This window comes from Methylobacterium sp. Leaf85 (assembly GCF_001422125.1).
In the GTDB taxonomy this organism is placed as follows: Bacteria; Pseudomonadota; Alphaproteobacteria; order Rhizobiales; family Beijerinckiaceae; genus Methylobacterium; species Methylobacterium bullatum.
On record NZ_LMME01000006.1, the window covers coordinates 1 to 111,273 of the forward strand.

General features: G+C 67.2%; 112 protein-coding genes and 1 tRNA gene (1 of these 113 only partly in view). 26 read left to right on the forward strand and 87 right to left on the reverse strand.

Annotated elements, in window-relative coordinates; all coding sequences use genetic code 11:
* Nucleotides 1-84 precede the first annotated feature (84 nt).
* Entirely contained in the window at nt 85-249 is a 165-nt protein-coding gene (locus ASF08_RS05980) for a YqaE/Pmp3 family membrane protein (RefSeq protein WP_026175630.1), read from the reverse strand.
* A gap of 107 nt (nt 250-356) precedes the next feature.
* On the opposite strand from ASF08_RS05980, the gene ASF08_RS05985 reads away from it, so the two are divergent.
* Nucleotides 357-1,124, forward strand: a complete 768-nt coding sequence (locus ASF08_RS05985) for a hypothetical protein (protein ID WP_056142579.1) — start codon at nt 357-359, stop codon at nt 1,122-1,124.
* A gap of 89 nt (nt 1,125-1,213) precedes the next feature.
* Here the strand turns inward: ASF08_RS05985 and ASF08_RS05990 are convergent, their stop codons facing one another.
* The 5 genes from ASF08_RS05990 to ASF08_RS06010 all read right to left on the reverse strand — a co-directional run bounded on the left by ASF08_RS05990 (nt 1,214) and on the right by ASF08_RS06010 (nt 8,653).
* Nucleotides 1,214-2,518: a DUF4167 domain-containing protein gene (locus ASF08_RS05990; protein ID WP_056142582.1), complete on the reverse strand. Its 1,305-nt coding sequence runs from the start codon at nt 2,516-2,518 to the stop codon at nt 1,214-1,216.
* Nucleotides 2,519-2,920: 402 nt separating this feature from the next.
* Nucleotides 2,921-3,853 (reverse strand): peptide chain release factor N(5)-glutamine methyltransferase, encoded by a 933-nt coding sequence (gene prmC / locus ASF08_RS05995; protein ID WP_082473084.1) that lies wholly within the window; start codon nt 3,851-3,853, stop codon nt 2,921-2,923.
* Between the two features lie 41 nt (nt 3,854-3,894).
* The gene (gene prfA / locus ASF08_RS06000) at nt 3,895-4,980 is read right to left on the reverse strand and encodes a peptide chain release factor 1 (RefSeq protein ID WP_018042072.1); all 1,086 of its coding nucleotides are present in this window, start codon (nt 4,978-4,980) and stop codon (nt 3,895-3,897) included.
* A gap of 99 nt (nt 4,981-5,079) precedes the next feature.
* Nucleotides 5,080-7,344: a phosphoenolpyruvate--protein phosphotransferase gene (gene ptsP / locus ASF08_RS06005; protein WP_018042073.1), complete on the reverse strand. Its 2,265-nt coding sequence runs from the start codon at nt 7,342-7,344 to the stop codon at nt 5,080-5,082.
* Nucleotides 7,345-7,417: 73 nt separating this feature from the next.
* Nucleotides 7,418-8,653 carry an aspartate kinase gene (locus ASF08_RS06010; RefSeq protein WP_056142585.1) on the reverse strand — a complete coding sequence of 412 codons (1,236 nt, stop codon included), beginning with the start codon at nt 8,651-8,653 and terminating at the stop codon, nt 7,418-7,420.
* 190 nt (nt 8,654-8,843) lie between these two features.
* Between ASF08_RS06010 and ubiG the strand changes: the two genes are divergently transcribed.
* The 3 genes from ubiG (at nt 8,844) to ASF08_RS06025 (ending at nt 11,263) form a co-directional block, all read left to right on the forward strand.
* Nucleotides 8,844-9,590: a bifunctional 2-polyprenyl-6-hydroxyphenol methylase/3-demethylubiquinol 3-O-methyltransferase UbiG gene (ubiG, locus tag ASF08_RS06015; RefSeq protein ID WP_056142588.1), complete on the forward strand. Its 747-nt coding sequence runs from the start codon at nt 8,844-8,846 to the stop codon at nt 9,588-9,590.
* 49 nt (nt 9,591-9,639) lie between these two features.
* Complete coding sequence (locus ASF08_RS06020) at nt 9,640-10,209, forward strand: YbhB/YbcL family Raf kinase inhibitor-like protein (protein WP_056142591.1); 570 nt, start codon at nt 9,640-9,642, stop codon at nt 10,207-10,209.
* A gap of 79 nt (nt 10,210-10,288) precedes the next feature.
* Complete coding sequence (locus ASF08_RS06025) at nt 10,289-11,263, forward strand: NADPH:quinone oxidoreductase family protein (RefSeq protein ID WP_056142593.1); 975 nt, start codon at nt 10,289-10,291, stop codon at nt 11,261-11,263.
* Between the two features lie 198 nt (nt 11,264-11,461).
* Here the strand turns inward: ASF08_RS06025 and ASF08_RS06030 are convergent, their stop codons facing one another.
* The 12 genes from ASF08_RS06030 to ASF08_RS06080 all read right to left on the reverse strand — a co-directional run bounded on the left by ASF08_RS06030 (nt 11,462) and on the right by ASF08_RS06080 (nt 26,106).
* Nucleotides 11,462-14,758 (reverse strand): error-prone DNA polymerase, encoded by a 3,297-nt coding sequence (locus ASF08_RS06030; protein ID WP_056142596.1) that lies wholly within the window; start codon nt 14,756-14,758, stop codon nt 11,462-11,464.
* A 76-nt stretch (nt 14,759-14,834) separates the two neighbouring features.
* Nucleotides 14,835-16,406 carry a Y-family DNA polymerase gene (locus tag ASF08_RS06035; protein ID WP_056142597.1) on the reverse strand — a complete coding sequence of 524 codons (1,572 nt, stop codon included), beginning with the start codon at nt 16,404-16,406 and terminating at the stop codon, nt 14,835-14,837.
* Complete coding sequence (locus ASF08_RS06040) at nt 16,330-17,100, reverse strand: ImuA family protein (protein ID WP_056142599.1); 771 nt, start codon at nt 17,098-17,100, stop codon at nt 16,330-16,332. Before ASF08_RS06040 ends, ASF08_RS06035 begins: the two co-directional genes overlap by 77 nt.
* A gap of 433 nt (nt 17,101-17,533) precedes the next feature.
* Complete coding sequence (locus ASF08_RS06045; protein WP_056142602.1) at nt 17,534-21,184, reverse strand: phage tail length tape measure family protein; 3,651 nt, start codon at nt 21,182-21,184, stop codon at nt 17,534-17,536.
* A gap of 17 nt (nt 21,185-21,201) precedes the next feature.
* Complete coding sequence (locus ASF08_RS06050; protein ID WP_082473085.1) at nt 21,202-22,143, reverse strand: Mu-like prophage major head subunit gpT family protein; 942 nt, start codon at nt 22,141-22,143, stop codon at nt 21,202-21,204.
* A gap of 4 nt (nt 22,144-22,147) precedes the next feature.
* Nucleotides 22,148-23,104 carry a phage protease gene (locus tag ASF08_RS06055; RefSeq protein ID WP_056142605.1) on the reverse strand — a complete coding sequence of 319 codons (957 nt, stop codon included), beginning with the start codon at nt 23,102-23,104 and terminating at the stop codon, nt 22,148-22,150.
* Nucleotides 23,101-23,457, reverse strand: a complete 357-nt coding sequence (locus tag ASF08_RS06060) for a helix-turn-helix domain-containing protein (RefSeq protein ID WP_156629477.1) — start codon at nt 23,455-23,457, stop codon at nt 23,101-23,103. The genes ASF08_RS06055 and ASF08_RS06060 overlap by 4 nt, the downstream gene beginning before the upstream one ends.
* A gap of 92 nt (nt 23,458-23,549) precedes the next feature.
* Nucleotides 23,550-23,960: a hypothetical protein gene (locus ASF08_RS06065; protein WP_056142609.1), complete on the reverse strand. Its 411-nt coding sequence runs from the start codon at nt 23,958-23,960 to the stop codon at nt 23,550-23,552.
* A gap of 543 nt (nt 23,961-24,503) precedes the next feature.
* On the reverse strand, nt 24,504-24,770 hold the full coding sequence (locus ASF08_RS06070; protein ID WP_056142612.1) for a hypothetical protein: 267 nt from the start codon (nt 24,768-24,770) through the stop codon (nt 24,504-24,506).
* Nucleotides 24,771-24,831: 61 nt separating this feature from the next.
* Nucleotides 24,832-24,981 (reverse strand): hypothetical protein, encoded by a 150-nt coding sequence (locus ASF08_RS24585; RefSeq protein WP_156629478.1) that lies wholly within the window; start codon nt 24,979-24,981, stop codon nt 24,832-24,834.
* Between the two features lie 58 nt (nt 24,982-25,039).
* Complete coding sequence (locus tag ASF08_RS06075; protein ID WP_156629479.1) at nt 25,040-25,585, reverse strand: hypothetical protein; 546 nt, start codon at nt 25,583-25,585, stop codon at nt 25,040-25,042.
* A 56-nt stretch (nt 25,586-25,641) separates the two neighbouring features.
* Complete coding sequence (locus ASF08_RS06080; protein WP_056142618.1) at nt 25,642-26,106, reverse strand: hypothetical protein; 465 nt, start codon at nt 26,104-26,106, stop codon at nt 25,642-25,644.
* Nucleotides 26,107-27,069: 963 nt separating this feature from the next.
* On the opposite strand from ASF08_RS06080, the gene ASF08_RS24590 reads away from it, so the two are divergent.
* Nucleotides 27,070-27,151: transfer RNA gene (locus ASF08_RS24590), tRNA-Cys, on the forward strand.
* A 42-nt stretch (nt 27,152-27,193) separates the two neighbouring features.
* Here the strand turns inward: ASF08_RS24590 and ASF08_RS06085 are convergent.
* From ASF08_RS06085 to ASF08_RS26170, 51 genes are all read right to left on the reverse strand, one after another.
* Nucleotides 27,194-27,457, reverse strand: a complete 264-nt coding sequence (locus ASF08_RS06085; protein ID WP_056142620.1) for a hypothetical protein — start codon at nt 27,455-27,457, stop codon at nt 27,194-27,196.
* A gap of 12 nt (nt 27,458-27,469) precedes the next feature.
* Nucleotides 27,470-28,216, reverse strand: coding sequence for a hypothetical protein (locus ASF08_RS06090; RefSeq protein WP_056142622.1), 747 nt, complete (start codon nt 28,214-28,216; stop codon nt 27,470-27,472).
* A complete protein-coding gene (locus ASF08_RS06095) occupies nt 28,213-28,797 on the reverse strand; it encodes a hypothetical protein (RefSeq protein WP_056142631.1) in 585 nt (194 codons plus the stop codon). Before ASF08_RS06095 ends, ASF08_RS06090 begins: the two co-directional genes overlap by 4 nt.
* Before the next feature lie 2 nt (nt 28,798-28,799).
* Nucleotides 28,800-30,857 (reverse strand): FAD-dependent oxidoreductase, encoded by a 2,058-nt coding sequence (locus ASF08_RS06100; RefSeq protein ID WP_056142635.1) that lies wholly within the window; start codon nt 30,855-30,857, stop codon nt 28,800-28,802.
* Nucleotides 30,857-32,824, reverse strand: coding sequence for a hypothetical protein (locus tag ASF08_RS06105; protein ID WP_056142638.1), 1,968 nt, complete (start codon nt 32,822-32,824; stop codon nt 30,857-30,859). Before ASF08_RS06105 ends, ASF08_RS06100 begins: the two co-directional genes overlap by 1 nt.
* Nucleotides 32,821-36,384, reverse strand: a complete 3,564-nt coding sequence (locus ASF08_RS06110; RefSeq protein ID WP_056142646.1) for a host specificity factor TipJ family phage tail protein — start codon at nt 36,382-36,384, stop codon at nt 32,821-32,823. Before ASF08_RS06110 ends, ASF08_RS06105 begins: the two co-directional genes overlap by 4 nt.
* Nucleotides 36,381-36,788, reverse strand: a complete 408-nt coding sequence (locus ASF08_RS06115) for an NlpC/P60 family protein (protein WP_056142649.1) — start codon at nt 36,786-36,788, stop codon at nt 36,381-36,383. The genes ASF08_RS06110 and ASF08_RS06115 overlap by 4 nt, the downstream gene beginning before the upstream one ends.
* The gene (locus ASF08_RS06120) at nt 36,788-37,288 is read right to left on the reverse strand and encodes a DUF1833 family protein (protein WP_056142652.1); all 501 of its coding nucleotides are present in this window, start codon (nt 37,286-37,288) and stop codon (nt 36,788-36,790) included. Before ASF08_RS06120 ends, ASF08_RS06115 begins: the two co-directional genes overlap by 1 nt.
* Nucleotides 37,285-37,758 (reverse strand): hypothetical protein, encoded by a 474-nt coding sequence (locus tag ASF08_RS06125; protein WP_056142655.1) that lies wholly within the window; start codon nt 37,756-37,758, stop codon nt 37,285-37,287. Before ASF08_RS06125 ends, ASF08_RS06120 begins: the two co-directional genes overlap by 4 nt.
* Nucleotides 37,755-41,714 carry a phage tail length tape measure family protein gene (locus tag ASF08_RS06130; RefSeq protein ID WP_056142665.1) on the reverse strand — a complete coding sequence of 1,320 codons (3,960 nt, stop codon included), beginning with the start codon at nt 41,712-41,714 and terminating at the stop codon, nt 37,755-37,757. Before ASF08_RS06130 ends, ASF08_RS06125 begins: the two co-directional genes overlap by 4 nt.
* Entirely contained in the window at nt 41,711-41,974 is a 264-nt protein-coding gene (locus ASF08_RS25155) for a DUF1799 domain-containing protein (RefSeq protein ID WP_056142667.1), read from the reverse strand. Before ASF08_RS25155 ends, ASF08_RS06130 begins: the two co-directional genes overlap by 4 nt.
* A gap of 119 nt (nt 41,975-42,093) precedes the next feature.
* Nucleotides 42,094-42,462: a hypothetical protein gene (locus ASF08_RS06140; RefSeq protein ID WP_056142675.1), complete on the reverse strand. Its 369-nt coding sequence runs from the start codon at nt 42,460-42,462 to the stop codon at nt 42,094-42,096.
* Between the two features lie 60 nt (nt 42,463-42,522).
* Nucleotides 42,523-43,449, reverse strand: coding sequence for a phage tail tube protein (locus ASF08_RS06145; protein ID WP_056142678.1), 927 nt, complete (start codon nt 43,447-43,449; stop codon nt 42,523-42,525).
* Nucleotides 43,450-43,452: 3 nt separating this feature from the next.
* Nucleotides 43,453-43,692, reverse strand: a complete 240-nt coding sequence (locus ASF08_RS06150; RefSeq protein WP_056142682.1) for a hypothetical protein — start codon at nt 43,690-43,692, stop codon at nt 43,453-43,455.
* A gap of 3 nt (nt 43,693-43,695) precedes the next feature.
* Nucleotides 43,696-44,115, reverse strand: coding sequence for a Gp37 family protein (locus tag ASF08_RS06155; RefSeq protein WP_056142685.1), 420 nt, complete (start codon nt 44,113-44,115; stop codon nt 43,696-43,698).
* Nucleotides 44,112-44,738, reverse strand: coding sequence for a phage virion morphogenesis protein (locus ASF08_RS06160; protein ID WP_056142686.1), 627 nt, complete (start codon nt 44,736-44,738; stop codon nt 44,112-44,114). Before ASF08_RS06160 ends, ASF08_RS06155 begins: the two co-directional genes overlap by 4 nt.
* Nucleotides 44,738-45,169 carry a gp436 family protein gene (locus ASF08_RS06165; RefSeq protein WP_056142689.1) on the reverse strand — a complete coding sequence of 144 codons (432 nt, stop codon included), beginning with the start codon at nt 45,167-45,169 and terminating at the stop codon, nt 44,738-44,740. The genes ASF08_RS06160 and ASF08_RS06165 overlap by 1 nt, the downstream gene beginning before the upstream one ends.
* A gap of 2 nt (nt 45,170-45,171) precedes the next feature.
* Nucleotides 45,172-45,606 carry a hypothetical protein gene (locus ASF08_RS06170; RefSeq protein ID WP_156629480.1) on the reverse strand — a complete coding sequence of 145 codons (435 nt, stop codon included), beginning with the start codon at nt 45,604-45,606 and terminating at the stop codon, nt 45,172-45,174.
* 38 nt (nt 45,607-45,644) lie between these two features.
* On the reverse strand, nt 45,645-46,448 hold the full coding sequence (locus ASF08_RS06175) for an HI1506-related protein (protein ID WP_156629481.1): 804 nt from the start codon (nt 46,446-46,448) through the stop codon (nt 45,645-45,647).
* Nucleotides 46,449-46,520: 72 nt separating this feature from the next.
* Nucleotides 46,521-47,414, reverse strand: coding sequence for a Mu-like prophage major head subunit gpT family protein (locus ASF08_RS06180; RefSeq protein ID WP_056142697.1), 894 nt, complete (start codon nt 47,412-47,414; stop codon nt 46,521-46,523).
* A 13-nt stretch (nt 47,415-47,427) separates the two neighbouring features.
* A complete protein-coding gene (locus ASF08_RS06185) occupies nt 47,428-47,838 on the reverse strand; it encodes a hypothetical protein (protein WP_056142699.1) in 411 nt (136 codons plus the stop codon).
* On the reverse strand, nt 47,838-48,899 hold the full coding sequence (locus tag ASF08_RS06190; RefSeq protein WP_056142702.1) for a phage protease: 1,062 nt from the start codon (nt 48,897-48,899) through the stop codon (nt 47,838-47,840). Before ASF08_RS06190 ends, ASF08_RS06185 begins: the two co-directional genes overlap by 1 nt.
* 358 nt (nt 48,900-49,257) lie before the next feature.
* A complete protein-coding gene (locus ASF08_RS06195; protein ID WP_056142705.1) occupies nt 49,258-50,559 on the reverse strand; it encodes a phage head morphogenesis protein in 1,302 nt (433 codons plus the stop codon).
* Nucleotides 50,560-50,562: 3 nt separating this feature from the next.
* A complete protein-coding gene (locus ASF08_RS06200; RefSeq protein WP_056142707.1) occupies nt 50,563-52,158 on the reverse strand; it encodes a DUF935 domain-containing protein in 1,596 nt (531 codons plus the stop codon).
* Between the two features lie 2 nt (nt 52,159-52,160).
* Nucleotides 52,161-53,864, reverse strand: a complete 1,704-nt coding sequence (locus ASF08_RS06205) for a hypothetical protein (protein WP_056142710.1) — start codon at nt 53,862-53,864, stop codon at nt 52,161-52,163.
* Nucleotides 53,861-54,448, reverse strand: coding sequence for a phage protein Gp27 family protein (locus tag ASF08_RS06210; protein ID WP_056142713.1), 588 nt, complete (start codon nt 54,446-54,448; stop codon nt 53,861-53,863). Before ASF08_RS06210 ends, ASF08_RS06205 begins: the two co-directional genes overlap by 4 nt.
* A 1-nt stretch (nt 54,449) precedes the next feature.
* Entirely contained in the window at nt 54,450-54,755 is a 306-nt protein-coding gene (locus ASF08_RS06215) for a VpaChn25_0724 family phage protein (RefSeq protein ID WP_056142716.1), read from the reverse strand.
* On the reverse strand, nt 54,752-55,141 hold the full coding sequence (locus tag ASF08_RS06220; protein ID WP_056142720.1) for a DUF2730 family protein: 390 nt from the start codon (nt 55,139-55,141) through the stop codon (nt 54,752-54,754). The genes ASF08_RS06215 and ASF08_RS06220 overlap by 4 nt, the downstream gene beginning before the upstream one ends.
* Nucleotides 55,138-55,542, reverse strand: a complete 405-nt coding sequence (locus tag ASF08_RS06225; RefSeq protein ID WP_056142722.1) for a hypothetical protein — start codon at nt 55,540-55,542, stop codon at nt 55,138-55,140. Before ASF08_RS06225 ends, ASF08_RS06220 begins: the two co-directional genes overlap by 4 nt.
* Nucleotides 55,543-55,968 (reverse strand): hypothetical protein, encoded by a 426-nt coding sequence (locus ASF08_RS06230; protein ID WP_056142725.1) that lies wholly within the window; start codon nt 55,966-55,968, stop codon nt 55,543-55,545.
* Between the two features lie 7 nt (nt 55,969-55,975).
* On the reverse strand, nt 55,976-56,233 hold the full coding sequence (locus tag ASF08_RS06235; RefSeq protein ID WP_056142727.1) for a hypothetical protein: 258 nt from the start codon (nt 56,231-56,233) through the stop codon (nt 55,976-55,978).
* 24 nt (nt 56,234-56,257) lie between these two features.
* Nucleotides 56,258-57,058, reverse strand: a complete 801-nt coding sequence (locus ASF08_RS23805) for a glycoside hydrolase family protein (protein ID WP_082473087.1) — start codon at nt 57,056-57,058, stop codon at nt 56,258-56,260.
* A gap of 121 nt (nt 57,059-57,179) precedes the next feature.
* Nucleotides 57,180-57,578, reverse strand: a complete 399-nt coding sequence (locus tag ASF08_RS06245) for a hypothetical protein (protein ID WP_056142728.1) — start codon at nt 57,576-57,578, stop codon at nt 57,180-57,182.
* On the reverse strand, nt 57,578-58,342 hold the full coding sequence (locus tag ASF08_RS06250; RefSeq protein WP_056142731.1) for a DNA-methyltransferase: 765 nt from the start codon (nt 58,340-58,342) through the stop codon (nt 57,578-57,580). Before ASF08_RS06250 ends, ASF08_RS06245 begins: the two co-directional genes overlap by 1 nt.
* Before the next feature lie 164 nt (nt 58,343-58,506).
* Nucleotides 58,507-58,974, reverse strand: a complete 468-nt coding sequence (locus ASF08_RS06255) for an HNH endonuclease (RefSeq protein ID WP_056142733.1) — start codon at nt 58,972-58,974, stop codon at nt 58,507-58,509.
* Nucleotides 58,971-59,162 (reverse strand): hypothetical protein, encoded by a 192-nt coding sequence (locus ASF08_RS06260; protein WP_056142736.1) that lies wholly within the window; start codon nt 59,160-59,162, stop codon nt 58,971-58,973. The genes ASF08_RS06255 and ASF08_RS06260 overlap by 4 nt, the downstream gene beginning before the upstream one ends.
* Entirely contained in the window at nt 59,152-59,355 is a 204-nt protein-coding gene (locus tag ASF08_RS06265; protein ID WP_056142739.1) for a hypothetical protein, read from the reverse strand. The genes ASF08_RS06260 and ASF08_RS06265 overlap by 11 nt, the downstream gene beginning before the upstream one ends.
* Nucleotides 59,355-59,768 carry a helix-turn-helix domain-containing protein gene (locus ASF08_RS06270; protein ID WP_056142741.1) on the reverse strand — a complete coding sequence of 138 codons (414 nt, stop codon included), beginning with the start codon at nt 59,766-59,768 and terminating at the stop codon, nt 59,355-59,357. Before ASF08_RS06270 ends, ASF08_RS06265 begins: the two co-directional genes overlap by 1 nt.
* On the reverse strand, nt 59,758-60,507 hold the full coding sequence (locus ASF08_RS06275; RefSeq protein WP_056142744.1) for a regulatory protein GemA: 750 nt from the start codon (nt 60,505-60,507) through the stop codon (nt 59,758-59,760). The genes ASF08_RS06270 and ASF08_RS06275 overlap by 11 nt, the downstream gene beginning before the upstream one ends.
* Nucleotides 60,504-60,854, reverse strand: a complete 351-nt coding sequence (locus ASF08_RS06280; protein ID WP_056142747.1) for a LexA family protein — start codon at nt 60,852-60,854, stop codon at nt 60,504-60,506. Before ASF08_RS06280 ends, ASF08_RS06275 begins: the two co-directional genes overlap by 4 nt.
* Nucleotides 60,851-61,063 (reverse strand): hypothetical protein, encoded by a 213-nt coding sequence (locus tag ASF08_RS06285; protein ID WP_056142749.1) that lies wholly within the window; start codon nt 61,061-61,063, stop codon nt 60,851-60,853. The genes ASF08_RS06280 and ASF08_RS06285 overlap by 4 nt, the downstream gene beginning before the upstream one ends.
* Complete coding sequence (locus tag ASF08_RS06290; RefSeq protein WP_056142751.1) at nt 61,063-61,305, reverse strand: hypothetical protein; 243 nt, start codon at nt 61,303-61,305, stop codon at nt 61,063-61,065. The genes ASF08_RS06285 and ASF08_RS06290 overlap by 1 nt, the downstream gene beginning before the upstream one ends.
* The gene (locus ASF08_RS06295) at nt 61,302-61,571 is read right to left on the reverse strand and encodes a hypothetical protein (protein WP_056142753.1); all 270 of its coding nucleotides are present in this window, start codon (nt 61,569-61,571) and stop codon (nt 61,302-61,304) included. The genes ASF08_RS06290 and ASF08_RS06295 overlap by 4 nt, the downstream gene beginning before the upstream one ends.
* Nucleotides 61,571-62,188, reverse strand: a complete 618-nt coding sequence (locus ASF08_RS06300) for a host-nuclease inhibitor Gam family protein (protein WP_056142755.1) — start codon at nt 62,186-62,188, stop codon at nt 61,571-61,573. The genes ASF08_RS06295 and ASF08_RS06300 overlap by 1 nt, the downstream gene beginning before the upstream one ends.
* Nucleotides 62,175-62,462 carry an NUDIX hydrolase N-terminal domain-containing protein gene (locus tag ASF08_RS24595; RefSeq protein ID WP_056142758.1) on the reverse strand — a complete coding sequence of 96 codons (288 nt, stop codon included), beginning with the start codon at nt 62,460-62,462 and terminating at the stop codon, nt 62,175-62,177. The genes ASF08_RS06300 and ASF08_RS24595 overlap by 14 nt, the downstream gene beginning before the upstream one ends.
* Entirely contained in the window at nt 62,463-62,843 is a 381-nt protein-coding gene (locus ASF08_RS06310; RefSeq protein WP_056142765.1) for a hypothetical protein, read from the reverse strand.
* The gene (locus tag ASF08_RS06315) at nt 62,840-63,439 is read right to left on the reverse strand and encodes a hypothetical protein (RefSeq protein WP_056142768.1); all 600 of its coding nucleotides are present in this window, start codon (nt 63,437-63,439) and stop codon (nt 62,840-62,842) included. The genes ASF08_RS06310 and ASF08_RS06315 overlap by 4 nt, the downstream gene beginning before the upstream one ends.
* Entirely contained in the window at nt 63,439-64,206 is a 768-nt protein-coding gene (locus ASF08_RS06320; protein ID WP_056142771.1) for an AAA family ATPase, read from the reverse strand. Before ASF08_RS06320 ends, ASF08_RS06315 begins: the two co-directional genes overlap by 1 nt.
* Nucleotides 64,207-64,264: 58 nt before the next feature.
* Nucleotides 64,265-66,457, reverse strand: coding sequence for a DDE-type integrase/transposase/recombinase (locus ASF08_RS06325; RefSeq protein ID WP_056142774.1), 2,193 nt, complete (start codon nt 66,455-66,457; stop codon nt 64,265-64,267).
* On the reverse strand, nt 66,454-67,419 hold the full coding sequence (locus ASF08_RS06330; RefSeq protein WP_082473092.1) for a ParB/RepB/Spo0J family partition protein: 966 nt from the start codon (nt 67,417-67,419) through the stop codon (nt 66,454-66,456). Before ASF08_RS06330 ends, ASF08_RS06325 begins: the two co-directional genes overlap by 4 nt.
* Nucleotides 67,419-67,682 (reverse strand): helix-turn-helix domain-containing protein, encoded by a 264-nt coding sequence (locus tag ASF08_RS26170; RefSeq protein WP_082473093.1) that lies wholly within the window; start codon nt 67,680-67,682, stop codon nt 67,419-67,421. The genes ASF08_RS06330 and ASF08_RS26170 overlap by 1 nt, the downstream gene beginning before the upstream one ends.
* 117 nt (nt 67,683-67,799) lie before the next feature.
* Here ASF08_RS26170 and ASF08_RS06335 point away from each other — a divergent pair, with 117 nt between their 5' ends.
* The 4 genes from ASF08_RS06335 to ASF08_RS06345 all read left to right on the forward strand — a co-directional run bounded on the left by ASF08_RS06335 (nt 67,800) and on the right by ASF08_RS06345 (nt 71,391).
* On the forward strand, nt 67,800-68,474 hold the full coding sequence (locus tag ASF08_RS06335; RefSeq protein ID WP_056142780.1) for a S24 family peptidase: 675 nt from the start codon (nt 67,800-67,802) through the stop codon (nt 68,472-68,474).
* Between the two features lie 56 nt (nt 68,475-68,530).
* On the forward strand, nt 68,531-69,352 hold the full coding sequence (locus ASF08_RS24600) for a hypothetical protein (RefSeq protein ID WP_156629482.1): 822 nt from the start codon (nt 68,531-68,533) through the stop codon (nt 69,350-69,352).
* A gap of 436 nt (nt 69,353-69,788) precedes the next feature.
* Complete coding sequence (locus ASF08_RS24605) at nt 69,789-70,052, forward strand: hypothetical protein (RefSeq protein WP_156629483.1); 264 nt, start codon at nt 69,789-69,791, stop codon at nt 70,050-70,052.
* A gap of 451 nt (nt 70,053-70,503) precedes the next feature.
* Nucleotides 70,504-71,391 (forward strand): collagen-like protein, encoded by an 888-nt coding sequence (locus tag ASF08_RS06345; protein ID WP_244474471.1) that lies wholly within the window; start codon nt 70,504-70,506, stop codon nt 71,389-71,391.
* Here the strand turns inward: ASF08_RS06345 and ASF08_RS06350 are convergent.
* From ASF08_RS06350 to ASF08_RS06360, 3 genes are all read right to left on the reverse strand, one after another.
* Nucleotides 71,386-72,621 (reverse strand): TIGR03862 family flavoprotein, encoded by a 1,236-nt coding sequence (locus ASF08_RS06350; protein WP_056142792.1) that lies wholly within the window; start codon nt 72,619-72,621, stop codon nt 71,386-71,388. The genes ASF08_RS06345 and ASF08_RS06350 overlap by 6 nt on opposite strands.
* A 58-nt stretch (nt 72,622-72,679) precedes the next feature.
* The gene (locus ASF08_RS06355; RefSeq protein WP_056142794.1) at nt 72,680-73,444 is read right to left on the reverse strand and encodes a ComF family protein; all 765 of its coding nucleotides are present in this window, start codon (nt 73,442-73,444) and stop codon (nt 72,680-72,682) included.
* A gap of 116 nt (nt 73,445-73,560) precedes the next feature.
* Complete coding sequence (locus ASF08_RS06360) at nt 73,561-73,788, reverse strand: hypothetical protein (protein WP_056142796.1); 228 nt, start codon at nt 73,786-73,788, stop codon at nt 73,561-73,563.
* A gap of 100 nt (nt 73,789-73,888) precedes the next feature.
* Here ASF08_RS06360 and ASF08_RS06365 point away from each other — a divergent pair, with 100 nt between their 5' ends.
* Together ASF08_RS06365 and ASF08_RS06370 are read left to right on the forward strand one after the other, a co-directional pair.
* Nucleotides 73,889-74,815, forward strand: coding sequence for a methyltransferase domain-containing protein (locus ASF08_RS06365; protein WP_056142798.1), 927 nt, complete (start codon nt 73,889-73,891; stop codon nt 74,813-74,815).
* A 10-nt stretch (nt 74,816-74,825) separates the two neighbouring features.
* The gene (locus tag ASF08_RS06370; RefSeq protein ID WP_056142801.1) at nt 74,826-75,185 is read left to right on the forward strand and encodes a DUF427 domain-containing protein; all 360 of its coding nucleotides are present in this window, start codon (nt 74,826-74,828) and stop codon (nt 75,183-75,185) included.
* 18 nt (nt 75,186-75,203) lie between these two features.
* Here ASF08_RS06370 and ASF08_RS06375 read toward each other — a convergent pair whose 3' ends face one another.
* From ASF08_RS06375 to argJ, 4 genes are read right to left on the reverse strand one after another with little or no spacing between them, the layout of a single operon-like run.
* Nucleotides 75,204-76,739 carry a DUF6880 family protein gene (locus ASF08_RS06375; protein WP_056142803.1) on the reverse strand — a complete coding sequence of 512 codons (1,536 nt, stop codon included), beginning with the start codon at nt 76,737-76,739 and terminating at the stop codon, nt 75,204-75,206.
* 52 nt (nt 76,740-76,791) lie between these two features.
* Nucleotides 76,792-77,211: an 8-oxo-dGTP diphosphatase MutT gene (mutT, locus tag ASF08_RS06380; protein ID WP_056142805.1), complete on the reverse strand. Its 420-nt coding sequence runs from the start codon at nt 77,209-77,211 to the stop codon at nt 76,792-76,794.
* Nucleotides 77,208-77,939: an SIMPL domain-containing protein gene (locus ASF08_RS06385; protein ID WP_056142808.1), complete on the reverse strand. Its 732-nt coding sequence runs from the start codon at nt 77,937-77,939 to the stop codon at nt 77,208-77,210. The genes mutT and ASF08_RS06385 overlap by 4 nt, the downstream gene beginning before the upstream one ends.
* Nucleotides 77,936-79,186, reverse strand: coding sequence for a bifunctional glutamate N-acetyltransferase/amino-acid acetyltransferase ArgJ (gene argJ / locus ASF08_RS06390; protein ID WP_018042090.1), 1,251 nt, complete (start codon nt 79,184-79,186; stop codon nt 77,936-77,938). The genes ASF08_RS06385 and argJ overlap by 4 nt, the downstream gene beginning before the upstream one ends.
* A gap of 287 nt (nt 79,187-79,473) precedes the next feature.
* On the opposite strand from argJ, the gene ASF08_RS06395 reads away from it, so the two are divergent.
* Nucleotides 79,474-79,878: a hypothetical protein gene (locus tag ASF08_RS06395; protein WP_018042091.1), complete on the forward strand. Its 405-nt coding sequence runs from the start codon at nt 79,474-79,476 to the stop codon at nt 79,876-79,878.
* A gap of 110 nt (nt 79,879-79,988) precedes the next feature.
* Here ASF08_RS06395 and ASF08_RS06400 read toward each other — a convergent pair whose 3' ends face one another.
* Complete coding sequence (locus tag ASF08_RS06400; RefSeq protein ID WP_056142813.1) at nt 79,989-80,519, reverse strand: PRC-barrel domain-containing protein; 531 nt, start codon at nt 80,517-80,519, stop codon at nt 79,989-79,991.
* Nucleotides 80,520-80,700: 181 nt separating this feature from the next.
* Between ASF08_RS06400 and ASF08_RS06405 the strand changes: the two genes are divergently transcribed.
* The 3 genes from ASF08_RS06405 (at nt 80,701) to ASF08_RS06415 (ending at nt 82,194) form a co-directional block, all read left to right on the forward strand.
* Entirely contained in the window at nt 80,701-81,258 is a 558-nt protein-coding gene (locus ASF08_RS06405) for a glutathione peroxidase (RefSeq protein WP_018042093.1), read from the forward strand.
* 380 nt (nt 81,259-81,638) lie between these two features.
* Nucleotides 81,639-81,866, forward strand: coding sequence for a hypothetical protein (locus ASF08_RS06410; RefSeq protein WP_018042094.1), 228 nt, complete (start codon nt 81,639-81,641; stop codon nt 81,864-81,866).
* A gap of 88 nt (nt 81,867-81,954) precedes the next feature.
* On the forward strand, nt 81,955-82,194 hold the full coding sequence (locus ASF08_RS06415; RefSeq protein WP_018042095.1) for a hypothetical protein: 240 nt from the start codon (nt 81,955-81,957) through the stop codon (nt 82,192-82,194).
* Here the strand turns inward: ASF08_RS06415 and ASF08_RS25445 are convergent.
* Nucleotides 82,191-82,397, reverse strand: a complete 207-nt coding sequence (locus ASF08_RS25445; RefSeq protein ID WP_056142817.1) for a hypothetical protein — start codon at nt 82,395-82,397, stop codon at nt 82,191-82,193. The genes ASF08_RS06415 and ASF08_RS25445 overlap by 4 nt on opposite strands.
* 43 nt (nt 82,398-82,440) lie before the next feature.
* Entirely contained in the window at nt 82,441-83,703 is a 1,263-nt protein-coding gene (locus tag ASF08_RS06425; protein WP_056142820.1) for a GGDEF domain-containing protein, read from the reverse strand.
* 379 nt (nt 83,704-84,082) lie between these two features.
* On the opposite strand from ASF08_RS06425, the gene ASF08_RS06430 reads away from it, so the two are divergent.
* Nucleotides 84,083-84,709 carry a nitroreductase family protein gene (locus tag ASF08_RS06430; RefSeq protein WP_056142825.1) on the forward strand — a complete coding sequence of 209 codons (627 nt, stop codon included), beginning with the start codon at nt 84,083-84,085 and terminating at the stop codon, nt 84,707-84,709.
* A 10-nt stretch (nt 84,710-84,719) separates the two neighbouring features.
* Entirely contained in the window at nt 84,720-86,339 is a 1,620-nt protein-coding gene (locus ASF08_RS06435) for an AMP-binding protein (RefSeq protein WP_056142828.1), read from the forward strand.
* Nucleotides 86,340-86,427: 88 nt separating this feature from the next.
* On the opposite strand, the gene ASF08_RS06440 is transcribed toward ASF08_RS06435, so the two are convergent.
* A complete protein-coding gene (locus tag ASF08_RS06440) occupies nt 86,428-87,102 on the reverse strand; it encodes a hypothetical protein (RefSeq protein WP_056142831.1) in 675 nt (224 codons plus the stop codon).
* 149 nt (nt 87,103-87,251) lie between these two features.
* Between ASF08_RS06440 and ahcY the strand changes: the two genes are divergently transcribed.
* From ahcY to addB, 7 genes are all read left to right on the forward strand, one after another.
* Nucleotides 87,252-88,652 carry an adenosylhomocysteinase gene (gene ahcY / locus ASF08_RS06445; protein ID WP_018042100.1) on the forward strand — a complete coding sequence of 467 codons (1,401 nt, stop codon included), beginning with the start codon at nt 87,252-87,254 and terminating at the stop codon, nt 88,650-88,652.
* A 312-nt stretch (nt 88,653-88,964) separates the two neighbouring features.
* Nucleotides 88,965-91,538 (forward strand): sensor histidine kinase, encoded by a 2,574-nt coding sequence (locus ASF08_RS06450; protein ID WP_056142834.1) that lies wholly within the window; start codon nt 88,965-88,967, stop codon nt 91,536-91,538.
* A gap of 103 nt (nt 91,539-91,641) precedes the next feature.
* Complete coding sequence (locus ASF08_RS23815) at nt 91,642-91,926, forward strand: type II toxin-antitoxin system RelE/ParE family toxin (RefSeq protein WP_082473096.1); 285 nt, start codon at nt 91,642-91,644, stop codon at nt 91,924-91,926.
* Entirely contained in the window at nt 91,916-92,224 is a 309-nt protein-coding gene (locus ASF08_RS06455) for a HigA family addiction module antitoxin (protein WP_056142884.1), read from the forward strand. The genes ASF08_RS23815 and ASF08_RS06455 overlap by 11 nt, the downstream gene beginning before the upstream one ends.
* 187 nt (nt 92,225-92,411) lie before the next feature.
* Nucleotides 92,412-94,016: a tRNA (adenosine(37)-N6)-threonylcarbamoyltransferase complex ATPase subunit type 1 TsaE gene (tsaE, locus tag ASF08_RS06460; protein WP_156629485.1), complete on the forward strand. Its 1,605-nt coding sequence runs from the start codon at nt 92,412-92,414 to the stop codon at nt 94,014-94,016.
* A 166-nt stretch (nt 94,017-94,182) separates the two neighbouring features.
* Nucleotides 94,183-94,926 (forward strand): nucleotidyltransferase family protein, encoded by a 744-nt coding sequence (locus tag ASF08_RS06465; RefSeq protein WP_056142837.1) that lies wholly within the window; start codon nt 94,183-94,185, stop codon nt 94,924-94,926.
* A 23-nt stretch (nt 94,927-94,949) separates the two neighbouring features.
* Nucleotides 94,950-98,069 (forward strand): double-strand break repair protein AddB, encoded by a 3,120-nt coding sequence (addB, locus tag ASF08_RS06470; protein WP_056142890.1) that lies wholly within the window; start codon nt 94,950-94,952, stop codon nt 98,067-98,069.
* 136 nt (nt 98,070-98,205) lie between these two features.
* Here addB and ASF08_RS06475 read toward each other — a convergent pair whose 3' ends face one another.
* Both ASF08_RS06475 and dmeF read right to left on the reverse strand, forming a co-directional pair.
* Entirely contained in the window at nt 98,206-99,831 is a 1,626-nt protein-coding gene (locus tag ASF08_RS06475) for a calcium-binding protein (protein ID WP_156629484.1), read from the reverse strand.
* 462 nt (nt 99,832-100,293) lie between these two features.
* A complete protein-coding gene (gene dmeF / locus ASF08_RS06480) occupies nt 100,294-101,313 on the reverse strand; it encodes a CDF family Co(II)/Ni(II) efflux transporter DmeF (protein ID WP_056142843.1) in 1,020 nt (339 codons plus the stop codon).
* Nucleotides 101,314-101,415: 102 nt separating this feature from the next.
* On the opposite strand from dmeF, the gene addA reads away from it, so the two are divergent.
* Nucleotides 101,416-104,886, forward strand: coding sequence for a double-strand break repair helicase AddA (gene addA / locus ASF08_RS06485; protein ID WP_056142846.1), 3,471 nt, complete (start codon nt 101,416-101,418; stop codon nt 104,884-104,886).
* Here the strand turns inward: addA and ASF08_RS06490 are convergent.
* Nucleotides 104,876-106,150, reverse strand: coding sequence for a PQQ-dependent sugar dehydrogenase (locus tag ASF08_RS06490; protein WP_056142849.1), 1,275 nt, complete (start codon nt 106,148-106,150; stop codon nt 104,876-104,878). The two genes, addA and ASF08_RS06490, sit on opposite strands and share 11 nt — an antisense overlap.
* 393 nt (nt 106,151-106,543) lie before the next feature.
* Between ASF08_RS06490 and trxA the strand changes: the two genes are divergently transcribed.
* Complete coding sequence (gene trxA, locus ASF08_RS06500; RefSeq protein WP_018042110.1) at nt 106,544-106,864, forward strand: thioredoxin; 321 nt, start codon at nt 106,544-106,546, stop codon at nt 106,862-106,864.
* A 170-nt stretch (nt 106,865-107,034) separates the two neighbouring features.
* Here the strand turns inward: trxA and ASF08_RS06505 are convergent, their stop codons facing one another.
* The 4 genes from ASF08_RS06505 to trpA form a co-directional block, all read right to left on the reverse strand.
* Entirely contained in the window at nt 107,035-107,859 is an 825-nt protein-coding gene (locus ASF08_RS06505) for an outer membrane protein (RefSeq protein WP_056142857.1), read from the reverse strand.
* Between the two features lie 317 nt (nt 107,860-108,176).
* A complete protein-coding gene (locus ASF08_RS06510) occupies nt 108,177-109,502 on the reverse strand; it encodes a bifunctional folylpolyglutamate synthase/dihydrofolate synthase (RefSeq protein ID WP_056142861.1) in 1,326 nt (441 codons plus the stop codon).
* A 28-nt stretch (nt 109,503-109,530) separates the two neighbouring features.
* On the reverse strand, nt 109,531-110,433 hold the full coding sequence (accD, locus tag ASF08_RS06515; RefSeq protein ID WP_056142865.1) for an acetyl-CoA carboxylase, carboxyltransferase subunit beta: 903 nt from the start codon (nt 110,431-110,433) through the stop codon (nt 109,531-109,533).
* Nucleotides 110,434-110,515: 82 nt separating this feature from the next.
* Nucleotides 110,516-111,273, reverse strand: the 3' portion of a protein-coding gene (trpA, locus tag ASF08_RS06520; protein ID WP_056142868.1) for a tryptophan synthase subunit alpha. It continues 109 nt past the right edge of the window; 758 of the gene's 867 nt are visible here — the last part of the coding sequence; its start codon lies off the right edge, out of view — the gene reads right to left on this strand; it ends in the stop codon at nt 110,516-110,518.

Here is a 111,273-nt window from a genome sequence, read left to right on the forward strand (position 1 = left end):
AACCAAACACACCAGAACACAACACGCAAAAGCCCGCAGCGTAAAACGCCGCGGGCTTTGTCATGTCAAATGACATCTCCAAACTCAGCGGGAACGCATCACGATCCAAAGCGCGTGGATCGAACCCGGCAGATAGAATAAAATGCACAGCAGGATGTTCAAAAAGAACTGAACCCCGATCCCGACGGTCAGAAGCACCGCGATCGGCGGCAGAAAAATCGCGATGAGAATGCGAATGAGGCTGGACACAGTGTTCCCCTGATCGATCATGTGATTGGTCGCTCCGGTGAACCGAAACGGCCGCGCTTAAGTTCCCTCGGCCTCGCTGTTCCCGCAGCGCGGCTGGTCGTCATCTCATGCTGATCGAAGGCCTTCACTACCTGACGACGCCGGTCCCGCGGGCGCAGCGGACGCTGGGGTATCTGCGCGAGAGCGTCCTGTTGATGTCGCGGTCGCGGCGCTGCCGCGCGGCATGGGCGGACCATCTCGATGCGGCCCGGTCCGCCATACGGCAATCCTGCGCAGATCTGGACCGTCGTCGCACCGCCGTGGTTCTCGGGTCGGGCCTCCTGGACGACGTACCCTTGGCTCATCTGGCCCAATGTTTCGAGCGCGTGATCCTCGTCGACATGGTCCATCTCTGGCCGGCGCGCTGGGCGGCGCATCGCTATGCGAATGTCGCTCTGCAGGTCTCGGATCTGAGTGGATGCGTGAAATGGCTGAGAGGGGAGGGGGAGCGGTGTGCCGATCCTCTCTCGGTGTTCGATCGGGGTGACATCGACTTCGTCGTCTCAGCCAACTGTCTCTCGCAATTGCCGATCCTGCCACTGGATTGGTTCGAGTCGCGCAACAGACCTCCTCCCGACGAACTCGGCCGCAGTATCGTGGCGGGTCACCTCGAAGGATTGTCACGTCTGCAGACGCGTGTCTGTCTCATCGCCGATACCGAGCAGGTGACGGACAACCGCGAAGGCCAGCTCGTCGAACGGTTCGATCTTCTACATGGCATCGTCCTGCCCATACCGGATCGGTCCTGGATCTGGGAGATCGCACCGTTCGGTGAAGTCGAACGACACAGAAGGGAGCGCCATCGCGTCCAGGCTCATCTCGATTGGCGACCATGAGAGATTGGCACGACGTCGTAGCGCCCGGACGAAAAAAGCCGCCCGGTCAGGGGCGGCTTCCGAATTGGTCGGGTAGCGGGTCCAATACCCTATTCCACGGTGGAGGGCGTATCGTCGGTGCTGTTGCTGCCGCCCTCGGAACTCTCCGATCCCTCGAAACGCGGACGACGCCGACGACGGGGCTTGGGGGCGGTGGGAGAGGTATCGTCCTTCGACACGTCGCCGGCGAGATCCCGTGTCGGTTCCGGCGCGGCGGTCGGTTCCACGAAACGCTCAGGCAACGGCGGCGGGGCTACTGGGCGAGGAACGGCGGTCAGGAAGGCCGGAAGGGCCGCGACATCCTCGGAAGACCGCAGATCGGGCTCTTCCCGGCGACGGGAACGCCGCGGGGCCGTCTCCGAAGAACGACGGGCGTCGTTGCGGGCGGTGTCCTGACGGGGGGAATCCTGGCGAGCGGTTTCGAAGCGAACCGGTTCCTGGCGCGGACTCTCCTGACGATGAGCATCCTGCCGGGGCGCTTCCTGACGTGAGGTGTCCTGGGGCGTCACATCCTGCTTCGGCTGAGCATCGCCGCCCTGAAATTCGCTGCGAGGGTTCTCGTAGCGGGAGCCGTCGTTGCGGCCTTCGTTACGGCCCTGGGCACGATTGAAATCGGCACGGGGCTGGTCCTGCCGAGCATAGTCCTGGCGCGCCTGGTCAGGCCTCGCCTGCTCGTACCTCGGGCTTTCTTGCCTCGTGTTTTCTTGCCTCGTGTTTTCCTGCCTGTTGCCCTCGCCCCGGAAGGAATCCTGCCGGTTGTAATCCTGCCGACCACCGTCGTTGCGGTTTCCGTCGTAGCGAGAGCCCTCCTGGCGGCCGCCATCTTGCCGGTTGCCGTCTCGATTGCCCTCGAAACGCTGCGGGCGATCGTTGCGGTTCTGGAAGCGCTCCCGGCGTGGATGACGCTGATCCGACGGCGAGTCTTGCCGTGTATCTTGCCGGGTATCCTGGCGGGGCTCGTAGGATTGCGGCTGAGGCTGTGGCTGAGGCTGTTGGGCCGGATCGCCGTATTCCTCGTTATAGCCGTTGCCGTAGCCGTTGGCGGCATAGCCCAGGCTCGCGCCCTGACCCTCATCGTCGCCGTCGTCGTCATCGTCGTAGCCGTTACGGGCATACCCACCGTTCTGCTGGCGGTTCTGCTCCTGGGCACCCGAGATGATGCGGAAATAATGCTCGCCGTGCTGGAAGTAATTCTCGGCGGCCACCGGGTCGCCACTCGCTTGCGCATCGCGCGCGAGCTGGGCGTATTTATCGGCGATATGCTGCGCCGTCCCGCGGATTTTTACATCCGGCCCGTTGGACTCGTAGGAACGCGTCAGCGGATTGGGACCTTTGGGGCGGTTGCGACCGCGCATCCGTCTATTCTGGTTTGGTCTCATCGGTCTCGATTGACCCTCGTTCAAATCGGAGCGTCTGATGATGCGGCGGGGCTACGGGCGAAGAAGGAGAACCCGTTTCGGGTACTTCCTAGTCCTCGTAGGATCCGGTCAGTGGTTCCGCGATCGATTTTGCCGTGCTCGCCGTATGTCCGGTCAACCGATTCCTGCACTCACAGTGCGGCGCTCATCGGTCGTCTGGCACTCAATTCATCAAGCTTCCACACGGCGTCTCGTGCGTATCGGCTTGATGGTGGGGAGATCGTCTAAAAGTATCGCGTGCTAGACGCCGCCGACACTTCTACCTCGATCCGCCTTGACGGATCGTTCGCGACCTGACTGTGACACTAGCGACTCCCCAAGCCCACAACAAGCTCTTTTTCATCTCCTGTCGTCGTTGGCCGTTGGCGGACGTCCGGCCAGCGTGACGACACGGGCGTGGCCGGCCAGATCTTGCCTCACGGACCCCCGTGCGAACCCCGCCTCGCGGCCGATCCTCAATACGTCCTCGGCCTGATCATGGCCGACCTCGAAGACGAGGGCTCCGTCCGGGGTGAGCAGGGGACGACCGTCCGTCGCCCCGCTCACTTCCCTCACGATCCGTCTGTACGCCTCGAGTCCATCCTCGCCACCGTCGAGGGCACCGAGCGGATCATGGCAGCGGACTTCCCTGGACAAGGTCGAGATGATCGCGCTCGCGATGTAGGGCGGGTTCGAGAGGACGACGTCGAACGGCTTGCCGAGGGCGGAGCACCAATCCCCCGCGACGAAGGCGGCCCGCCTCCCGACACCGTTGATCCGGGCATTGGTCCGGGCGCAGGCGAGCGCTTCGTGCGAGCGGTCGAGGCCCACTCCGAAGGCCTGTTTCCATTCGCCGAGGAGCGAGACGAGAATGCAGCCGGATCCGGTTCCGAGATCGAGAAGGCGGAGGGGGCGGTCGCGGGTGGTGTGGAGCGCCAAAGCGGCATCGACGACGGTCTCGGTATCGGGCCGTGGCACCAGGGTCGCCGCGTTGAGGATGAACGGGAGGCCCCAGAACTCCCACTCGCCGAGGATGCGCGCCACGGGCTCGCCCGCGAGCCGTCGCCGCATCGCTTCCCCCAGCCGCAGGGCACCCTGCTCACCGATGGGCTCCGCACCGGAAAGGGCGAGCTCTGTCGGCGTGATGCCGAGGACGTGGAGGAGGAGGAACCGGGCATCGCTTGCCCCACCGTCGATCCCGGCTTGGGAAAAAGCCGCAACGGCATGGCGCAAGGCCTGCGAGCGCGACTGCCGAGGATCGATGCCGCCACTCACCGCGTCGTCTTCGGTCACGCCAAGTCGCGTGCCGCCAGGCTCGTTTACGCCAGGTTCGTTCACGCCATGCCTTCGGCGGCCATGAGTTCCGCCTGGTGCTCGGTGATGAGGGCATCCACGAGCTCGTCGAGGGCCTCTCCCGCGAGCACCTCTTCCAGCTTGTAGAGCGTGAGATTGATGCGATGGTCGGTGACCCGCGCCTGCGGGAAATTGTACGTGCGAATGCGCTCCGAACGATCGCCGGAACCGACCTGCGACTTGCGGTCCGCGGCCCGGACGGCATCCTTGGCCGTCCTTTCGGCATCGTAGAGCTTGGCGCGCAGGAGCGACATGGCGCGCGCCCGGTTCTTGTGCTGCGAGCGCTCTTCCTGGACGAAGATGACGATCCCGCTCGGCATGTGGGTGATGCGGATCGCCGATTCCGTCTTGTTGACGTGCTGGCCGCCGGCGCCCTGTGACCGCATCGTGTCGATCTTCAGGTCGGCATCGTTGACGACGATATCGACCTCCTCGGCTTCCGGCAGCACCGCCACCGTGGCGGCGGAAGTGTGAATCCGTCCCTGCGCTTCGGTGTCGGGCACGCGCTGGACGCGGTGCGCTCCGCTTTCGAACTTGAGCTTGGCGAAGACACCCTTGCCCTTCACCTCGGCGATGACTTCGCGATAGCCGCCGACGGTGCCTTCGCTCTCGGAAATGACGTCGACCTTCCAGCCCTTCAGGTCGGCGTATTTCGCGTACATGCGGAACAGGTCGCCGGCGAAGAGCGCGGCCTCGTCGCCGCCGGTGCCGGCGCGGATTTCGAGGATCGCGCTCTTCTCGTCGGCGGCGTCCTTGGGCAGCAGGATGACCTGGAGCGCCTTGTGGGCGGCCTCGAGCCCCGCTTCCGCATCGGGCTTCTCGGCGGCGGCGAGAGCGCGCATCTCGGCATCCCCCCCCGGCTCGTCGATGAGGGCCTCAATCTCGGCGAGGTTCGTCGCCGCGGCGCGGTAGGCGTGGATCGCCGCCACCACGCCGTCGAGCTCGGCCAGTTCCCTAGACAGCTGGACGAAGCTGTCGGAATCGGCCGAGCCTGCGCTGAGCGTGGCGGTGACGATGTCGTGCCGCGTCAGGATGGCGTCGAGACGGTCTGAAGGAATAGGGGTCATCGCCCGGAGGATACTCTCAACTGTGGAATACGCATGTCCGACGGACGTGCCGGGTCCGCGGGGGTGGTCGTGGCTCTCGGCAAGACGCCGTCACGCTCGCTAGATAGGCACGCCCTGCGCCTTGGCGAAGGCCGTGAGGACCGGCCTCAGGGAGGCACTGTCGCCCGCCCGTTCGATCTCCGCATCGATGAGGGCGGTGACGGCGGCCGCATCGAGGGCGAGCACCATCGCCTTGACCGGGCCGATGGAGGCCGGCGACATCGACAGGTTGCGGAAGCCGAGGCCGATCAGGGCCATCGCCTCCAGGGGCTTGCCGCCGATCTCGCCGCAGATGGTGACGGGGCAGCCGGCGGCGGTCGCCCGCTCCGCGATGAGGCGGAAGGCGCGCAGGGCCGGGATGCTCAGCGTGTCGAACCGGTCGGCGACGCGGCGGTTCTCGCGGTCCACCGCGAAGAGGAACTGCATCAGGTCGTTGGAGCCCACCGACAGGAAGTCGGCGACCTTGGCGATCTCGTCGATCTGGAACAGGAGCGAGGGCACCTCGACCATCACGCCGAGGCGGCAATCGCTCGGCAGGACGTGGCCGTGGCGGCGCAGATGCGCCTTCTCCCGGTCGACGATGGCCTTGGCGCGGACGAACTCGTCCACCGTGGCCACCATCGGGAACATGATCTTGAGGGGCCGGCCCGACGCGGCCCTGAGAAGCGCGCGCAGCTGCACCCGCAACAGGGCGGGGCGGTCGAGGCCGATGCGGATGGCGCGCCAGCCGAGGGCCGGGTTCTCCTCCTCGAGGGCCGGCATGTAGGGCAGGATCTTGTCGCCGCCGATATCGAGGGTGCGGATCGTCACCGGCAGGTCGCCGGTGGCCGAGAACACCGCCTCGTAGAGCGATTGCTGCTCGGCGGCGGACGGCATCCGCTGCGCCACCATGAACTGCAGCTCGGTGCGGAACAGGCCGATGCCCTCCGCCCCGGTCTCGTGGAGATGGGTCAGGTCCACCAGCAGCCCGGCATTGAGCTGCAGGCCGATGGCGACCCCGTCCGTGGTGACGGCTGGCAGGTCGCGAAGCGCCCGGTACTGTTCCTGGCGGCGCGCGCGCAGGCGGACCTGCTCGGCATAGGCCGCCTCGATCTCAGGGCCGGGCCGGACCTGGATCTCGCCGGTCACCCCGTCGACGATGATCGCATCACCCGCGTCGCAGAGCGCCGTGGCGTTGGCGATCTCGCCCACCGCCGGGATCCCGAGGGCGCGGGCGACGATGGCGATGTGGCTCGTCGGGCCGCCTTCCTCCAGCACCACGCCGCGCAGGGAAGCACGGTCGTAGTCGAGGAGGGCCGCCGGCCCCATGGAGCGGGCGACGAGGATCGCGTTCTCCGGGAGCTCCCGGTGCGTGCCGTTGCCCTCCGTGCCGATCAGCGTGCGCAGGAGGCGATTGGCGAGGTCGTCGAGGTCGTGCAGCCGGTCGCGCAGATACGGATCGCTCTGTCGCATCATCCGGGCGCGGTTGTCCGATTGGACACGCTCCACGGCGGCCTCCGCCGTAAGGCCGGAATGGACAGCCTCGCGCATCCGGCGCAGCCAGCCCTTGTCGTGGGCGAACATCCGCACGGTCTCCAGCACCTCGCGGGATTCGCCGGTGCCGATGATGTCGCCGCGCTCCACGAGTTCGTCGATGGCCGAGCGGACCTCGCCGATGGCCTCCTCCAGGCGCTCGACCTCGCGCTCCAGGTTCTCGGCGATGAGCTGCTTCACGATGATGCGCGGCTCGTGCAGCACCACGTGCCCGAGGCCGATGCCGTCGGCGAGCGCGACACCGCGCTGGCTCACGGCGCGGCGCGCGGCCGAGCCTGCGCCCGGTGCCAGGGATTGCAGTTCACCCGAAGCGATCATCTCGGACAGCACCATCGCCGTCGTCTGGAGCGCCTCGATCTCTTCCTCCGAATAGACCCGGTAAGTGAGGTTCTGCACCACGAGGACGCCGAGGGTGTTCCCCGCGCGCAGGAGCGGCACGCCGAGGAAGGCGTGGTAGGCCTCTTCCCCGGTCTCGGGCCGGTACGAGAAGGACGGATGCGACTGGGCGTCCGAGAGCGAGAGCGGTTCGGCGGTCTTGGCGATGAGGCCGACGAGGCCCTCGTCCGCCCGCATCCGGGTCAGGTGGACGGCCGAACGGTTCAGGCCCTCGGTGGCAAACAATTCGAGCGTGTTGTCATCGCTCAGCACATAGACTGAGCAGACCTCGGCGATGACGTTCGCCGCGATGAGGGTGACGATACGGTCGAGACGTGCCTGTGGACTGACCGGCTCCGCCATCGCTTCGCGGAGGCGGCGCAGCAGCAGGCGCGGGCCTCCGGGCGCAGCAGGCATGGTCTCCTCGATCCGAATTCAGTCCCCCGAGGCCCGCCTGCGCAAGTTTCGTGCGCGGCGACGGGGGCGGCGCTCAAGCCTGATCGAGGCCGTATAGCGAGTGGAGCGTGCGCACGGCAAGCTCCGTGTAAGCCGCATCGATCAATACGGAAAACTTGATTTCCGACGTGGTGATCGCGCGGATGTTGATTCCCTTCTGCGCGAGCGCCCTGAATGCCTTGGCGGCGACGCCCGCATGGCTGCGCATGCCGACGCCGATGGCCGAAACCTTCACGACATCGGTGGCGCCCTCGATCTGGGCGAATTCGATGATGCCGCTCTGGGCGTCGAGAATCTTGCGGGCGCGGTCGTAATCGGCGGAGGGGACCGTGAAGGTCATGTCCGTGGTCGACTGGTCGCCCGACACGGTCTGGATGATCATGTCGACGTTGATGTTGGCGTCCGCCAGCGGCCCGAAGATCGCCGCGGCGACGCCGGGGCTGTCCTTGACGCGCCGGAGGGTGATCTGCGCCTCGTCCTTCGAGAAGGCGATCCCGGTGATGATCTGCTGTTCCACGATGTCGTCCTCGTCGCAGATGAGGGTGCCTGTGCGGGCGTTGTCGGGCGGGTCGAAGCTGGAGCGCACCGTGGTCGGTACGCGATGGACCATGGCGAGTTCGACGGAGCGGACCTGGAGCACCTTGGCTCCGAGGGAGGCCATCTCCAGCATCTCCTCGAAGGTCACGCGCTCCATGCGCCGGGCCTTCTGCACCACGCGCGGGTCGGTGGTGTAGACGCCGTCGACGTCGGTGTAGATGTCGCAGCGCTCGGCACCAATGGCGGCGGCGATGGCCACCGCGCTGGTATCCGAGCCGCCCCGGCCGAGCGTGGTGACGCGGCCGGTCTCGGCGTGAATGCCTTGGAAGCCTGCGATCACGGCGACTTCACCGCGGGCGAAGCCGGCATCGAGATTCTTGGGGTCGATCGCCTCGATCCGTGCCGAGCCATGGGCATCGGAGGTCTCGATGGGGATCTGCCAGCCCTGCCAGGAGCGGGCCTTGATGCCGTTCTTCCGGAGCGCCGTGGCGAGGAGGCCCGCGGTGACGAGTTCGCCCGAGGCGACGACGGCGTCGTACTCGGCCTCGTCGTAGAGCGGGTTGGCGTCCTTGACCCAGGCCACCAGTTCGTTGGTCTTGCCGGACATGGCCGAGACCACGACGGCGACGTCGTAGCCGGCCTCGATCTCGCGCGCCACGTGGAGGGCCACGTTGCGGATACGGTCCACGGTCGCCACCGATGTGCCGCCGAACTTCATCACCAAACGGGGCATGTCGGGTCCGCGTCGATCCATTCCAGAGCCGGCTGTCCGCCGGGAGCGCGGCGCTTTTTCGGCTTCGAGCCGGAGCGGCGTCCCGCCGCTGTACCGGCCGGTGCTTCGGCGGGTACAAGGGCACTTCGGACGTGTCAACAATCGGGCATGCGGGCGGGATGGCCCGCATCCGGGTCGGAAGGTCAGGCGAATGAACCCAGCGGCATCTTCTTCCATCGACGCCGAGGAAGTCGCGCGCTTCGAGGGCATCGCCGCGACGTGGTGGGCCGAGGACGGGCCGATGAAGGTGCTGCACCGGTTCAACCCGGTGCGCCTCGCCTATGTCCGCGACGCGATCTGCCGGGAATTCGGCCGCGACCCGCGCATGCCCTATCCGCTGAAGGGGCTGACCATCGTCGATGTCGGCTGCGGCGGCGGTGTCCTGTCCGAGCCCCTGGCGCGCCTCGGCGCCACCGTCACGGGGCTCGATCCGGCGCCCACCAACATCGCCGTGGCGCGTTCCCATGCGCAGGCCGGGGGCGTGGCGGTGGATTACCGCTCTCAAACCATCGAGGAGGTGGTGGCGGCGGGCGAGCGGTTCGACGTCGTCCTAATTATGGAGGTGGTGGAGCACGTGGTCGACATGCCGGCCTTCGTCGCCAGCGCCTGCCAGGCGGTGAAGCCGGGCGGTCTCCTGTTCGCCGCCACCCTGAACCGCACGATGCGCTCCTTCGCGCTGGCCATCGTCGGAGCGGAATACGTCCTCGGCTGGCTGCCGCGCGGAACCCACGACTGGAACAAGTTCGTGAAGCCTGACGAACTGTCCCGCGCCATCGCACGCGGCGGCCTCTCCGTCACTGATACCACCGGCGTCGTATTCAATCCCCTCGACGGGAGCTGGCGGCCCGCCCGCGACACGGCGGTGAACTACATGGTCGCGGCCGCCCGTCCGGCCTGAACCGGGTGCGCCCCTCCTCGTTGACCACGCGAATCGACGAGGAGACATCATGCTGGAAAAGCTTCCGCACGCGGTCGGCGCGGCCCTGTCGGGCCTGAAGGCCGGGCTCGACACGACCGCCTACCACCGGGATTTCGGGAGCGTGCCCGAGACGATCTCGCTGACGAGTCCGGCCTTCGCCGACGGGGCGAGCCTTCCTGCGCGCTTGACCGCCGATGGGCCGGGCGTCTCGCCGCCGCTGTCATGGAGCGGCCTGCCGGCCGGTACGAGCCGCGTGGTGCTTCTGGTGGAGGATGCCGGCAGCCCGACTCCGAAACCCCTCGTCCATCTCATCGCCTGGAATCTCGCCGCAAGCGAAAGCCTTCCCGAAGGCGCTCTCGCCAGCGCCGCCGGTGAGGGATCGCAGCATGACCTCGGGCAGAACAGCTTTCTCAAGGACCAATGGCTGCCGCCGGACCCGCCCACCGGACATGGCCCCCACGCCTACCTGTTCCAGATCTACGCCCTGGATGCTCCGCTCGATCTGCCGGCGAGTCCGGGACGTGCCGCGCTCATCGAGGCTATGACGGGTCGAGTCCTCGCCAAGGGCTGCCTGACCGGACTCTACGAGCGCCGCTGACGCCGCCGCTTGCGCCGATGCCGCCAATCGGTGCAAGCGCGCTCAAGCAAAAGGCGCTGCGGCTCAAGGGAGGATCGGCATGAAGGCTTTGCTCTGCACCAGGCTCGGCGGCCCCGAGGATCTCGCAATCGTCGAAGTGGCCGATCCGGTCGCCGGTCCGGGTGAGGCCGTGGTGCGGGTGACGCTGGCGGCGCTGAACTTCTTCGATACGCTCATCATCGCAGGGCGCTATCAGGTGAAGCCCGATCTGCCGTTCTCGCCCGGCGGCGAAGCGGTCGGAATCATCGAGGCCCTCGGGGAGGGCGTCGAGGGTTTCGAGGTCGGCGACCGCGTCATCGTCCACCGCACCTACGGCACCTGTGCGGAGCGCATCGCGGTGGGCACCCGGCATCTCACCGCCGTCCCCGATGCGGTGAGCGACGAGCAGGCGGCCGGCCTCACCATCACCTACGGCACCTCGCTCCACGCCCTGCGGGATCGCGCGAAGCTTCAGCCCGGCGAGACGCTGGCGGTTCTCGGCGCCTCGGGCGGCGTCGGCCTCGCGGCGGTGGAACTCGGCGTGATCATGGGCGCGAAGGTGATCGCCTGCGCCTCCTCACCGGACAAGCTCGCGGTGGCGCAGGCGCACGGCGCCGAGTTGGGGCTCGATTACAGCGCGGACAATCTGCGCGAGGGGTTGAAGAAGCTCACCGAGGGACGGGGCGTCGACGTGATCTACGATCCCATCGGCGGCGACTACGCCGAACCTGCGCTCCGTTCGCTCGGCTGGAAGGGGCGCTACCTCGTCATCGGCTTCGCGGCCGGCGACATCCCGCGCATTCCCCTCAACCTCGCTCTCCTGAAGGGCATCGACATCCAGGGCGTGCATTGGGGGGTGTTCGTGGAGCGCGAGCCCGAGGCCCACCGGGCGAACCAGGAACAATTGTTGGCCTGGGTGGCGGAGGGGCGCCTCAAGGCGAAGATCCACGGCACTTATCCGATGATCGAATACGAGAACGCGCTCGGCATCCTCAAGCGCCGCGAGGCCGTGGGCAAGGTGCTGCTGCGGCCGTGAGTCGGGCAAGCCCTCCTCCCCCTTGTGGGGAGGAGTTGGAGGTGGGGGTGGTGGGGTGACCCTCAGAGTGTGGAGGCTGGCGGAGCCACCCCCACTCCTGACCTCTCCCCACAAGGGGGAGAGGGACGCGCTCTGCCTGCAAAAGCAGATGGATGAATCCGGTAGCCGCCTGCGGGGAGAGGGGATGCGCACCGCCCCTCAATGGAAATCCCGGCTGCGGTAGACGCGCCGGTCCGGCGGCGCCCCGAAATCCGTGGTCTCCGGTGGGAGGGGGAGACCGCCCTCGCGCAGGGTCCGCAATTCGTCCGTCAGGTCGCGGAACTGCTCGGCCAGGAGATGGACCACCAGCCCCGAGCGCTGGATGCGCCCGCGCACGGCGATGAAGCGGGCGCTCATGGCGATGCGCCGGTTGGCCTCGAAGACCTTCTTCCAGACGATGACGTTGCAGATGCCGGTCTCGTCCTCCAGCGTCAGGAACACCACGCCCTTGGCGGTGCCGGGGCGCTGCCGGGTGAGGACGAGGCCCGCTACCGTGACGCGGGCATTCTGGGCCCATGAGGGATCGTGATGCGCCGCCGCCGGGATCGCGCCGATGCGGGCGAGGCGGGCGCGGAAGAACGCCACCGGATGGCCCTTCAGCGAAAGGCCGGTGGAGACGTAATCCTCCGCCACATGCTCGGAGAGTGCCATGGCGGGCAACTCCACCGCGGGCTCGGCCCGGAACAGGCCGTCATCGGCATGGAAGGCGAAGAGCGGCATCGGCGCATCGAGGAGATGGGTGCGCCGGTCGGTGGAGACGCCCCGCCCGGCGCTGGCGCGCGTCGAGGTGCCTTCCAGTGCCCTCACCGCCCAGAGGGCGGCGCGGCGGTCGAGGTCGAGGGAGCGGAAGGCGTCCGCTTCCGCTAGGCGCTCGAGGGCGTTGCGGGGCAGTGTCAGGGCGGCCTGCAGGCCCTCGACGCTGGCATAGCCGTTGCCGCGCAGAGCAACGAGCCGGGCCATTCCGGCCTTCGGCAGGCCGCTCACCTGGCGCAGGCCGATGCGGACGGCGAAGCGGCGCTCCGGCCCCCTCTGCGCCGAGGCCGGTTCCAGGGTGCAATCCCATTCGCTGGCATTGACGTCGGGTCCGCGTACCTCGACGCCGTGGGCACGGGCATCCCGCACGAGCTGGGCCGGCTGGTAGAAGCCCATGGGCTGCGAATTCAGGATCGCGGCGAGGAAGACGTCCGGGTGGCGGCACTTCATCCAGGCCGAGGCATAGACCAGCAGGGCGAAGCTCGCCGCGTGGCTCTCGGGAAAGCCGTAGGTTGAGAATCCCTCGATCTGCTTGAAGCAGCGCTCGGCGAAATCGCGCGGATAGCCGCGCCCGGCCATGCCCTCGATGAACTTGGTCCTGAAATTCACGATCTGGCCGTTGTGCCGGAAGGTGGCCATGGCCCGGCGCAACCCGTCGGCCTCCGAGGGCGTGAAGCCGGCCGCCGTGATCGCGATCTGCATCGCGTGTTCCTGGAACAGGGGTACGCCGAAGGTCCGCTTCAACACCTCCTTGAGTTCGTCCTTCGGCCCGTGCTCGGGGGAGGGGGACGGGAAGACGACGGGCTCCTCGCCCGAGCGCCGGCGCAGGTAGGGATGGACCATGTCGCCCTGGATCGGCCCCGGACGCACGATGGCGACCTGAACCACGAGATCGTAGAATTCCTTCGGCTTCAGGCGCGGCAACATCGACATCTGCGCCCGGCTCTCGACCTGAAACACGCCGACGGAATCGGCCTTCGACAGCATCGCGTAGACCTCCGGTTCTTCGCGCGGGAGGTCGGCCAGCGTCTCGTAGGCGATGCCGTGATCCTCGCGCAGGAAGTCGAGGCCGCGCCGGAGGCAGGTGAGCATGCCGAGCGCCAGCACGTCGACCTTGAGGAGGCCGATCGTGTCGATGTCGTCCTTGTCCCATTCGATGAAGGTACGGTCCGGCATTGCCGCGTTGCCCACCGGCACGGTCTCGTCGAGACGTCCCTTCGTCAGCACGAACCCACCCACATGCTGCGACAGGTGGCGCGGGAAGCCGATGAGCTGGATCGCGAGGTCCACCGCCTGCCGGATCGCCGGGTTGGCGGGGTCGAGCCCGGCCTGCGCGATATGCTGGTCGGGCAGGCCGGCGCCCCAGGAGCCCCAGACCGTGTCGGCCATCATCCCGGTGATGTCGGGGGTGAGGCCCAGCACCTTGCCGACCTCGCGGATGGCGCTGCGAGGCCGGTAGTGGATCACCGTGGCGCAGATCGCCGCCCGGTCTCGCCCATACCGGTCGTAGAGATACTGGATCACCTCCTCGCGGCGCTCGTGCTCGAAATCGACGTCGATGTCGGGCGGCTCGTCCCGGCTCTCGGAGATGAAGCGGGCGAACAGGAGCCGGATCTTGGTCGGGTCCACCGCCGTGATGCCGAGGCAGTAGCAGACCACCGAATTGGCCGCCGAGCCGCGGCCCTGGCACAGGATTCCCCGGTTCCGGGCGAATTCGACGATGTCGTGGATGGTGAGGAAGTAGCGGGCGTAGTCGAGGCGGCGGATCAGGTCGAACTCGTTGCGCAGGGAGGTTTCGACCGTCTCCGGGATACCGTCCGGGTAGCGCAGTTCGGCCCGTTGCCGGGTCATGTATTCGAGATGCCCCTGGGCCGTCCGGCCGGGGGGAACGGGCTCGTCGGGATACTCGTATTTCAGCTCCTCCAGGGAGAACCCGCAGGTCTCGGCGATCTCGATCGTGCGCGCGATAGCCTCCGGGTGGTCGGCGAAGAGCCGGGCCATCTCGGCGGGCGGCTTCAGGTGACGCTCCGCATTGGCTTCCAGGCGATAGCCGGCCTCGACCAGGGTGCAGCCCTCGCGGATGCAGGCGAGCACGTCCTGCAGGGGGCGCCGGTCGGGGTGGTGGTAGAGCGCATCCGAGACCGCCACCATGGGCGCGCCGAGGCGCTCCCCGAACCCGGCGAGGCGGCCGAGCCGACGCCGCTCGTCGCCGCGATAACGATGGCTCGCGCCGAGAAAAACGCGGCCGGGGGCCGTCTCCGCCAGGGCGGCGAGATGGCGGGCGAAGACGGAATCGTCCTCCTCCGGCGGGAGCGAGATGAAGACCTGCCCCCTTGCCGCCGCGAGCATGTCCGGGACACCGAACCGGCACGCGCCCTTCTCCGAGCGTCGGTTGCCATCCGTGAGCAGCCGGCAGAGCCGTCCGTAGCCCTCGCGGTCCATCGGATAGGCGACGGCCTCGAACCCCTCCTCGGTGACGAGACGGACCCCCGGCAGGTAGCGGATCGTCGGTTCGCCCGCCTTCTCCCGGCGCTTGGCCTCGGCATGGCCGCGCACCACGCCCGACAGCGTGTTGCGATCGGCGATGCCGATGGCGTGGAGCCCGAACTCGGCGCCCTGCGCCACCATCTCCTGCGGATGCGAGGCCCCGCGCAGGAACGAGAAATTCGTGGTGACCGCGAGCTCGGCATAGGGCGGGGTCATGCGCAGAATGATGGGCCGTTCGCGTGATCCCCTCTCCCCGCCCGGCGGGGAGAGGGGAGGGCGCTCATCTCGGCCCTCACGCGAACAATCCCTGCACGAACCAGCGCGCTGCCGTTTCAGCCGTGTGGAATCCCTCCCGGTAGAGCCAGAGGCGCCGGCCGGATTCGTCTTCGACCACGTAGTAATCCCGGGCGGGGGCAGGGGCGTGCCACCAGGCGTCGGCGATGCGCTCCGGACCCTCGGCATGGGCGATCCGGTGCAGGCGCCGCCGCCAGCGGAAGCGCTGGGGTGGTCCGTCGGGGGCGAGCGAAAACACCTCGTCGGCCGCCTCGCTGCGAGACAGGAGAACGAGGGGACGGGGCGGCATCCCGCCCTGAGGCCGGGTGCCCACCCGCTCGGGCCACCGCATCTCGATTCTCCTCACCCGCCAGGGCTCCAGGGCATCGGCGCGTTCGGGGATGTGGCTCGCCCGTGGACTCACGCGGATGACCCTGGCCCCGATGCGTTGTCTGAGGGCGTCGGCGAGGCGGGCGGTCCCGCCGGTCTCGGCCTCCCGGTCGAGGCCCGTCTCGGCCAGGGCGCCCTGGCGTACCTCCAATCGGCCGATGCCGGTCACGTCGAGCCGCACGGTCTCGAAGCCGAAGCCGGCATCGAGGGCTGGCCCGAGCCGGTCGAGGCGCAGATCGAGCAACCGCCCGACCTGGGTCGGGCAGAGGGTCGGTTCCGACAGGCCGAGATCGAGGCTGCGCTCGATGCCGTCGACCCGGTAGAGGCTCAGCCGCAGGGATCGCGCGCCCAGGCCCGAGGCGGCGAGGCGGGGGCCGATCTCCTGCATCAGCCGTATGGCGGTGGCGACGATGATCGCCTGATGTCCGATCGGATCGAGAAAACCCCGACTCGCGCCGAAGGCGGCCGGCTCCCCCAGGGAGACCAGCGGCTCGGGCCTTCTCCCCAGCGCCTGGTCGAGGCGCAGGAGCAGGGTCTCGCCGAAGCGTCGGGCCAGGGGAGGGCGGGCCGCCTCGGCCAGCGCCCCGATCCGGCGCAGGCCGAGGCGGCGGAGGGATTCGGCGATGGCCGGCTCGATCCGCAGGGCACTCACGCAGAGGTCGCGCAGGGCCGGCGCGTTGCCTTCCCGGGGCACGATGACGGGACGCGTCGAAGCACCGTGGCGGGCGAGCGCGAAGGCGCAGGCCGGCGTGTCGGCCAGGGCCAGCCTGGCGGGTATGGCATTGGCCGACAGGCGGGCGGCGAGGTCGCCCATCAGGGCGTCTTCCCCGCCGAACAGGTGACTCGCCCCCTCCACGTCGAGAAAGAAGCCGTCTCCGCCTTCCCCCGGCCCGAACGGCGCCACCATGGGTGTATACCGCTTGGCCCAGAGGCAGAGACGCGCGAGGGCGGCGGCATCGGCCTCCGGGTTTGCGGGATGAACGGCGATGCCCGGCCCGATCCGGGCGCGAGCCCGTGCGAGGGGCTCGCCCGGACGCAGGCCGAGAGCCCGGGCGGCGGCGTCGACGGCCGTGATGCGCAGGCCTCCCGGCCCGATGGCGGCCACGACGGCGGGGGAGACCGCGTCATCCTGCGCGGCCCGAGCGCGCCTGAGGCGCGTCAGCGGCCACTGCTCCAGCCAGACCGAAACGATGCGCGGCATGATCCCACTCCAGAAGCCAATTCCCCGTCCGTCCGTTGCGACAGCGGTCGAGCCGCGCCCGCCAGCAGGGCCGCTCGATGCAGCCGAACCGGTCCCGCAGGGCCGCCCCCGAGCCGATCCGCCAGCGGGTCGCAGCCATGTTCGGGTTTTCCGCCTGCGGTGGCCGCAGGACGAGGAGGAGGCGGGAGGCCGCCTCGCCCGCCAGATGCAGCCGCCGGCTCTGCTTCAGCGGCAGGCCGGCATTCACCAGCCCCGCCACTGCCCTCAGCCCCTGCGAGCGCAGGGCCTCCTCCAAGGCGCGGTAGGCATCCGCGTCGCTCTCGACCTCCAGGATCAGCAGGCGGCCCGGATCGAGGCCGAGCCCGGCGAGCCCATGGCCGTAGGGTGTCGGGTGCCCCTTGCCGATGACGAGGAGAGCCTCCCCCTCCACCCGCGCGAGGTGTCGGGCCATGAGGGCGAGGGTGAAGCCCAACGCCGCCGCCTCGTCGCCCTCGGATTCCGGGGCGATCTCGTGCGGTCGGCCAAGGGAGAGCCCTCCGCCGGGAAGGCCGGAATCGATATGGGCGATTCCCAGAGGCAGGGCCTCGACGGACAGGACGTCGGCCTGTCCTGCCCCGTGGCCGCGCAGGGCGTCCAGAGCGATCCGCCGGCGCCGCTCGAGCCCGTCCGTCTCCGTTTCGCCGTCATCGCGCATCTTCGTCGAGCCAAATCCATCCTGTCCGTCCCATCACCGGACAATAAGAACAAAACAAGAACAATCTCAACCGGTTTCGGGGGGATGCAAAATTCCTGAGCGGCTACAGCCGCTTCCCCTGTGGACGGCTGTGGATGAGTGTGGATGGAGGAACGGCCGCGAGACGGCGGGACGATCCGGGCCGGGCTTGACCGCATGACCGGTGTAGCGCGCAAATTCAAATGGCGCGGCGCGCAGGTTCAAATGTCAGCACCGTGGCGAACTGACGGGCCTTCAAGGGCCGTTGAAGGTCGGTCCCCATCTGTGAAGCGCAGAATCAAATTTCGCTTCGCGCAGGTTCAAATGTCACCACTTGGACCCTGCGATAGATGGCGTTGAAGCCCCCTTGAACGGGGCTTCGAGGCTGGCCCACGTTGGCAGGACTTGGGGCCTATCAGCGGCTGATCATCCGGCGCTGAAGGCCGTAGTGCTGCTCAAGAGCTTTCGATATGCCGGAACCATAGGTTCCAATCTGCGATGCGACCACATCGTTGAAGAATAGATCGAGCCGCTGTCCGCCGTCCCTGCCCCTTGAGCGTTTCTCCTGCTTGGGCTTTCCGGCCCCATGGATATGGACTTCCTGAGAGGCGCCGGCACCGTCCCGCCCGTCCTTCCCTTTAAGACCATCGCGCCCCGCCGCTCGCTCTTCACGCTGATAAGCCGCCGCTGGCGGTGCCGAGCCGTAGACCCCGCCCTCGGCGAAGGCCGGCAGCACGCGCTTGCCCTCGTTGATGGCATGAAGAACCGACAGGTTCTCCGACGTCGCCTTGGCGTTGACGACGAACTCGCCATCCGAGAGCCGCGCGTTGATGCTGTCCGACGTGCTCGTTCCCGGCCCGCGAATGTGCCCTCCCGTCGCTGCCGTGACGGTCGGAGTTGCGGCGGCGGCCGCACTGGCACCGCCGCCGCCGAACAGGCCAGCAAGGGCGCCGAGAAGGCCACCGCCGCCGCCTGATCCGAGGGAGCTGCCGACTTGGCTCAAGCCGGCGCTGGTCTGGCTCAACGGCCCTGGCAGGGCCGTAAGGTTTCCGGTGAGGCCGGTAAGGCTTTGCTGCGCCGTCGTGGTCGACGTGCTGAAGGATTGCAGCGAGGCGTCGAGGTTCTGCAGCTGGGGCATCGCGGCCGGCGCCGTGGGCGCTGTGACGCTCGCCTTCGCGCCCGCCGGCACCGCGCCGCCGATCCCCTCCCATCGTGAGATGCCGGCATCGCGGGCGCCGTACCATTGGCGCCAGCCGTCCTTTTTCACGACGTCCAAGCCATAATCGACCTGGGACCGCCAAGCGTCGGGGTTCCGCACGTCGACGCCGGCTTTCAGGGCCTCCGCGCCGAGCCCGCCCATCGTGTTGAGCTGCATGACGCCGTAGGACTGTTCCTTAGACGTCAGGTTCGTTGCAGCGACGTTGAAGCCGCTCTCCGCATTGACCACACGCGTTGCAACGTTGGGGTCGATGCCGCGCGCGATCGCGGCCTGCTTCACATAATCGGCGACCTCGGCCTTTGAGCCGGAGAGCTTCGACGTGATCGCCTTCGCCGCCTCGGCCGAGCTGCCGCCCGAGCCGGTCAGGCCGGCAGCCGCGCCGGCCACGTTGCTGTTGGCGGCTCCCACCGCGCCGCCCGTCAGCCCCGCGATCGTCCCGCTGAGATTGACGACGCCGGCGCTGATCTGGGCGGTGGAGACCGCCTGGGCCTTGCCGAAGATGCTGCTGACGGCGTCACCGAACAGACCGCCCCCGGCCTTGCCCTCCTGGCCGATCAGGTTGTTCACCAACGGCGTCGAGACGGTACGGTCGAAGATCCGCGACGACATGCTGTCGAGCGACGACGTGATGCCGTCGAGCGGGCTCTTACCCTTCGACAGGTCGGAGAAGATGCCCGTGATGCCGCTCCGCGCGCTGCCCCGGATATCATCCAGGCCGCCGACGATCTCGCGTTGCCTGCGCAGCAAGGCGTCCTGCTCGGCCGCGACCTTGCCGACCGTACCCGCGTAGCCATCGATCGCGCGGCGCAGGCTCTCCGTAATCGGAACGCCATCGGCGGTGTACTGGTTGGTGAGCTGTTGGGCTGCGGCCATCTTGGCGGCGGCCTCGGCCGATGCACCGAACGACGCCTCTTGCAGCTTGAGGGCGGCGGCCTGTTCCGCAAGGTTTCGGTTGGCCTCGCGGAGCGGCCCGCCGATCGCCTCACTATCGATCGCCTGCCGGTCGAGCGCCTTGGACCGCTGATTGTTGGCGATGGCGTCCGGGTTGCCTTCGTCCGCCTTGTTGGCCTGGGCGAAGCGGTCATCCAGTTCGGCAAGCCGGCGCCGGTAGGGAGACAGGCCGGCGGCAGCGGCCGTGGCGGTCGAACTGCGCAGTCGGTCCTGGCTGTCGCGCGTGGACTGCGCCATGACGGCAGCACGGGCGCCCTCGATCGCGAGGCGACGTTGGTCCGCCGTCATCGCTTGGCCGGCGAGGTCGAGGCGCTTCTGTTCCTCGGCAATGGCGGCTCTCTCGGCCGCCGTGCGGGCTTCGATCCCCCGGATGGTCAATTCCTGGGATTTACGGGCACGCTCCTCGGCCGAGATGGTGCTGTCGATCGCGCCGCGCGTGGCCTCCATCGCGGTGGCAAGCGCCTTGCGCTTCGTCGCCGACATGGCGAAGAGGCCGTCCAGATCGCCGGTTGCATCCGTGAGGAGCTTGAGGCTGCTGGTCAGCTTCTCGTTAGCCTCGATCTCCGGCAGGATCGCCCCGACGGCAGCGTTGTAGGTCTGCGACCGCTCGGAGGCCGCGACCCGGCCGGGAGCGGCCTCCTCGGCCTCCAAGAGGGATTGAAGGCGATCGCGCTCCGCCCGCTTGCCGGCCGTGATGGCGGCGGCGCGCTGTTGGGCCAGATCGGGGCCACCGCCGATGACCAATCCCCGGCGGCTGGCGTTCTCGGCCGCTCGCAGCTCTTCCTCGGCGGCGGCGAGCTGTTCCTTCGTCGTGCCGGTTCGGAACGGCTTGGCGATGATCGCCCCAACGGCGCCGGCCGCGCTTCCAAGCTCGTTGTACGCCTTCGCCCACGCGCTCGTTTTCTGCGCCGCCGCCTCCATGTCGGGCAGCACGGCCCGCACCATGACGCGGATGGCTTCCTGGCGGTCACCCTGCGCCATGAGGGTGCGAACGTAGTCTTTCGTCGCGCCGTCGACGCTCCCGAGCCGCGCCTCCATCTCGGCGAGGCCCTTCACCGGGTCAGAGAAGAGCCGCGCGAGGTCGGCGCCGGCCGCGTCGATGTCCTTACCGAACATCTTGGCGTAGCCGGGAGCGAGGGCACCCACGGCCCCGATGTTGGACACGTCGATGTTGCCGGCCGCCGCGAGCTGCGTGGCGACCCCCCGGCCTTCGCCGGTCGAGAGCCGGCCGTTGGCGGCGAGGCTGGCGCCGATCGCGTTGATGTCCTCCGCCGTGGCGCGGGACTTCCGGCCAATGCCGGTCAAGCCCTCTTCGATCGCATCCTGCGAGCGCGACCAAGACACGCCGAGAGCCACCGCCGTGGCGCCGAGCCCGACGAAGCCACCGGCCACCAGGCGCACCGGAGTGAGGATGCTCATGGCACCGGAGGCGACCGCCTTCAGACCGCCCGCGATACCACCAGGCGCATCGGCGAGCACCTGTACGATCTGCGGACCCTGCTGCGCCAAGACCGTCAGCGGCGATGCGCCGGAGAACCCCGACGAGAAGATGTCGCCACCCTGGTAGCCGAGGTTCTGCCACTGATCCCGGCGCAATCCGCCTTGTGGCGTCGGCCGCCCCGGCGGCAGAGGCGGGATGCCGGGGCTCAGCGCAGACGGCACGATCTGAGGCCGGAGGCCCGGCGAACCGCCACCGGCCGCCAAGCCGGCCGCCGCTTGCACGGCCGAGCCGCCCGCATTGGCCGCCTGTTGGAACTTCCCGGCGGCGACGGCGGATTTCGCGCCCGCCGCCTCAACCGCCGCTCCCATCCCCGTGACGGCGTTCGTCGCTTCCAGCGCGCTCGTCTTGAGCGAGCTGGCGTCACCCGTGATGCGGACGGCGAGTTGCAGGGGCATGCGTCAGACCTTCCGCGCTACTTGACCCAGGACGTTACGATCAGCTTCGCACTGCCCTTCCATGGGTTGGTGCCACCCGATCGGCCGGTGATGGGAGCCCCCTCGGCTCCGCTGTCGAGGTAGGAAGGCAGCACGTCGTTGTTGATGAGCATGCGAGCCGCCTCTTCGAGGTCGGGCGGCACAACGAGTAAGGTCGGCTTGATGCCGAGCACTCGGCCCTCGTCGCCACTCAGGTTCATCATGGAAGCGCGCGCCGCCGCATAGTTCTCCGGCGTCAATTCAGCCTTTGAGGCGAAGGCGAGCTGCCATAGCCCGAAGCCGACATTCGAGCGGGTGCGTGTGCCGTAGACGTAGCTGTCCCTCCAGAAGACGTTCTCGTCTTCATCCTTGTTCAGTGCCGTGAACTTGTAGGGAATGCGTTCTTGATAAAGCAGCGGTTTCATCGCGCGGCTCGTATCGAGGAGGAACCACGGCGGCGATGTGCCAGCCTGCATGTTGCTGGCACTATAGGTTTTCATGGTCAGCGGATCGATGACCATATGGTTTGGAGAGAAAAAGTATTGCTTGTCGTATGACAGTGTCTCGAAGCCGGCTCTGAGCAGGGCGAAGGAAAGTTCGTCAGGAAACTCCGCTGCCGCTTTGCCCATCTCTTCGATGATCGGAGAGAACACACCGAACTGATCGTCCTCGATCGATGTCCGAGGCACTTCGATCGTGCTCTCGAACTTGCGGTTCTCAACGGCATACCCGTGCGCCAAGAGGCTCTTGACGACGCGGTCGCCGATCCATTCGCGCATCTTGGGGAACTGGCCGAGCCACCCGTATGTGTTGCTGCTCGTCGAACTCGGAACCACCATCGCAACGTCTCGATAGTGCGTTTCAGCCCCGTCGAAGCCCTTCTTGAAGGATGCGGCGTAACCGGTGGTAAGACTTCTCAGGCTTTCGCTGGTGATAAGCATAATTTTAGTTCCCGCCTGCGTTTTTGAATGCTTCGGTGGTGAGGCCCAACACGGACGCGACATGCGCATCGGTGTCGGCGAGAGCGCCGGCCCTGCCGCCAAAGCTCGGAGGTAGCGCGGATGCCCCACTCGGGCCGATCGACCGCGCGATCATCGTGCCGGCTTGGCTGATAAACTGATCGAAGGCCGGCTTGTTGGCTGTGCAGAGGCTGACGCCCCAATCGCGCATGAAGGGGAGGAGCTTACCCGTTCGGACTTGCTCTTCCACGTGGAGCTTCGCCGCCTGAAGCTCGATGCCGTTGTGGACCCGGTTGAGTTCCTGGGTCACCCGGACGAACTCGCCGATCGGGACGTATTTCGCCGGGTCGGGCGCACCCGCCGAGTGGCCGGCCATCTTCAGGTTTCCGATCTCGGCGAGGACGGAGGCGGCGTCCGCATCGTCTGGCAAGCCGAGCAGCGACTTGAGCTGTGTCAGAAGGTCCATCTGGCTTTCCTGTTGGTGAAGTGCGGTGAGCCCGATCAGGTTCGGACGATTGACGAGGGAGGCCCGCAACACCCCCATGATCGTCCCATCCTTGCGGTAGAGGATGGCGGGGGAGATGTGCCGATAAGCGCGATCAGCGACGAGCCGGCGGCCCTCATCGGTCCATTCGACTTGCCCCCACAGCCCGTCACGGCGAGCCTGCAAGGCGATGATCCAGCCTCGCGCGGGGGCCGGATCACCGCGTGGGGCGGCGAAGTCCGTGGCGTGGTTCTCGTCGATGGGGAGGCGTGCACCGCCGTGCATGCTGAGACGGATGACGCCCTGCATGTCCTCGACGCGGTACGGGCCACGCCCGTCAACGGTCGTGATCTGGCCGGCCGGCAAGAGGTGTATCCAGGCGGCAGGCGCGGCGCCGCCCTCGCCGGGGATCGGCATAGCCGCGCAGAGGGCGGTGGAGAGATTGGCCGGGATCGTCATGCGGCGGCCTTCGGCTTGGTGGGGGCCAGGTAATTCCGCACGCTCTGGCGCGTGACGTGAAGCATCTTGGCGATTTCGAGCCGGGTGTGCCCCTTAGCGTCGAGCTGCTGCGCCACCCATGACTTGGCGACAGGCACTTGCAGCTTGCCGTTCCCGAAGACGACCCTCAGGGCCTCGGCCTTGTCCCGGCCGATCTCGTCTTCCAGAACCGACTTGCCGCGCGGCTTCGACGGGATGAGGATAGTCTGACCGCCGAACTTGAGGATTAGGTCAACGGCGCCGTCCAGCCCAAGAGCCCGAATGTAGGGCTCAACCCGTGGCGGCATTTCCGTGGTGGTTTCTTGAGATGACATGGGGCGCACTCGGATGCCGAACTTCGGCAGGCCCAAGAACTTTGCACCTGTTTTTTCGGATCGATGCCCCGGACACGTGTCCCACTCGGCAGTCAGCCGGCTATGGCGAGGGGCTTTGCTGCCTGCGCTTCTCTCTCCCGGCGCAGCTTGGCGCGCATCCGGCGAATAGTGCGACCATGGACCCCGAGCTTGATAGCAAGCTCCGCTTCTGAGAGGTCACTACGCGCCACTACATTCAACTGATATCGATGATAGAGCGCGACATTCGAAGCCTGCCCGACAGGTATATCGATGTACAGCCCACCAATGCCTGTCGCAACGAAATCAGCCAGCCTGTCGGCAATAGAGCGACCTAACTCTTTCACTAACCGACTATCGTCTTTCGGTTTCGCTGGCACATAGAACCGTGTCCCACCAAAGCGACCCATGACGATATGTGCATCGTCCTCGCCTACCGCGCCGATCAGCTCCTCGGCTTTCATGTAATAGGACGAGCCTGTCATGTCGGTTCTTCCGTGCCGACGCGGCACCTTCGAACGGACGTGCCATGATCCACGGCACAATGAAGTCTCTAGGTTTTTACCCTGTTTTGCAGTCTTCGGCGGATGCAGAGCATTTGCGGCCGCCCGGCCCATGCCGCCCGATCCTCGAGCGTCGATTTTGAAGCGTCATTGAACGCCGTGGGCGGGCGCTTCAGCCTCGGGACCGGGGACAGAGCCTCAACCAGCCAAATGAGTCTGTACGGGCTTCTGAGGCGATTTCGGGAAAGGGGTCGCCGAGGGGGTACGCCACCTTCCCCGTTTCAGCACAGCCCGCTACCAGGGCGGGATTGCACAGCCGAATGAGCGAGATTTCTCGGGCCTCGGCGACCTTTTCGATATAGGGCCGCCGAGGGGGTACGCCACCTTCCCCGTAAGAGCAGCCCGCCCGGAGGCGGTACGCCCAACTGGACCTGCGAATTTCCCAGCTGTCACGGCGGCCTTGGATCGCAGTATTCCCGCCGAGGCCGATGCGCGCAACCCGTCTCGGTTGCGTCATCGGATCGTCTATTCGGTGCGGGATGGATCGGGGCAGCTGTCGTACCCATGCTCGGCGTCGAGCCGGTCAAGCGCGGCGTGCCAATCAGCCGTGATCTGCTGATAGCTTCTCTCGCATTCCCTGGCGATCGAGGCCTGTAGCTCACTGACCGTGCCGGAAGCATTCATGCGCGAGACGTAGAGCCGGTTGGCCTCGATCATCCGTTTCAGGGCTGTCTTCATCAGCTCATAGCGACCGAGTAGGTGCTCATAGCTCGCCTCGTCATCGTCCGACATGCTTGCCTCCAAAATGGAAAAGCCCGCCCGGACCTGTCGAGGTCCGCGCGGGCCGGTTATCCTATCCGAGCCTTAGCTCCACCAGCGTCACCGCCGCCTCTTCCTCGCTCGGCACGCCAACCCCATCGGGAAGGTGGCGCGGTAGCTCGGCCCAAGCTCGCGCGAGGTCGCCGCGCGCCGTGCCCTTCACCAGCCGCATCAAGGGCAGCACCCACCCTGGCACGACGTTGGATGATGGCTCGAATTTGGGCGCCCTCCGTTCTCGGCCATCAGGACTGAACATTCGCGGCTCCCGTGTCGCGGAGCATCTTCACGAACGCTTGAAACGTCCGCATCGGCGGCATTGGAACGAGGGTCGGCAGGCCCTGAGGGATGATGATGACATCGAAGCCGAACTCTTCGATGCACCGGTCACGGATGCCGGACGCCGCAAGGCGCGGTTGCGCAATCATCAGCTTGACGATGTAGGCACGCACGCGACCACCCTCGGCCATGGACAGAACGCCCTTGCCGAGGCGAGCGCACCGCCGGTCGTTCGCCTGGACGGCTGCGACGGCCGGCTTGTACCGCGCCTCGTAAGCCACGATCGCCTCGACGGGCAGGCAGGTATAGTGAACCTCGATACCGGCCTCTGCCGTGCCGGCCGGAGCCCGCCACAGATGGCGCGGGCCGATCTTCCTGACCTCATCGATCATTCGGGCCGCATGCATGTCTGACTTCGGCACCCCTGGTAGCTTCTGATCGGAAATGTCCCTGGCGGTCAGCCATGGATTGAAGCCCGAACGGGCGGGCAGGCCCTGATCTGATGTACGCATTACACACTCTTTCCAGAACAGAGACGGGCGCGGCGGACAGGCCGCGCCCTTGCCGATCAGCCGACAGCGGCCACCCGAGCTGCTTCGCCGCGAAGCTGGCCAATCATGCGCTCGATCGCGGAGCGCTTCATGTTCATAGCGGCGGCGATGACGGCGGGCTCATTGCCCGCGTTGGTGCTGGATAGGAGGAATTCGCGGCGCAGCTGTTTCGCGCGCTCGGACAGGTCGCCATCCTGCAAAAGCTGTTTCTCGCCGGCCTTGGAAGCGTCCAGCTCTTCGACCGTCTCGCGCACCCTGTGCACCAGGCCAAAGAGTATATCGACCTGGTTATCGAGGAGGTTGGTAACGCCGCACATCTCTTCCTGCGCCCACGGGCTCTCCGGGCTGGCAAGGGTATGGCCGAGCATGGCTGAGAAGCCACGAAGGCTGTTCGTGACTTCGGCCAGCACCTCAGCGAGCGGCGCGCCCTGCTGAAGGCTTGTCGGAACGACGTAATGCGAATGTCTGAAGCTGTTGGACATGATCGGGCTCCTGATCGCTTTTGAAGGCGAAGCCCTCGCGGTCGGCGCGAGGAGCCGGGAGTTCAAAACCGCTCAGGAACGGCACCGCGATCTTTAGGCCGAAGCCCTGGACATGCACCGCAGTCTCCCGGCCGCTGGTCGCGACCGACCGGCATCGCGCGCAAACACTGCGCTCGATCGACCGGGTATGAAAAAAGCGCCGTTCGGGCCGGTTACCCGACCTTGGTGGCGCTGACCGCCTGATGGAGTTTTGAAGCTCCATCCACAGCTATATCCCGGCGTCAGAGTCCTGCCAAGCCGTGCGTGCGCAACGGGGTTAGCGAATTGCTTCCATGGCGCAGACCGGCGCCGCCGGCCCTGCTCAGGATCAAGTTGCAAACTCTGCAACTTGATTTCCACCGTAAAAACCTTGGACCGGGTTGCCGGGCTAATGGCTACATTGACAGGGGCAGCTTCATTAGGTCTATAATCATAACTCGGCGCCGTGGAAAGCCACTGTCTCAACCCTTGTTGCCCTGCTGGAATACGGGGTGAGACAGTGCGCTGACCGTCCCACCTGCTTAGGCAAGGGCGGTATAGCTGGTTTTGACTAAGTGATTCATGGGATTAGCTTTTCGCCGCAAATTGCCTGGGTTCTTTGCAGGCCGGCAAACGTCCCACCTGAGACGAACCTGGGAAATAGGGTCGTTTTAGATCAACGACTTAGGCTTGAAGCCCCGCATTGATTGCCGATTTTTGCGACATTTGAACCTGCGGTGCCGAAACGGAAATTTCCCCCCGTAACCGCCCGCTAAACCCCTGAAATGTCGATCCGATTTCACCTAGTCCCGGAAAATCCCGCCTATTCCCGGATGCGCTATTTGAACCTGCGGGTTACACCATCGTTCTCCGACGTGCTACCATCCGACCATCAGTGCGGCGGCGGGGATGGACCCGCAGGTGCCTTCGTCAGGCATCGTCCAAGGCGGGGTAGGCGAGTTAAGCGTCAGCCGCCGCAGACACGACGTGCGGTGTACGTGGGTATGTTCGAACCCCACCCCCGCCAGGAGCCGGTATCAAGCCCGGCCCGCACTGACCGATCTAGCCCTCAAAGAGCCGATCCTTCGGCGGCGGCGGCCTCGGTCAACTCCATGTGGGTCAGGACCACGTCGTCGTCCCACCAGGCCGCACAGATGCCCTGGATCTTCTCCGGCAGGGCCGAGAGATCCTGGCCGGGCTCGTAGCTCTCCGCGAAAGTCCGGGTGAACTCCTCGCCCTCGATGACGACGCGACGGATGCCGACCACGCTGACGATGCCGGTGCTCCCGAGGGTGACCGACGAAATCTCTCTTGAGACGGTGTTCTCTGCCATGGCGGCGGCTCCTTATGCGGCGGCTTTGTAGAAGCCCTGGAAGGGCAGCGTGTAGGCGACGCCCGGTGCGAACTGGCCAGTCGATACCTGGGAGCTCTGGGCGCTGTTGGCGCTCTTCGAAGCCAGGACCGCCAGGGTGCTGAGGCCGGCATTCGTGGCGAGGTAGAGGGCCGTCCCGTTGTTGGCGAAGGTCAGCGGGGACGACGGCACGCAGTTGATCAGTGCGCGCGGGGCGGTGGCGTCGGCCGCGAACGGCAGGCCGGTGAGCAGGATCTGGCCGCTCGTGGCGGCCGAGATGTACTTCCATGTCACCGATCCGTCCGTGATCGATGCCGCCGTACCGGTCGGCCCGCCGGTGGAGGCGGTCGTGCCGGCGGCGGTCGCCTCGTAGACGTTGCCGACGTTCGTCCGGCGCGTGCCGACCGTCGTGACCGTCGAGCCCGTCCAGGCGGTGGCGGTGTAGGTCAGGGTGATCGAGGGCGTGCCCGCGATATCCACCCGCTTGCCCCGCTTCTCGAAGATGCAGGACGCGCCGGTGATGACCGATGTCATGTCGCCCAGGACGGTCGCCGTGACGCCGAGCGTCCAGGTCGCGTCGCGGATGTAGTCTTCGAGCTGGGGCGCGCCGGCGGCGTCGTAGTACAGCCCCTTGTTGGCCGCCGGCACGAGGCCGCCGAGGCGGCCGAAGCGGACGTCGTCGCCCGCCGCCACGGTGTTGGGGCCGGTGCCGAACTTCATCGGATCGGGAACGACGGTCATCCTGTCACCTCAAGCGCGCCCGTGGGGTAGAACCATTTCGGCATGGCCCAGACGCCGACTTCGAAGGTCAGATCCTCGGGCACGGTCGGAACCCACCAGATGTTCACGACCCGACGAAACATGCTGTCGAGAGCGAAGCGCTTGCTGAAGCGCGGGCGCCAGTCGGAATAGTCCTGGGTCGACGGGATGAGCTCTGTCTTCGGATCGGCGTAATCCGAGAGGTAGAGCCCGCCACGCAGCGCGGTCGGCTGCTTCGAGAAGAGCTTGAAGGAAGCCCTATCGAAGTCGACGGCGTCCATGCCGCCGAAGATCTGGAAGGGCTGGATGCCGCCGGCCCCGTTGATCGTGGCCTTGGCGATCTCGAAGACGGCGGGCTTGACCCGGAAGCCGGTGTTGCCGTGCCGGCCGGACGGGTCGTCGATCTCCATGCCCTGGTTCTCGATGAACTCGCTGGCCCGGAAGCTCTCGCCCGAGCCGCTGACACCGTAGCCGAAGCCGCCGTTCCACTGGACGCGGCCCGATCCCGAGCCCGAGCCGCCTCCGGCGCTGGAACGCCGCCCGCCAGATACGCTGAAGCTCATGATCAAGCCGCCTTCGGGATGGAGAGGGGAGCGCCGAATTCCAGGAGAACCGGCAGCAGCTGGGTTTCGTAGTCGAGGTCGCCGACGTAGATCCCGAGCTGATCGGCAAGCCCGAGAGCCAGGCCGCCGGCGTAGCCGATATTCATCGTGGCGAGCTCGATGCGGCTGGTGATCCAGCCCATGAAGGTACCGGAGATGGCACGGAGCACCACGAGGTTGGGGCATTCCAGGCGCGCCGGCAGGATCGAGCCCCATTTCATCATGGCGACGCGGGTGTCTTCGACGCCCGCAAGGCCGGAGCCGCCCGCGAAAGCGATGTTGCCGTTGTCGTTATGCGACCGCGTCACGTGGTGACTGTCGAAATGCGGATAGCCGTAGGGCGTGATCGGCTGATCGACGCCGGCTTCCGAGGTCGGGAGGATGACGTCGCGGAAGGTCTGCTCGGCCCGTCCGCTGATGCGGCGACCCTGGCGCTTGTAGAGGGTCGGAGACATGCCCGGCTGGAAGAAGCGGTGCTTCTTCCAGGTCACGCGCGTGCCGTCCGCGATCGCCGCACCATCGCCCGATGGCCCGGTGATGACGGTCGCCGTGTCGCCGGCCGGGCGATAGGCGGTCGGCGCCGTGGGGGTCACGAGGCCGATGTATTTCCAGGTCACCGTGCCATCGGTGATCGAGGCCGTCTTACCCGTTGGGCCACCGCTCGCGGCGGAGGTGCCCACGGCAGGCTCGCCGGGCGCCGGGACAGGCACGGCCGTGACCTGGTAGCGATTGAGCCCGTTCGAGCTCTTGTCCCCGACCCTGTAGCTCGTGCTGCCGGTCCAGGCGGGCGGAGCGAAGGTGGTGTAGGCCAGACCGTCGTCATCCACGATGCCCGTGACTTCGTAGATGTACGGCGCCTTGAAGCGCCGGGTGCCCATCTGGACCGTCTCCCCGGCATTCCAGCCGGGGAAGGTGAAGACGCCGGGGATCAGCCCGTAGCGCTTGGTGTCGGCCACCATCGCCGGCAGGGCGTCGGCCCATTGCTGATCGACGCAGATCGTCTTGAACAGGCCCAGGCACCACAGGATGTATTCATCCTTGCGCACCTCGCGCCCGGCCCAGGTCAGCGCGTACCATTCCAGGAAACCGCCGACATCGTTCGAGCCGATCTGCAGCAGCCCCCCGTTGTTCATGTCGGTTTCGAGGAAGGCGCCGCCGGGCTGGAATGGGTCGCCGCTGATGCTGCCGGGGATCTTGGTGTAGCCCTTGGCAACCGCGATCTTCAGGAAGGTGTCGTACTTGCGCGGATCCCAGCCCGGCAGGTCCATCGTGCCGAACTTGATGCTCCCCGCGGTCGTGGTGACCAGGATCCGCATGTTGTTGGCCATCTCGCGAAGGTCGGCCCGCCCCTCGCGCTGGTACGGCTTCGGGTAGATGTTGGGCAGGCGCTCGCCATACTCGTCGAAGGCCTTGGCCGGGGTCTCCACGCCGGGACGCACGCCATTCGTCGGCTCGCCGGAGGACATGACGCCCTCGCGCCCCTTGCGGGTGACGCAGACCTTGGCGGCGATGTCGCCTTCGTCACCGCAATCGCCGGCATTGCTGCAGGCGATCTTGATGACCCTGCGCTCGGCCGTCGAGGCGTCGATGAAGGTGAAGCCCGTGATGGGGAACGGGAAGAACGGGCTGCGCACGACGTCGAGAAGCTCGTGCTCCTTGAGGACAGTGAACTTGCCCCGCGCCCGCTTGCCGCCGGAGGCCGGGACGCGCTCGGCGAACCGGTTCAGTTCGGAGGTGAAGATCGCGCGCGCGGTGGCGTTGTCCGGGAAGTAGTAGATCGTGTTGGAGAGACCGATCGCCGTCCCGGCCGCGAGGAGGAACTTCAGCGCCCAGCCCCAATGGATCGGCGTCTTGGTGTCGCCGCTCCAGGTACCCTGACGGTCGGTCTGTCCGAGGCCAGTCAGGGCCATGGCCCCATCGACATAGCTCGGCTCTACGCCGATCACGTCCGCGCCGACTTCGCAGGCGGCAAACCCCGCCGCATAGGCGGTCGTATTCAGAGGGTAGAGGAGGACGGTCATCAGGCGGCCCCTCCGGCGGCGACCAGCTCGGCGCGGATCACGGCGTTCACGTCCACCACCGGCTTGAAGAGCTCGTAGAGCCGCCTCATCGCGGTAGTGTCGTCGTTGTAGCCGGCGCCACACATGGCGAGGGTAAGCGGCAGTTTCGACGCTGACTGAACGCCGCCCGCATTCGGAACGGCGAGGAGTTTGAGCGTCCCGCTTGGAGCGGCGGCCGTTGGTCGGGCGATCGTCTGCCCGACCTTCACGCCATCGACGAACTGGTTGTAAGTCCCGGCATCGACGCGGTTGAACGCGATCATCCGACCGGGCGCCGAGGGCAGATCGTCTCGCCCGCCGCCGGTGCGCACGCCGCCCTTCGTCGCCGTGAGGTTGGACGACAGGTAATAGTTGATCGAGTTGGCCATCTGGATGCCGTCCGGATCCAGGGCCGTGCTCCCGGCCATGCAGAGCATGAAATGGCTGTTGGGGTCGAAGCTGAGGAGATCCACCGTCTGGCCGGTCTCGACGTGGGCGTCCACGCCACCACCCCTGATGAAGGCGTGGGGTGTCGTGATGAGCCCCGTCGTGCCGCGATTGAAGGTGAGCCGCGGACCCTCCGGGTTGAAGAGGTTGATCGCGTCGTTTTCCTCAAAGGCGCCGGTGCAGTAGAGGAAACGGGCCTTCTTGTTGATGAGATTGCCGGTGTCGGCACCGTTCAACGCGGTGCGCATGGCGGCGCGGAAGCGCTCGTCGACATCCTGGCGCGGCCAGTAGCTCATCATGTCGTCGCCGAAGAGCTTGTACTTCGTATAGTTTTGGGTCAGCCGCGTGATCTCGACGGTCACGGTGCACGGCATCGAGCTGATGAGCGAGATCGGCGCCGTCGCCCCGAGCTTCCCGAACTTGATCCGCCCGCTGCCACCGTCCTGGGCCAGCACCGAGGGCGTGCTCAGATCGAGGGTGGCCCTGTTGTAGGTCGCGCAGGCCGCGATGTCGGCGCCTGCCGACTGCCAGTTGATCTCGACCATGTTCGGGTCGGCCCCGACGAGCACATGGGACTTGGTGTCCACATTGATGGTCTCGAAGGTCGTATAGACGTCCGGATTGAACATCTTCTTGAAATCCTTGAAGGTGATTTTCTGGGAGGCACCGTTGACGTCGAAGCCGAGGAGGGCCGTGTCCGGGATCGTGCTGGCCAGCACGCCGGCCTCGATCAGGGAGGCCAGGGTGATCCGGTCGCGATACTCGACGCCGTAGACGTTGAGGGCGCCGGTCGTGCCGCTGTTGCTGACAACCGGGCGGATGTCCGTGGTGCCCTCGGGCATATCCCGCGTGCCGACACCGGGGGTGCGGGACACCAGCACGCGATAGGTGATCACGTCGTCGGCGAAGGTCAGGGCCGTTGCCGGCATGGGCACGGAAGCGAGGGCGTTGCCCTGCGCGTCGAAGCCTCGGATTTCGATCCCTGGCACGTTGTTGGCGGCCACCGGATCGTTGACCGGCCGGGAGAGCTCGAAGGCGATCTCGACGGTCCGATCCTTATCGAGGTGGATCAGGACATCAGGCCCCGCGAACCCGTTGCCGGTGATCCGTAGCGCCTTGCCTCCCGGCCCACGAACGATGCTGAAGGCTCCGCCGAGGGTCAAAGGCGTCACGTCGGCGGGCGAGCTGGCGACGTTGGTCGTCCAGGTCCGGGGCGCATCGCCGGGTCGGGACGAGTAGCGGGTGTTCTGCAGGTCCGCCACGTCGAGGACGAGGCTGGTGTTTCCGACCCCGGTGAAGCTCTCAACGGCCTTCAGCCGGTTGTCGAAGCCGGTGAACGACGCCGTGATGTTGGTGTTCGCGGTCTCCAGGTTCTGGACGCGCTGGAAGAGCGCGGTGTGCCTCACCGGTCGCCCATCGGCCTCGAAGGCGAGGAGGGACGTTCCGACCCCGGCCGCAAGGTTGAGCGCGAAGATGCGAAGGTCGAGGGTGCGTTCGATCACGAAAGGCTCCGTCCATATCCCGACGCGATGAAATCGACGGTCCGGGCGACGCCGGTGCCGGCGCTGTTTCGGATGGTGAGGGTGAACCCGGAGGCGCTCCGGGCGGTGATGACGGCGCGATCGCCGTCGACGAAGTCGCGGCCGGTGACGACGACGGCCGGTTCGGCGATGAACTTCGCGTCGAAGACGATGGCAGCGCCGGCGGCCGGGATCGGAACCGCGTTGCCGACCTCGTTGCGGGCGGCGGCCTCGGCCTTCAGGCCGATCAGCTCGATCGCCGGCGTGATCGCGGTGCCCAGGCTCCCCAGCCGGACCCGGACGCGGCAGGCGCGGGCGGTGACCTCACCGGGCACGAAGGGCGCCCAGCCCGACCACGTGGCATCGGCGGAGACCGGCGCATCGCGCGTCGTGCTGATCTCCAGGCCGGCGGCCCAGGCCGTCTCCTCGACGCCATAGATGTCGGGTCCGGCGCCGATCAGGCCCGACAAATCGAGCCCATGGGCCAGGAGGCTGCCCGAGAGGGTGCATGTGGAGACGCTTCCGAAATCCAGCGTCCCGGCCAGCTGGTAGAAGCCGGAGGCCGGCAGCGCGCCGCCAGCGGTCGCGGCGAGGCGGACTGCGCCGAATTCCTCGACCGTGCCGGAATGCGTGCCCTCGAAGGGCGCGAGGTCGTAGATCTCAGCCACGCTCCGGCCGCCGGCCGGGCGGCCGGTGACGACGAGGGTCGCCGTCGCGGCCGAGTAGAGGCCGCCACCGTTGACGAACTTCGCCAGATAGGTGCCGGTCGCGTAGGGCACGGACAGGGCGGTGCCGTCCGCGCGGCTGTCGAGCACGGTGGCGGCGTCCCAGGTCGCGCCCGTGGTCGCCGCCGCCCGGCGCAGCTCCAGCCGCGCGGCGGGCTTCTCCGGGCCGCTCCAGCCGAACACGGCGCGGTCGCCGACGAACGACACGGTCAGGCCGCTGACGTCTTCCGGCGGCCGGGTGAAGCCGGCGAGGATCTGCGACGTGGCGGTCCAGTCGGAGACCGTGTCGTCCGCGAAGAACGCCCGGACCCGGAAGGCGTAATCGCCGGCGGTGAGGCCGCTCCAGGTGTAGCGCCGCAGGAGCGCCGCCACCGTGATCGCAGCCCCGAAGGTCGTGTCGTCGGGGGCCTTCAACGCCACTTCAAAGCGGGTGATGGTCGGGATCGCCCGCGCCATCTCCCACGTCATGGTCGCCGCCGGCGTGAACGCGGCGCCGGAATAGGTCTGGTCCTCGAAGATCTCGGAGATGCTCGGCTCGCGCTTCCCGTCGAGAGGGGACGCGGGCTCGACGATCGGCGGGATCGGCCGGCCGGCGGCCTCCGCGATCTCCGGCGCGTCGGCTACCAGGATCAGGGTCGCGGCGAGTTTCGCGGCGCCCTTGATCGTCTTCACGCGGAGGATGACGCTCTCCAATCCGGTCTCGCCGAACATGGCGAGCTCGCCAGCCTCCGGCACCTCACCCTCCCCGGAGAGCAGGAGCGCGTTCGAGGTGCCGGCCACCGTGACGACGTCCCTGATCAGCGAACCGTCCACGGACCGGAAGCGGCAGCAATACGTCTTGCCGTCGACCATCGTCACCGGCTCGTCGAGCCAGACGATGTTCTCGGCGACCTCGATCACCCGGCCGGATTTCAGGCCCCAGGACGGCACCGAGTGCGCCACGCGGACACGGTCGCCGCGTGTGCAGATCACATGCTCGATGTCGACATCGAGCGAGATCTCGTCGGGCCGGTATTCGAGCTGCGCCAGGTGGAAGTAGGCGTGCTTGGTGTTCAGGACGTGGTCGGTCTGGCCCGGAAATTCGGCTTCCTCGAACAGCGTCGCGTTAGTGGCGTCATAGCCCTCGCGGTAGACGACGATCTCGTCTTCGCGCCAGCCACGGTTCTCGTTGAGGAACTTGACCCGCAGGCCATGAGGCAGCCGCTTGTACTGGCGCTGCCAGCGGAAGTTTCGGGAGTTCCGAGGCGTGAAATGCTGGACGATCGGCGCGGTCGGATCGTCCCAGACCACGGACCACATGCCGTCGCGGAACACGACCGCCGCCCGGCCGGCAGAGCAGATATCCTGCGCCGTCGCCCGGATGCCCCGGCGCTCGACATGGACCTTGTTGTACTTCCAGCCATTCAGCACACAGTTGGCGTGCCAGGCCTGGATCGTCGGCCAGTCGATCCGCTTGTCTGCGACCGGCCGCGCGATCGCATCTCCCTGCAGGAGCCGGATGAGCGCGTCGGCCGGCCACTGGCTCGGCAGGTCGGGCTGCCAGGCCGCGCCGTCCCAGGCCTTCCCTCGCTTCGTCGCGACGACGTTGAAGTTGTCGATCATGCCGCTGAGCTGCGACGTCGCCTTGATCTTGAGGGTGATCTTGGCGCTCGGCTTCTTGAAGCTGACCGGCGGCCGGTTGCGATACGAGCGCAGGGCGGAGAACCCGGTGCCGCTGACGATGTTGGGCAGATCGTCGGTATCGGCGCTCAGCCGCCGAAGCCGGATATCGTACTGTCCGTCCGGGGCGGTACGCTCGACCTTCCTGCGCATCGTCTGGTTCTTCGCCCCGCTGAAGCGGACCGTCTGAACCGGCTGCCAATCCTCGGCATAAGCCACGGATTGCTCCACCAGCAGATCGACGTCGAAGGACACCATCGTGCCGTCCTTCTTCGTCTTGCTGATACCGTTGGGGGCGACCACGTCCACCGACCAGCCGGTGCAATTCTCGGAGGTGGCGCGGACGGTCGGCCCGTCGACCGCCTTGAGCTCGATGTTGTAATCCGTCTGGATCACCTGGCTCGGGTAAAGCTTCGAGGGCGGATCGTCCGGGTACCCGTAGCCGATCTCCACCTCGACCTCGCGGAAGGCGCTGATCGGCGTGTCCCCGATCTTCAGATCGGTGATGTCGAGGGGGCCGTAGCCGAGCTCGAACATGACGGTGAGATACTGATCATCGCCAACGATCTCGGTGTAGGCACTGGCGGCATAGCGCGGATAGACCCGCATCCGACCTTGCAGGAAGGGGATCGGCTCGTACTTCGTCGCGAGGTTCTGATTGCCGGCGATCGAGTAGACGGTGCCCTTGTTCTTCTGCGTGTCGACCGGGAAGAGGGCATTGATCAGGAGCGAGCCGGCGACCGCCACGGCGGCGGCAGCGAAGGTGGCGGCCGTCGCCCCGATGATCGGCGTGAGGTAGGGGGCGACGAAGGCCGAGATCACCGCGACCGCCAGCATCGCGAGGCTCTTCAGGACGCTGCTGCCGCTGCCCTGGGGGACGGCACGAAGCACGACGCGGGTGCCGGACTTGATCCGGACAGCGTTCCAGAGCGCCAAGGGAACCGGGTCGGTCTCGACCCACGCGGACAGGGCGCCGGCATAGCGGCCGTGGGCCGATTGGCTGACGGCGATGTCGACGATCTCGCGGATGCTGAGACCGGCCGGCAGGGTATGGATGTCCCGCGACGGCGACAGCGGATGGAGCGACGCGATCACCGTGATCGTGTCGGCCCGGCCGAGAAGCTCGCCCTGCAGCGGGGCACGGATCGGCGCGTTCATCGCAGCGCCTCGTGGCGATAGATGCCCTCGACGCGGCGGCCGAAACGCCCGAGCGTCAGGGGCTCGATGACGCTGGTCCGCCCCTCCGGGATGTGGAGCATCAGGCCGGGGCGCACGATGGTGCCGACGTGCCAGGGGTCGCCATAGAGGAGCACAAGGTCGAAGGCGCGCGCATCCTCGCGGTGGACGCGCTCGTAGGCCCCGCGACCGCCATCGATCAGATCCTGGATCGCGGCACGGTCCTGCGTCGTGGCATAGCCTTGGGCGTAGCTCGGAAGCTGGGTGCCCGCGCCTTGCCACATGGCAAGCCGATGCAGGCCCCAGCAGTCGCAGCCGGCGCGATCGCGGCCGTGGGCGAGCCAGTCGATCCCGACGAGATCGTCCCAGATGTTCTGCGCGCCCATCAGAACAACCCCCCGTGGCTGGCTGGGGTGAAGCTGTCGCAGGGGAAGGGTTCCTCGCCCTGTGCGTCGAGGGAGAGGCCAAGGGTGATCTGCGACAGCTCGCCGTCCGCCAGCACGAGGTCGAATTCCGGCCACTGGATCTCGACGAGGTCGGGCGTATCGAGGCTGACGATCTCGACGGTGACGATCGCAGGCTCGATGGTGGAGCGCAGGAGATCGACCGTCTCGCGGTTGATGCTCTCCAGGACGATCTGGATCGCTTCCGTCTTGCCTTCCTCGTCGTCGGGAAAGGTGAAGGCGAAATCGATGTAGAGGTACGTCTCACCACGGGACTTGAGGGCGTAGACGAGGGGGTCCACCGAGATCAGATCGCCCGGATGGGAGCTGGCACGGATCGGCTCGTCCAGATCCGGATGCGTGATCGTCATGAGGCCGACTTCCGTCAGCCCACTGTTCTCCACCAGTAGCTCGGCTTTGAAAGCGCGCGAGAGCGTCCTCATTGCGCATCCACCGAACTGAGGAGCGCATCGTTGAAGATCAGGTAGGCACCATTCCAGGTGATGTAGACGCCGCCCGGCGGTAGCGTCGGGGTGCCCGTGATCCAGGTTCCGGTCGGAAGGCTGACGAGGTCCAGCTCCACGGTCCAGAGATCGCCGGCAGGGTTACTCCAGCGCGGCATGGTCTCGTCGAACGTCACCAGGAGGTCGTAGCCCTCGCGGTGAGGGTCCGGGAACAGGAACGGCAAGCTGCCGTTGCGCAGGGTCTCGCGCACGAAGCCAATGCACTGGGCGCGCTGTGCGCCGCGCATCGTCATGGTGCCCTTCACCGGGTCGGCGACCGCCCGGAAACCTTCGCGCTGCTTGCCAGGCCCGGCCTCGGTCCGCGAGCGGACGCGACCATCGCCCATGCCCGCGTCGAAGCCGGGCCGGTCGAAATGCTGCGGCAGGGATGAGGGCCAGGACGGGATCATCCGCGCCTCACCAGCTGGCGCTGCAGACCGTAATGCTGCTCGAGCGCCTTCGAGGTCGCAGAGCCGGGCGTGCCGATCTCGGCCGCGTTCATCGCGCCGAAGATCAGATCTGTCCGCTCACCGCCGTTCCGGCCCCGAGAGCGCTTCTGGCTCTTCACCGGGCCGGCCCCGTGAATATGGACCTCCTGCCCGCCGCCGGCGGCCTGTGCAGGCATCGCGGGCTCGCCCCGGCGCTCACGCTCCGCCTGATAGGCCGCCGCCGGCGGAGCCGAGCCGTAGACGCCGCCCTCGGCGAAGGCCGGCAGGGGACGTTCGCCATTGTTGATCGTGTGGAGGAGCGAGAGGTTCTCCGATGTCGCCTTGGCGTTGACGACAAATTCGCCGTCCGAGAGCCGGGCGTTGATGCTGTCCGACGTGCTGGTCCCCGGCCCGCGAATGTGCCCGCCGGTGGCGGCCGTCACGGTCGGGGTTGCTGCTGCCGTGGCTGCGCCGGCACCGCTGCCTCCGCCGAACAGGCTGGCGATCGCGCCGAGGAGGCCGCCGCCACCGCCGCCCGAGCCGAGCGAATTCCCGACCTGGGATAGACCCTGGCTGGTCTGGCTCAACGGACCCGGCAGGGCCGTGAGGTTACCGGTGAGGCCGGTGAGGCTCTGCTGTGCCGTCGTGGTCGACGTGCTGAAGGATTGCAGCGAGGCGTCGAGGTTCTGGATCTGGGGCATCGCCGCAGTCGCAGTGGGCGCCGCCGGCGCGGCGGACGGCAGGGCCTTGTTGAACTTGTCGACGTAGCTGGAGCCGGAGGTGCCGAGGACGTCCTTCAGCCCCGCGCCCTGGGCGAGGGGCCGGCCGGTGAACCACACGGACGCCGCGTCGTCGGCGTTGCCGTATTTCGCGACCGAGCTACCGAATTGCTTGTTGAAGACGGCGTCCTGCGCGCCCTTGTCCTTCAGGAACTCGTCGGCCGTCAGGCTCTTTCCCAGCGCATCCTTCGTCCAGGACGGGATGTTGTTGCCCATCACCTGGTAGGCGCCATAGGCCCGGTCGCCGGACTTCGTGATGGGGCCAAGCGCACCGTAATTGCCCGCCGCGCTTCCGCTCTCTGTGGTCCGGATCGCGGCGGCATAGCGGGCGAGGTCGCCCTCCGAAGTCCCGGACTTGCCGGCCAGCCCCGCCGCGACGGTGGCCGCGCTCGGGACGTTGCTGTTCGCGGCGGCTCCCACCGCGCCGCCGGTCAGGCCCGCGATCGACCCGGTGAGGTTGACGACGCCGGCGCTGATCTGCGCGGTGGAGACCGCCTGCGCCTTGCCGAAGATGCTGCTGACGGCATCGCCGAACAGACCGCTTCCGGCCTTCCCTTCCTGACCCAACAGGTTGTTCACCAGCGGCGTCGAGACGGTGCGGTCGAAGATCCGCGACGACATGCTGTCGAGCGACGACGTGATGCCGTCGAGCGGGCTCTTGCCCTTCGACAGGTCGGAGAAGATCCCGGTGAGGCCGCTCCGGGCGCTCCCCCGGATGTCGTCCATGCCTCCGACGATCTCGCGCTGTTTGCGGAGAAGCGCCTCTTGCTCGGCGGCGATTTTGCCGAGCGCCCCCGCCTGAGCGTCGATCGCGCGGCGCAGGTTCTCCGTGATCGGCACGCCATCGGCGGTGTACTGGTTGATCAGCTGCTGTGCGGCTGCGGCCTTGGCGGCGGCTTCGGTCGAGGCACCGAACGCGGCCTCCTGGAGCTTCAGCCCGGCGACCTGTTCCCGGATCGCCCGGTCCGCCTCGCGCAACGGCCCGCCATAGGTCTCGATGTCGATGGCCTGGCGCTCGGCCGCCTTGGCCTTCTGGTTGTTGGCGACCGCCGGGAGATTGCCCTCGGATGCCTTGTCGATGTCGACGTATTTCGCATCGAGCTCGGCGATCCGGCGCTGGTAGGCGGGTAAACCGGCGGCGGCGGCCGTGGCGGTGGAGCCGCGCAGGCGGTCCTGGCTGTCACGCGTCGACTGCGCCATGACGGCGGCGCGGGCGCCTTCGATCTGCCGGCGCCGCTCGTCGGCGCTCATGGCCTGCCCGGCCAGGTCCAAGCGCTTCTGCTCTTCGGCGATAGCCGCCCTCTCGGCCGCCGTGCGCGCCTCGATCGACCGGATCGTCAGCTCTTGTGATTTCCGAGCCCGCTCCTCGGCCGAGATCGTGGTTTCGATCGCGCCCTTGGTGGCCTCGATCGCCCCAACGAGCCCCTGGCGGGCGCTCGCCGACATGCCGGAGAGGGCGTCGAGGTCGCCCTGCGCCTTCTTCAAAAGCTCCAGGCGGTTGGTGAGGGTTTCGGCCGCCTCGATCTGTGGCCGGACCGCGAAGACCGCCCCCTGGTATTGCTGCGACCGCTCAGCCGCAGCCTTGATGCCCGGCGCAGCCTCCTCGTCGTTCAACTGCTGTTGAAGGCGATCCCGCTCCGCACGCTTGCCGGCCGTGATTGCCGCGGCACGCTGCTGGGCCAGGTCTGGGCCACCGCCGATCACAAGCCTGCGCTGGCTTGCCGCCTCGGCGGCCTTGAGCTCTTTCTCGGCCGCGTCGAGCTGCTCTTTCGTCGTGCCGGATCGTAAGGGGGCGACCACGTATGCGGCTGCAGCCTCGGCGGCGCTCGCAACCTTGTTCCAAGCGGCCGCCCATAGGCCTGTCTTGGCCGCCGCCGCTTCCAGGTCGGGCGCGAATGCGCGAACAGTGACCCGGATGGCTTCCTGCCGGTTCCCCTGTTCCGTGAGCGTCTTGATGTAGCGCTGGGTCGAGGCATCGAGCCCGCCGACGCGTGCATCCAGTTCGGCTGCGCCCTTCACCGGCTCGGAGAAGATCCGCGCGAGATCCGCACCGGCCGCATCGATGTCCTTGCCGAACATCTTGGCGTAGCCGGGCGCCAGCGCTCCCACCGCTCCGATGTTGGAGACATCGATGTTGCCGGCGGCGGCGATCTGGGTCGCGACGCCCCGGCCTTCGCCTACAGACAGCTTTCCGCTGGCAGCGAGGCTGGCGCCGATCGCGTTGATGTCGGCCACGGTGGCCCGCGACTTCGCGCCGATGCCGGTGAGGCCCTTCTCGATCGCATCCTGGGAATTCGACCAGGAGATGCCGAGCGCCGCCACCGTGACGCCGAGGCCGACGAAGCCGCCGGCGAGGAGCCGCACGGGCGTGAGGATGCTGGCCGCTCCGGACGCGACCGCCTTCAGGCCGCCGGCGATGCCGCCGGGCGCATCGGCAAGGACTTGAACGATCTGCGGTCCCTGTTGCGCCAGGAGCATCAGCGGCGACGCGCCAGAGAACCCCGACGAGAGGATGTCGCCACCCTGGTATCCGAGGTTCTGCCACTGATCGCGGCGCAGGCCGGCCTGCGGCGGGCGGCGCTCCGGCGGCAGCGGCGGGATCGGTGGCGACGGCGCCGGCGGGACGAGTTGCGGCCGAGGCGCGGTAGGGACGGGCCCGGGCAGAACGGCCGGGGCGACGGCGCCAGGCGCGCCCGGGCGCGCGGCGGCCTCTCCGGCCTCGCGGATGGTCCTGGCCGCCGTGGTGGATTTCGCGGCGGCGTCCTGGAGGGCGAGGCCAAGGCCGTTGACGGCTGCGGTGGCACCCTGCGCCCCCGCTTCGAGCCCGCCCACGGCCGCGACGGCGCTGGGGACCGGACGGACTGCCGGAGCGGACGGCGTCGCCGGCGATGGCGCTGGCGCAGTGGATCCCTGCGGCACCGCCGGGGGACGGGCCGGCGGGACAGCGGCTGGGCGAGTGACCGCGCCGGTGGCGCCGGTGCGGGCGGCAGCACCGGCCGCGTCGGCCGCATCCTTGATCCCCTTCGCGGCGGTGGAGGATTTCGCGCCGGTGGCCTGTACCGCGCCGCCGAGATCGTTGACGGCGGCGGTCGCCTCCTCTGCGCTCGCGGTGAGCGAGCTGGCATCGCCGGTGATGCGGACGGCAAGCTGCAGCGTCATGCCCGCACCTCGTTGAGGATCGGCAGGGCCTGGCCCTCCATCCACATCACGTCGGCAAAGAGGGCGTCATGGTCGGCGCCGGGCGCGAGGCGGCGCATCACGACCTCCACGGCGACATAGTCGAGGCCGGCGTAGAGGAGCGCGCCGGGCAAGATGATGTGGTGCCATTGCGTGGCGCAGGCTCTGAAGAGGCAGAAGGCTTTCCAGTTGACATCCCAGACCTCGATCGCCGCCTCGCCGGGAGCATCCCCGCCGGGCAAGGCCTCGGCAGGAATGCCGAGCGCCGCGAATTGCCGTCGTGTGTCGTCGTCGAGGGCGGCGACCGCCGCCGGATCGGCCCGGCCGGTCCAGGTGTAGGCGAGCGCCTGCGCCGCCCTTGTCAGTTTCCCTGGCGGGCGGCCTGTCCGTTCATGGCCTCGCTGTAGGCGGCCACGATCCCGCGGCGGAACCAGCTCAGACCGAGCTGCTGGGCCAACAGGTCCTTCGAGAAGGGGACGGGCTCACCGCCCGCGTCCACGACGTCCTGCCAGTCGTGCGTCACATCAAGGATGTAATCCGCCGAATGGGTTTCGTAATCGTCGGGATAGTCCTGCCGGATCCTCGCATCGATCACGGCTGCCTCTGCCTGCGTGATCGCCTCGAACGTCGCGGTGAAGGTATGGGCGACGACGGCGCCCGGCTTGGCAGGATCGGGCATCCTCACCGTCACGGGCCACAGGAAGGTGTGCTTGGTCGCGAGCTTGAACATGAACGTCGGCCTTGGCTGGATGCGGGCTTGAAGGGGCGTTGAAGGCGGCGATCGGCGCGGTCAGCGCACGCGGAAGGTCACTTCGTCGTCGCCGGTGACGGGGATCAGCTTCAGGGGCAGCGAGTGGTTCGTGATGCCCTGGGTGTTGCCGTAGGCCGGCTTGCCGATCTGGACGGCCGCCGCTTCGATCTCGAAGATGTTGCCGGCGACCGTGCCGTGCGTGGCCAGCAGGCCGCCGAGGGTCGAAGCGCGGGCGATGCCGAACCAGTCCTTGGTCGCCGCCGACACGGCCTCGATCACGGCGGTACCCGACGCCTTGCGATCCACGACCTCGATCGTCTCTGCGCCGATGAGCATGCGCGGCTCGATCTGGTTGCCGAGATCGAGGTTGAGGCTCTCCAGCACAGCGGCCAGCCCATGGAGGACGAACGCGGAGTTCGCCTTCGACCCCACCAGCGGCTTCTGGAAGCCGGTGACGGTCGCGGCCGGGAGCGGCACATCGCCGATCGGGCCCAGCATTCCCGTCATGGTGAAGGTGAACTTCGGGATCGTCTTCGGCGCCAGCGCCAGGGTGACGGTGCCGCGCGCGCCGACCATGGCGTGGTTCACCCCGTCGAGGTTGGCAAACAGCGTCACCGCCTCGGGCGTGGATGAGACGGGCTTGTATTCGACCTTCGTCGTGGCCGTGATCGTCTCGGACATGCTGCAGGCGCGCAGAAGAGGTCCATAGTTCGGAGCCGTTCCGGCGGCGCCAGCGCCGGCGATCTCGACCGAGAACTGGATGCGAGCGAACACACCGGCCAGGACCATGCCCTGATCGCCGAAGTAGGGCAGCATCAGGTCGCGGGAGACCTCATCGCCCTCCAGCGGCGTCACGGTCACGTTCGACACCAGCATGGCGTTGGCGGCTCCCGTGGGCGCCGCGCTCGTTCCGTAGGTGGTCTCGACCTTCGCGAGGACCGCGAGCTTGTTGTAGCGACGGGCCATGGATCACTCCTGCGTGGCGGTTTCGGGGGAGCGGCGGCGGCCCGTCTTGGGCGGCTCTTCCGCCACGACCTCGGCGGCCTCTGCCTCGCTGGGAGGGAGGGCCTCCGCCATGGTCGGCACCTCAGGCACCGGGGCGACGTCCTCGGCCAAGCGGCTGCCGTCCTTCTGGACGGTGCGCTCGACGAGCTTCTCCTCGCCGGATTTCGGATCGACGACGTAGCTTCCGGCTTCACGGACACCCATGGATCAGCCCTCTTCGTAGGTTGCGGTGGCGAAGGTCAGCTCCCACCAGACGAGCCCGTCGCGGGCGCGCACCAGCCGGCCGCCGACATTGGTGAGGACGTCGTCGGCTCCTTCGGGCTGCCAGCCGATGAGGGCGGCACGCACGACCTTCTTCAGGCTCTCGATCTCGACCGAGGCGGCGGCGCCCTGCGCATCGGAGACGTTGCCGGTGATGACGACGACGGAGACGTCCACCTCCATGCGCTGGAGGACCGCGTTGACCCGCTCGTTATCGGCAGCCGCCTCTTCCGAGATGAAGACGTAGGCGGCCGGCAGGGCGTTCGGCTGGGCCGTGCCGAGCGAGGCCAGCTCGGCCGATCCCTCGACGATCGAGAAGGGCGGCGAGGCTTCGGCCGTGAGGCGATCGATGATCTCCTGGATCATGGCGCGCCCTCGATACCGGCGGCCTGGGCCAGGTGGTCGGCGACGATCGCCAGGATCTCGGCCTTGTCGGCATCGCTGATGCCGAGATAGGGCCGCGCCGGGATGCTGATCGAGTGGGCCGGGACGGTGAAGGCCTTGGTGTGCTTCGACTTGGCGCGCGTTCTGGCGCGAGCAAACCGGAGCCGCGAGCCGACCCGACGCCCATCCTTCGTCTTGCCGGCGCCCTTGGCCACGATGACGAAGGTGGCCGAGCCCTGGCGCTCCGGGATCGGGATATCGCCGCCGAATTGATGAATGCCGGCATAGGCGAGGTTGGTGCCGACCTCGACCGCATCCGTCTGGGCATCGAAGGTCAGGCTCGAATAGAGCCGGCCGCGATCGCGCAGGAGCTGGGCCGGCTTGCGGCGGTCCGGCATGCGCTTGAGGGTCGAGGGAGCGAACGGCGCCCAGGCCTGGCCGTCCGGACCCGCCTGCGCTTCGAAGCGGCGCTGGGTCGAGAAGAGCAGCGCCGCGCCGATATCCTCCATGACCGGGACGAGATCGCCGCCGGCAGCAACGAGCCCCTTGAAGGCGGCAGCGATGTCGGCGTCCGCGATCTCAATCTTGATGCTGGCGCCGGTCATCAGAACCCCCGCAGGCTGTCGCGGGTGAAGACGGGCTTAGATCCAGAGACGCGGCCGGCCGACCCTTCCGCCGGCGCGGGCGTGACACCGCCGTCGTCGAGCTTGACCCGGCCGGCGGCGACGTCCTTCAGCCAGGCGACGGCTTCGGCATAGGCGCGGGTGATGGGGCTATCCTTGTCGACCCGCTTCCCGTGCAAGTAATACCGGGCGATGTCGCAGCACATCTTGACCAGGTTCGCAGGAACGCTGGCGAGCGGCAGTCCGTAGACCTTCGACAGATAGCCGTCGATAAACGCCGTGGCATCGCCCAGCGCCCGGTCGACCGTATCCTGCTCGACCGTCGTCGGCGGCTTGTGCGTGAGATCGGTGAGCTGGACGAGTTCCGTCTCACCGAAGCGCACGATCAGGTCGGAGGTCTGGGCGTAGGTCATTTCTAGACCGGTTGGATGGGCGGAAAGCGCCAGTGGCCGGGTGCGATGCCATGGCGGACAGCTTCGGGGAGCGGGCGCGGTGGCTCGCCCGGCTCGAAGACGGTGAGCGTGCAGATGTCGTCGCCGTCGCCCGCCTCGAAGACACCGGTGATGATGGCGGCCACAGGGCTCGGCGCCACTTCGCCGCGATCGCCGATCTGGAGGAAGTGGACGATCCGCCCGATGGTCGGTTGCTGGGCCGCCGCCGACACCGGAAAGGCGGTGGACATTCCCGCCAGCGCCTCTTCCTTTGTGAGGGGGAGGATGGACTGGACCTCGCTCGCGGCGAAGATTTCGGACGGGCCGAGATCCGCTTCACTCACGCGGATCTCGAAGAAGTCGGCCGTGAAGCCGGGAAGGCGGCGGACGTGTCCGAAACGCTCACGCGAATACGTCAACCGGACACGTGCCCACCCGCCGTACTTCGCGGTCCACATCACCGCAGCGCCTGGACGACGAGCACGGGGCAGTCGTCGAGCGCCAACAGCTCGTCGACCGTGAAATCCATGCTCCGGCGCAGGGTCGCTGCTTTGGGATGAGCGACGCCAGCGCGGCGGAAGCCTTCGTGGCTGGACGTCACGATCAGGTCGAAGCCCCGCTTGATCAGATCGGCGACGTTGGTCCGGTCCTGCGGCATCGGCTCCGCGAGCTTGACGCCGGGGGTCCGAACGGCGGCCATGCCCTCGACATCGGTGTCATAGAGGAAGGCCGTCCGGCCCACCTCCGGCGCGGGCCCGAACGCACCCTCACGGGACATCAGCGCAGGGGCGACGCCGGCGGCGTTCTCCACCGCCACGGCCGGGCCGGCGGCGACGAAGCCGTAACGCTCGGCGATCGAGGCCAGGAACGCAGGCCTCGGCGTTTCGAAGTAGCGACGGATCGCGGCCTCATCGAGCTCGGCCACCGGCCCGCTCCCGACGCTGGGCGCCTGCAGGGCGGAGCCGGCTGCGGCCTCGGCAGCCATGGCGACGCCCTGGGGGCCGCCGGACAGAAGGGCGGAGTTGGCCGCGGCGGCGACCTCCTCCTGCTTTGACGGGGTTGCGACAGTCTGCGAGGCAGACACACCCACAACAGCTGGGTCTTTGGCAGGCCCGCCGGCCTCCCCGACTGCCAACCCCTCTCGGGTATTCTCGGAGGCGCCCGTGAGGGACGCCTCCCCCGCAACGGACGACGCTCCGCCCGCCGTCGCGGTATCGGCCACAGCGGCGATCTCGCCGCTCTTGGGGGTGGCCGTGCTCATGGGACGCTTCATGGTCTGCTCTCAGCTCGGGATGGAGGATCACTCCGGCGCGAGCGCCGGATCAGGCCGCGCTCAGTCGAGCCAGGGAACGACGAGGAGCTCGGCGGTGCCCTTCCACTGGTTGGTGCCGCCGCCGGGGAGCATCTCGTTGTTAAGGAGCGCGCGGGCAGCACCTTCCAGCGAGGGACCGCAGACCAGCAACCGAGGGACGATGCCCAGTGGGCGGCCCCGATCACCCCTGATCTTGCCGAGGCCGACACGCGCCGCCTCGTAGCGGGTCGCGTCCAGGGGCTGCTTTGAACCCCAGGCGAGCTGCCAGAAGCCGTAGCCGACGTTGCAGCGGCCATCGATGCCGTACCGGAACTCGTTCCGGTTGAAGACGGCCTCGTCCGTGTCCGCATCCATCCGGGTCAGTTTGAAGGGTTTCCGGGTCTGGTAGATGATCGGCCGGAACGAGCGACTGTCGTCGATCAGGAACCAGGGGGCACCAGTCCCGCCATCGGTGTTGGCGACCGACGTGATCTGGCCGTTGGCATCGAGCACCGGGTGATCCGTGTCGAAGAAGAACTGGCCGTCGTAGCAGGGCGTCGAGAAGCCGGCCTGCATCGCGGGCCACACCAGCTCGTCCGGGAAGCTGGCGGACGAGCGCCCGAAATCGGTGAAGATCGGCGCATAGACGCCGACGTTGTCGTCTTCGATATCCGGGCGGCTGACGCTGATCGTGCTCTCGAACGACCGGTTGCGGATCAGATAGCCGGCGGTTTCCAGGCTCTCGACGACACGGTCACCGATCCACTCGCGGATCCGGGGCATGTCCTTCAGCCAGCCGTACTCATTCGCGCGCGTCGAGGACGGCACCGTCATGGCGACGCGCTGATAGGTCGGCGTGACGCCGGCAAAGCCGCCCTGGAAGGCGGTGGAGTGCGAGATGAAGAGAGAGCGCAGGTTCGCGTTGTTGACGATCATGGTTCGGCTGACCTCAGGAGAATTCGACCCAGACGCCGAGCTGATCGACGTCGAAGATCGTCCCGGCGACGGGACGGGCGGCGGAGTTGGAGGTCAGCGCCACGGTGTGATCGTCGACCACGTAGCAGGGCTGTCCGATGTCCTTCAGGCCGATCAGGTCGGCCGAGGCCGAGTTGTCGAACTGGAAGATGCCGGTCCGGACCGGGACACGGATCGCGCCGTTGGCGCCCCCGGTATTGTCGCTCTGGCGCTCGGCCATGCCGAGCACCCGGTGCGCCGCCACCGAAGCCGCCGGTACGGCAAAGCCGCTGGCGTCGATGGCGGCCATGGCGCCTGCGAAGATGACGGCGTTCGCCTTCACCAGCGGCTCGCGCAGATCGCCGGAGCGGTTGCGGGTGAGGCGGTTCGTGGTGAGCGCGGCCATTAGAGCGCTCCCTCGCTGAGACCAAGGGAGGCCTTGGTCTTGAGGTAATCCTCGACCGACACGCCGGAGAGCGCGACGATCCGGGCCTCTTCGCCGTCGAGGAGTTGCTTGCCGTCTGCGCCGAGCTTCGGCGGCAAGGCGCTGCCACCGCCGGCGGCGTGAAGCGAGACCATCGATCCCAGCTCCAGGTTGACAGCGACCGGATCGACCATGTGGCGGGCGATGTAGTGGTCGCGCATCACCGTGGGTGCCGCGATCTTGCCGGCCTTGATCGCGGCATCCACCGCCTCGACCGCCTTCTCCCGGCGGCGATCGGTGATCTCAGCGGTGAGCTGCGCCTGGAGCGCGATGACGGCGGCGGCCGGCACCATCTTCGCCGGGTCGTTGAGCGTCTGGACCGCCTGGAGCACGGCGGCACCATCGGCGGTCTCGGGCAGGCCGGCGGCCTTGGCGATCGGCGCCAGGAGCGCGGCATGCGCGGAGGTATCCGACAACCGACCGTCGACGGCCGTCATCAGGGCGGCTTCGTCGGCGTCGGCCGCCAGCCCGAGCTTCGCTCGGAGCTTTGCCAAGAAATCCATCGGGTCTTCCTGTTGGTGGAGCGCGGCCAGGCCGAGCAGGTTGGGACGGTTGACGAGGGAGGCGCGCAGGAGGCCGGTGACCGTGCCGTCCGGTCGATGCGCGATGACGGGCGAGATGTGCCGGTAGTCCTTCGAGGCGACGAGCCGGCGGCCGGCACGCGTCCACTCGACGTCGCCCCAGAGGCCATCGGCCTCGGCGTGAAGACCGGTGATCCAGCCACGCGCCGGCGCGGGCTCGCCGCGCGGAGCGGCAAGGTCGGTCGAATGGTTCTCGTCGAGGGGGAGCCGTGTGCCGTCCGGCATGCTGATCCGGATCAGCTCGGCGACGTCCGCCACCCGGTAGGGGCCGCGTCCGTCCTGAGTGCGGATCTCGCCCGCCGGCAGGAGATGGATGCGCTGGGGCGCGACGGCCCCTTCCACCGCCGCCGGGATCGGCAAGGCGGCGCAGAGCGCAATCTTCGGGGCGGCGGGCTTCGACATGAGCCGACCATGGGCGATCCCGCCCGGCTCGATGCCCCGGACACCTGTCCGGGTCCGGAAGAATTCAGCGGATCGCGCGGATCGGGGGCGGCCCTATGCGCCCGCTTCGTTTTTGAAGCATCATTGAACGCCGTGGGCGGCAGCCGGCGGGTTTGAACCTACGCTGGCGCGACGAGGCCGGGGAAGGGCCTTCCTGGGGCTCCTATGGCGATTTCTATTGCGGCCGGCGCGGAGACCCCCGATATTGGCTACGCGGTCGTCGTGGCAGCTGGGAAATTCGCAGGTCCAGCTTGGCGTCCCGCTTTCGAGCGGGCTGCTGTTACGGGGAAGGTGGCGTACCCCCTCGACGGCCGCACCATCACAAAGCTCCCGACAAGACTTCGTATGTCTTGATGTCCGAGAGATCCGCCGTGCTGACCAGGCCGGCGGTCCGGATGGCGTTGATCTGGATCGTGGTCTTCCGACCCCCGGCTGGCCGGACCTTCACCGGGAAGTCGAGCTTGATGACGATCTTCCCCAGTCTCGGATCGCTCGGCACGTCGAAGACGTAGAGCAGGGCACCGTCCCGCAGATCGCGCAGGACTGCCTTCGCGGTGTCCAGGGTGAGCGGGAGCGTGCGCAGGAGATCCAGCGGCACGGCCTTGCCGGCGCTGGCCTTGGCATCGCGCACCATGTGACCCACGGTGCCGCCGTCGACTGAGATCGCCCCGGACGAAGGCGTGACGCCACGCTGCGCCAGCGCATCGAGCACGTCCTGGCGGATCGCCCCGACGATGTAGGTCGAGCGGTCGAGCGGCTTGCCGGTCGAGGCCAGATCGAACCAGGTCTCGAATTCGGTGGCCAGAGCACGGGCGGGCCATGCCGGCGATGCCGTTGCCGCCGCCGCTAGCTCCGGCGGCGCGTCGATCAGCTTGTCCGCCACCGTCGAGGCGCGCCAGCCGGCCTTACCGGGATTGTAGCCCCAGCCCGGATCGATGCCGTCCGGCACCCTCGTGATCTGGCCGGTGCGGGAGTTGACGAAGTTGCGGTAGGTTTCCGCCGGCGGCGTGAACTTCAGCTCGCCCTTCATGCGCTCGACGTCGCGCAGGGAGAGGCTCTGCAGCGTGCATTCGCAGCCATAGCCGCATGGCGGCGCCCAGGTGTCCCAGTAGGCGTCGTCGACCGGGAGGGCGAGGTTGTGACGGACGATGTGCTGTTTCCGGCGATCCTTCCCGAACAGCAGCGAGACGTAGCGCAGGACTGGCCTCGTCGCCTTGGTGCGCTCGAACTTCGCCCAGTGCCCCGCGGCGTAGGAGACCCGCATGTTGGCCTCGAAGATCGTCTTCAGGCGCCGAGGCGATCCGAGGGTGCGCTCCTGGATCTCGCCCGTGGCCGGGTCCGTCACCTGCTGACGGCCCCACCAACCCTTCTTCTCCAGGACCGGCCGGAGATCCTTGGCGAAGTCCTGAAACGTCCGCCCTTCCGCCAAGGCCTCCACGAGGCCGGCATGGATATCCTTCAAGATGTCGAAGCCGGCCGACTTCGCCACCGTGAACATCGTGGCGTGCTCGGCCTCCCAGGCATCCTGCCAGGAGAAGGTCGGATCGAGGCGGCCACCACGGCGCTGGAGGGCGGCGACGGCTTCGGCAGGAGGAAGCGGCGTCAGCGTCGGCTGCGCCATGGATCAGACCTTATCCGTGAGGCGCTCGTCGGCCTCGCCCGCCAGGCGCGCCGAGAACGCGGCCTGGGCGAGCTTCTCCGCCAGGGCATCCACGCCCATGCCCTGAAAATGCAGCGCGAGGATCCGCGTGGCGTCCTCGATCGAGGTGGCGGCGGCGAGCTTCGGCTCCAGGCCCGCGATCATCGGCGCGACCAACGCCTCCCAACCCTCGTCTGCCAGGATCGCATCGATCGACACGTCCACCGCGTCGCCAGCCGGGGTTGCGGCGGCGTTGAAGGCGGCTTGAAGGGCCACGGGGATCGGTCCGGCCGGGGGCGCACCAGGCGGCAGGACAGGCGGGGCCGGGGCCGCCGGCGGCGTGAGAACGTCGGCGCCGGCGTCGGGATCGGGGAAGCCCAGCATGTCGGCCACATCGGATATCTGGACCCGGAGGCCGAAGGGGACGAGTTCCTTCAGGGCCGTAACGGTCGCCTGGATATCCTTCACGTCCTCGCGGCCGATGCGCAGGCGCGGATAGGACTTCGTGGTGCCGGCGCCGTACTGGAGGTCGATCCACGGGCGGACGAGCTGGCGGTTGAGGACGGCGGAGGTCGCCTTCGCGTCGGCGCGCTCGATATCCGCCTGGACCTGGCGGTGCTCCTGGCCGACCGCATGGCCGCCGGCGATCGCGTCCGTTGTGGCGGTCTGGCCGAGCACGCCCTTGGAGGTTTGCTGATCGAGCCAGTCGGCGCGCTTCAAGTAGAGGTCTGCGCTGGCGTTGCTGTTCTTGAGCTCGATGAACTCGATCATCATCGTGTTGGGGATGACGGCAGCGCAGTCGCCGGCGATGTTCGCGACCGCCGTGTAGAGGATGTCCTTCTGCGCTTCGGAAGCATCAGGGCCATACTTGCCGACCCGGATCGGTTGGCCATAGGTCTGCGTGAAGATCGCCCAGTCCCGGAGCGTGAAGCTCTTGAACATCCAGTTCCAGCACGCGAGCCGGGCGATGCCGGAGCGGATCGGTAGGCCGGACTTGGCCTTGATCTGCGCCGTGATGAACTTGGCAGCCGGCAACGGCACGTCGCCGGTATCCGTGCGCAGGAGCGGCGTGCGGCCGTCCACGAGATCGAAGGTGAACCACCGGGGATCGCGCCATTCCAGGCGCTCTGGCTGCCACATCCCCATGGACGTGTCCCAGATGATCTCGGTGTAGGACACGCCCTTGCCGATGGCGTCGAGGACGTCGAACAGCTCGTCCTGCAACTCGTCGCGCAGGAGCCAGTTGCGGATCATGTCCGCCTTCTCGACATCGAGCGGATCGTCCGACGCGGCATCGACCTGGATCGGCAGCTGCGCCACCGAGCGCTTCCGGGTGCCGAGCACGCCGAGATAATGGAGGTCGCGCTCCTCGACGATCTCGGCCAGCTCGAGGTAGCGCAGGGGCAGGCCCTGATCCGCCTCGCGCATGATGGCGGCGACGCGCCCCGGCGTGAGGCCGTCCGAGGGATAGCCAGATAGAACGGACCGGACGCCGCTCAAGGTCGGGCCGGCCACCTCGCGGGTGAGCACCTCGCGGCGGGCCGGCTGGCCATCGGGTCCGAGGATCTGGGGGACTGCCATGGTCAAAGGCTTCCTCTGAGCCGGGCGCCAAGCGGGCGACGGGCGAGGGGATCAGGGCGATCGTCGTCGTAATCGCTCGACCGCCGCTGCATACGCTCATCGTCGCCCTGACTGCGGGGCGCCGAGCGATAGGCGTATTCCACCACCGGCATCAGCGAGGCGAAATACGCCAGGGCCGCCGCGATGGCCGCGTCACCATGCCGACGCTTCGTCTTACCCTCGGAGGCACCCTCGCCCTTCTCGACGGTTCGGGTGCGTGGAACGCGGGCGATGCCGTCGATGATCTTGACCAGCTTAAAATCGCCGGAGACGTCTGGGTCCGCCGGAAGCGACATGCCGCGCCGCTCCAGTGCGTCCTTCAACTTGGGCATGTTCTCGCGGTACCAGTCGATCGAGAACTTGATCTGGGCGATGCGGCCGGGCCCGTACTTCTGGGCCGCATACTCCGCCTGGGCGGCACCGTTGCCGCCGGCATCCATGGCGCCTCCGCAGAACCTGGGAAGCCGGTCGATGATCCAGCACAGGATCTGGAATTGCTGGGCGAAGGGGATGTTGCGCAGCTCTACCAGGAAGGGGGTTTCGCGGATCATCCCCGGCAGGATCTGGATGGGCCAGATGTCGGTCAGGTCGGACACGCGCCCGAAATCTTGTCCGAAGAAGCTTGGGTAGCGCGGGTCAAGCCGTTCCAGGGACGGACCGATGACGGTCTCGCACCACGACCGAGCGAGGGCTTCGCGCTCTTCCTCCGGCTGATACGCGAATGCAGCGGGCATCTCCCAGCGGTGGACCGGGATGTCCCGGCGCATGCACGCCTCGATCACCGCCGGCAGGAGCCAGAAACCGGTCCCCTCGGACGGGATGACGAACAGCTCTTCGTCGGCGCCGTCGCCGTAGATGGCGATGATCTCGGCGCGCCAGGCCGCCTCGCCCTCGGGAGACCACTCCTCGCCCTTGCGCAGGCAGACCCGTCGATAGAGGCCATCCTGGAGCGCCTGGTCGAAATCGACCTCCACCAGGGCATAGGGCCGTCTCCCGGCACGGACGTCCTCAACGAGGCGGTTGAACGGGTTTCCCTCGCCGTTGTGGGATGAGATCACGAGCACCTTGCCGCCCCAGATCAGCAGGGCGAAGGCGGCCTTCAACAGCCCTTCAAGGTCATCGTGGAACGCGGCCTCGTCGATGATGACGTAGCCCTGGCGACCACGAAGCGAGCGCGGCCGGGACGAGAGCGCCGTGATCTCGAAGCCGGAGGCGAAGCGGATGCGGAACGCCTGGATGTGCTTAGTGTCGGCTGGATCGCGCTCGTTGACGTCGTCGAACAGGAACTCGCCAACAGCCGTGGCCGCCTGCGAGAAGGCCACCGCCCACATCGCGCACACGTCGATGAACTCGCGTGCCATGTCCAGATTATAGCCGATGTAGAGGGTATCCATTCCTCTGGCATCGCGCGCTGCGGCCGAGGTCAGCACCGCGTCGGCGCCGACGCCCCAGGTAGCTCCGACGCGTCGGGACTTTGGGCAGACGGTGACCTGGTTGACCGCCGTCGTCTCCAAGAGACGACGCTGGTAGGCCATGAAGATATCCGGATCGCTCGGGTCCAGCTCGGACGGCAGGCCGATCAGGCTCTCGCGGCGAAGGTGCGCCCATTCCTGTTCCGAGATCGCGCGGCCGACCCGGAAATCCTCATCGCGAACAGGGGCGCTCATGGCGCGGCCGGCTTAGGCAGCTTGAGGCCGAGGATGCGCTCTTTGATCCCGCGCACCGTGTCGCCGGAGAGACCCTTCTCCTGGGCGACCGCATCGATCGCGGTATCCGTCGCCTTCTCCAGCCGAGCCTGCATTTCGGCTTCGACCTTCTGACGGCGGTCGCTGGAAATCTTCTGCGCGGACACGGTCGACTGGAAGGCTCGGGCCAGCTCCATGGCGTCCTTCGGTGTCTTCACGCCTGCGCCGTCGCCGGCAAGCTCGATGATGAGCGTCTTGATGAACTCGCCGAGGATGATGGTGTTCTCGTCAACGTCGGCGGCCGTGAACTGGCTCGACACGCCCTCGAACATGGCGCGCGCCTCCTGCATCCGGCGCTGGGCGGCGGCGCGGTTCACCGAGTGGCGGGAGAAGGCGGACTTCGAGACGCCCTCGATCCCCTTTGCCTCCAGGCGATCGTTCAGCTCGAAAAGGATGTCCTGTTGAGTGCGGGTACGCTGGGCGAGCTGCTGGGTCGCCCAGACGATATCGTCGGCCGCCTCCTCCGGCAGCATGTCGATCGACGAGAGGCGACGGCGCTCGGCCATTTCAGACCCCCAGCGAGGGCTGCTTGATCCCCTCGATCCGACCGCGCCGCAGGACGTGATCGACGCCGGCGGCCGTGATCTGCGCGATGAGGACGCTGCCAGCCTCGGTTGCCCGGACCGCTCCCAACTCCTCCATCTTGCGGATCTGCGTCTTCACCCAGTCGCGGGACCGGTTGTGACCGAAGCTCTGAAGCACCGTCTCCAGCAGCCCGTCGTGAAGGCTGCCGTTCGACTGGATGTAGAGTTCGCGCAGGATGATGAGCCGAGCATCTTCCTCGACGTGACGGGAAAAGGAGGCGGTGGTCATTTCGGGGCCTCTAAGCCTTTGCCGGCGATGTGGGGGAGGGCAGCGTTGATCAGGAAGTCTTCGATCCGCCGGAGGGAGTGACCGTTCGTCGTGAGCGTGTCGTGCATCCCGTCGACCTTGCCGGTGAGGCCAGCGACCTCCAGGCGCACCTGGTTGAGGCTGTCCTTCGTCGGCATCGACTGCATCGACATGCGGATGTTGCGCACGTCGTGATCGTTCTGGTTTTGCTTCGTCTCCAGCGTCGCCAGGCGCGAATGGATCGCATCCAGCTTCGCGTCGGTGATCGGAGCCCGCACGGTGCGCTGCCTGCGCGGGACCAATAGGCCGAGCAGGAACACGGACAGGACGCCAATACCGACCGCCACGGCGATCCACGGGTCCGTCATTTCACCAGCTCCGCCAGCTCGGCGTCGATATCGTCCGGATGCAGGCGGCCGTCGCGAACGGCGGTGAGCAGATCGATGGCCCGGCGGAGCTGGATGCGGAGCAACTCAAGGCTCGTCAGCAACTCGCGCTGGCGGTCCTTCAAGTCGTCGTTCTCCGCCTCGATCCGCTCGACGTCCTTATGAAGCTCATCCTGGGCGAGGACGAGCTTGTCGTACTGGGCGATGACGCGATCCAGGAACCCCGTCTTCTGCTGATCCGACCGGGTGCCGTCGAACAGGTTGGCGGTCTTCGCGAACACGATGATCGCCAAGACGAGCCCGACGATCGCGGCTGCGATGTAGGCTCCGGGCGGACCCGTGCCTTCGATGATGCGAAGGACGCTCTCGACGGACTTGTCCACCTAGCCGACCTTCCGAGGCTGCCCCGAGAGGTAGAGCGCCCCGCACAAGGCCGCGCACCCGATGATCGGGTAGATCAGGACGCCGGTCGTGAGCTCGATCCGGTAGAGGCTCACCGGAACCGTGATCCAGATCCAGGCCGACAGGAGGCACGCGGCAACCCGGACGGACCTCAGCCAAAGGCGGAAGAAGCCGAGAGCGTGGAGCGCCGTCAAGACGGCGAAGAAGCCCAGCCAGTACGCGTCGGGCATCCAGGACAGGCCCACGAAGGCCCCGCGGTCGAAGACATGAGGGCGCGTCAACATCAGACCGCCCCAGGCCGCCGCGAACAGCCCCAGCAGTAGATCGATGCCCGGAGCATGGGGACCGAACAGCCACTCGACGAACCGGACGAGCGGCGTCACCGTCGCTTCAGCAACGCGCTTCATGTGCCTGTCAGCCCTTCTTCGCCGTGACGGCCTTGGAGGCCTTGAACCGGCCGACGATGGTGAGGACGGTGGAGCCAAGGGCGAAGACAGCCACCACCGCGGCGTAGGACTGGTCGATCAGGATCTGCTGAGTTGCCGGGTCGATCTGGTAGCCGGCGACGCCGACGATCATGCCGGCCACGCCCAGCCCGGCGCCCCACATCGTCTTCGACATCCAGAAGGGCTTGGTGCCTTCCAGCCCCTGGGTTTCAGTATCCTGCCGCATGATCGTCTCCGGTGGTGACCGCCCTCAGGCGGCGATGGGAAGGTCGAAGGCCTGGCCGCGCAGGGGGAACATCGCCACGGCGATTGGCGCCTTGGCCTTGGTGAGCGCGGCCGCCATGGCGGAGCGCGTGGCGGGGCCGACGCGACCGTCCACCGTGAGGCCGGCGCTACCCTGGAATTTCCGGACGGCCTGGTCCGTTGCAGGCCCGAAATCTCCGTCCACCATGTCAGCGTATGGCAGCAGGCCGAGCGCCACGAGGTCGGTTTGGAGAGCGCGCACGCCCTCGGGATGCAGCGAGCCGCGGCGCAGAACGACGCCAACGGCTTCGTCCGCAGCGGGCAGGACAGCGGCGCCGTAAGCTTTCGTCTCGAAGAGCGTGCGCTCGGCCGAGCGACGGTTGACCAGACCAGACATGATCCGGCCGGCGGCCTTGTTCCACAGCAGGAAAGCGGCCCCAGCCTCGAACGTCTTACCGGCGTTGAGCAGGCGGACGACGCTGCTGTTGTTGAAGTTGCCGGGTCCGATGTTGAAGCACAGCGAGACGAGGGCATCGAACTGATTTTGGTTCAGCGGCACCTTTACCGCTTTGCGCACGGCGCTCTCGAAGCCGACCAGGTCGCGGCTCAAGATCTCGAATGCCACCGCTCGGGTGATCGTCATCCCCTTAACGACCACGGGGCTGCCGGCCGCCGAGGTATGGCCGATGCCGATGGTCCAGGGTTTCCCGCCGGTCCCCGGATCGGGGTAGGCCTTCAGCACAACGCCTTCCCAGCCGGAAAGGAACTGCTTGCCATTCTCCGAGGTCGAAAGGTCGTTCAAGGCCATGCATCCAGTCCCGCGTGATGCAGGGACGATGCGTCGAGATCAGGTATTGCGTACCCCGGACAGGCTGTCCGGCATATTAGCCGTGTGCCGGGTTTAGCGTCCCCCGGACCGGTGTCCTCTCCTAGAAGAGGTTGCCTTGATCGCTGTCCACGTCTTCACGGAGTTTGGCACGGGCGCGACGGACGGTGCGTCCGTGTACCTTCATTTCCTGCGCGATCTGCGCTTCGGTCAAGCCCGGCGTGGCCGCCAAGTCCAAGAGCCGCCGACGATATTCAGCCATGAAATTGGATGGGCCGCGCGGGATCTCGACAGCAAGCCCGCCGATGCCGGTGGCAATGTGCTTCGCCAGCACGGTCGCCGCCTCCATCCCGATTGCAGCAACGATGGGGCTATCCTCTCGGATATCAGCACGAACATAAAAGCGGGTGCCGCCCATCGCCGCCACGAGCCGGAGAGCGGCAACGTCGCCGATCACGTCCGCCAGCTCGTCGAGGGGAATGTAATAGGCGGCACCCGTCATCAGAGGGCACCTCCGGCCGAGACGTGGGAGGCCTGGCGGCCGGTCATCTCGCTCCACCGCCGCACTGCGAGGTCGCAGTATTCCGGTGAAAGCTCGATGGCGTGGCAGATCCGGCCCAGCTCCTCGGCGGCGAGGATCGTCGTGCCCGAGCCGAGGAAGGGATCGTAGACACGATCGCCGACGACGGTGTGATTGAGCATCGCGCGACGCATCACCTCCACCGGCTTCTGCGTGCTGTGCCCGCTCTCCGATTTGCGGTGAGGAATGGCCCACACCGTCACCTGACGTCGGTCGCCCTGCCAGTTGGCCGTTTTCCCTTTCCGCACCGCGTACCAGCATGGCTCGTGGCGCCAGTGGTAGTGTCCCCGGCTGATGATGAGGCGGCCTTTGTCCCAGATGATCTGGGAACGCGGTACGAAGCCAGCCGCCCGCAGGCTGGCCTCCACCAGGCTGCCGTTGAGAGCACCATGCCAGACGTAGGCGATGTTGCCGGGGAAGAGCATCCAGGCGGCGCGCCAGTCCGCCTGATCGTCGTTAAGCACAACTCCGAGAGCGCGGCCTGCCTTGCCCGCCCCCATCATCTCCCGCCAGTCGGGCTCGTAATTCACCCCATAGGGCGGGTCGGTCGCCATCAGGTTCGGCACCTCGCCGTTGAGTGCGAGGGCGACAGCTGCCGGGTCGGTGGCATCGCCGCAAACGAGGCGATGCGCGCCCAACAGCCAAATATCGCCGAGCTTCGAGCCCGGCGTTAAGGTCTTTTCCATGCTCTCGCTTGATGTTGCTCCCACCGCCGCGGCGGTGGCGGGATGGCCGTGGGAACGGCCGCTCATGGTCATGCGAGGCGTCCTCTCGCGGTTCAGGGTGCTTCCAACACCCTGACCCCCGCCCCTTCGGGCGCGGATGGTTTCACACACGCGAACAGCCTGGCTCATGACGCACCCATTGCTTTGAGAAAGCGGGCTCGCGTCTTCGATCCGGCGATGTTGCGGGCGTTCTGCGAGGGCGTGGCCCAGCGCAAATTCTGGCGGCGGCAATCGAGCGTCCGGCCGTTCTTATGGTCGCCGACAGCGCGCTTGATCCGAGGCCGCCCATCGCGGCGCGTCAGGATCTCTCGATGCAGGTAGATGGTCTGCCCGCCGACACACCGGCGCGCGTACATGTGGTCGGGCCGGGCAATGGCGAACACGCCCTCGGCAACTTCGGCCATCTCGCCTGATCCGTAGGTGTGGCACCATTTGAAGGCGCGAGCCCAGGCATAATCCTCTGGGTCTACGATGGCGTAGACGTCGAACCGATCCGACAGGTGGAGGTAGCTGGCCTCCGCGATCGGCGCCTCCACCGGCCAGCAGGTCGGATCGAAGGGGTCGGGCAGGTCGAGCGGCGCGACCCGGATCATGTCCGCACCTCCCGCTCCCAGGCCTCGCGACCGTCATGGTGAGGAGCGATCGCCGCTCGCGCGTGCGGATCGCGGAACCAGCCCGGCTGGGTAAGGCACAGCGCGCAGAGCCGGAATTCCGGCGGCTCATTGGCATTGACGATGACGATGGGCTCGCCGCACTCGAGGCAGATGAATTCAGCTGCCACGGCGGACCTCCGCTGCCTGCGGTTCGTCGGCGACGAAGCTCGGCTGGTTTGGCCGATGCTTCCCGCAGTAGTGCTGGCCGAAGCTCCTCAGAGTGCAGCCAAAGCCGTAGGGCGCGCGCTCGCGGCAGCCGGGGTGGAAGCAGATCGGCAGATCGCTGGGCGCCGGCGGTGGCGTGAAGAGCTTCTTAGCCATCAGGTGAGCCTTCCTGATGCGACGGCCTCGATCCCCTGCCGAACGATCGCGCGGCCCTCCGCAGAGATGACGAGGCCCACAGCCCGAACGTTGATGATCTGAATACCGAGAGGCCGGAGCTTGGTCCGAGCCCGCGAGACGTGGACCTCCATGGTTTCTTCGCTGGGGGTACGGTCGATAGATCCGGCGGCAAGCCGGGCACGGTTGTGAGTGAGAGGCCCCTCCGCCTGCGCGAGCGCCACGACGAGGCGCGTCTCCGCCGGCGACAGGCGCCATGCTCGCGGCAGCCAAGCCACCGGCACCAGGGCATCGCGGAGCTGGCGGTTCTCTTCCTCCAACTCCTCGATCCGCTGGCGCATCTCATGGAACACAGGGTGCCGCCACGGGGCGGGAGCGTGGGCCTCAGCCGGCATGACGCACCTCCGCCTTTCCGGAGGTTTCCAAAGCCTTCCGGTTTTCCAGGGCCTTCCGGAGCTTTCCGCCGAGCGCCTTGGCGGCCTCGTCTAGCTCGGCCGGGGTGAGGGACGGATCGTCGAGAGCGCCGACCCGGCGCGAGCCGCCGCGCACGATCCGGGAGACGTAATCCTGCAGGCCCTCACAGTGCTCGGGCGGACCGAAGGGCTCGACCGCGCCGAGCTCGATGCAGCGGAGCCACTGCCGGCGCAGGATCTCGCGCTTCATCATGAGGATGGTCTCGACGGCCGGCGTGCCGGGCTTCGGGACTGGCCACCGCACGCCGACGCGGATCAGCCATCCCTTCAAAGCCTCGATCGCCCTGGCGGCGTCGGTCGCGTCCTGCAGGAACCGCGTGTGCGACAGGCTGGTCTGCCGCTCGATGAAGGCGTGCATGGCGCTGTCGCGGCGATCCTCGACCTCGCCGAGGTTGTAGAGCGCCAGCCACATGGCCTGCAGCTTCGGGGCATACTTGCCCTGCGCTTTGGTCCGGCCGCGCCCTTGAACGGGCGTTGAAGCGCCTGGAATGTCCCGCAGGCGCTTGAGCAGACGGTCCGCGTCGGCCGCCGTCAGGAATTTCGACGAGGAGACGCCGAAGCCCTGGAGCATGGCGCGGTAGGAGGCCTCGTCGAGGCGCGTCCGCGTCTTGATCGCGTGGATGGTTCGGATCTGCTCCGGAAGGATGCGGGCGGCGCTCATGGCTGCCTCGCGAGGTATTCGGTGACCGCCGTCACGATCACGGCCTCGGGCGTCGCCGCCCATGCCGCGATGTGATCATGCAGGCGCCGATTGACGTCGTTGGGCAGGCGGACGGCGTACATCATGGCGTCCGCCGAGATGACGATCGCGCGCTTTCTTCCCGGAGACCGTCGCAGATGCCCCTTCGCCTTCAGCTCGGCGACGATCCGGTGAGCACCGCTCTTCGCGCGGAGCCCGAGATGGTCCGCAAGCTCCTGAAGGGTCGGGGCGAGGCGGCCGGCGGCGACTTCGCTCCGAATGAAGTCGAAGGCCCGCTGTTGGGTTTCGGTGAGGCCGGGCAAGGTCACGATGCCACCTCCATCGGATCGAGGATGCGCAGGGCCGCCTTGGCGACCTCGAACATGAGACCGTCATCGGCGCGGAGGCGCACATGCGTCTCTGAGATCTCGCCGACGACGTGGCCGGTGATTTCCGTGCCGTCGTTCCGGTCGAGGATGGCCACGCGGATCCGCGCGGCGACGGCCAGCGCCTGGCCCAGCTCGGCGAAGATGCCCATCACCGGCCTCCCGAGCTGCGGGCGCCATGGGAGACGCCGCGCAGGGTGCCCAGCATGGCGTCAGTGTGTTGGGTCATCGCGCGCCGAGTGGCGATGGCGCGCAGCTGAGCGCCGATCAGGGCGCAAAGGCAGGCGGCGACCATCGTCCAGGCCGGACCGTCCTGGACGGCCACGGCGGCGGCGATGGTGGCGCCGGAGATCGCCAGCCATTCGAGGGTGATGAGGAGGATGCGCGAGATCATGACGCGACGTCCTCGTCTTCGGCCGCTTCCATGACCTCTTCCTGGAGCTGCAGGAGCGCGCCATCGAGAGGATCGGGGCAGGCCTGGCCCGCCTCGTAGTCTCCGGAATTCGTGACGAAGACGGCCGCGCCGCAGTCGAACACTTTCTCCAGGATGCAGTGATCCGGGATGCCGTCGTCCGGTGTGTTCGTCACGCGCACGTCGGATCTGCAGCACGGGCAGTCTGTGAGGGCGGCGATGAGCCGTTCGATGAGAGCGCTCGACATCACGCCACCTCGCGGATTTGGGAGGCTGTCGGCTCGACGGCGAATTCCTCGGATGCGCGCGAGACCGACACCCCCGGAACCTTCTCGGCGATGGTTCGAGCCGCGAGCATGGCGCCCTTGTCGATTTCGACCTTGGCACGCAGGAAACCGTTGAGGGTGCCCAGCTCATCACGAAGCGCGGAGTATTCGTCCTTCCGCCCCTCTTTCTTGGCGTCGGACATCTGAAGCGAGACGGCGAGGGATCTCTCGCGGACGGCAGCGACGACGTCCTCGATCTTCAACTTGCCGTGCTTCACCGAGTAGCGGCCTTCGCGCCACAGGATGATACCGCTCGCCATCTGGACGGTCTTCGTCTTGCCGCCGGCGGTAAGGCGTTCACGATGAGCCGAAGCCCAAACGGACAAGCCCTTGACCAGGGTGTCTTCCACGGTCTGCGACGCCCTCACTGTTTCGGCGTGCGCAGTCTCCAAGGCCGCGACCTGGGCGTCGTGCCTGGTCTGAGCCTCTAATCGATCACGTTGGACCGCCCCGACCTTGGCGATCATTTGCTCAGCCTCGGCGTCGCTTTGCGGCACCTTGAGGTCGATGTCGGCTGCCTTCGTCTTAGCCCTGGCCACGGTCGGCCTCCTGGATTGCGGTGGTGGTGGGGAGGGGGAGATATCCGGCAGCGAGCAGCAGCTCCTGCAGGGCCGCGTAGCGGTCGAGGTCGGGATGGCCTGTCGCGTAGGCGGCCGAAGCCTGGGCGATCGCGTCGAGCTGGACGGCGAGGATGACCAGCGACACGATCGCGTTGAGCGAGAGCCCGGTGACCGCCCGTGAAAGGCCGGCCTCAGGGGTCGAATGGATGCGCCTGGCCACCGCCATCGCATCCTCGAAGGACAACGGGATCATTCAAGCCTCCTTGAAATCGGAGTGAGGACAGCCGGAGCGGCACGCGCGGAAGACGCGGGCACGAGCTGCGGAGCTGGCTGAAAAGGGCTTGCGCTGTTCGGCGATGCAGCTGTCCCGGCCGATCTCGCCGAGCACGGGGCACTGGACTGCCTCGCCCATCATCGCCCCTCGGATCCGGGCGAAGACGGTCGGAACGTCGCCGGTGTAGCCATTGGCGATGACGTGGCTGACGAGGCTCGGAGAGAGCCCCAGCGCCTTCGCTGCGGCCACGCCGGTCCTGCGATCAGCGTAATCTGCGAGAGCGATCACCTCGGCCGGGGCGTTCTCGCCCCATGCCGCCCGTGCCTTCTCGACCATCGTGATTTTGCCAGGGCGGATCATGAGCGATCCCCCGAGCCGAACACGACGTTGCGGTTGCGATCGAGAACGCCGCCCTGGCTGAGAACGGCCGGCGGGCGAGGGCCGGTATTCATGCCCGGCTTCAGCCTGAGAACGGCGCTGGCGCGGCCTTCTGCGGCGTGAACCTCCTGGAGGTAGCCAGCCTTGATCAGAGCGCGAGCGTAGTCTCTGGCCGCGCCCGTGCTGACGGAGATGTCATCCGTCGAGGCCTGCAAGGCGAGGTCGCGGGTGCGGAAAGAACCCATGCCCCGCATGGCCGTCCAGATCTGTGTCTGGACCGGCCCTGGCTGGGCCGGCAAAGCACAGGCCTTGGCGATCGGGTCTAACGAATTGGTAACGTTAACCCGGTAGACCCGTGTGACGCGATTGAGCGGGCTCTTCCGGGTGCCCACAGCCTCGATCACATGGGCTTTCGCGCAGGCGAGGATGTAGCCGCGCACGAGGCGCTGCGTCGAACCCTTGAAGGGATCGCTGATGTCGCTGATCGTGAACCCGCCATGGATGCGGGAGAGCGCACGCATGCGCGACCAGAACGCCTGATGGCTGCCGGCGCGGGCGAGGGAAGCGGGGGCGGCCATTATGCAGCCTTCCCAAAGCGAAGGCCGCCACCGCGCGGTGCCGGCGGTTTCCCGGTGTAGATCTGGCCATCATAGTCGTCGCCAACAGCATCGACGCCGTGGTTGCGCGCCCATTCGCCGATCTGATCGAGGTTCGTAACGACGCGTCGGGCGCGACCGTCGCTGTACTCTCGGACCCGGTCGAGAAGCCGGTCCTCGATCTTTACGGCCGGCACGTAGATGGTCGCGAGCTTCTTGGTGTCTTCCAGGTCGCATGGCTCGGCCAGAACCCAGTCGAGCACCCGGTTATGCACGCGCTCGTGCTTGAGGAGCTTGGTCGGCAGAGCCTCTTCGCCGATGAGGACGACCGGCGCCTGGCTGTATTCGGCCAGTTCGCGAACCAGCTCGATCATGCCCTTGTCGACGAGCTTGTCCGCCTCGTCGATCATGAGGGGCCGGGTGAAATTCTCGCCCAGCAGCTCGATGGCGCGCTCCGCCATATCGGCGACCGTACCGCGAGGATCGGTGACGCCGAGTTCGCGGAGGATCGCCCGGATGAAAGTCTTCCGGGTCCAGCTGTCGCCGACCTCGACCCTGACGGCGCGCGTCTTGTTCTGGGCGTAGATGGATGCCCAGGACTTTCCGTAGCCGGAGAAGCCCGACATGACGCCGATGTTGGGTAGATGAGGGCCGCGAGACTGTAGTTTCTTAACCAAGCCCATCATCGAGATGACGTTCTTGAGGGCGGCGTAACTGACGGCCTTGTGGGCGGTGCCGTTGTTGTCCATGATGTCTCCTGTTCAAACTTCTCGCCCCGGTCTTTGCGCCGGGGCTTTTTCTTGGGCGCTACCGCAGAGCGGCCTCGCCAAAGTCCTGGTACGCGTCCGAAAAGGTCGCGAATTCAGAGCCGGCCTCGTACCGGCCGAGCCACTTCACCTCGTCGGGCTCGACCTGCTGGCCGGCATCGATCCGCGCCTGGATTTCCAGGGCGCGCTTGAAGCGCTGTTGAGGGGTTTCGGTCCGGCGGAGGGGCTGGACGTTGCTCTCGGGAGCGCAGTCCGCCTCGATCTCCGCACGAAGGCGCGTGGCGGCGGCATTCCCTCCCTGCGGCACCGGCGCGGCCGGCTCCGAGGATCGGACGGCGGCGCTCGCTGCCTCGATCTCGACGGTGGAGTGCGCTTCCTGAGGGCGGGGGAACGTGACGAGGTTGCCGGCCTTCGTGGCGGCTTGCCCGAGGATCGTCTCCACCATGTCCCGAGGCTTGATCTTGCGGGCCTCGCGGCGAATTTCGGCGCTTCGCGTGGCGATCGTTTCCTTCTGGGCAGCCTTTGCCAGGGCAAGGGCCTCCATCGGGTTCACGCCCATGATCTCGGGACAGATCGCCTCGCCGAGGTAGGCCGAACCGTCCACGTCGAAGAGCATGGCCCGGCCCAGGTCCGCCGGGTCCATCCTCACCAGCACCTGAGTGCCGGGGAACACACCGGTGGCGAGGTACAGGGAGCCGTCGATCCGCAGCCCCTGCTTGCCGACCGTGCGAACACCGTCCTTTCCGGCGACAGCGGCCAGGAGGATGTCGAGGGCGCGCTCGTCTTCGATCTGCCGGATGGCGCCGCGATAGCTGGCGGCGGCCTCGAAGGGGCTCCGGCCACCTAACCCGGCATGCGGGGCGTGCTGATACCGATCCGCAGCCCAGCGATCGCAGTAGCCTTGCAGATCCGCGCCGGTCAGATCGACCTGAAAGGCCTTCGCGTCATCGTTTTTGCCAAGGCGGGCGGAGAAGGCGCGCCGCGCCTCGATTACCTTGCGATCGGCGACGCTGTGCCCGACGAAGCCTGGAAGCAGCGGCGCAAAGTCCCGCTGGAACGTGCCGATCGCCCGCTCCACATGAGCCTTGGCTTCGGGGGTAAAGGCCGGTGACAGCTCCTTCTCGATCCCGAGGGACGCCATGAGGCGCTGAATGGATTTCGCGGTGAAATCCGAGCCGTTGTCCGTCTTGATCCGCTCCGGAACGCCCCAGGCGAGGATTGCCCTACGCAACATGAGGCCGACCGCCTCGGCCCGAGGGGTGCGAGAGACGTAGACCACCAACCGGCGCGAATAGATGTCGATCGCCACGTACACCGAATGGCGCCCGTCCACGCACAAGGCGTCCATGGGCGAGGCGTCGATCTGCCAAAGTTCGTTGAGCCGGGTGACGCTACGGTCCGAGTTAGACCCAGCGACCCGATACCGGCTCTTGAAGCTGTCCGGATTGGTCATCGCGGTGAGCAGCGCGCGGTCTGTCGTGCGCCAGCGCTTCAACGCGTCTTGAATGGTGCGGATAGGAGGAAGCGGAACCGTCTCGACCACGCCACCAGCACGGACGACCTGGACGGTCGGTCCGAACCGCCCCAGGAGCATTGCCCGGACGTGGTCAGCCGAGAGATGCGGCTGCCGGGTGATCAGCGCCAGGATGAAGATGCGGACTTCGCCATCATTGGCGCTGTCCAGAACACCAGATCCCCGGCGAGCTGCGCCACGGTCGACCGCCAAGCTGACGGTGCGGCCTTCGCGAGCTGCGGCACGCCAGCGCTGAAGAGTGCGAACAGTCAGCTTGGGGGCTGATGCTCTGACCCAGTCGGGCACGGAAATCCGACCGCTGACATAATCGCGGACGAAGATCGCGTCCGCATGGCCGCGCGGCAGCCGTGCGTCCGATTTGATGCTGTCCGCAGCCGCCAGAAGCGCCAAACGTGCATCACGAGCCTCTGCCGCATCGTCGCGTAGCCGCACGGCGCCGGCCTCGGCCTCGGCTGCTGCAGCAACTTCAACAGGCACAGCCTGCCCGGCGAACCGGGCCACGTAGGCCTTGCGAACCTGGGGGGGAAGGAGATCGAGGTGATACTCGATACCGCCGCCGGAGCCGGTCCGGGCGCGGGAAAGACCCCGGCGCTGCGACCAGCCCTCACGCTCGGCCATTTCGTTGATGTTGCGCTTCGAGGTCGGAAGACCTGGAAGGCCGAGCGCCGCGATTTCGGCAGCTGTGAGCCACATCTTCATCGACGGCCCCCAGCTTGCTGGGCGGCGATCTCGTCCTCGATGTCGATCTGCCGAGGATCCGGAGCATCGCCGGCAGCTTCAACCGCAGCAGCCTTCGCACCGCGCTCGCGCTTCACCTTTGCCGGCACAGCCTCAACGAGATCGGCATGCGCCATGAAGCGGCGCCGAACCTCTTTGCTCGCGCGCTCCCAGTTGGCGACGAGGTGGCGATAGAGTGCCTCCTGAGGGTCGTCCTCGCCTGTCGGCGCCATGCCGATCTGGATCTTCGCCTTGCTCACCGAGGGCGCGAGACCCTTGATGACCATGTCCGCAAGCACCTCCTGGCGATCAACCGGCTCTGCGGCCAAGCGCTGAAGCTCGGAGCCGTTGCGGGCCAGGGGAGTGCCGCGGATCGCGGCGATCGCCGCCGGAGCTAGTGCCTGGGCGAGCTGAAGGGAGGCGTAAACCGTCCTCGGGCTGAAGCCGCATCGCGCTGCGGCCTCCTCAGTGAAGCGGCCCGCATCAAGTTGCAAACCTTGCAACTTGATATTTGCCTTTGCCTTCTGTGACTTGCGGTCTCCGCCGTGTGAAGCTTCGGGATGAAGCTGATCCCACACCCGGCGGCGCTCTGCGAAGAACAGCGCACGATCGAGGGCGTTCAGCTCATGCCGGATGAGGTTTTCATCCACCTCGGCAAGACGCGCCTGAAGCGCAGTGTAATCTCGGATTTCGGCTCTGATCTCGGCCCAGCCCAGAAGCCGAGCCGCGGCAAGCCGGTGACCGCCAATGACTAGAGCATAGGGCTGATCACGCTGCTCTTCCTCGGGAGCCGCCCGAACGACGATGGGCTGCTCTTGCCCGGCGGCATCCATGGCCGCCGCGAGCGCTTCAACCCAGGAAGGATCGACGTCACGGAGCCGTCCGGCGTCGCAGATCTCTGCGATCGGCAGCATCGCGGAGGACGTGGGATAAGAGGCGCGCATCAGGCTGCCCGCCTGCGGCTATTCACGCGTGGCGGCAGGCTCAGCGGCTTGTCGTTCTTCCCGTACCAGTGCGGCCAAATCTCATGGCGGCTCACGCCTAGAAACTCGGCGATAACCTGATTTGCGCGAGGATGCCGGCGGTACAGCGAGGCCTGGACCGTAGACGGTCGAAATCCTGCTTCCTCGGAAAGCCGACGCAGGGATTTCCCCGCCTTTCGGACCGCAGCCAGGATGTCCTGGTGATGCCAAGCGTTGGGTGACAAGTCCGTCTCCTATCGCGACCCAAAGCTGGCCGTGTTAACGGTGTCAGCGAGTCAGACTTGTCTGATTTAGACACAGTCGTCCATAGGGTCAACAACTTTGTCCAGGGTTGGTCGAAAATGTCCGCTGGTTTCGAGGCCGTGAGCCCAACCTTGGCAGAGCGCCTCACGTCGCTTCTCAGGGATACGCCGAGCCTAAGAGCCAAGTTGGTTCAAGGGCTTGGGACATCCGAGAAAACGATCTCGCGATGGGCGAAGGGTGAAACCGAGCCCGGTGCAGCTGATGCCGTGAGGGTCGCGCAGATCGCGGACGTGAGCCTAACTTGGCTCCTCACAGGATCTGATCAGGTCGTTTCTGTCGCCGGAATGGACGGCGATGTCATTTGGGTGCCGCACCTCAACATCAAGGCGTCCGCCGGACCTGGCCGAGTAGCCTTGAACCCTGAGCTGGTTGCGAACCGCCCCATCGCGTTTCGCGAAGCCTGGCTCCGGTCCATGGGAGTAATGCCGCAGAACGCGCACTTCCTGACGGCCGAAGGTGACAGCATGTATCCCACCATCCAGGACGGCGACATTATGCTGGCCGACAGTGGGTATGGGCGAGTAGCAAATGGTAAGATTTATGCACTCGTTACCAACGGGCTAGTCGTTGTGAAACGATTGCATTTGCTTGCGCAGGGCGGGCTTACTCTTATCTCTGATAACGATCGCTATCCGCCAGAATACATTAAGCCGGAAGATATCAACGGACTTAGTATTGAAGCTCGGATAGCTTGGTATGGAAGGGCCATCTAAAGAATTTAACTGATCTTTCCATTCATATGGCACGCAGTAAAAAGTGAGATAATGGTATGGCCGTGGATTTGATGAGGCTTATCAACGCGAAGCATAAGCTAAATAGGGCTATTGAGCATATTGATGAGTTGGCCAACCTGTTGGCTAATTTTGAGGAAGGTGGATTTCACACCTTTGTGCTAGAAAACGATGATGCTGGCAAACCACACATTGTATTGCGGTATACAGATTTGCCGGTGAAGGCATCGATTATATGCGGAGAATTTGCATATCAAGCCAGGTCTGCCCTAGATATTGCTTTCGTGCAAACAGCTATAGATAATGGATCGACAAAAGAGCGTCTGGGATTTCCCTTTGCTAAGAGGCGAATAGATTTACTGTCAGGTAAAACGCCTCAAGTAAATTCGCTTGCAGAGGTGCCCGCAGCTGTTCGGCAAGCGGTGCTTGATTTTGAGCCCCATGAAGAAGAAGGCGGGGATGTTTTCCTGGTAGGATTAAATCATATTTGTAACAACGATAAGCATCTTGATTTGTTGAATTTAACCGCATCTGTTGGTCATGCGATGTCGTTCAATCGTGATAATGAAGGCTCTGAAGAAGACGGACTGTTGGCTGCCGGCTTTATGGGAACGCTGGCTGCTAAGGTCGACACTCTATATGGTTGGTTTGGATATAGGGGTGAAATCAGTATTCCAGTTGGCTTCTTGAGTTGCACTCCTGAGAGAATGGTAGAAATCGCAAATCGTTATATTAAAATGCATCCGCGTGTATTAATTAAAAATGAAAAATTGTCCTTAGATTATGATGTAATTGAAGCGTGCGTGCAGATTATAAATAGGGTTGGCGACGTTATCGAGGCGATTGAGAATTCGGTATAGGCAACTGGAATTCTTAGAAAGCGGTATCTCATTCTTTTTGGCCTATTATCAAAGGGCATAAAATGGCGAAGATTGGTTTAATCGGCGGCGGTCTACTCATTTTATTTGTGCTTGTTGCTCTCATTTCCGGTGATAACAGCACCCTTCCTCAGAAGATTGAGCGGGAGTGCAAGAAATCATATGGGAGCCAAGGGGAGACAGCGGTCCTCGAGTGCCAGGCCAATATGTCGATCCGCTACCTACAGGACGCTGAGAAGGATCGGGCCAGCAGCACGTATGGCCGCATCCGATAGCGTGGATCCATCGAGTAAATCAGGCCTTGCCCCTTACGCCGAAGACACATTCGTCCACAGGCTTGGTAACGGCTCCTTCATTCCCGCTTGTTCTCTCTTTGTTCTGGTTGCAGCATATGCTCGTTCCAACCGGAGGAGCCTGCATGGCTACGAAGAGCGATCGAACTGTTCCGACATTCTGCGTCCAAGCCTTCCATACGAAAGGGCGTGGCATTGAGCCCGAAGCGCCGACTGCGGCTGATGATGAAGCTCATGCGCTTCGCCTCGGAGAACGGCTTGCGACGAGGAAGGCGGGCGTGGTCGTGCTCCGCCACGATAGCGATCCGTCGCTAGGAGATTTTGACGAGCCGGTGGTGATCGCTATCCATGGCCGGGTGCCGCCGATCTTCCAGGATCTGCCTTTCTAGGACATCGCCCAGCATCCCACCTACGCATCGGGGCGAGGTTTGACGCCCCGATGGCAAGCATCTGATATGTATGGAGAAAATGGCGATTTGCTTGAATTGGCGAAATTACGCGTTCGCGTCCCACCTATGGAAGCCGCCGGAAATCGAGTTCTCGAAAGATCAGGCACTTAGCGAAACCGGCCGTCTAGCGAACCGTCATTCCGCGACATATGAACCTGCGCTATAACGGCGGCCCTAGAAAATGCCGGGTGTCCGCTAAACGGTTGTGACGTGTTGGGAAATTCGCGTAGTCCCGTCAGATCCCGCCTATTCCCGGATGTGACGTATGATCCTGCGGGTTACAACCGGACCCGGCATTGTCCCTCCGCCGTGCCGGACCTCCGGCGCATCAGCCTGGAAAGAACCCATGCGCCTCGACCATGCCGCCAAGTGCCCGGCCCCGACAGGCTTCATGACCAAATCATTGATGGGATTGATGATCCTCGCCGGGCTCGCGGCCGGTCCGGCAGCGGCTCAGGCGCCCGGCCAGGTCAGTCCCGGCCAGCCCGGCGGTGGGATGAGCGCCGCCCCTGCGACGGATGCCGCCGCGGCCCCAAGGCCCAGGGCGGCCAGGCCCAAGCGGGTCGTGGCGCCGTCGCAGCCGATCCAGGTCTACGATGCGCGGATCGAGGCGGGGGATCTGCGGATCTCCGGCAGCGTGCGCAAGGCCGGCACCGTCGTGATCCTCGACGAGGACATCTCGGTGATGGCCGATTCGCGCGGCCGATTCCTGTTCCGTCTGCCCTATCGGCCCGCCACCTGCGTCGCGGCGCTGAAGGCCGGCGAGGACGAGAGGGAGGCCGTGGTGGCCAATTGCGCGCCGGCCGGTGAACCCGGCCCCAAGGGCGATGCCGGCCCGCAGGGAGAGCCCGGTCCCCAGGGCATGGCAGGGCTTGCCGGTGCGCCGGGTGTGGCGGGGCCCGCAGGCGAGGCCGGGCCGAAAGGGGAGGCGGGACCGAAGGGCGACGTGGGACTCAAGGGGGAGACAGGCCCGCAGGGGCCGGTCGGCCCCAAAGGCGACGTTGGTCCCAAGGGGGAAACGGGTCCCAGGGGGCCTGCCGGTCCTCAGGGCGAACCGGGAGCGGCGGGCCTCACCGCCAGCGCCGCCAACTCCACCCTGCGTCCCGTCCGCAACGAGAATTGCTCGTCCGGTGGCTGCGAGTTGAGCTGTGACAGCGGCGAGGCCTTCGTCTCGGCCTATTGCCTGTCCTCAGGCAGTCCGTCCTTCGCCAATGGCGGCGCCAGCGCGTCCTGTCCGTCCGACGCCAAGGGCATGGTCGGCTTCTGCTCGCGTCTATAGGTCCGGGCCGGCCTCATCGAGCCAGTCCATCATCCCGGCGGCCGCCGCACGGGCGCTGGAAAAGGCGCCCTGCAACAGGTAGCCGCCGGTGGGGGCTTCCCAATCCAGCATCTCGCCGGCGACGAACGCGCCGGGCCGCGCCTTCAGCATGAAGCGGGAATCGATGGCCTCGAAGGCGACGCCCCCCGCCGTGGAGATCGCCCGCTCGATCGGACGGGGAGCGAGCAGGCGCAAGTGAGCCGCCTTGATCAAGGCGGCGAGTTCGCCCGCCGAGGATGGAAGGGCGCGGCCGGCCGCCTCGCGCAGCAAACTCGCCGCCACGGGATCGAGCCCCGCATCCTTGCGCAGGCGCGTGGCGAGCGACGCCCCCGGCTTGTACGACGCGAGGCGTCGCATCAGCGCATCCTCGGTCAGGTCCGGCCGCAGATCGAGGACGAGACGGGCCTCACCCTCGGCTTCGATCTCATCGCGGATGAGGCGCGACAGGGCATAGACCGCCCCGCCCTCGATCCCGTCCGCGGTGACCATGGCTTCGCCGCGCACGGTCTCGTCGCCGAGACTGAGCGCGACGCGCTTCAGGGGTGTCCCGGCGAAGCGTTCGCGGAACACGTCCGACCACGGCACGCTGAAGCCGACATTGGCGGGTTTGAGGGGCGAAACCTTTATCCCGGCCCCGGTGAGAAGCGGGACCCAGGTCCCGTCCGAGCCGAGCCGTGGCCAACTCGCTCCGCCAAGGGACATCAGGGTCGCCTGGGGGGCCACCGTGAGGCGCCCGTCCGGGGTCTCGAAAGCCAGGCTTCCATCCGCGTCCCAACCGAGGAAGCGATGACGGGTGAGGATGCGGACGCCGATAGTGTCGAGCCGCCCCAGCCAGGCCCGCAGGAGCGGGGAGGCCTTGAAGCTCTTCGGAAAGACCCGCCCGCTGGAGCCGATGAAGGTCGGCTGGCCGAGCCCCTCGCACCAGTCCCGTAGAGCCTGCGGGGAGAAGGCGTCGATCGCTCCGGCGAGGGGCGGCTGGGCCGGGTGGTAGCGCTGGTGGAACGATGCCAGCGGCTCGCTATGGGTGAGGTTGAGGCCGCCCCGCCCGGCGATGAGGAACTTGCGCCCCACCGAGGGCATCCGCTCGTAGAGCGTGACGCGATGGCCGGCTCCCGCCAGCATTTCGGCGGCAGCGAGCCCCGCCGGGCCGCCGCCGATCACCGCGATGTCTCGTGACGTCGATCCTGTCATGGACGTTGGGAGGCCGTGGCGGAGCCCGGCTGTCAAGGGCGGAGGTCGGTTTGTTGGCTTAGCCTGCCTCGGCGGCGACCAGGGCGAAGGTGAGGACGTCCACCGAAGCCGCTCCTCCCCGCAAGAGCACCCGCGAGGCGGCATTGGCGGTGGATCCGGTGGTGGTGACATCATCGATGAGCAGGATTCTTCGCCCCTGGAGCCTGGGCTTCGCCGATGCGGGGACCCGGAACGCGCCCTGGAGATTCGTCGCCCGCGCCGCGCGGCTGAGCCCGACCTGCGAGCGCGTCGCCTTCACCCGGGCGAGAAGCGAGGTCTCACAGGGCAGGGAAGCGATGCGGCCGATGCCACGGCCGAGGAGGGCGGCCTGGTTGAAACGGCGACGCCACAGGCGCGTCCAATGAAGCGGTACCGGCACGAGGCAATCGGCCTCCCGCAACAGCTCGGCCCCGGCCGCCGCCATCATCCGCGCCATGGGGGCGGCGAGGTCGAGCCGATCCTCGTATTTCAGGCGGTGGACGAGATCACGCGCCACATCGTCGTAGAGCGCGACGGCTCTCGCCCGTCCGAAGACGGGAGGATCGGCGATGGCGCGCGGGGACAACAGGGGGCCGATCCCCAGATCGACGGGAAACGGCGTGCCGAGGCGCTGGCAATAGGGCTGCTCGATGAGGCGCAGGCTCGACCAGCAGCGGGGGCACAAAGCATGCGGATCCGAGGTGGCGGCGCCGCAGCCGGCGCAGGTCGGCGGGTAGATCAGGCCGAGGGCGCCCGCCGAGATCGAACGGACGCCTCGCCGAAGAAGCTGGGCGGCGGACACCATGCCCCTTGATTAGACCCGGTTCGCCGCTTCGCGAAGACCTTGCACAGGGAGGACCTTGCGCAGGCAAAACCTTGCGCAGGATTGTCCCGGCGAAGCGACGTCCGGAAAGCGGCGCCTTACTGCGCGGCGGGCTGCTGGCCCTGGTTCTGCTGCTTGTCCTTCTTGTTGGCCCTGTGGTGGCCGATGGCGCATCCGGCCACCGCTCCCATCTTGCCGTGCCCGGCCATATGGCCGGCGACGCCGCCCACGAGGGCGCCCTTGATGCAGCCCTTGGCTTCGGCAGCCCCACTCAGCGAGAAGGCCGCGAGGGTGTACAAGGCGATTCCCGTCAGAAGTCGAATCATGAATCCGGTCTCCGGTTTCCGTTATGATGCGCCAACCTCCCGCCGCTCTGCCCCGTTCCGGCTGGCAGGATCACGTTTTCGCGCCAGCTATAGGAGCGAGATGACCAGCCCACCGCCCCTCTTCGATACGGCCCTTGCCCGTCTTCGCCTCCTACGCGCCACCCGTGCGGGCTATGCCGATTTCCTGCTGGCGCGACTCGCCGAGGATCTCGACGATCGTCTCGCCGCGGTGCTGCGCCCCTTTCCCGAGGCGCTCGACCTCGGGACACCGAGTTCCGCTCCCGCCCGCCATCTTCTGCGCTCCGGCCGTGTCGGCGCCATCACCCGCGTGGCCCCTCTGGCCGAGGCCGGCGATGGTCTCGCCCTCATGGTCGGCGATCCGGAGGTGCTGCCACTGGCGGCTTCCCATTTCGATCTCGCCGTGTCGCTGCTGGCCCTGCAGCACGTCAACGACCTGCCGGGTGCGCTGGCCCAGCTGCGGCGGGTGCTGAAACCCGACGGGCTGTTCATCGGCTGTCTCCTGGGTGGCCGCACCCTTACCGAACTGCGCCAGGCCTTCGGACAGGCCGAGGTCGAGATCGAGGGGGGGATCAGCCCGCGCGTGGCGCCCTTCGCCGAGGTGCGCGAGATGGGCAGTCTGCTCCAGCGCGCCGGCTTCGCCCTGCCGGTGACGGATGTCGACACGATCACCGTGCGCTATGCCGATCCCTTCGCTCTGATGCGTGACCTGCGCGCCATGGGCCTCACCAACGTGCTGACCGAGCGCCGCCGCACGCCCCTGCGCCGCGATACCCTCATGCGGATGGCCGCGATCTATGCCGAGCGGTTCGCCGATCCCGACGGGCGTCTGAGGGCGACGTTCGAGATCCTGTGGCTCTCCGGCTGGGCGCCGCACGAGAGCCAGCAGAAGCCGCTCAAGCCCGGCAGCGCCAAGTCCCGTCTCGCCGACGCCCTCGGCGTTCCCGAGATCACGCCCGGCAAGATCACGCCCGGCAAGATCACGCCCGGCATGACCAGCGATCCCTGAGGAGACGACCATGAGAGAGCCAGGCCCGGACCACCCCATCACCATCGAGACGAGCCCCCGGCGCGTCCGCGTCATCCTCGCCGGCACCGTGATCGCGGAATCCGGTGCCGCCCTCGTTCTCCGCGAGGCGGCTTACGGGCCGGTCTATTACCTGCCCCGCGCCGATGCCCGCTGGGAGCATTTCACCCCCTCGGCACGCAGGAGCCACTGCCCCTACAAGGGCGAGGCCAGCTACTACACGCTGACGGTCGGCAATACGGTTCGGGCCGACGCGGTCTGGAGCTACGAGGCTCCGTTTCCCGCCGTCGCCGAGATCCGGGATCATCTCGCCTTCTATCCGGACAGGGTGGACGCCATAGAGGTAAGCTGAGCTCCGTCACACGCAAAATCAGCCCTTCACCTTCTCCCAGAAGGCCGATTTCCGTCCGTGCACCTTGCGCAGGGCGTCCCGATAGGCGGCGTGGTCAGGCGTCAGGTCGCCCGGTTCGAGCCGCTGCGCCAGGGCGTCGAGGGTCAGGAGGTGGCGGGCGCCGTAACCGTAGGCGCTGGACCGGCCCTTGCTCAGCATGTCGTCGATCATGCAGCGGTAGAGAAGGCTCGCCGCCTTCGGGCTCGCCTCTTCCAGAGCCTCCGCGGCGGGAGCGAGGATCTCATAGCGGTTGCCGTCCCATGTCGCCGCCTTGTCGATGACGAGGCGCGCGGCGCGATCGAGCTTGGGCCAGTGCACGAGGAAATGCAGGGCGCGGTAGGGGTCGGCGTGAGAGGCCGCATGGTCGAAGGCGCGCTCCAGCGCCTCTTCGTCCTCGAAGTCGGGAAGCTTGGCGACGTAGTCGCGCAGCATCTCGCGGTCGAGACGGGCTTCGAAACACGCCCAGCGCTTTGCCTGCGCCTCCTCTTTGTGGCCGAGAGCGTCGAGGATGCGGATTTCGAGGGAAGCCCGCTCACGCTGAGGCGCGTCCGGGTCGAAGCTTCCCGTCAGCATCTGCTCGCGGGTGACGACGACGATTCCGCGCTTCTGTGGGCGTCCGATCCAGTCGAGCGCCTCGGCGGCGCGGTTTGCCGACAGCAGACGCTCGGCCACGGCCACGATGTCCGGATGGGCGGGGGAGATCGCCTGTTCCAGGGCGATGAAAGCCTCGACGTCGCCGCGCCGGTCGGCCAGGGCCTGGCGCATCCGCAGAAGACGCATGCGCTGCATCTTCCGGTCCCAGCCCTGCGTGCTGAAGGCGGCCGATCGAACCGCCGGTTTGCCCGATGCCTTCGGTTCCGGCGGCGTCGCCGCGGCGAGGGCCGCATCGACCGGATCCAATGCGGTTTCGGGCAGCCCATCCACCACCGTGAGCAGCAGGGCATCGAGGATGCCGAACCCGTCCGTCTCGAGGAGCGGCACCAGTTTCACCGCCAGTTGGGCGGCGTCCGCCGAGGGGAGCTGAAGCGCCAGATCGGCGGCGGCATGCGTCGCCCGTTCGTAGACGCCCACCACCTGACCACTCGAATCATCGACGCGCTCGAGCACGCCCTGTGCCCCGCCGATGAAACGGACCAACCGGTTGAGGGCGGCGTCCACGTCGAGGGGTGCCAGTTCTGAGACGATAGTGGAGACCGTGGCGTCGAGATCCGCCGCGAAGCTGCGCCGCTTCTGCCAGTCGATAAACCCATGGGCCCGCTCCAGGGCGGTGAGCCGCCGGTCGACGAGGGCGGCGACGGCATCGGGCCCCTGCAATCCGGCGATCGCGGCGGTGACGAGCTTTTTGAAGGCGGGATTACGCGCGGTCTCGTCGAGGACGAGGCCGATCAATCGGTCGAGCCCCAGCGGCGCCAAGGTCTCGGGCGACGGCGTGGTCTTGCGCGTGACACGCTTCGGCTTTTCCGCCGCGACCGCGCTCGGCTTGGGGGCCGTCTTTACCGCTGCCTTGCGCGCCATGCTTCCCGTCTCCCGCCTCCGACGGACAACCTGTGGCGGCCGGGTTCTGCCATCAAGGCCCGAGAAGATCGACCAGGAACGGAATCAGCGGCGCATCGGCCGGGGGCATCGGCTGGTCCTTGAGCGCGCGCGGGCGGACCCATTTCAGCGCCTGCCCCTCCATGGAACGGGCCATGCCCTCCCACCGGCGGCAGACATAGAGCGGCATCAGCAGGTGGAAATCGGGATAGGCGTGGCTCGCGAAGGTGAGGGGGGCAAGGCAGGCCTCCTTCACCTCGATCCCGATTTCCTCCCGCAATTCGCGGATCAGGGTTTCCTCCGGCCGCTCCCCTTGCTCGACCTTGCCGCCGGGGAACTCCCAGAGACCGGCGAGCTGCTTGCCCTCCGGGCGCTGGGCCAGGAGAACGCGGCCATCCGCATCCACCAGGGCGACCGCCACCACGAGGAGGATGCGGAACGGAGACGCCGTCACGGCAGAATCGCGAAGCTGGCCGAGACCTCGGCGCTCGTCTCGATCGTGCCCGCCGCCAGCGGCACCGGCACGCCGGAGCGCTTGGACCGCATCGGAGCCGCCGCCATCGCCATCGGCATCCCGCCGCCCTGGGGCGTCGTCTGGATCGACAGGGGCGGTCCGAGCTTCACACCGGCGGTCTCGGCGAGGCGTCCGGCCTGCGCCATCGCATCCTTCATGGCCGCCACCTGCACGGTCGCCTCCGCCGCATTGGGATCCTTCAGGCCGAACGCCACGCCCTCGATCCGGTTGGCGCCGGCATCGAGGGCCTTGCGCATCAGTTCGCCGAGCTTGCCCATGTCGGCGAGGCGGACCCGCAGGCTGTTGGCGGCGCGGTAGCCGTCCGGCTTCTCGGTGATGCTGCCGTCGGGCTGACGCACCTCCCGCGTTCCCTGGGTGAGGGTGACCGCCGTCGTGCCGATATCGCTCTCGCCGACGCCGAACCCGGCCGACAGCGCAATGAGCGCGCGGACGACATTGCTCGCTCCGTCGAGGGCGGCGGCGGGCGTCGCGCCCTTGGCTTCGATCCCGATCTCCACCGAGGCGAAGTCCGGCGGCGTCTCGGCGCGGGCGCGGCCCGTCACCACGATACGGCTCTCGTGCTTGGCCTTATCGTCGTCCGCCAAGGCGGGGATCGCGAGGGCGAGGGCGAGGCTCGCCGCCGCCGCCCGGTGGAGGAGGCGCCTCACGAGCGGTAATCCCCGTTGATCTCGATGTAGCCCTTGGTCAGGTCGCAGGTCCAAACCCGCGCCGTGCCGTCGCCGAGACCGAGGTCCACCGTCACCGAGACATCGGATTCACGCATGACGGCGCTCGCCGCCGCCTCGCTGTAATCCGGGTCGCGGGCGCCCTCGCGGGCCACACGGACGTCGCCGAACCAGATCGCGAGGCGATCGCGGTCGGCGGGCTCGCCTGCCTTGCCGACCGCCATCACGACGCGGCCCCAATTGGCGTCCTCGCCGGCGATGGCCGTCTTCACCAGGGGCGAATTGGCGATGGACATGGCGATACGGTGCGCCGAGGCGTTGCTCGTCGCGCCCTTCACGTTGACGGTGACGAACTTGCGCGCGCCCTCGCCATCCTTGGCGACGAGCTGCGCCAGTTCGATCAAGAGGTCGTCCAGCGCCGCGCGGAAGCCCGAGAGGCGGGCGTCGCCCGGATCGGTCACGGGCGCGTTGCCGGCCGCTCCCGTGGCGAACAGCATCAGCGTGTCGGAGGTGGAGGTGTCGCCATCCACCGTCACGCAGTTGAAACTCGTCTGCGTGCCGGCGCTCAGAAGGGTCTGGAGCACGACTTGGGGCAGGGCCGCGTCGGTGAAGACGAAGCTCAGCATCGTCGCCATGTCGGGGGCGATCATGCCCGCGCCCTTGGCGATGCCGTTGATCGTCACCGTCGTCCCGTCGATCGTCGCCGTGCGCGTGCCGAGCTTGGGGAAGGTGTCGGTGGTCATGATCGCCTGCGCCGCCGCCGCCCAGGCTTCGGGGCCGGTCTCGGTCCGCGAGGCGCAATCCGCCAGCACGCCCTCGAATTTCGTCGCGTCGAGCGGTTCGCCGATGACGCCGGTGGAGGCGATGAAGATCTCGTCGGGCCGGCATCCCGCCGCCTCGGCGCCGATCTTGGCGGTCAGCGCCACGGCGTCCCGGCCGCGAGAGCCGGTGAAGGCGTTGGCGTTGCCGGAATTGACGATCAGCGCGCGGGCGCCTTCGCGCGCCAGCGCCTCGCGACACCAATCCACAGGGGCCGAGGGGCATTTGGAGCGGGTGAACACTCCCGCCGCCTGCGTTCCCGGCTGCATCGCGAGGTAGAGCACGTCGGTGCGTCCGGAATAGCGGATGCCGGCCTGCGCAGTGGCGATGCCGACGCCGCCGATGGGGGGAAGCTCGGGCACGCTCGTCGGGGCGAGGGGCGAGACGGGAGTGGCTTTGGCTGATGACATCGGTCTGTCGGGCTCCGGCTGTCCGCCGCGAACGGTGGCGTCCCACGGCGGCGCCGTGTTGCCCCGTGCGCTGCCGCCCCGTCAACCGCCGGAGCGGCGGATGCGCCGCCGATCCAGGGAACAGTCGAGCCGGAGAGGAATTCCCTTGATACAGGTCGCCTACTGGCACAGGCTCCTTGTCTTGCGACGCCATCGCATCATACGATGCTGCGTCGCACAGTGATCGCAGTGCCGGTGGCGGCTCGTGCCGATCCAGGCATGTCCCGACAGGAACAGGAGTTTCGATCATGGAATCGACGGCTTCCACCGGAGGAGCCTATGGCGTTCAGGTTCTGATCGCCGGACGACAGAAGCATTGGCGCGACGAGGTCGCCTCGCAGATCCGGCGCGCCGGCTACTCGGCGACGACCGTCGATTCGGGTGTCGATGCGATGACTGTCCTGGCGCTCGGCCTGCCGGTCGACGTGCTGGTGACCGATATCAGCCTCAAAGGCGAGTTGTGTTCCACCAAGCTGGTTCTGGAAGCACGCGCATTGCGGCCCGACCTGCGGATCGTCTTCGCCAACGAGCCGTCATGCGATCCTCTGCCCGACGTGATCGACGAGGGGGCCGACGATGTGTTCGTCACGAACGAAGTGAGAAACGATGCTGTCGCCAGCACCGTGCGCGAGGCTCTCTGCACGCGCAACTGAGGCGGGCTGGCCGAACCTGGGATTTGAGCGAGAGAGGCGGCCGAGGCAACGATGTCTCGGCCGCCTCTCTCGTTTGATGACCGCAACCGGGATGCGCGGCGAGATCGATCTCAGGGAGCCGTCTTGCTCTCCGCCGGCTTAGTCTCGGACGCCTTCGTGTCCGCCGGCTTCGCGTCGCCGGAATTGGGCTTGGCCTGGCCGAGATAGACATATTCCGGTGCGGCGCGGAGCTGGTCCTTGTTCGTGTCGATCGTCGCCTTCAGCGTCTTGTCGTCGACGCGGGTGAGCTTCAGGGCGCTGGGGTCGACGGCCACGTATTTCGTGCCGATGCCGAGGAAGCCGCCGACGCCGACCACCCAGGCCTTGATGGTGCTGCCCTCGTCGAGAACGATGTCGGCGATCTCGCCGATCGTCTCGTTGGCGCCGTTCTGGATCGTCAGGCCGATCAGCTTGGACGTGACCCGGTCCGTCGGCGTCTGGGCGACGAAGGTCGGACGCAGATCGTTGCTGAGGGTCGCGGGGGCCGCCGGCACCGGTGCCGTGCCCGCATTCTGCGGTTCCGTCGTCTGAGCAGCGGCGATCGTCGCTCCCGCGAAGACGAGGGGCGTTGCGAGGGTCGCTGCAAGCAACAGGATGCGCATAGGGCGTGTCTTTCCGCTCTGGGTTCGGGGGTCGAACTCGGTCCTCGCTCAAGCTGAGCCCTTGCGAAAGGTTCCACCGACCCCGCGCCCGATGGTGGACAGGCCGGAAGAGCGGACTAGTTTCAGCTGAGCCAAGGATGAGCCGATTCCCATCCTGGGCTCTGCAAGGGAGCGACCCTCGATGACCCTACTTCGCCGACAGGCCCTGTTTCTTCTCGGCACCGTCATCGCCACCGGCGCGCGCGCCGCGACCAGCGACGGCAATGCGGGGGCCTTCACCTTCGAGAAACCGGAGGGCGGGCTGATCGCCCTCAAGGATTTCGCCGACAAGCCGATCCTCATCGTCAACACCGCCACCGCCTGCGGCTTTGCCGGGCAGTTCTCCGGGCTTCAGGCTCTGTGGACGCGCTTCGGCGGGCGCGGCCTGACGGTGATCGCCGTGCCGTCGCCGGATTTCGGCAATCAGGAGCCCCTCGACGGCGTCGCCATCGCCGAGGCGGCCCGCAAGAATCACGGCGTCACCTTCCCGGTCGCTGCCAAGACCCATGTGCGCGGGCCGCAGGCCCATCCGTTCTATCGCTGGGCCGCCGCCGAGAAGCCCGGCTCCACGCCGAACTGGAACTTCCACAAATACCTCGTCGGCAGAAACGGAAGCCTGGTCGGCGCCTATCCCTCGTCGGTCGAACCCAACGATCCCCGTATCGTCACCGCCATCGCAGGTGAGCTGAGCCAGAGCTGACGCCCCATGGGCGCGTCATCGAGGGATGTCGCGGGGTGGGAGAAACGAATCGGCCCGCTCAGGTCTCACGACGCGCCGCCGAACCTCCCCGCCCGGTGACCGTTCGTAGGCGGGTTGGGCGCGCGGTGGGGCGGCCGAGGGGTAGTTCGACGCGAACGGATTGGCCGGCACGCGCTCGGGGCTGCCGAACAGGCTTCCGCCCGATTGGGCAAAGGCCGCCGGACAGGCGAGAACCGCGCAGAGGGACGCAGCAGGCAGGAGAAGGCGCATCGCCGGATCTTTCGCATTCCATTCGGTCGTTGACGCCATAGCCCGGCTTCCCACATCCGGCGAGGCCCACCGGACGGGCCGTGATCCGCCGGCCCGGAAGGAAGGCAGAGATGGACCCTCACGAATTCGAGCATGACGGCACACGTTACGAGGTGCACTTCGAGCGGGTGGCCGAGGGCTGGATCTGTAGGATTCTCCGGGAAGGCGGAGATGCCGCCCATATCATGGCGTTCCCTGACGGAATCGGCTTCGACCAGAGAGAGGTGCGGGAGTCTCTGATCGCCGGTTGTGAGGCCGCCGTGGCCGTCCTGGACCCCATTCCGCCCACCCGGCACTGAGCCTGCGACGGAACCTCGGACAGCCCCGCTCCGTTCGCCATGCCGAGCACGTGGCGCCACAACGCAGGCGCCGTGAGGAGGAACCCGCATGTCCGAGATCACCTATCGCATCGTCGAACACGATGGCGGCTTCGCCTACAAGGTCGGCGACGTCTTCTCCGAGACCTTCCCCAGCCACGACGAGGCCCTGCAGGCTGCCCAGGCCGCCGCCGCCGAGCAGCAGGTGCCGGGCTCCACGGAAGGCATCCGCTACCAGGACGGCAAGGGCGACTGGCACGACGAGACCGCCCAGGGCAACGACCGTCCCACGGCGAAGGTCGTCGATTAGTCCACCCCCAGCCCGCGCAGGCCTCGTCCTTCCATCGGGCGAGTCCGGCGCGGGCTGAGGTCCGGACCGGACGAGTGGATCGGTCGCCAGGTGCCGGAGGCGGATGCGGCCGGTGTTCCAAGCACCATCCGGACCGAGATTTCCGTCTCGCGCGGGCCGGGTTCGTTGTGGATCGCGAAGAGCGGCGCCGATGCTGCCTTCATCGCGCGATCGCCATGGTCGAGACCATGACGCGGGGCGTGGGGTTCATCCCGCCTTGGCGATGGGTGGTTTCTGATTGACGCTCCAATGGGCGGCGGCCACCCGTCGTGTGGGGCCTCCATCACCGTTGCCGGCCTTGCCGTTGCGGGAGGTCCGGTTCCGGCCCGCGCCCTTCGCTTCGTAGAGCGCCATGTCGGCCGCCTCGACCAGTCCCCCGGCCGTGACCGCGACGCCGCAGCTCGTCGCCACCCCGATGCTGACGCTGACGAAGCCGAGATCGTCGTCCCTGTTGCCGTGCAGGAGACCCTTCTCGGCGACGCAGCGTCGGAACCGTTCCGCGAATCCAAAGGCTTCGTCGGGGTCTTTGGCGTGCATGAGGACGGCGAATTCCTCGCCGCCATAGCGGCACACGAACGCCCCCGAGCCCGCGGCCGTCTTCGCCAGGAGGGTGGCGACCTCACGCAGGCATGTGTCGCCGGCGCCGTGTCCGTAATGATCGTTGAAGAGCTTGAAGTGGTCGACGTCGATCAACATCACGGCGAAATGCCGGCCGGCCAGGCTGGCCTCCCAGAACTCCGAGAGCTCGCGGGCGAAAGCCCGGCGATTGGCGATGCCGGTGAGCGAATCGGTGGTGGAGAGGTGGGCGAGGGTGGTGTTGTCCTCGGCCAGCCGCTTGGCGCGCAGGGTCTCGCGCAGGTTGACGAGATAGTCCCGGCGGTTCGCGGCTTCGATCCTGTAGGTGGCGACGAGGCTGAAGAGGATGCCGGTCATCATGTCGAGACCGAGGACGCCCCCTACGGAAGGAACGATTTCCGGCTTGAGACACAGCCCCGCCACCACGGCCACGGCCGTGATGCCCGACAGGAAGCAGGCCCAGAAGAACCGCAGGGGCAGGGTGATGTTGGCGAAAAGGACGCTGAGCCAGATCGTTGCCGTGGTCAACGAGACCAGGGGACCCGTTCCCATCCAGAAGATCAGGATGGGGATGCCGGTGGCGGCGAGCATGCCGATTCCGCCGATGGCCTCCCGAACCGGCCCGCTGACCCGCCCCACCGCCCAGATGATGAGCAAAGCGAGCGGAGTCATCGCAAAGACGCGCAACCCGACATTGAGGAGGGCCAGGTCCGGCGTCGTCACGAAACCGGCGATGTTGTAGATGTGGAAGACCACCATGCCGAGGATGACCGTGCGACGAATGTCGCGGATGCGTTTCTCGCGGGTGTCATCCTCGAAGCGTGCTTCGAGATCGGAGTCGAAGGCGAGCTTCAAGCTCTGCGTGTGCAGCTGCCGGTCGATGGCGTCGAGCATGCGTGCGTCTTCGCCGACGCTCGAGGCAACGAGCGCTGGCTTCACGTCAATATTCAACCGGCAAATGGATTGTTCAGTCACGCGATGCGTCCACGGCTCACCGTCATTCGCCCCGAAGTCACCCTGGTCCAAGCCTTGGACCGCACCGTCCTAAACAGCGAAATCGCCGTTTCGTCCCATCGCTGGGTCAAATAGGCCTCCAGCCTGGATGAATATACCTAACGACTCTGAATTTTTCTGAAAACGGTCGATCAAATCCAATCGATTTTTTTGCAACCAAAAATGGAATTAATCCCCGCTTTGGTTCGTGCGCGCAGGGGGACATTTGCGCTTTGCACCCAACCTCGTGCATCTCCCCCTGAACGCTTCGCCGGCACGAATGTGCCATGCGGATTCGTCACCCTTGGAGATTGCCTTGCCGCCTCGTCAGCCCGACCACGAGATCGACCCGCTCTTCATCGAGCGCCGCTCGCCGCGCGCCTTTACGGGAGAGGCCGTGCCGGAAGCCGAGTTGCTGCGCATGTTCGAGGCGGCGCGATGGGCGCCGTCGGCGTATAATTCGCAGCCCTGGCGCTTCCTCTACGCCCTGCGCGACACGCCCGACTGGCAGGTGTTCTTCGACCTGATCGTGCCCGGCAACCAGAAATGGGTGAAGGACACCGGCGCCATCGTCATCCTAGTCTCGAACACGCAGATGAAGGTCGGCGACGAGCTCAAGCCGTCCTGGAGCCATTCCCTCGATGCCGGCGCGGCCTCGGCGAATTTCCAGCTCCAGGCCATTCGCCAGGGCTGGCACGCGCACGGGATGACCGGCTTCGACCGGGAGCGCACGATCACGGCCCTCAACGTACCGGAGACCTACCGGGTCGAGGCCGCCTATGGCGTCGGCCGCATGACCGAGGCCGCCGATCTCACGGAGGAGCAGACCGCGAAGGAGAGCCCGACCGGCCGTCGTCCGATCACGGATTTCGTCTTCGCCGGCGGCTTCCGAACCGCCGGGGAGTGAGGTCTCCGTCGTGCTGAAACCGGCCTCCGATTACGATGCCCTGGTGTCGGGTTTCGCCTGGGACATCCCCGAGCGGTTCAACATCGGCGTCGATGTCTGCGACCGCTGGGCCGGGATCGAGCCGGATCGCGCCGCGATCCACGACGTCTCGTCCTCGGGGGCGGTGACGACGACGACCTTCGGAGACCTGAGCGAGGCGTCGAACCGCCTCGCTCACGCCCTCGTCGGGCTCGGCCTGCGCCCGGGCGACCGCGTCGGGGTGCTTCTGCCCCAATCGGCCGCCGTCGTGGTCGCCCATGCCGCCGCCTACAAGCTCGGCGCCATCGCCCTGCCGCTGGCGGGCCTGTTCGGCCCGGAGGCGCTGGAATACCGCCTGTCGGATTCCGGTGCCGTCGCGCTCGTCACTGATGCGGCCGGACTGGCGAAGATCGAGGGCATTCGCCACGCCCTGCCGGCCCTCGCCCATCTCGTCTGCCTCGACGGTGCCGCCGAGGGCGTGCACGCCTATGCCGACCTGATCGGCTCGGCCCCGGCGGGCTTCACGGCCATCGACAGCCGGGCCGACGATCCGGCCCTGATGATCTACACGTCAGGCACCACCGGCCTCGCCAAGGGGGCGCTCCACGCCCATCGCGTGCTCCTCGGCCATCTGCCGGGCTTCTGCATGATGCACGACTTCCCCCCCAAACCCGGCGACCTGATGTGGACGCCGTCCGACTGGGCCTGGGCGGGCGGGCTCCTCAACGCGGTCTTGCCGAGCCTGCATCACGGCGTGCCGGTGGTGGCGCGGGCCACCGCGCGGTTCGCGCCGGAGACGGCCCTGGCGCTCATCGCCGAACTCGGCATCACCACGACCTTCCTGCCACCCACCGCCCTCCGGATGCTGCGCGGCGTGCCCGACCCGCGCGGGCGGTTCGACCTCTCACGCCTGCGCAACATCGCCTCGGCCGGCGAGGCCCTGGGGCCCGAAACCTTCGAATGGGTACGCGGCGAACTCGGCCTCACCATCGGGGAAGCCTACGGCCAGACCGAGTGCAACCTCGTCCTCGCCTCCTGCAAGGCGGCGGGGATCGCGCGCGCCGGCTCCACCGGCCGGCCGGTGCCCGGCCACTGGGTCACGATCCAGCGCGCCGACGGCAGCGAGGCGGCGGTGGACGAGCCCGGCGAGATCTGCGTCGCCCGGCCCGACCCGGTGATGTTCCTCGGCTACTGGAACCAGCCCGAGGCCACCGCCGCCAAGTTTCGCGGCGAGTGGATGCTCACCGGGGACACCGCCCGGCGGGATGCCGACGGCTACGTCCATTTCATCGGCCGCGAGGACGACCTCATCACCTCGGCGGCCTACCGCATCGGGCCGGTGGAGATCGAGGATTGCCTCCTGCGCCATCCGGCGGTCGCCTCCGCGGCGGCGGTGGGCAAGCCGGACCCGCTCCGCACCGAGATCGTCAAGGCCTTCGTGGTCCTGCGGGAAGGGGTCGCCGCGAGCGACGCCCTGGCCGACGAGATCAAGGCCTTCGTCCGCTCGCGCCTCTCCGCGCACGAATATCCGCGCGAGATCGCGTTTCGCGAGTCCCTGCCGATGACGACCTCGGGCAAGATCATCCGGCGGCAGTTGCGGGACGAGGGCTGAGGCTCATCGACCGCTTGAGCGCACCGAGGACGGTCTCGTCGGGCGGCCAGATGCCGGGCAGGTCATCGGAAATGACTTTGGGGGCGGGTCAGGGACCGGGTGGAACGGCCCCGTCCCTGGCTTCCTGCAGCCGGCGAACCCATTGCCAGAACGGGTCGTCGCTCGCCTTGGCGAAACTGTCCGGCGGCGCCGGTACGATCTCCGAGACCGTTCTGGGGATCGTCACGCCGTAGGTCGTCGTCAGCCAATCCCGGAAGGGCGGGTTGTCCACCTCCATCTCGTAATCCGGTTCGTCCTCCGGCTCCGCGTCGGGATGCGCGAGCCCGGTCCCCAACTCGTTGTGCCCGATGGCCAGGAGCCGGAGGAAATCGAGGGGCGTCTGCCCGAGCACGCAGAGGCCGTCGCCCTCGGATCCGAGATGGACGATGCGCTGACATCCTTCGTCATCGAGCCAGAAGGCCGCGTAGGAGCCGTCCGCACCCGTCCGGGCGAAGGGGATCAGGCGCGCGGCAGTGTCCGGGTTTCCGAACCAGCCCTCGGCGTAGGAGCGGGCCTCGTCCTCCCGCTCGACCCGGAACAGAACGACCGCGCCCCGGTAGGGCGGTTCCAGAGGCTGAAGCGTCCCGAACCTGTCGCCGGGCACGCGTTGGCTTTCGTGCAGAAGGCCCCGCTCCTCGATCCAGTCGAACAGGGAGGCGATCTCCGGCGGCAGCGTGAAGCCGGCCGGCAGGCGTGCGCGCATCTCGTCGGTGAAGCGTCCCATCCGCTCTTTCCTTCCTGTCCCGCGAACCCAAGCCCAAACCGGTGCAGCCTGGAACACGTATAAAGACATCTTTATGTCTTGATTGCTTCGCGCCGGTTCGCCTGCTATAGGCCTCGCCACAACGAAGCGAGAGACGGAGAAGCGACCCCATGGCCCAGGATTACATCGTCAAGGACATCGGTCTGGCCGATTACGGCCGCAAGGAAATTTCGATCGCCGAGACCGAGATGCCGGGCCTGATGGCCACCCGCGAGGAATACGGTCCGTCGCAGCCCCTGAAGGGCGCGAAGATCGCCGGCTCGCTGCACATGACGATCCAGACGGCCGTGCTGATCGAGACCCTGAAGGCGCTCGGCGCCGACATCCGCTGGGTCTCGTGCAACATCTACTCGACGCAGGACCACGCCGCCGCCGCCATCGCGGCCGCCGGCATCCCTGTCTTCGCCATCAAGGGCGAGACGCTCACCGAGTACTGGGACTACACCTCCAAGCTGTTCGACTGGCATGACGGCTCGATGCCGAACATGATCCTCGACGATGGCGGCGACGCCACGATGTTCGTTCATCTGGGTCTCCGCGCCGAGAACGGCGACACCGCCTTCCTCGACAAGCCCGAGTCGGAAGAAGAGGAGATCTTCTTCGCCCTCCTGAAGAAGAAGCTCGCCGAGAAGCCGAAGGGCTGGTTCGCCGGCCTCGCCGATTCGATCAAGGGCGTCTCGGAAGAGACCACCACGGGCGTGCACCGCCTCTACAATCTCGCCAAGGAAGGCAAGCTGCTCTTCCCGGCGATCAACGTGAACGACGCCGTCACCAAGTCGAAGTTCGACAACCTCTACGGCTGCCGCGAGTCCCTGGTGGACGGCATCCGCCGCGGCACCGACGTGATGATGGCCGGCAAGGTCGCCATGGTCGCCGGCTTCGGCGATGTCGGCAAGGGCTCGGCCTCGTCGCTGCGCCATGCCGGCTGCCGCGTGCTGGTCTCCGAGGTCGATCCGATCTGCGCCCTCCAGGCCGCCATGGAAGGCTACGAGGTCGTGACGATGGAAGATGCCGCGCCCCGCGCCGACATCTTCGTCACCGCCACGGGAAACAAGGACATCATCACCCTCGACCACATGCGGGCGATGAAGGACCGGGCCATCGTCTGCAACATCGGCCATTTCGACAACGAGATTCAGGTCGCCGGCCTGAAGAACATGCAGTGGTCGAACATCAAGCCGCAGGTGGACGAGATCACCTTCCCCGACGGCCACCGCATCATCCTCCTGTCGGAGGGACGCCTGGTGAATCTCGGCAACGCCACCGGCCATCCGTCCTTCGTGATGTCGGCCTCGTTCACCAACCAGACGCTCGCCCAGATCGAGCTCTGGACCAACCCGGGCAAGTACGAACGCCAAGTCTACACCCTGCCCAAGGCCCTCGACGAGAAGGTGGCGATGCTCCATCTCGAGAAGATCGGCGTGAAGCTCTCGAAGCTCCGTCCCGATCAGGCCGCCTATATCGGCGTCTCCGAGAACGGCCCCTTCAAGCCGGACCATTACCGCTACTGATCGGACGGGCGGAAGGCGACTTTCGCCGGCCCGCGAATACGGAATGAGAAAGGCCCGGCGTCTCGCCGGGCCTTTTTCGTCACACTCGCCGCGCCGAGGCGGTGCCGCGAGTGTGTCCTTTCTGCGCCGATGTCCGGGCAACCGGTCGGCAACATGGTGAACTTAAGCTTAACCCTCTTCCGGCAGGATTCCGGCTCGCGCTAGTGTGGGGTGATTCCTCATGTGGAGGTAACCTCGCAGCCGCCTTTCGAGGCGTGTCGCGGGTAGGGCGCAGTTGCGCCTCAGCGACGATTCGTAGGGGCGGTACGTGTCATGAGGGTCGATGAAACGGCACGCCTGTACGGGCGTGTCGCCGCTGCCGTCGTCTCTGTCGCGGTCGGTTTCGCGACGGGCATCGCGATGATGAGACAGGCCGCGGCGGCCTCCCCCGATGGAGCGCCCGTGCCGAGTGCGTCGACGCTCGGCTCCGGCTATGCCGGCGAGCAATCATCGTGGGGCTTCGGGCTGCCGCTGCACATGCACAATGCCACCGGCCTCGCGATCCTCATCGGTCTCACGGTTTTCGCGACGATCCTGTCCCTGCTGCATCTGCGCGAGCGCGGGCGGTGGACGCGGCGCGAGCGCGCCCTCATCGCCGACCTGGATACCCTGCGCGGCTCCGAGGACCGGGCCGAGATGCTGCTCAGCTCCGAACGGCAGGTCATCGTCACATGGTCGGGGCGCGGCGAGGCCATCATCGAAGGCGACCTCACCCTCGCCTTCGACGGCAACCGCGTGAAACCCGGCCCGGCCGGGCTCATCCTCGCTTTCGGAACCTGGCTTGTGCCGGCGGATGCGGGCGCGATCGAAGCCTCCCTCGATGCGTTGCGCGAACGCGGCGCCGGGTTCCGGATGACGGTGCGGGCGCAATCGGGGCGGATCATCGACGCGCACGGGCAGCCCTTGGCCGGCCGGGCGCTGCTGCGCCTGCGCGAGACCACCGAGGAACATCGCGAACTCGCTGAATTGCGCGAGACCCTCGACGAGACCAAGCGCGGCTTGTCCGCCCTCGCGAGCCTCCTCGACGCAATTCCCCAGCCGGTCTGGCGCCGGAACCGCGATGGCAGCCTGGCCTGGGTCAACACGGCCTATGTCGCCGCCGTCGAAGCCGGAAGCCGCGAGACGGCCATCGCCGGCGGGATCGAACTCCTGGACCGTCAGGCGCGGGACCTCATCGCCCGCAGCGATGGCGACCGGACGGCATCCGGGGGCAGGGCGGCAAAGCGCCTGTCGGCGGTGGTGGCCGGCGGCCGGCGCATCCTCGACGTCACCGAGGCCGTCATCGATTCGGGCCGCGTGGGCATCGCCGTGGACGTCTCGGAACTCGAGAGCGTCCGCGCCGACCTGCAGCGCCAGATGGACGCCAACGTCCGCACCCTCGACCAGCTTCCCACCGCCGTGGCGATGTTCGACGCGCGCCAGCGGCTGATCTTCCACAATGCCGCCTATCGCCAGCTCTGGAGCCTCGATCAGGCCTTCCTCGATTCCGGCCCCCTGGACGGCGAGATCCTCGATCATCTGCGCGCCGCCCGGAAGCTTCCCGAACAGGCCGACTTCAAGGCGTGGAAATCCGACGTGCTCGCCGCCTACCGCGCCGTGGAGGCCAGCGAAACCTGGTGGCATCCGCCCGATGGACGCTCGCTGCGTGTGGTCGCCGATCCCAATCCCCAGGGCGGCCTGACCTACCTGTTCGACGACGTCTCCGAGAACGTGAAGCTCGAATCCCGCTACAATGCCCTGATGCGGGTGCAGGCCGAGACCCTGGACACGCTCAAGGAACCGGTGGCGGTGTTCGGCGCCGATGGCCGCCTGACTTTCGCCAATCGTGCCTTCTCGACTTTGTGGCGCCTGGAGCAGGAGACCCTCGGCGAGCGTCCGCGCGTCGATGCGGTGATCGATGTCTGCCGCAAATTGTCGCCGGACGAGGAGCCCTGGCTCGATATCCGTGGTGCCATCACCGGCCTCGAGAGCCGGGCGGGCCTGACCTGTCGTCTGGAGATCGTGGACGGCACGGTGCTCGATTGCGCCGCACAGCCCCTGCCGGAGGGGGCGACGCTGCTCACCCTCATCGACGTCACCGCCAGCGTGAACGTGGAACGGGCGCTGACCGACAAGAACGACGCCCTGGAACGGGCTTCGCAGCTGCGCGACACCTTCGTCCACCACGTCTCCTACGAACTGCGCTCGCCGCTGACCAACATCATCGGCTTCACCCAGCTTCTCGGCGACGAGACCGTGGGCGCGCTCAACGAGCGCCAGCGCGAATATTCCGATCACATCATGCGCTCCTCGGGGGCGCTCCTCGTGATGATCAACGACATTCTCGATCTCGCCTCGATCGATGCCGGTTCCCTCGAACTCGCCCGCGAGGTCATCGACGTCCGGGCGACGGTGGAGGCGGCCGCCCGCGGCCTGGAGGACCGTCTGGCCGAATCCGCCATCGGCCTCGATCTCGACATGCCCGCCGATATCGGCAGTTTCGTCGCCGACGGAAAGCGCGTGCGGCAGATCCTGTTCAACCTCCTCTCCAATGCCGTCGGCTTCTCGTCACCCGGCCAGGTGGTTCGCGTCACGGCCCACCGGACGGAGACGGAGCTCACCCTGACCGTCCGCGACGAGGGTCGTGGCATGCCGGAAGACGTCGCCGCGCGGGTGTTCGACCGTTTCGAGAGCCGCACCCTCGGAACCCGCCATCGCGGCGTCGGCCTCGGCCTCTCCATCGTACGCTCGTTCGTGGAGCTCCATGGCGGCCGGGTGGAACTCGCATCGAAGCCGGGGAGCGGCACCCGCGTGACCTGCACGTTTCCCGTCAACGTCGCGGAGCCGAAACGCGCGGCGGCGGAATAGGGTAGAATGATCGGTCAACCCCAAAGGCTGGCCCCACCAAGATTCTTTTGGGAGAGTGTAACGCGATGCTTGACGGTGTCGCGTGGCGGGTTACACAGCTGTCATGATCAAGAGCTTCCGCAGCAGAGCGTTGAAGCGGTTTTGGGGGAAGGGCGACGCGTCCGGGCTACGACCGGATTGGGTCAAGCAGATTGCGCGCCAGCTCGATCTGCTCGATCAGGCTGTTCGCCCTGAGGACATGGACGTCGTCAGCTACGGTTTCCATGCCCTTTCAGGTGATCGAGCGGGTCGTTTCTCCGTCACTGTTTCACGGAACTGGCGGTTGACCTTCGGATTCGATGGTCCAGATGCCGTCGATGTCGACGTGGAGGATTATCATGGCTCATGAAACCCGTCGCGACCCGGCCCGCATGCCCACCCATCCCGGCGAGATTTTACGGGACGACATCCTTCCGGCACTGAACATGCCCGTTTCGACCGCTGCGAGGCATCTCGGCGTGACACGTCAGGCGTTGCACCGCGTCTTGGCAGGGACGACGGGCGTTTCACCGGAAATGGCGCTTCGCCTCGGCAAGTTCTGCGGTAACGGTCCGGATGTCTGGCTCCGCATGCAGGCAGCTCATGATCTGTGGCATGTAGCGCAGACGCTCGATGTGAGCGGGGTTCCGACGATGACTGCGGCCTGAGCGTTTTTCCCGCACGCTCGCGCAGACGAGAATTGTCGGAACGGACATGGCCCGCTCGCGCCGCTGGCCCGCACATGCGTCACCCCTTAGGGTGAGCGGCGATTTTGATTAAGGGTGCTTGCGTAAGATGAGCGGCGCGCCTCACGTCTCGGCCATTCCGTGGCCGGGCTTCGAGGCCGCAGTGCAAATGGCGCGGACGGAGGATGTGGCGGTGAGTGAGGACGGTTCGGGCGAGCCCCGGCGCGAGACCAAAGCCGCCTGGGCCTTCGTCCTTCCCGACGAGGGCGCCACGGAGGATCTCGGCCGCTTTCTCGCGGAGTTCCTGCTGCCGGGCGACATCGTCGCCCTGTCCGGCGGGCTCGGCGGCGGAAAGACCACCCTTGCGCGGGCGCTGATCCGCGAACTCACGGGCGAGCCTGAGCTCGAAGTCCCGAGCCCGACCTTCACCCTGATCCAGCCCTACGAAGGCAAGAACGGCCGGCAGATCGTCCATGCCGACCTGTACCGCCTGCGCGGGCCGGACGAATTGGTGGAACTCGGCTTCGACGAGATGACCGAGACCGCGATCACCCTGGTGGAATGGCCCGAGCGCCTCGGCTTGCGTGATGGGCCTATCCTGTCCGTCGACCTGTCGCTGCGGCCGGAATTCGGTGAGGGCTCGCGCTTTGCCCGCATCGACGGCCAGGGCGGCATGCGCGCCCGCATGCAGCGTGCCCGCGCCCTCCGCGCTCTCCTCGACCGCAGCGGCTGGGACGAGGCGGAGCGCATCCTCATGCAGGGCGATGCGTCCTCGCGCGCCTACGAGCGTCTGGTGAAACCGGACGGGACCAGGGCCGTGCTGATGATCTCCCCGGCGCGGCCGGACGGGCCGCCGGTGCGCAACGGCAAGCCCTACAGCGCCATCGTCAAGCTGGCCGAGAGCGTCCACGCCTTCGTCGGCGTCGACCGTGGTCTTCGCGCCCTCGGCTTCTCGGCACCCCGCATCTACGGCGAAGATCTCGACGAAGGCCTGCTCATCATCGAGGATCTGGGCTCGGAACCCGTGGTGGATGCCAATGGCCCGCGCCCCGAGCGCTATGCCGAGGCGGTGCGCCTCCTGGCCAAGCTCCATGCCACCGAGCTCCCCGGGGTTCTCCCCGTCGCCGATGGGGTCGACCACGTCCTGCCGCCCTACGATCTCGAAGCGCTGCTGTTCGAGACCGAGCTCCTGCCGGATTGGTACTGCCCGTCGGTACTCGGGACCTCCCTGCCCGCACCCGCCCGCTCCGAATTCGTGGCGCTCTGGGCCGAGGTGCTGCGCGGCGTCGAGCCGGAACGTCCGACCTGGACCCTGCGCGACTATCATTCGCCGAACCTGATCTGGATGCCCGAACGCGAAGGGCTGGAGCGCATCGGCGTCATCGATTTCCAGGACGCGGTGCTCGGCCACCCCGCCTACGATCTCGCCTCCCTGCTGCAGGATGCCCGGGTCGACGCCACGGCCGAATTCGAACTGCGCCTGCTCGGCCTCTACGTGCGTGAACGGCGCAGTCGCGAGCCGGATTTCGACATGCAGGGCTTCGCGCGGGCCTATGCGGTGATGGCCGCCCAGCGCGCCACCAAGATCCTCGGCATCTTCGCTCGGCTCGACAAGCGGGACGGCAAGCCGGCCTATCTCGCGCATCTGCCCCGGATCGAGGGCTATCTCGCCCGCAACCTCGCCCATCCGGCGCTCACCCGCATTCGCCTGTGGCACGAAGAGCATCTGCCCCATCTCGTGGCCAAGGAGCCGGCGGAGGAGGGCGAGGCCTGAGCCCGTGGAGGCGGGCGCCGGTGACCGAGGCCAGCGAGAAAGCCAGGGCGAGCGCGTGGAGCGATTGCCCTGCGGGGCCGCGCTTTCGGGCTTGACCCGAGGAGCGAGTTCCCCACGATGCCGCCGCACCCGATGCCATAGCCCTCGCCCCCGAGACGCCGACGGAATGTCCGACAGCCCCGTATCCGCCATCCAACGCGCCTTCGTCCTCGCGGCGGGCCTCGGCAAACGCATGCGGCCGATCACGGCGACCGTGCCCAAACCCCTTGTGGAAGTGGCCGGCCGCGCCCTGCTCGACCATGCCCTCGACAGGGCGGCGGAGGCCGGGATCGGGGAGGCGGTGGTCAACGTCCATTACCTCGCCGACCTGCTCGAAGGTCATCTGGCACGTCGCAGCACGGCGCCGGCGATCCGGATCTCCGACGAGCGCGACGCCCTCCTCGAGACCGGAGGCGGCGTGAAGAAGGCCCTGCCGCTTCTGGGCACGGACCCCTTCGTCGTCCTCAACTCGGATTCGTTCTGGCTCGAAGGGCCTCAGCCCAATCTCGGCCGGCTCATCGACACCTGGGAGCCGGAGCGGATGGACATTCTGCTCCTCGTCGCACCCACGGCGACGAGCCTCGGCTACGAGGGCAAGGGGGATTTCGTGATGAATGCCGGTGGCGCCCTCCAGCGTCGCGGCGAGCGTGAGGTCGCGCCCTTCATCTATGCCGGTGTCGCCATCCTCAAGCCCGAACTCTTCGCCGGCACGCCGGAGGGGGCGTTCTCGCTCAACCTGCTGTTCGACCGCGCCATCGAGCGGGAACGCCTGTTCGGCCTGCGCCTCGACGGCCAATGGCTCCACGTCGGCACCCCGGAGGCGATCGAGGCCGCCGAAGCGCGGGTGAAGGCGAGCGCGCAGGTGCAGTGAAGGGGCAGGATCGGAACGACGACATGACGGAGTCCCGCGTCTTCACGATCCCCCCCGGCGCCTCGTTCCTGCCGACCCTCGCCGACGCGCTGATCTCCGGCCATCTCGTCGGGAACGTCGCCGGTGATCCCTTCGCCCTGGCCAGCGTCACCCTCTATCTGCCGACGCGGCGCGCGACGCGGGCCCTGTCCGCGATCCTGGCCGAGCGGCTCGGCAGCGCGCTCCTGCCGCGCCTGATCCCGCTGGGCGAAGCGGATGAGGCCGAACTCGACGTCGCCGCCAATCCGCTCATCGAGAACGGCTCCGACCAGCTCGCCCCGGCGATGCCGCCCCTGGAGCGCCGGCTGATCCTCGCCCGCCTCGTCCAGGCCTGGGCCGAGACCGTCGACCGCAAGCTCCTCCCCATGGGCGACGACGTGCCCTTCCTCGTTCCCTCCTCGCCGGCGGACGCCGTCTATCTCGCCTCCGATCTCGAGAAGCTGATGGACGCCCTCACCGTGGAGGGCGTGGCCTGGACCGAGATCGCCAGCGCGGTGGAGGCCGAGTACTCGCATTATTTCGGCCTCACCCTCGATTTCGTGCGCATCGCCGCCGAGAACTGGCCCAAGATCCTGCATGACCGCGCCTTGAGCGATCCGGTGGCCCGCTCGCGCACGCTCATCCTCGCGGAGGCGACGCGGCTGATGCGTGACAAGCCCGGCGACCCGGTCATCATCGCCGGTTCCACCGGGTCGGTGCCCGCGACCGCAAAGCTGATCGCGGCCGTCGCCACCCTGCCGAGGGGGGCGGTGGTGCTGCCGGGCCTCGATACCGACCTCGACGAGGCCGGTTGGGACGCCATCGAGACGGGGGAGGGGGCGGATCGCGAGATCGCCCACGGCCATCCCCAGGCCATCCTGCATCGCCTTCTCGGCCCCGGCTGTCTCGCCCTCGGTCGCGGAGCGATCACGGCGCTGGGGGAGCCGGCGCCTCGGGACCGGGCACGGACGGCGCTGCTGTCGCAGGCTCTGCGCCCGGCCGAGACCACCGATGCCTGGTCGGAGCTGTCGCCCGAGGCGCGCCGCGAGACCGCCGATACCGGAATGGCGGGCATCGCGGTGATCGAAGCCGCCGATGAGCGGGAGGAGGCCCTGGCCGCCGCCATCGCCCTGCGCGAGACCCTCGAGACGCCCGGCGCCACCGCCGCCCTCGTCACCCCCGACCGCAACCTCGCCAGACGGGTGGCGGCCGAACTCGCGCGCTGGGGGATCGTCGCCGAGGATTCCGCCGGGGAGGCGCTCTCCGTCAGTCCGGCCGGGCGACTGGCGCGCATGGCGGCCGAGATGGCGGCGGACCTGCAGCCGCATCGGGTGATCGCCCTCCTCGCCCATCCGCTCGTCCGCCTCGGCATGACGCGCGACGAGGTCCGGCGCGGTGCGGCGGCTCTCGAGATCGGGGCCCTGCGCGGGCCGGCGCCGGCTCCCGGATTCGACGGATTGCGCCGGGTGCTCGCCGACCGGCGGACGGCGAAGGGACGCATCCCCCGCGCCCAGCGCCGCCTCGCCGACATCGACTGGGATCTGGCGGCCCGGATCGTCGACCGCCTCGAACAGGCCTTCGACGGGTTCCTCCGGTCCGAGGAGGGCGGCAGGGTCGACCTCGTCGCCTTGGGGCGCAGCCATGCCGCGGTCTTCGAACGGCTGATCGCGCCCGCCGAGGGGGACGAACCCGCGGAGGACAACTCGATCTGTGTCCTCGACACCCTGTTCGACGACCTGTCCACGTCGGAACCGGGCCTGTTGCCGGGAATGCCCCTCGATTACCCGGCCTTCTTCACGGCGCTCGCCCGTGAGCGGGTGGTGACCTGCGGCGGGATACGCCCCCATCCCCGCCTGCGGATCCTCGGCCTCCTCGAAGCCCGGTTGCTCGATGCCGACCGCATCGTGCTCGGCGGCCTCGACGAGGGCGTGTGGCCGATGAAGACGGTGACCGACGCCTTCCTCAACCGCCCCATGCGCGAACGCATCGGCCTCAATCCCCCCGAGCGGCGGATCGGGCAGACCGCCCATGATTTCGTCCAGGCGCTCGGCTGCCACGATGCCGTCATCACCCGCTCGGCCAAGCGCGAAGGCGCACCGACGGTGCCCTCGCGCTTTCTCCAGCGGCTCCAGGCCTTTGCCGGCGAGGCCTGCTGGGAGCGCGCCCGCGAGAGGGGGCGGCGCTTCCTCGGCTACGTCGCCGCCCTCGACCGAGGCGCCGGCCCGGTGCCGGCGCGCCTGACCCAGCCGAAGCCGAAGCCCGACCCGGCCCTTTTTCCCCGGACCTTGAGCGTCACCGAGGTCGAGACCCTGGTGCGCGATCCCTACGTCATCTTCGCCCGCCACGTTCTCGGGCTCGATCCGCTGGAGCCCGTCGCCGGGCGGCCCGGTGCCAGCGAGCGGGGGACGCTGATCCATGCGATCCTCGGCGACTTCGCCGAGGCCCATCCCGAGATATTGCCCGAGGATGCCGCCGAACGCCTGAACGCCCTGGCGCAGGCGGAATTCGCCGATATCGCCGACACCTTTCCCGAACTCTATGCCGAGTGGTGGCCGCGCTACGGCCGGATCGCCGCCGAATACCTGGACTGGGAGGCCGAGCGTCGTCCCGCCCTCACGCGGGTGCGGCCGGAGATGTCGGGAAGGTGGGCCCTGCCCATGGGCAAGGAGGTCTTCACCCTGCGCGGGCGGGCCGACCGGATCGAGCAGCGCCGCGACGGGACCGCCTGCATCGTGGATTTCAAGACTGGCCAGCCGCCCAGCAACAAGGAGGTCTTCGCCGGCTTCTCGCCCCAGCTGACCCTGGAGGCGGCGATGCTGAAGGCGGGCGCCTTCGAGGGCGTTCCGCGCAGCGAGGAAACGCCGGACCTGCTCTACGTCCACGCCACCGGCGGGCGGAACCCGTTCACCCCCCTCCCGGTCAAGCCGCCGCGCGGCGACCCGCGGACCCTGGACGCCATCGTCGAGGAGCACGAGCGACGCTTCCGCGGCCTCGTCGCCCGCTTCATGGCCGGCGACGCGGCCTACGTCTCCCGTCCCTACCCGAAATTCGCCAAGTCCTACGGCGACTACGACCACCTCGCCCGCGTGCTGGAATGGTCGCTGGCGGGGGAGGGCGAGGGGTGAAGGTTGTTTGGAACGGGCGGGCGCCCGTTCCGCGAGGCGCCCCACGGCAAGGCCCATGAACCGGTCCGGCTGCGCGATCCGGTTCGGTCCATGGGCTGGCAATTGCCTGACGTCCTGCTCGATGCAGGCGCCGTTTCTAGAACAGGAAGTTGCCCTCGGTCAGTGATTGGTACGCGACGTCGAGCAGGATGATCTTGTCCGAAGGGGCGGAGTCACCCTCGAACGTGATCACGATGCCGGTTCCGCCCCGGTATGACCTGAAGGTCATGTCATCCATGCTGGCGGCGAGGCTGCTGACGTCCAGCGTGTCCTTGAGCCCGTCGAACTTGCGGATGACGTCGCGACCGTCGCCGTCGGTGAACAGGAACGTGTCCGCGCCCGCGCCGGCGAAGAGGGAGTCCCCGCCCTTCCCGCCCATCATAACGTCGTTGCCCTTCCCGCCCTGGATGCGGTCAGCGCCCGATGTGCCGACGATCAAGACACCGATGACCGACGTGTCACTCTCGGCAACGCTCTGCGAAAAAATCTTCGTGCCCGCCTCGACGCTCGACATGTCGAGCACCGCGCCGTCGCGCACATAGACCTTTTCAATGTTCTGGAACGTGGTGGTGCTCAGTTCGACGGGGCTGCCGGCATTGACGAACAGAAGGTCCGTGTCCGCCCCTCCATCCACCTTCGATGGCGAGGCGCTGATGACGAGCCGGTCGTCGCCACCCCGACCGAACAATTCGTCAGGACCGCCATTGCCGTTCAGCGTGTTGGCGTCGTCGGTTCCACTGAGGACATCTTCGGACGTACTGCCGATCAGATTCTCGAATGAACTATAAGTATCGCCCTCCGCATCGCCGCCGAAGCCAACGTCAAACAGGAGATCGACCGTTACACCCGCGCTGGATTGCTGATAGCTCAACGTGTCGTTGCCGGCGCCTCCGAACATGGAGTCGCTGCTGGCGCCCCCTTCGATGACATTGTCCCCGGTATCTCCGACGAGAATGTCGCTCCAGGCGCTGCCGAGCAAATTTTCGAACAACTGAATGTTATCTCCCGAAGCATCGCCATTGGAAGCGGTGTTCGTCGAGAGATCGATCTTTACGGCGTCGAAGGAATGTTGATAGCTCAGCGTGTCGCGGCCATCCCCCCCAGACAGGACGTCGCCAAAGCCGCCGCCTTCGATGACGTTGTTCTTGGTGTCTCCAATTATAGTATCGGTGTAATCGCTGCCACGGATATTCGAGATATTGGAAAAAGTTTCCGAAAGGATTCTATTTGAGTGATCCGTGCCGATGTTGCTGGCCATGTTTACGATGACACCGTAAAAATTACCCTCGCTGTCGGCTTCGTACTCCTGGAAATGCTCATAACTCAGGGTATTCTTCCCGGTGCCTCCATCGATGTTGTTCGAGCCGAGGCCGCCCTCCAGCGTATCGTTGCCGCCGCCACCGTTCAGGACGTCATTGCCCGCCCCCGTGAGAATCACATCCCCATAATCGCCCCCGGTGATCCTCGCCGTATAGGCAAAGTCGCTGGTGTCGCCGAAAATGCCGATTCGGGGCGTGGTATATCCAACTTCACCAAAGACGGTTTCTAATCCCGGCCCGGAGAAGGCATAGACTAGAGAATTACCGAAGCCTTCATATCCGGCGATGGCCGTGCCGGGGCCGAAATCGATTGCACGAACGCCGGCGGCCATCTGGGAACTGAATATGAAGTCCGAGTTGTCCGATTTATAATCACCCTCATAGGTAAATTTAAAAAACGCCACGTCCAGCCCCTCTGCAACGAATCATATTGCGATTAAACAAGCTTAGACTGACAGCAATAGTTTAAAAAATATTTAAAATACTCGTTTATACGTCTACATCGTAAGTTAGCCATCATTTTTATAAATATATATATTAAAAATTTGATTTACTACGAAAAATATCAGCATAGATAGTTTTTGTCGATTAAAGTTATATAGATGACAGTCAAGTCCATGAAACCGTGATCCGCTTAATTGGACATGACACGTCTCTTGCGATTCGGCGGCGGGGGGAAGGCAAGCCTTCTACATCGCCCCACCAATCCACTGCCTGATCGAGGCCATGGCAAATGGCGTGCTACAACGGACGCCCAGCGCCGAGCGGATGCCGCCGGTACTCTCAACGCCCTTCCGTTTACTGCCGAATGCCGGGCATGCCGCCCGACGAACCCGATGAACTCCGTGGATCGCGGACAGTGCGCCTCACCCGGGCATCCGTTCCGTCCCATGGTTCGGGCAGAGATTCGCCTCCACGGTGATGTGCGAGAGCCCGTCCAGATCGGCCAGCTTCGCCTTGTACATCGCCGGTTCCTGCGGGTGGTCGGAGACGAGGGAGACGATCAGGCCGGTATGGCCGGGGCCGAGGCGCCAGAGGTGGAGGTCGGTGATCGTGTCGCCGTTCGTTTCCAGCCGCGTCCGCACGGAGTGAGCGAGCCCCCGATCCGGCACCGCATCGAGCAGCGTCGCGCCGGCGGAGCGGATCAGGGACCAGGACCAGGCGACGATCACCGCCGCGCCCACCAGTCCCATGGCCGGATCGAGCCAGGCGAGGCCGAGATAGCGACCCGCCAGCAGGGCCGCGATGGCCAGCACCGATGTCAGCGCATCGGCCAGGACGTGGACATAGGCCGCCCGCAAGTTGGTGTCCCCATGGTCGCCATGGCCGTGCCCCTCCTGATGGCCGTGCCCCTCGTGATGGTCGTGCCCCTCGTGATGGGCGTGGCCGTGATCGTGCGCGTGGTCGTGGTGATGGGCGTGGTCGTGCCCGTCGCCGTGGAGCAGCCAGGCGCTGGCGAGGTTCACGAGGAGGCCGAGGATCGCGATCGGCAGGGCTTCGCCGAAGGCGATGGCCTGGGGGCTATTGAGGCGCAGGATGCTCTCATAGCCGATGGCGAGCGCGATCATGGCGAGGATGATGGCGCTGGCGAAGGCCGCGAGATCGCCGAGCTTGGCGGTGCCGAAGGCGAAGCGCGGGTCGTCGGCATGGAGGCGGGCAAAGCGATAGGCCAGGGCCGCGATGCCCAGCGCCGCCGCATGGGTGGACATGTGCCATCCATCGGCGGTGAGGGCCATCGACCCGAAGACCGTGCCGCCGACGATCTCGGCGACCATCATCGCCAGGGTCAGCCCGACAACGAGGACGGTCCGGCGCTCGTTGCGCTCATGCGCGTGTCCGAGGAAGTCGTGGCGATGCCGCCAGGTCTCGCTGCTGTGGCTGTGCATGACGGGGTGTCCTGAGGGAATCGTCCGGCCGAACATAGGGCGCTTTGGCGAGGCGATCATCCTTCTCTATGGAGAGGGGGAGCCAAGCCCGGAGCAGACAGGTTGCCCTTCGTCGTCGACGATCTCACCAAGGCGAGCCAGCGCCGCGCCGCCGATCCCCTGGCCTCGGCCTGGGTCTCCGCCAATGCGGGGGCGGGAAAGACGAAGGTCCTCACCGACCGGGTGGTGCGCCTGCTGCTGAACGGGGCGCCGCCGGCACGCATCCTGTGTCTCACCTTCACCAAGGCGGCCGCCGCCAACATGTCGATCCGGGTGTTCCGGACCCTGGGCCGCTGGGTCACCCTGGACGATGCCGCGCTCACCGCCGAACTCACCGAACTGACCGGCGAGTCTCCGGCACGCCGGACCTTGAAGGCGGCACGGCGCCTGTTCGCCCGTGCCGTGGAGACACCGGGCGGCCTCAAGATCGAGACCCTGCACGCCCTCTGCGAGCGGCTCCTGCACATGTTCCCGTTCGAGGCCAACGTGCCCGCCCGCTTCCAGGTGCTCGACGAGAACCAGGCCGCCGACCTGTTCGCGGCCGAGACCGACCGGGTTCTCGCCCTGGCGATGACCGGCCGCAACCCCGATCTGCGCTCCGCCTGGGACCGGGTCGGCCCGGAGGCCACGGGCGATACGCTCCGCGCGATCCTGCGCGCGGCCATGCGGGCGCAGGCGACGTTCGACGGGACGGACGGTCTCTCCGGTCCCATCGCCGCCCTGTCGCGCTCCCTCGGCCTCTCGGCCGGCGAGACGGCCGATACGGTCCTCGACCGCATCCTCACCGGGGGGCTCGACGATTGGAGCGGCCTCGCCCAGCGCCTGCGCACGGGAAAATCCACAGACGAGGGGCTCGCCGACAGGCTGGTCGCGGCGGAGGCGACCTGTGAGGCTGCCGCCCGCCTCGACCTCTACCGTTCGGTGTTCTTCACCGAGAAGGGCACCCCGAAGGCGGACAGGAGTCTCGGCACGAAAGACGTCCCGGCGGAGGTGAAGGAGGCGCTCCTCGCCGAACGCGACCGGCTCGATCCCCTGTTCGATACCTTGCGCGCGGCCAAGGCCCTGGAACGGACGCAGGCCCTGTTCGTCCTCGTCGCCGAGATCCACCGGCGGGTCGAGCGTCAGAAGGCGCGCCTCGGCGCCCTCGATTTCGACGACCTGATCCACAAGGCTCTCGATCTGCTCTCGCGGGTGGACGCCGCCTGGGTCCTGTACAAGCTCGACCGCGGCATCGATCACGTCCTCGTGGACGAGGCGCAGGACACCAACCCGCGCCAATGGGACATCCTGCGCCGCATCACGGCCGATTTCGCCAGCGGCGAGGGCGCTCGCGAGGGGCTGCGCACGCGGTTCGCCGTGGGTGACCCGAAGCAGTCGATCTACAGTTTCCAGGGGGCCGAGCCGCGCGAGTTCGCGACCGTGCATCGCGAATGGCGCGCGGCCTCGAAACAGGCGGGCCTCGCCTTCGAGGACGTGACGCTGAACGTGTCGTTCCGCTCGACGAAAGGCATCCTGCGCGCGGTGGACGCCACCTTCGCCGTTCCCGAGCATTACCAGGGCCTGTCCTTCGACGACGCGGCCGTCGGCACGACGCACGAGACGGCCCGGCGGGACGCGCCGGGCGTGGTCGAGATCTGGCCCATCGAGGTTCCAGCGCGGGAGGAGGAGCCCGATGCCTGGGCGGCCCCGGTCGACGCACCGGAGGCCAATGCGCCGTCCATCGTCACGGCGCGGCGCGTGGCGCGGGCGGTGAAGGCTTGGACCACCACCGGCGACGAAGGCGGGTGCGTGTGGCGTCCCGGCGACGTGCTCATCCTGGTGCGCAAGCGCTCCGCCGCCTTCGAGGAGGTGATCCGTGCCCTGAAGGTCTGCGGCGTCCCCGTCGCGGGCCAGGACCGCCTGGACATCACCGCCCATATCGCGGTGAACGACCTCGTCTCCATCGGCCGCGCCGGCCTGCTGCCCGCCGACGATCTCACCCTGGCCGGCGCCCTGAAGACGCCCCTCGTCGGGCTCGACGACGACGACCTCGTCCGCATCGCCGCCCGGCGCGAGGAGAGCGAGACCCTGGAGGACGCCCTGGCCCGCCATGCGGCGGCGGGCGACCCGGCGGCGATACGCGGGCATGAGGCCCTCACCCTGTGGTCCGTCCTGGCGGCCCGGCACGGACCGTTCGGGTTCTATGCGAGCCTGCTCGGGCCGCATGAGGGGCGGATGCGGCTGGTCTCCCGCCTCGGTGGCGAGGCGGGGGACGCCATCGACGTGTTTCTGATGAAGGCCGCCGAGGCCGAGCAGGCCTCCGAGGCTCCCTCGCTGGACGGCTTCCTCACCCGCTACGACATCGCTCCGGGACGGGGCGCCAATGGTCTGACCGTCAAGCGCGATCTCGAATCCGGCCGCGACGAGGTCCGGGTGATGACGATTCACGGCGCCAAGGGGCTGGAAGCCCCCGTCGTCGTCATGATCGACGGCTGCGAACCCCTCGGGCGCAACGATCCGCATCTGCTCGCCATGCCGGGGGGGCGTGACGAGGCGATGCCGCCGGTCTGGGCCGGGTCGAAGTCCCAGGATACGCAGGCCGTCGCCGCCGCCCGCGAGGCGCATCAGGCCCGCGCCCGCGAGGAACACAACCGTCTCCTCTATGTGGCGCTCACCCGTGCCGCCGATCGCCTCACCGTCGCGCCGTATCGCGGTCACGAGGAGCAGGGCGAGACCGCCTGGTGCGAGATGGTCCGGAAGGGGCTGGAACAGGCGTTCGGGCCGGGCGAATCCCTCGAGGCCGCCTACGGTCCCGTGCTGCTATGGCGGGACGGACCTGTACGACCCGCCGCCGCCGCGTCTTTCCCCGCTGCCGACGCCGTATCGTCGATCCCCGGATGGTTGAGGCGATCGGTGGGGTCGGAGGTCGAGGCGGCGCCGCCGGTCAGCCCCTCCGGAGCGCTCGGCGCCGCGGATGGTCAGCGCACCGTGCCGAGACGGCAGGCCAACCCGCAGGCCCGCCGCCGCGGCATCCTGATCCACTCGCTCATCGAACATCTTCCGCGCCTCGATCCCCATCAGCGAGCGAGCGCGGCCTCCGCCTTCGTCAAGGCGCGGGCGCCGTCGCTTCCGGCGGCGGACCAGGACCGGCTGGTTTCGGATGTTCTGAACCTCGTCAACGATCCCGCCCTCGCCGTGCTCTTCGACGGCGACGCGAGGGCCGAGGTCACGATCTCGGGGCATGTCGGCGTCGGGGGCGTGTCGCGACCGGTCTTCGGACGGGTCGATCGCCTGAGCATCCGTCCCGAAGGGATCGTCGTGGCGGATTTCAAGACGAGCCGGCCGCCATCCGACCGTGCTCCCATTCCCGAAGACGAGGCGGCGCAGATCGCCCTCTACGTGGCGCTCCTGCGGGACATCTATCCGGGGCGTCCCGTCGAAGCGATGCTGGTCTGGACGTCCGGTCCGGTCATCCGTCATCTCGGCGAGGCCGACATCGCGTCGGCGCTCGCCTCACTCTCCTCCCGCCCGGCTCACACCGCGATTACGGCGTGAGCTTGAGGATCTGTCCGTCCGGGCCGTCCGTCACGGCATAGACCGCGCCATCGCCGGCGACCCTCACGTCGCGGATACGGTGATCGAGGGGGATGCGCTCCTCGGTGACCACCTTGTCGCCGTCGAGCTTCAACGCGACGATGCCGCCGCTCACGAGTCCACCGACGAGGAAAGCGTCCTTCCAGGCGGGGAACAGGGTGCCGGTGTAGAACGCCATGCCGGACGGGCCGATCACCGGATCCCAGTAATAGACCGGCTGGACCGTGCCGCCCGCCTGGGTCTTTCCCTCGCCGATCTTCTCGCCGCTATACTCGATGCCGTAGGTCACTTCCGGCCAGCCGTAGTTCAAACCCGGCCGGGGGCGATTGAGCTCGTCGCCGCCGCGCGGGCCGTGCTCGACGGTCCAGAGGCGCCCCTGGCCATCGAGGGCGGCGGACTGGATGTTGCGGTGCCCGTAGGACCAGATTTCGGGTTTGGCCTTCTCGCCGCCCGTGAACGGGTTGTCCTTCGGCGCATTGCCGTCGGTGTCGATGCGGAAGACCTTGCCGAGGCCGCTGGTGAGGTCCTGAGCCTGGACGCGCGGTCCCTTGTCCGAGCGTTCGCCGACGGTGACGAACAGCTTGCCGTCCGGCGCGAAGACGAGGCGGGAGCCGAAATGCTTGTCGCCCTCGTAGGACGGCGTCTGGCGGAAGATGACCTTCACCTCGTCGAGACGACCGCCATCCTTCTCCTCGATGAGCTTGGCGCGGGCGACCGTCGTGCCGTTCCCCTTGTCGCGCGGCTCGGAGTAGCTGACATAAATCAGACGGTCGGAGACGAAGCTCGGGCTCAGGGCCACGTCGAGCAGACCGCCCTGGCCCCGCGCATCCACTTTCGGCACGCCGGCGATGGGCTGGCCGACCGTGCCGTCCTTGGCGACGATGCGCAGCTTCCCGGCCTTCTCCGTGACCAGCATGCGGCCATCCGGCAGGAACTCCATGGCCCAGGCGCTATCGAGGCCCTTGGCGACGACGGTGCTCTGGACCTTGGTGGCCTCGAGGGGCTTCGGCGCGCGGGTCTGGTTGGGCAGCAGGGGTTTGTAGCCCGTATTCGCGGGCGCCGTTTCGGCGGGCTCCCCGCCCGTGGCCTCGTTCTGGGGCGCTGCGAAGGACTCGCCCCCGATCCGCGGCTGAGGCGTTCCGGATTTGCCATCCTGGGCGAACGCACCGGTGCCGAGGCTCAGGGCGGCGAAGGAGGCAAGCAAGGTCGGAGAGATGCGCGTCACGTGGTGATGTCCTCCATGGCCGGCGTTGAGGGCACCGGCTCTCGGCCTGTTTCGGGGCTCGATCGCCGGATGGCGGCCGAGCCCGTATGGCACCGGCTCATCATGGGCATGCGTGCTGGGACGCTCGCCGCGAGGATTGCCGGTCACGCTGGGAGATGGGGCGAAGCGACGGCTTTGGCGAGGGGCAACGGGAATCATGCGGGGGACAGGCGGCCGGGGCGGTCTCGCATGAGCGCGGTGGATGAAGAGCGGTGGATGATGCATGCGAGAATCGAACGGCTGTCCCGCCCTTGGCATCTTACGCCTTGACCGTCCCGGTTCACGTCGCCAACTCTCGCTCTCAAGCCGGCGCAGGCCTCGTCTCGCCGACCGTGCACTAAGAAAGGGATCGCAATGGCGACGGTAAAAGTGACCGACGCGAGCTTCGAGCAGGACGTTCTCAAGTCCGCCGAGCCCGTGGTCGTGGATTTCTGGGCGGAATGGTGCGGCCCCTGCCGTCAGATCGGCCCGGCCCTCGAAGAAATCTCGGCCGACATGCAGGGTCGCGTGAAGATCGCCAAGGTCAACGTGGACGAGAATCCCGGTATCGCCGCCAAATACGGCATCCGCTCGATTCCCACCCTCCTGATCTTCAAGGGCGGTGAACTCGCCAGCCAGAAGGTCGGCGCGGCACCGAAGGGCGATCTCTCCCGCTGGATCCAGGCCAGCGCCTGAACGCTCGCGATCGACCATCGTGAAAAAGCCCGGCCTCGGAAGGCCGGGCTTTTTTTATGTCCGGTGGTGCGCACCGGCCGGTGCGGACCATGGTTCGGAAACGAAAAAACCCGGCTATGAGGCCGGGCTTCTCCGTTTCGAGACCTGTGTCGACGTTGCGACGTATCGGCTTAGTACGAGCCGAACTTGTAGTTCAGACCAGCGCGGACGACGGCGAACTCGCTCTCACGAGCGGTGACCGAACGGCTGAGGATGAGCGAACCGTTCGGGTTCAGCACCGAGCGCTCCGAGGGGTTACCCTTGTTCTCGAGGTTCACGTACAGACCTTCGACCTTCAGCGTCACGGCCGACGAGCGGAAGAAGTTCAGGAACGAGTCGACGGGCATGGCGTACTCGATACCACCACCAGCGGTGTAGCCGGTGCGGAAGTCGTCGCCGCCGGTGCCGCCGTCGCCGTAGGCGAAGCCGCCGGTGCCGTAGAACAGGACGCGGTCGAAGGCGTAACCGACGCGGCCACGAACCGTGCCGAAGAAGTTCATCTCATTGCCCGGGATGCGGACAGAGGTGGGGCTGGTGAAAGCGCCGGCGGCGGGGCTGATGGTGCCCGTCACGGAGCGGCTCTTGTTGCCGAAGTCGGTGTACTGGGCGTCAGCTTCGAGACCGACGACGAGGCCCGAACCCGGGGTGAACTGGTAGTTGTAGCCGACCTGGCCACCGCCGACGAAGCCTTCGAGCTCGTTACCGCCGGTGGTCGAGACGACCACGGGGGTGCGGGTGAAGGAGTTCAGCACCGAACCACCCGGCAGGGCGTAACGGTTGCTGTCGCTACCGGCGTCGAAGCCGTAACCGGCGTTGATACCGAAGTAAGCGCCCGTCCAGGTGAACACCGGCACCGGCACGAAGACCGGCGGCGCAGCGCGACGCGGAAGGTCGGCGGCGGTTGCCGCTGCAGTGAGGGCCGTGAAGGCCGCGAAAGAGGTGAGAAGCTTTTTCATCGTTGATCCCCAGCGAGTTGCCCGATCCACAATCAAACTAGTCGATTTCGGGCAGTCGAGATGTAGCGCAGGAGCCACACTCGATATCCGATGCCACAAGTGTGGCCGGTCCGGTGAAAAGCGGGGATTGTCGCGATGTGTCGTCCGCCGATCCTAAGCAAGGACGCTGTGTTCGTCACGTCCCGCCGATGCCGGAGACCCTCGTCCGGCATGGTTGTCCAAGACAAACGATGCGGTAACCCTGTTCGACGAGGGCAAGGACTCGTCCGGCAGAATCACTTGCCTTCCGCCAGGAGACCGCCTCCCACCCGACGCGATCAGGTCGGAGGCGTACCGTTGGCGGTGAGGACGTTGCCCGCGAGATAGAGCGAACCGCAGATCAGGATACGCGGCGGCCGCTCGAAGGCGATGTCGGAGAGGCTCTCCAGGGCGGCCTCGACGCTGGAGGCCACATAGGCGGTGAGCCCCACATCGGCGGCGATCTGGGCGACCTCCTCGGCCGGCCGCGCCGCCATCTGGCCTCCGATCGGGACCGCGATCAGGTGCCGCGCCAGCCCCACGAAGTTACGCAGGAAGCCTTCCGCGTCCTTCGTGCCGAGAAGGCCCACCACCAGGATCAGCGGCACGTCGCTGCGCTCGCCGAGATCCGCCATCGCGGTCGCGAGAATACGACCGCCATCGATATTGTGGCCGCCATCGAGCCAGAGCTCCGCATCGTTCGGTGCCATGTCGGACAGGCGGCCGCGGGTGAGCCGCTGGAGGCGGCCCGGCCATTCGACCTTGTTGAGGCCGGTCTCGATGGCCTCCACTCCGATATCGCCGAAACCGGCCGCGCGCAGGGCCGCGATGGCGGTGGCGGCGTTGGTGAACTGATGCCGTCCGTTGAGGCGGGGCTGGGGCAGGTCGAACAGGTCGAGCTCGTCCTGGTAGACGATGCGGCCGCGCTCGGCATGGACCGAGAAATCCTGGTTCCCGACCCGGATCGGCGTGGCTCCGATCTCCTCGGCGATGCGGCAGAGCACCGAATCCGCCTCTTTGTAATCCTGGGCGGCGATGATCGCCGGGCAACCGCGCTTGAAGATGCCCGCCTTCTCGGTCGCCACCGCTTCGACGGTGTCGCCGAGATACTCCGCATGGTCGCGCCCGATCGGCGTGACGACGGCGGCCGCGGGATTGTCGATCACGTTGGTGGCGTCGACCCGCCCACCGAGCCCCACTTCGAGCAGGAGCACGTCGGCCGGGGTCTCCGAGAACAGGAGGAAGGCCGCGGCGGTGGTGATCTCGAACACCGTGATCGGCTCGCCCGCATTGGATGCCTCGCAGCGGGCGAGGGCGTCGGCGAGCTGGTCCTCGGGCACATAGCTGCCGCCCCCCACCGCACCGATGCGGATGCGCTCGTGGAAGCGCACGAGGTGGGGCGAGGTGTAGACATGCGCAGCGAGGCCGCCGGCTTCGAGAATCGCCCGCATGAAGGCGATGGTCGAGCCCTTGCCGTTGGTGCCGGCCACATGAATGACCGGAGGCAGCTTGCGTTCCGGGTGCCCGAGCCGTTCGAGCAGGCGCTGGATCCGGCCCAGCGACAGGTCGATCGTGCGAGGATGAAGGGCCAGGAAGCGGGCCATCAGCGCGTCGGAGGAATCCATGGATCGGCTCGCCGTATAGCGTGAGGGCTCAGGCCGGCTCGGCAACGGCGCCCGCGCCGGCCGGTGCCGCCGCAGGCTGGTTCATCAGCAAGCCGCAGAGTCGTGAGATCGTGTCCTTCAGGGCATGCCGGTGCACGACCTGATCGACCATTCCGTGTTCCTGCAGATACTCGGCGCGCTGGAACCCGTCGGGCAGTTTCTCGCGGATCGTCTGTTCGATGACGCGCGGCCCGGCAAAGCAGATCAGGGCGCCGGGCTCGGCGAGATGGACGTCCCCCAGCATGGCGTAGGAAGCGGTGACGCCGCCCGTGGTCGGGTTGGTGAGCACCACGATGTAGGGGAGTTTCGCCGCTTTCAGCCGGCGCACGGCCACCGTCGTGCGCGGCATCTGCATGAGCGACAGGATGCCCTCCTGCATGCGTGCGCCGCCGGAGGCCGAGAACAGAATGTAGGGCGTGCGCTTGTCCAGCGCCGTCTCGGCGCCGCGCACGAAGGCCTCACCCGCCGCCATGCCGAGGGAGCCGGCCATGAAGGCGAAATCCTGCACCGCCAGCGTCATCGGCATTCCCGAGACCCGGCCGAAGCCGATCTTGAAGGCGTCGGGCATCCCGGTCTTGGCACGGGCGTCCTTCAGGCGGTCGGCATAGCGCTTCTCGTCACGGAACTTGAGCGGGTCGGCGGCCACCTCCGGCAGGGGCACGTCGATCCAGGTGCCCTCGTCGAACATCATCTTCAGGCGCGCCTGCGCGCTCATCTTCAGATGATGCTCGGACCCCGGGATGACCCAGTGGTTTCCCTCCACCTCCTTGTGGAACACCATCTGCCCGCTATCCGGGCATTTGACCCACAGATTCTCGGGCGTCTCGCGCTTGAACAGGGTCTTGATCCTGGGGCGCACGACCTCCGAGATCCAGTTCATGGGTTCAACCATCGTCGACTGACCGTTCTTGAGGGAAGGGGTCTCGGATGAGCCGGGGATCGGCTCGCGGACGGATCGTTCCGGTGTGGTTCTCTCAGGCGGTCCGGCCGCGCACGCCCTCGGCCAGTTCGCGCACCAGTTCGCTCACCGTCTCGGCGGCGTCCCGGCCGTCCACCACCGCCCGGTGGATCACATCCACGAGGGCGGAGCCGACGACCACCCCGTCCGCGCCCTTGGCGATCGCGGCGGCCTGGACGCCCGTCCGGACGCCGAAGCCGACCACCACGGGCAGGTCCGTATGGCTGCGGATCCGGCCCACCGCCTCGGCCACCCGACCGAAATCGGGTGTCGCCGTGCCGGTGATGCCGTTGATCGACACATAATAGACGAAGCCGGCCGTGTTCGCGAGGACGGCGGGGAGGCGGCGCTCGTCGGTGGTGGGCGTCGCCAGCCGGATGAAGGCCAGTCCCTTGGCGAGCGCCGGCAGGCAGAGTTCGTCGTCCTCCTCCGGCGGCAGGTCGACGACGATGAGCCCGTCGATCCCCGCCGCGACGGCGTCGTCGAGGAACCGGTCGACGCCGTAGGCATGGATCGGGTTGTAATATCCCATCAGGATCACCGGGGTTCCGGAATTGTCCTCCCGGAAACGGCGGACGAGGTCGAGGGTCTTGACCAGATCCTGCCCGCCCGCGAGGGCGCGCAACGCCGCCGCCTGGATCGCCGGCCCGTCCGCCATCGGGTCGGTGAAGGGAAGGCCGAACTCGACGATGTCGGCGCCGGCCTGCGGCAGCGCCCGGAGCACCTTCAGGGAGGTCTCGGCATCGGGGTCGCCGGCCATGACGTAGGTCACGA

Excerpts from the sequence above, each read along its gene's own strand:
- ASF08_RS06275 (WP_056142744.1), bottom strand. The coding sequence starts at position 60,507 with ATGAGCGCCGCCCGCATCCTTCCGGAGCAGATCCGAACCATCCACGCG.
- ASF08_RS06375 (WP_056142803.1), bottom strand. The coding sequence starts at position 76,739 with ATGGCGCGCAAGGCAGCGGTAAAGACGGCCCCCAAGCCGAGCGCGGTC.
- ASF08_RS06050 (WP_082473085.1), bottom strand. The coding sequence starts at position 22,143 with ATGCTTATCACCAGCGAAAGCCTGAGAAGTCTTACCACCGGTTACGCC.
- ASF08_RS06035 (WP_056142597.1), bottom strand. The coding sequence starts at position 16,406 with ATGCCGCGCATCGTTTCGGTCTGGCTGGAGCAGTGGCCGCTGACGCGC.
- trxA (WP_018042110.1), top strand. The coding sequence starts at position 106,544 with ATGGCGACGGTAAAAGTGACCGACGCGAGCTTCGAGCAGGACGTTCTC.
- ASF08_RS06325 (WP_056142774.1), bottom strand. The coding sequence starts at position 66,457 with ATGAAGATGTGGCTCACAGCTGCCGAAATCGCGGCGCTCGGCCTTCCA.
- dmeF (WP_056142843.1), bottom strand. The coding sequence starts at position 101,313 with ATGCACAGCCACAGCAGCGAGACCTGGCGGCATCGCCACGACTTCCTC.
- tsaE (WP_156629485.1), top strand. The coding sequence starts at position 92,412 with ATGGCGCGGACGGAGGATGTGGCGGTGAGTGAGGACGGTTCGGGCGAG.
- ASF08_RS06455 (WP_056142884.1), top strand. The coding sequence starts at position 91,916 with ATGGCTCATGAAACCCGTCGCGACCCGGCCCGCATGCCCACCCATCCC.
- ASF08_RS06505 (WP_056142857.1), bottom strand. The coding sequence starts at position 107,859 with ATGAAAAAGCTTCTCACCTCTTTCGCGGCCTTCACGGCCCTCACTGCA.
- ASF08_RS06430 (WP_056142825.1), top strand. The coding sequence starts at position 84,083 with ATGTGCCATGCGGATTCGTCACCCTTGGAGATTGCCTTGCCGCCTCGT.
- ASF08_RS06085 (WP_056142620.1), bottom strand. The coding sequence starts at position 27,457 with ATGGCAGAGAACACCGTCTCAAGAGAGATTTCGTCGGTCACCCTCGGG.
- ASF08_RS06370 (WP_056142801.1), top strand. The coding sequence starts at position 74,826 with ATGAGAGAGCCAGGCCCGGACCACCCCATCACCATCGAGACGAGCCCC.
- ASF08_RS06360 (WP_056142796.1), bottom strand. The coding sequence starts at position 73,788 with ATGATTCGACTTCTGACGGGAATCGCCTTGTACACCCTCGCGGCCTTC.
- ASF08_RS06345 (WP_244474471.1), top strand. The coding sequence starts at position 70,504 with ATGACCAAATCATTGATGGGATTGATGATCCTCGCCGGGCTCGCGGCC.
- prfA (WP_018042072.1), bottom strand. The coding sequence starts at position 4,980 with ATGACCCCTATTCCTTCAGACCGTCTCGACGCCATCCTGACGCGGCAC.
- ASF08_RS06100 (WP_056142635.1), bottom strand. The coding sequence starts at position 30,857 with ATGACCGTCCTCCTCTACCCTCTGAATACGACCGCCTATGCGGCGGGG.
- accD (WP_056142865.1), bottom strand. The coding sequence starts at position 110,433 with ATGGTTGAACCCATGAACTGGATCTCGGAGGTCGTGCGCCCCAGGATC.
- ASF08_RS06080 (WP_056142618.1), bottom strand. The coding sequence starts at position 26,106 with ATGTCCAACAGCTTCAGACATTCGCATTACGTCGTTCCGACAAGCCTT.
- ASF08_RS05985 (WP_056142579.1), top strand. The coding sequence starts at position 357 with ATGCTGATCGAAGGCCTTCACTACCTGACGACGCCGGTCCCGCGGGCG.
- ASF08_RS06180 (WP_056142697.1), bottom strand. The coding sequence starts at position 47,414 with ATGATCGTCAACAACGCGAACCTGCGCTCTCTCTTCATCTCGCACTCC.
- ASF08_RS06265 (WP_056142739.1), bottom strand. The coding sequence starts at position 59,355 with ATGGCTAAGAAGCTCTTCACGCCACCGCCGGCGCCCAGCGATCTGCCG.
- ASF08_RS05990 (WP_056142582.1), bottom strand. The coding sequence starts at position 2,518 with ATGCGCGGTCGCAACCGCCCCAAAGGTCCCAATCCGCTGACGCGTTCC.
- ASF08_RS06235 (WP_056142727.1), bottom strand. The coding sequence starts at position 56,233 with ATGCGGCAGGATACTGAAACCCAGGGGCTGGAAGGCACCAAGCCCTTC.
- ASF08_RS06215 (WP_056142716.1), bottom strand. The coding sequence starts at position 54,755 with ATGACCACCGCCTCCTTTTCCCGTCACGTCGAGGAAGATGCTCGGCTC.
- ASF08_RS24600 (WP_156629482.1), top strand. The coding sequence starts at position 68,531 with ATGGCCGTGGATTTGATGAGGCTTATCAACGCGAAGCATAAGCTAAAT.
- ahcY (WP_018042100.1), top strand. The coding sequence starts at position 87,252 with ATGGCCCAGGATTACATCGTCAAGGACATCGGTCTGGCCGATTACGGC.
- ASF08_RS06045 (WP_056142602.1), bottom strand. The coding sequence starts at position 21,184 with ATGCCCCTGCAACTCGCCGTCCGCATCACGGGTGACGCCAGCTCGCTC.
- ASF08_RS06090 (WP_056142622.1), bottom strand. The coding sequence starts at position 28,216 with ATGACCGTCGTTCCCGATCCGATGAAGTTCGGCACCGGCCCCAACACC.
- ASF08_RS06350 (WP_056142792.1), bottom strand. The coding sequence starts at position 72,621 with ATGACAGGATCGACGTCACGAGACATCGCGGTGATCGGCGGCGGCCCG.
- ASF08_RS06295 (WP_056142753.1), bottom strand. The coding sequence starts at position 61,571 with ATGTCGAGCGCTCTCATCGAACGGCTCATCGCCGCCCTCACAGACTGC.
- ASF08_RS06230 (WP_056142725.1), bottom strand. The coding sequence starts at position 55,968 with ATGAAGCGCGTTGCTGAAGCGACGGTGACGCCGCTCGTCCGGTTCGTC.
- ASF08_RS06030 (WP_056142596.1), bottom strand. The coding sequence starts at position 14,758 with ATGACCCCGCCCTATGCCGAGCTCGCGGTCACCACGAATTTCTCGTTC.
- ASF08_RS06270 (WP_056142741.1), bottom strand. The coding sequence starts at position 59,768 with ATGCCGGCTGAGGCCCACGCTCCCGCCCCGTGGCGGCACCCTGTGTTC.
- ubiG (WP_056142588.1), top strand. The coding sequence starts at position 8,844 with ATGAACCCAGCGGCATCTTCTTCCATCGACGCCGAGGAAGTCGCGCGC.
- ASF08_RS06285 (WP_056142749.1), bottom strand. The coding sequence starts at position 61,063 with ATGGGCATCTTCGCCGAGCTGGGCCAGGCGCTGGCCGTCGCCGCGCGG.
- ASF08_RS06155 (WP_056142685.1), bottom strand. The coding sequence starts at position 44,115 with ATGATCCAGGAGATCATCGATCGCCTCACGGCCGAAGCCTCGCCGCCC.
- addB (WP_056142890.1), top strand. The coding sequence starts at position 94,950 with ATGACGGAGTCCCGCGTCTTCACGATCCCCCCCGGCGCCTCGTTCCTG.
- ASF08_RS06365 (WP_056142798.1), top strand. The coding sequence starts at position 73,889 with ATGACCAGCCCACCGCCCCTCTTCGATACGGCCCTTGCCCGTCTTCGC.
- ASF08_RS06120 (WP_056142652.1), bottom strand. The coding sequence starts at position 37,288 with ATGAGGACGCTCTCGCGCGCTTTCAAAGCCGAGCTACTGGTGGAGAAC.
- ASF08_RS06040 (WP_056142599.1), bottom strand. The coding sequence starts at position 17,100 with ATGCGCGATGACGGCGAAACGGAGACGGACGGGCTCGAGCGGCGCCGG.
- ASF08_RS06140 (WP_056142675.1), bottom strand. The coding sequence starts at position 42,462 with ATGTTCAAGCTCGCGACCAAGCACACCTTCCTGTGGCCCGTGACGGTG.
- ASF08_RS06130 (WP_056142665.1), bottom strand. The coding sequence starts at position 41,714 with ATGACGCTGCAGCTTGCCGTCCGCATCACCGGCGATGCCAGCTCGCTC.
- ASF08_RS06160 (WP_056142686.1), bottom strand. The coding sequence starts at position 44,738 with ATGACCGGCGCCAGCATCAAGATTGAGATCGCGGACGCCGACATCGCT.
- ASF08_RS06320 (WP_056142771.1), bottom strand. The coding sequence starts at position 64,206 with ATGGACAACAACGGCACCGCCCACAAGGCCGTCAGTTACGCCGCCCTC.
- ASF08_RS06150 (WP_056142682.1), bottom strand. The coding sequence starts at position 43,692 with ATGGGTGTCCGTGAAGCCGGAAGCTACGTCGTCGATCCGAAATCCGGC.
- ASF08_RS06220 (WP_056142720.1), bottom strand. The coding sequence starts at position 55,141 with ATGACGGACCCGTGGATCGCCGTGGCGGTCGGTATTGGCGTCCTGTCC.
- ASF08_RS23815 (WP_082473096.1), top strand. The coding sequence starts at position 91,642 with ATGATCAAGAGCTTCCGCAGCAGAGCGTTGAAGCGGTTTTGGGGGAAG.
- ASF08_RS06165 (WP_056142689.1), bottom strand. The coding sequence starts at position 45,169 with ATGACCTACGCCCAGACCTCCGACCTGATCGTGCGCTTCGGTGAGACG.
- ASF08_RS06330 (WP_082473092.1), bottom strand. The coding sequence starts at position 67,419 with ATGCGCGCCTCTTATCCCACGTCCTCCGCGATGCTGCCGATCGCAGAG.
- ASF08_RS06205 (WP_056142710.1), bottom strand. The coding sequence starts at position 53,864 with ATGAGCGCCCCTGTTCGCGATGAGGATTTCCGGGTCGGCCGCGCGATC.
- ASF08_RS25445 (WP_056142817.1), bottom strand. The coding sequence starts at position 82,397 with ATGAAGGCAGCATCGGCGCCGCTCTTCGCGATCCACAACGAACCCGGC.
- ASF08_RS06335 (WP_056142780.1), top strand. The coding sequence starts at position 67,800 with ATGTCCGCTGGTTTCGAGGCCGTGAGCCCAACCTTGGCAGAGCGCCTC.
- ASF08_RS23805 (WP_082473087.1), bottom strand. The coding sequence starts at position 57,058 with ATGGCCTTGAACGACCTTTCGACCTCGGAGAATGGCAAGCAGTTCCTT.
- ASF08_RS06395 (WP_018042091.1), top strand. The coding sequence starts at position 79,474 with ATGGAATCGACGGCTTCCACCGGAGGAGCCTATGGCGTTCAGGTTCTG.
- ASF08_RS24605 (WP_156629483.1), top strand. The coding sequence starts at position 69,789 with ATGGCTACGAAGAGCGATCGAACTGTTCCGACATTCTGCGTCCAAGCC.
- ASF08_RS06125 (WP_056142655.1), bottom strand. The coding sequence starts at position 37,758 with ATGATCCCGTCCTGGCCCTCATCCCTGCCGCAGCATTTCGACCGGCCC.
- ASF08_RS06055 (WP_056142605.1), bottom strand. The coding sequence starts at position 23,104 with ATGACGATCCCGGCCAATCTCTCCACCGCCCTCTGCGCGGCTATGCCG.
- ASF08_RS06070 (WP_056142612.1), bottom strand. The coding sequence starts at position 24,770 with ATGTCGGACGATGACGAGGCGAGCTATGAGCACCTACTCGGTCGCTAT.
- ASF08_RS06405 (WP_018042093.1), top strand. The coding sequence starts at position 80,701 with ATGACCCTACTTCGCCGACAGGCCCTGTTTCTTCTCGGCACCGTCATC.
- ASF08_RS06425 (WP_056142820.1), bottom strand. The coding sequence starts at position 83,703 with ATGCTCGACGCCATCGACCGGCAGCTGCACACGCAGAGCTTGAAGCTC.
- ASF08_RS06115 (WP_056142649.1), bottom strand. The coding sequence starts at position 36,788 with ATGGGCGCGCAGAACATCTGGGACGATCTCGTCGGGATCGACTGGCTC.
- ASF08_RS06250 (WP_056142731.1), bottom strand. The coding sequence starts at position 58,342 with ATGGAAAAGACCTTAACGCCGGGCTCGAAGCTCGGCGATATTTGGCTG.
- ASF08_RS06060 (WP_156629477.1), bottom strand. The coding sequence starts at position 23,457 with ATGTCATCTCAAGAAACCACCACGGAAATGCCGCCACGGGTTGAGCCC.
- ASF08_RS06465 (WP_056142837.1), top strand. The coding sequence starts at position 94,183 with ATGTCCGACAGCCCCGTATCCGCCATCCAACGCGCCTTCGTCCTCGCG.
- ASF08_RS24595 (WP_056142758.1), bottom strand. The coding sequence starts at position 62,462 with ATGATCCCGTTGTCCTTCGAGGATGCGATGGCGGTGGCCAGGCGCATC.
- ASF08_RS06410 (WP_018042094.1), top strand. The coding sequence starts at position 81,639 with ATGGACCCTCACGAATTCGAGCATGACGGCACACGTTACGAGGTGCAC.
- ASF08_RS06020 (WP_056142591.1), top strand. The coding sequence starts at position 9,640 with ATGCTGGAAAAGCTTCCGCACGCGGTCGGCGCGGCCCTGTCGGGCCTG.
- ASF08_RS06200 (WP_056142707.1), bottom strand. The coding sequence starts at position 52,158 with ATGGCAGTCCCCCAGATCCTCGGACCCGATGGCCAGCCGGCCCGCCGC.
- ASF08_RS06400 (WP_056142813.1), bottom strand. The coding sequence starts at position 80,519 with ATGCGCATCCTGTTGCTTGCAGCGACCCTCGCAACGCCCCTCGTCTTC.
- ASF08_RS06095 (WP_056142631.1), bottom strand. The coding sequence starts at position 28,797 with ATGAGCTTCAGCGTATCTGGCGGGCGGCGTTCCAGCGCCGGAGGCGGC.
- ASF08_RS06310 (WP_056142765.1), bottom strand. The coding sequence starts at position 62,843 with ATGATCCGCCCTGGCAAAATCACGATGGTCGAGAAGGCACGGGCGGCA.
- ASF08_RS06510 (WP_056142861.1), bottom strand. The coding sequence starts at position 109,502 with ATGGATTCCTCCGACGCGCTGATGGCCCGCTTCCTGGCCCTTCATCCT.
- ASF08_RS06210 (WP_056142713.1), bottom strand. The coding sequence starts at position 54,448 with ATGGCCGAGCGCCGTCGCCTCTCGTCGATCGACATGCTGCCGGAGGAG.
- ASF08_RS06245 (WP_056142728.1), bottom strand. The coding sequence starts at position 57,578 with ATGACGGGTGCCGCCTATTACATTCCCCTCGACGAGCTGGCGGACGTG.
- ASF08_RS06010 (WP_056142585.1), bottom strand. The coding sequence starts at position 8,653 with ATGCCCCGTTTGGTGATGAAGTTCGGCGGCACATCGGTGGCGACCGTG.
- ASF08_RS06145 (WP_056142678.1), bottom strand. The coding sequence starts at position 43,449 with ATGGCCCGTCGCTACAACAAGCTCGCGGTCCTCGCGAAGGTCGAGACC.
- ASF08_RS06355 (WP_056142794.1), bottom strand. The coding sequence starts at position 73,444 with ATGGTGTCCGCCGCCCAGCTTCTTCGGCGAGGCGTCCGTTCGATCTCG.
- ASF08_RS06075 (WP_156629479.1), bottom strand. The coding sequence starts at position 25,585 with ATGCGTACATCAGATCAGGGCCTGCCCGCCCGTTCGGGCTTCAATCCA.
- ASF08_RS06290 (WP_056142751.1), bottom strand. The coding sequence starts at position 61,305 with ATGATCTCGCGCATCCTCCTCATCACCCTCGAATGGCTGGCGATCTCC.
- ASF08_RS06195 (WP_056142705.1), bottom strand. The coding sequence starts at position 50,559 with ATGGCGCAGCCGACGCTGACGCCGCTTCCTCCTGCCGAAGCCGTCGCC.
- ASF08_RS06315 (WP_056142768.1), bottom strand. The coding sequence starts at position 63,439 with ATGGCCGCCCCCGCTTCCCTCGCCCGCGCCGGCAGCCATCAGGCGTTC.
- ASF08_RS06415 (WP_018042095.1), top strand. The coding sequence starts at position 81,955 with ATGTCCGAGATCACCTATCGCATCGTCGAACACGATGGCGGCTTCGCC.
- argJ (WP_018042090.1), bottom strand. The coding sequence starts at position 79,186 with ATGTCATCAGCCAAAGCCACTCCCGTCTCGCCCCTCGCCCCGACGAGC.
- ASF08_RS06025 (WP_056142593.1), top strand. The coding sequence starts at position 10,289 with ATGAAGGCTTTGCTCTGCACCAGGCTCGGCGGCCCCGAGGATCTCGCA.
- ASF08_RS06185 (WP_056142699.1), bottom strand. The coding sequence starts at position 47,838 with ATGGCCGCGCTCACCACGAACCGCCTCACCCGCAACCGCTCCGGCGAT.
- ASF08_RS06440 (WP_056142831.1), bottom strand. The coding sequence starts at position 87,102 with ATGGGACGCTTCACCGACGAGATGCGCGCACGCCTGCCGGCCGGCTTC.
- ASF08_RS06065 (WP_056142609.1), bottom strand. The coding sequence starts at position 23,960 with ATGACAGGCTCGTCCTATTACATGAAAGCCGAGGAGCTGATCGGCGCG.
- ASF08_RS06255 (WP_056142733.1), bottom strand. The coding sequence starts at position 58,974 with ATGATCCGGGTCGCGCCGCTCGACCTGCCCGACCCCTTCGATCCGACC.
- ptsP (WP_018042073.1), bottom strand. The coding sequence starts at position 7,344 with ATGCCTGCTGCGCCCGGAGGCCCGCGCCTGCTGCTGCGCCGCCTCCGC.
- ASF08_RS06175 (WP_156629481.1), bottom strand. The coding sequence starts at position 46,448 with ATGAGCACGGCCACCCCCAAGAGCGGCGAGATCGCCGCTGTGGCCGAT.
- ASF08_RS06190 (WP_056142702.1), bottom strand. The coding sequence starts at position 48,899 with ATGTCGAAGCCCGCCGCCCCGAAGATTGCGCTCTGCGCCGCCTTGCCG.
- ASF08_RS06450 (WP_056142834.1), top strand. The coding sequence starts at position 88,965 with ATGAGGGTCGATGAAACGGCACGCCTGTACGGGCGTGTCGCCGCTGCC.
- ASF08_RS06110 (WP_056142646.1), bottom strand. The coding sequence starts at position 36,384 with ATGAACGCGCCGATCCGTGCCCCGCTGCAGGGCGAGCTTCTCGGCCGG.